At 71.6% G+C, this 111927-nt stretch carries 104 protein-coding genes and 6 pseudogenes (2 of these 110 cut by a window edge); 58 read left to right on the top strand and 52 right to left on the bottom strand.

Annotated features, from left to right (window positions below; genetic code table 11):
• From ACZ60X_RS06835 to ACZ60X_RS06825, 3 genes are all read left to right on the top strand, one after another.
• A protein-coding gene (locus ACZ60X_RS06835; RefSeq protein ID WP_469594180.1) for an Rv2578c family radical SAM protein crosses the window boundary here: on the top strand, positions 1-815 show its 3' portion. Its footprint begins 259 nt before the window's first position; only the last 815 of its 1074 coding nucleotides appear in the window; its start codon lies beyond the left edge, outside the window; the stop codon is at positions 813-815.
• 309 nt (positions 816-1124) lie between these two features.
• On the top strand, positions 1125-2690 hold the full coding sequence (locus tag ACZ60X_RS06830) for an alpha/beta hydrolase (RefSeq protein WP_469594178.1): 1566 nt from the start codon (positions 1125-1127) through the stop codon (positions 2688-2690).
• 30 nt (positions 2691-2720) lie between these two features.
• Positions 2721-3119, top strand: coding sequence for a RidA family protein (locus ACZ60X_RS06825; protein WP_469594176.1), 399 nt, complete (start codon positions 2721-2723; stop codon positions 3117-3119).
• A 39-nt stretch (positions 3120-3158) separates the two neighbouring features.
• Here the strand turns inward: ACZ60X_RS06825 and ACZ60X_RS06820 are convergent, their stop codons facing one another.
• Positions 3159-3743 carry an adenylosuccinate lyase gene (locus ACZ60X_RS06820; protein WP_469594173.1) on the bottom strand — a complete coding sequence of 195 codons (585 nt, stop codon included), beginning with the start codon at positions 3741-3743 and terminating at the stop codon, positions 3159-3161.
• Positions 3744-4129: 386 nt separating this feature from the next.
• On the opposite strand from ACZ60X_RS06820, the gene ACZ60X_RS06815 reads away from it, so the two are divergent.
• The 7 genes from ACZ60X_RS06815 to ACZ60X_RS06785 all read left to right on the top strand — a co-directional run bounded on the left by ACZ60X_RS06815 (position 4130) and on the right by ACZ60X_RS06785 (position 13427).
• Positions 4130-5944 (top strand): 3-hydroxyacyl-CoA dehydrogenase family protein, encoded by a 1815-nt coding sequence (locus tag ACZ60X_RS06815; protein WP_469594170.1) that lies wholly within the window; start codon positions 4130-4132, stop codon positions 5942-5944.
• A gap of 184 nt (positions 5945-6128) precedes the next feature.
• On the top strand, positions 6129-6938 hold the full coding sequence (locus ACZ60X_RS06810) for a TetR family transcriptional regulator (RefSeq protein WP_469594168.1): 810 nt from the start codon (positions 6129-6131) through the stop codon (positions 6936-6938).
• A 398-nt stretch (positions 6939-7336) separates the two neighbouring features.
• Entirely contained in the window at positions 7337-8674 is a 1338-nt protein-coding gene (gene ccrA / locus ACZ60X_RS06805) for a crotonyl-CoA carboxylase/reductase (RefSeq protein ID WP_469594428.1), read from the top strand.
• 18 nt (positions 8675-8692) lie between these two features.
• Positions 8693-10741, top strand: coding sequence for a protein meaA (locus tag ACZ60X_RS06800; RefSeq protein WP_469594166.1), 2049 nt, complete (start codon positions 8693-8695; stop codon positions 10739-10741).
• A complete protein-coding gene (locus ACZ60X_RS06795; RefSeq protein WP_469594163.1) occupies positions 10738-11700 on the top strand; it encodes an HpcH/HpaI aldolase/citrate lyase family protein in 963 nt (320 codons plus the stop codon). Before ACZ60X_RS06800 ends, ACZ60X_RS06795 begins: the two co-directional genes overlap by 4 nt.
• Positions 11701-11705: 5 nt before the next feature.
• Positions 11706-12218 carry a MaoC family dehydratase gene (locus ACZ60X_RS06790; protein ID WP_469594160.1) on the top strand — a complete coding sequence of 171 codons (513 nt, stop codon included), beginning with the start codon at positions 11706-11708 and terminating at the stop codon, positions 12216-12218.
• Between the two features lie 3 nt (positions 12219-12221).
• A complete protein-coding gene (locus ACZ60X_RS06785) occupies positions 12222-13427 on the top strand; it encodes an acyl-CoA dehydrogenase family protein (RefSeq protein WP_469594158.1) in 1206 nt (401 codons plus the stop codon).
• A gap of 36 nt (positions 13428-13463) precedes the next feature.
• Here ACZ60X_RS06785 and ACZ60X_RS06780 read toward each other — a convergent pair whose 3' ends face one another.
• Positions 13464-13607, bottom strand: coding sequence for a hypothetical protein (locus ACZ60X_RS06780; RefSeq protein WP_469594156.1), 144 nt, complete (start codon positions 13605-13607; stop codon positions 13464-13466).
• A 2-nt stretch (positions 13608-13609) separates the two neighbouring features.
• Here ACZ60X_RS06780 and ACZ60X_RS06775 point away from each other — a divergent pair, with 2 nt between their 5' ends.
• Together ACZ60X_RS06775 and pssA are read left to right on the top strand one after the other, a co-directional pair.
• A complete protein-coding gene (locus ACZ60X_RS06775) occupies positions 13610-14266 on the top strand; it encodes a phosphatidylserine decarboxylase (RefSeq protein ID WP_469594154.1) in 657 nt (218 codons plus the stop codon).
• A gap of 22 nt (positions 14267-14288) precedes the next feature.
• The gene (gene pssA / locus ACZ60X_RS06770) at positions 14289-15110 is read left to right on the top strand and encodes a CDP-diacylglycerol--serine O-phosphatidyltransferase (protein ID WP_469594426.1); all 822 of its coding nucleotides are present in this window, start codon (positions 14289-14291) and stop codon (positions 15108-15110) included.
• Between the two features lie 104 nt (positions 15111-15214).
• Here the strand turns inward: pssA and ACZ60X_RS06765 are convergent, their stop codons facing one another.
• Positions 15215-16333: a glycerate kinase gene (locus tag ACZ60X_RS06765; protein ID WP_469594423.1), complete on the bottom strand. Its 1119-nt coding sequence runs from the start codon at positions 16331-16333 to the stop codon at positions 15215-15217.
• A 674-nt stretch (positions 16334-17007) separates the two neighbouring features.
• On the opposite strand from ACZ60X_RS06765, the gene ACZ60X_RS06760 reads away from it, so the two are divergent.
• Together ACZ60X_RS06760 and ACZ60X_RS06755 are read left to right on the top strand one after the other, a co-directional pair.
• Positions 17008-17502 carry an NUDIX domain-containing protein gene (locus ACZ60X_RS06760; RefSeq protein WP_469594152.1) on the top strand — a complete coding sequence of 165 codons (495 nt, stop codon included), beginning with the start codon at positions 17008-17010 and terminating at the stop codon, positions 17500-17502.
• A gap of 64 nt (positions 17503-17566) precedes the next feature.
• Positions 17567-18304: an SIR2 family NAD-dependent protein deacylase gene (locus ACZ60X_RS06755; protein ID WP_469594150.1), complete on the top strand. Its 738-nt coding sequence runs from the start codon at positions 17567-17569 to the stop codon at positions 18302-18304.
• 186 nt (positions 18305-18490) lie between these two features.
• On the opposite strand, the gene ACZ60X_RS06750 is transcribed toward ACZ60X_RS06755, so the two are convergent.
• From ACZ60X_RS06750 to ACZ60X_RS06735, 4 genes are all read right to left on the bottom strand, one after another.
• Positions 18491-18982 carry a methylated-DNA--[protein]-cysteine S-methyltransferase gene (locus ACZ60X_RS06750; RefSeq protein WP_469594147.1) on the bottom strand — a complete coding sequence of 164 codons (492 nt, stop codon included), beginning with the start codon at positions 18980-18982 and terminating at the stop codon, positions 18491-18493.
• 12 nt (positions 18983-18994) lie between these two features.
• Positions 18995-20476, bottom strand: coding sequence for an AlkA N-terminal domain-containing protein (locus tag ACZ60X_RS06745; protein WP_469594145.1), 1482 nt, complete (start codon positions 20474-20476; stop codon positions 18995-18997).
• Positions 20477-20589: 113 nt separating this feature from the next.
• Positions 20590-21534, bottom strand: coding sequence for a methylenetetrahydrofolate reductase (locus ACZ60X_RS06740; protein ID WP_469594143.1), 945 nt, complete (start codon positions 21532-21534; stop codon positions 20590-20592).
• A gap of 724 nt (positions 21535-22258) precedes the next feature.
• Complete coding sequence (locus ACZ60X_RS06735; protein WP_469594141.1) at positions 22259-22732, bottom strand: MarR family winged helix-turn-helix transcriptional regulator; 474 nt, start codon at positions 22730-22732, stop codon at positions 22259-22261.
• A gap of 360 nt (positions 22733-23092) precedes the next feature.
• On the opposite strand from ACZ60X_RS06735, the gene ACZ60X_RS06730 reads away from it, so the two are divergent.
• From ACZ60X_RS06730 to ACZ60X_RS06720, 3 genes are all read left to right on the top strand, one after another.
• Positions 23093-23347 (top strand): hypothetical protein, encoded by a 255-nt coding sequence (locus ACZ60X_RS06730; RefSeq protein ID WP_469594139.1) that lies wholly within the window; start codon positions 23093-23095, stop codon positions 23345-23347.
• 129 nt (positions 23348-23476) lie between these two features.
• The gene (locus ACZ60X_RS06725) at positions 23477-23734 is read left to right on the top strand and encodes a hypothetical protein (RefSeq protein ID WP_469594137.1); all 258 of its coding nucleotides are present in this window, start codon (positions 23477-23479) and stop codon (positions 23732-23734) included.
• A complete protein-coding gene (locus tag ACZ60X_RS06720; protein ID WP_469594421.1) occupies positions 23718-24245 on the top strand; it encodes a respiratory nitrate reductase subunit gamma in 528 nt (175 codons plus the stop codon). The genes ACZ60X_RS06725 and ACZ60X_RS06720 overlap by 17 nt, the downstream gene beginning before the upstream one ends.
• Before the next feature lie 26 nt (positions 24246-24271).
• Here the strand turns inward: ACZ60X_RS06720 and ACZ60X_RS06715 are convergent, their stop codons facing one another.
• The 4 genes from ACZ60X_RS06715 to ACZ60X_RS06700 all read right to left on the bottom strand — a co-directional run bounded on the left by ACZ60X_RS06715 (position 24272) and on the right by ACZ60X_RS06700 (position 29253).
• Positions 24272-24781 carry an O-acetyl-ADP-ribose deacetylase gene (locus ACZ60X_RS06715; protein WP_469594135.1) on the bottom strand — a complete coding sequence of 170 codons (510 nt, stop codon included), beginning with the start codon at positions 24779-24781 and terminating at the stop codon, positions 24272-24274.
• Positions 24778-26196 carry a phytoene desaturase family protein gene (locus ACZ60X_RS06710; RefSeq protein WP_469594133.1) on the bottom strand — a complete coding sequence of 473 codons (1419 nt, stop codon included), beginning with the start codon at positions 26194-26196 and terminating at the stop codon, positions 24778-24780. Before ACZ60X_RS06710 ends, ACZ60X_RS06715 begins: the two co-directional genes overlap by 4 nt.
• Positions 26197-26498: 302 nt before the next feature.
• Positions 26499-27347 carry an inositol monophosphatase family protein gene (locus ACZ60X_RS06705; protein ID WP_469594131.1) on the bottom strand — a complete coding sequence of 283 codons (849 nt, stop codon included), beginning with the start codon at positions 27345-27347 and terminating at the stop codon, positions 26499-26501.
• Positions 27348-27432: 85 nt separating this feature from the next.
• On the bottom strand, positions 27433-29253 hold the full coding sequence (locus ACZ60X_RS06700) for a gamma-glutamyltransferase family protein (protein WP_469594128.1): 1821 nt from the start codon (positions 29251-29253) through the stop codon (positions 27433-27435).
• Between the two features lie 280 nt (positions 29254-29533).
• Here ACZ60X_RS06700 and ACZ60X_RS06695 point away from each other — a divergent pair, with 280 nt between their 5' ends.
• The 8 genes from ACZ60X_RS06695 to ACZ60X_RS06660 all read left to right on the top strand — a co-directional run bounded on the left by ACZ60X_RS06695 (position 29534) and on the right by ACZ60X_RS06660 (position 36352).
• Positions 29534-30874: a S53 family peptidase gene (locus ACZ60X_RS06695; RefSeq protein WP_469594125.1), complete on the top strand. Its 1341-nt coding sequence runs from the start codon at positions 29534-29536 to the stop codon at positions 30872-30874.
• Positions 30875-31143: 269 nt separating this feature from the next.
• A complete protein-coding gene (locus tag ACZ60X_RS06690; RefSeq protein ID WP_469594122.1) occupies positions 31144-32208 on the top strand; it encodes a lipoate--protein ligase family protein in 1065 nt (354 codons plus the stop codon).
• A gap of 188 nt (positions 32209-32396) precedes the next feature.
• On the top strand, positions 32397-32903 hold the full coding sequence (locus tag ACZ60X_RS06685) for an SAV_915 family protein (protein WP_469594120.1): 507 nt from the start codon (positions 32397-32399) through the stop codon (positions 32901-32903).
• Positions 32900-33202: a DUF6317 family protein gene (locus ACZ60X_RS06680; protein WP_469594117.1), complete on the top strand. Its 303-nt coding sequence runs from the start codon at positions 32900-32902 to the stop codon at positions 33200-33202. The genes ACZ60X_RS06685 and ACZ60X_RS06680 overlap by 4 nt, the downstream gene beginning before the upstream one ends.
• Positions 33202-34497, top strand: a complete 1296-nt coding sequence (locus ACZ60X_RS06675) for a WXG100 family type VII secretion target (protein WP_469594114.1) — start codon at positions 33202-33204, stop codon at positions 34495-34497. The genes ACZ60X_RS06680 and ACZ60X_RS06675 overlap by 1 nt, the downstream gene beginning before the upstream one ends.
• 37 nt (positions 34498-34534) lie before the next feature.
• Positions 34535-35011, top strand: coding sequence for a hypothetical protein (locus ACZ60X_RS06670; protein WP_469594111.1), 477 nt, complete (start codon positions 34535-34537; stop codon positions 35009-35011).
• Positions 35008-35547 carry a hypothetical protein gene (locus ACZ60X_RS06665; protein ID WP_469594106.1) on the top strand — a complete coding sequence of 180 codons (540 nt, stop codon included), beginning with the start codon at positions 35008-35010 and terminating at the stop codon, positions 35545-35547. The genes ACZ60X_RS06670 and ACZ60X_RS06665 overlap by 4 nt, the downstream gene beginning before the upstream one ends.
• A gap of 115 nt (positions 35548-35662) precedes the next feature.
• Entirely contained in the window at positions 35663-36352 is a 690-nt protein-coding gene (locus ACZ60X_RS06660; RefSeq protein WP_469594104.1) for a hypothetical protein, read from the top strand.
• A gap of 17 nt (positions 36353-36369) precedes the next feature.
• On the opposite strand, the gene ACZ60X_RS06655 is transcribed toward ACZ60X_RS06660, so the two are convergent.
• The 9 genes from ACZ60X_RS06655 to ACZ60X_RS06615 all read right to left on the bottom strand — a co-directional run bounded on the left by ACZ60X_RS06655 (position 36370) and on the right by ACZ60X_RS06615 (position 47333).
• On the bottom strand, positions 36370-37890 hold the full coding sequence (locus ACZ60X_RS06655) for an NCS1 family nucleobase:cation symporter-1 (RefSeq protein ID WP_469594101.1): 1521 nt from the start codon (positions 37888-37890) through the stop codon (positions 36370-36372).
• 130 nt (positions 37891-38020) lie between these two features.
• The gene (locus tag ACZ60X_RS06650) at positions 38021-39040 is read right to left on the bottom strand and encodes a TIGR03842 family LLM class F420-dependent oxidoreductase (RefSeq protein WP_469594099.1); all 1020 of its coding nucleotides are present in this window, start codon (positions 39038-39040) and stop codon (positions 38021-38023) included.
• A 19-nt stretch (positions 39041-39059) separates the two neighbouring features.
• The gene (gene hydA / locus ACZ60X_RS06645) at positions 39060-40463 is read right to left on the bottom strand and encodes a dihydropyrimidinase (RefSeq protein WP_469594097.1); all 1404 of its coding nucleotides are present in this window, start codon (positions 40461-40463) and stop codon (positions 39060-39062) included.
• Between the two features lie 97 nt (positions 40464-40560).
• Entirely contained in the window at positions 40561-41403 is an 843-nt protein-coding gene (locus ACZ60X_RS06640; protein ID WP_469594094.1) for a nitrilase-related carbon-nitrogen hydrolase, read from the bottom strand.
• A 155-nt stretch (positions 41404-41558) separates the two neighbouring features.
• The gene (locus ACZ60X_RS06635; protein ID WP_469594092.1) at positions 41559-43124 is read right to left on the bottom strand and encodes a PucR family transcriptional regulator; all 1566 of its coding nucleotides are present in this window, start codon (positions 43122-43124) and stop codon (positions 41559-41561) included.
• A 27-nt stretch (positions 43125-43151) separates the two neighbouring features.
• A complete protein-coding gene (locus tag ACZ60X_RS06630; RefSeq protein ID WP_469594089.1) occupies positions 43152-44435 on the bottom strand; it encodes an aspartate aminotransferase family protein in 1284 nt (427 codons plus the stop codon).
• A complete protein-coding gene (locus ACZ60X_RS06625; RefSeq protein ID WP_469594087.1) occupies positions 44432-45274 on the bottom strand; it encodes a nitrilase-related carbon-nitrogen hydrolase in 843 nt (280 codons plus the stop codon). Before ACZ60X_RS06625 ends, ACZ60X_RS06630 begins: the two co-directional genes overlap by 4 nt.
• Positions 45275-45479: 205 nt before the next feature.
• Entirely contained in the window at positions 45480-46964 is a 1485-nt protein-coding gene (locus ACZ60X_RS06620; protein WP_469594085.1) for a hypothetical protein, read from the bottom strand.
• A 117-nt stretch (positions 46965-47081) separates the two neighbouring features.
• Positions 47082-47333, bottom strand: a complete 252-nt coding sequence (locus ACZ60X_RS06615; RefSeq protein WP_469594081.1) for a helix-turn-helix domain-containing protein — start codon at positions 47331-47333, stop codon at positions 47082-47084.
• Positions 47334-47406: 73 nt separating this feature from the next.
• Between ACZ60X_RS06615 and map the strand changes: the two genes are divergently transcribed.
• Positions 47407-48174, top strand: coding sequence for a type I methionyl aminopeptidase (gene map / locus ACZ60X_RS06610; RefSeq protein ID WP_469594079.1), 768 nt, complete (start codon positions 47407-47409; stop codon positions 48172-48174).
• 831 nt (positions 48175-49005) lie between these two features.
• Positions 49006-51546, top strand: coding sequence for an ATP-dependent Clp protease ATP-binding subunit (locus ACZ60X_RS06605; RefSeq protein ID WP_469594077.1), 2541 nt, complete (start codon positions 49006-49008; stop codon positions 51544-51546).
• A 15-nt stretch (positions 51547-51561) separates the two neighbouring features.
• Here the strand turns inward: ACZ60X_RS06605 and ggt are convergent, their stop codons facing one another.
• Positions 51562-53364 (bottom strand): gamma-glutamyltransferase, encoded by a 1803-nt coding sequence (gene ggt, locus ACZ60X_RS06600; RefSeq protein WP_469594075.1) that lies wholly within the window; start codon positions 53362-53364, stop codon positions 51562-51564.
• A gap of 144 nt (positions 53365-53508) precedes the next feature.
• On the opposite strand from ggt, the gene ACZ60X_RS06595 reads away from it, so the two are divergent.
• Both ACZ60X_RS06595 and ACZ60X_RS06590 read left to right on the top strand, forming a co-directional pair.
• On the top strand, positions 53509-54258 hold the full coding sequence (locus tag ACZ60X_RS06595) for a hypothetical protein (RefSeq protein WP_469594072.1): 750 nt from the start codon (positions 53509-53511) through the stop codon (positions 54256-54258).
• 126 nt (positions 54259-54384) lie between these two features.
• Positions 54385-55932: an alpha/beta fold hydrolase gene (locus ACZ60X_RS06590; RefSeq protein WP_469594418.1), complete on the top strand. Its 1548-nt coding sequence runs from the start codon at positions 54385-54387 to the stop codon at positions 55930-55932.
• Positions 55933-55981: 49 nt separating this feature from the next.
• Here ACZ60X_RS06590 and ACZ60X_RS06585 read toward each other — a convergent pair whose 3' ends face one another.
• From ACZ60X_RS06585 to ACZ60X_RS06545, 9 genes and pseudogenes are all read right to left on the bottom strand, one after another.
• Positions 55982-56860 (bottom strand): amino acid ABC transporter permease, encoded by an 879-nt coding sequence (locus tag ACZ60X_RS06585; RefSeq protein ID WP_469594070.1) that lies wholly within the window; start codon positions 56858-56860, stop codon positions 55982-55984.
• Positions 56857-57501 (bottom strand): amino acid ABC transporter permease, encoded by a 645-nt coding sequence (locus ACZ60X_RS06580; protein WP_469594068.1) that lies wholly within the window; start codon positions 57499-57501, stop codon positions 56857-56859. Before ACZ60X_RS06580 ends, ACZ60X_RS06585 begins: the two co-directional genes overlap by 4 nt.
• A gap of 14 nt (positions 57502-57515) precedes the next feature.
• On the bottom strand, positions 57516-58439 hold the full coding sequence (locus ACZ60X_RS06575) for a glutamate ABC transporter substrate-binding protein (RefSeq protein ID WP_469594065.1): 924 nt from the start codon (positions 58437-58439) through the stop codon (positions 57516-57518).
• Positions 58440-58457: 18 nt separating this feature from the next.
• Positions 58458-59189 (bottom strand): amino acid ABC transporter ATP-binding protein, encoded by a 732-nt coding sequence (locus ACZ60X_RS06570; protein WP_469594063.1) that lies wholly within the window; start codon positions 59187-59189, stop codon positions 58458-58460.
• Positions 59190-59324: 135 nt separating this feature from the next.
• Complete coding sequence (locus tag ACZ60X_RS06565) at positions 59325-59744, bottom strand: DUF6278 family protein (RefSeq protein WP_469594061.1); 420 nt, start codon at positions 59742-59744, stop codon at positions 59325-59327.
• 15 nt (positions 59745-59759) lie between these two features.
• A complete protein-coding gene (locus ACZ60X_RS06560; RefSeq protein WP_469594058.1) occupies positions 59760-60539 on the bottom strand; it encodes an exodeoxyribonuclease III in 780 nt (259 codons plus the stop codon).
• 36 nt (positions 60540-60575) lie between these two features.
• Complete coding sequence (locus ACZ60X_RS06555; protein WP_469594055.1) at positions 60576-61211, bottom strand: MBL fold metallo-hydrolase; 636 nt, start codon at positions 61209-61211, stop codon at positions 60576-60578.
• 34 nt (positions 61212-61245) lie between these two features.
• Positions 61246-62547: a bifunctional 3-oxoadipate enol-lactonase/4-carboxymuconolactone decarboxylase PcaDC gene (gene pcaDC, locus ACZ60X_RS06550; RefSeq protein WP_469594053.1), complete on the bottom strand. Its 1302-nt coding sequence runs from the start codon at positions 62545-62547 to the stop codon at positions 61246-61248.
• Between the two features lie 20 nt (positions 62548-62567).
• Positions 62568-62953, bottom strand: a pseudogene (locus tag ACZ60X_RS06545) (transposase); the annotation flags it as partial.
• On the opposite strand from ACZ60X_RS06545, the gene ACZ60X_RS06540 reads away from it, so the two are divergent.
• From ACZ60X_RS06540 to ACZ60X_RS06525, 4 genes and pseudogenes are all read left to right on the top strand, one after another.
• Complete coding sequence (locus tag ACZ60X_RS06540) at positions 62906-63127, top strand: hypothetical protein (protein ID WP_469594444.1); 222 nt, start codon at positions 62906-62908, stop codon at positions 63125-63127. The pseudogene ACZ60X_RS06545 and the gene ACZ60X_RS06540 overlap by 48 nt on opposite strands.
• Positions 63124-63567 (top strand): annotated as a pseudogene (locus ACZ60X_RS06535) (O-methyltransferase); the annotation flags it as partial. The gene ACZ60X_RS06540 and the pseudogene ACZ60X_RS06535, both read left to right, overlap by 4 nt.
• On the top strand, positions 63459-63761 hold the full coding sequence (locus ACZ60X_RS06530) for a hypothetical protein (RefSeq protein WP_469594416.1): 303 nt from the start codon (positions 63459-63461) through the stop codon (positions 63759-63761). The pseudogene ACZ60X_RS06535 and the gene ACZ60X_RS06530, both read left to right, overlap by 109 nt.
• Positions 63762-63844: 83 nt before the next feature.
• Positions 63845-64492, top strand: a complete 648-nt coding sequence (locus ACZ60X_RS06525) for a hypothetical protein (protein WP_469594051.1) — start codon at positions 63845-63847, stop codon at positions 64490-64492.
• A 352-nt stretch (positions 64493-64844) separates the two neighbouring features.
• Here the strand turns inward: ACZ60X_RS06525 and ACZ60X_RS06520 are convergent, their stop codons facing one another.
• Positions 64845-65927: an AfsR/SARP family transcriptional regulator gene (locus ACZ60X_RS06520; protein WP_469594048.1), complete on the bottom strand. Its 1083-nt coding sequence runs from the start codon at positions 65925-65927 to the stop codon at positions 64845-64847.
• A gap of 936 nt (positions 65928-66863) precedes the next feature.
• Here ACZ60X_RS06520 and ACZ60X_RS06515 point away from each other — a divergent pair.
• The 6 genes from ACZ60X_RS06515 to ACZ60X_RS06490 are packed head-to-tail and all read left to right on the top strand — an operon-like array spanning position 66864 to position 70380.
• Positions 66864-67358, top strand: a complete 495-nt coding sequence (locus ACZ60X_RS06515; RefSeq protein WP_469594045.1) for a Fur family transcriptional regulator — start codon at positions 66864-66866, stop codon at positions 67356-67358.
• Positions 67359-67366: 8 nt separating this feature from the next.
• A complete protein-coding gene (locus ACZ60X_RS06510; protein WP_469594042.1) occupies positions 67367-67579 on the top strand; it encodes a hypothetical protein in 213 nt (70 codons plus the stop codon).
• A gap of 9 nt (positions 67580-67588) precedes the next feature.
• Complete coding sequence (locus ACZ60X_RS06505) at positions 67589-68611, top strand: CobW family GTP-binding protein (protein ID WP_469594039.1); 1023 nt, start codon at positions 67589-67591, stop codon at positions 68609-68611.
• Positions 68608-69633, top strand: a complete 1026-nt coding sequence (locus ACZ60X_RS06500) for a WD40 repeat domain-containing protein (protein ID WP_469594037.1) — start codon at positions 68608-68610, stop codon at positions 69631-69633. The genes ACZ60X_RS06505 and ACZ60X_RS06500 overlap by 4 nt, the downstream gene beginning before the upstream one ends.
• On the top strand, positions 69630-70031 hold the full coding sequence (locus tag ACZ60X_RS06495) for a (2Fe-2S) ferredoxin domain-containing protein (protein WP_469594035.1): 402 nt from the start codon (positions 69630-69632) through the stop codon (positions 70029-70031). The genes ACZ60X_RS06500 and ACZ60X_RS06495 overlap by 4 nt, the downstream gene beginning before the upstream one ends.
• Positions 70018-70380 (top strand): ArsR/SmtB family transcription factor, encoded by a 363-nt coding sequence (locus ACZ60X_RS06490; protein ID WP_469594033.1) that lies wholly within the window; start codon positions 70018-70020, stop codon positions 70378-70380. Before ACZ60X_RS06495 ends, ACZ60X_RS06490 begins: the two co-directional genes overlap by 14 nt.
• Before the next feature lie 23 nt (positions 70381-70403).
• On the opposite strand, the gene ACZ60X_RS06485 is transcribed toward ACZ60X_RS06490, so the two are convergent.
• A complete protein-coding gene (locus ACZ60X_RS06485) occupies positions 70404-70697 on the bottom strand; it encodes a hypothetical protein (protein WP_469594031.1) in 294 nt (97 codons plus the stop codon).
• Between the two features lie 256 nt (positions 70698-70953).
• Here ACZ60X_RS06485 and ACZ60X_RS06480 point away from each other — a divergent pair, with 256 nt between their 5' ends.
• From ACZ60X_RS06480 to ACZ60X_RS06450, 7 genes are all read left to right on the top strand, one after another.
• Positions 70954-71697 carry an ATP-binding protein gene (locus tag ACZ60X_RS06480; protein ID WP_469594028.1) on the top strand — a complete coding sequence of 248 codons (744 nt, stop codon included), beginning with the start codon at positions 70954-70956 and terminating at the stop codon, positions 71695-71697.
• Between the two features lie 266 nt (positions 71698-71963).
• A complete protein-coding gene (locus tag ACZ60X_RS06475) occupies positions 71964-72356 on the top strand; it encodes an SCO5389 family protein (protein WP_469594026.1) in 393 nt (130 codons plus the stop codon).
• A gap of 251 nt (positions 72357-72607) precedes the next feature.
• Positions 72608-73585 (top strand): metal ABC transporter solute-binding protein, Zn/Mn family, encoded by a 978-nt coding sequence (locus tag ACZ60X_RS06470; protein ID WP_469594023.1) that lies wholly within the window; start codon positions 72608-72610, stop codon positions 73583-73585.
• Between the two features lie 9 nt (positions 73586-73594).
• Positions 73595-74533: a metal ABC transporter ATP-binding protein gene (locus tag ACZ60X_RS06465; RefSeq protein ID WP_469594020.1), complete on the top strand. Its 939-nt coding sequence runs from the start codon at positions 73595-73597 to the stop codon at positions 74531-74533.
• Entirely contained in the window at positions 74520-75431 is a 912-nt protein-coding gene (locus ACZ60X_RS06460; protein WP_469594017.1) for a metal ABC transporter permease, read from the top strand. Before ACZ60X_RS06465 ends, ACZ60X_RS06460 begins: the two co-directional genes overlap by 14 nt.
• Positions 75428-76312, top strand: a complete 885-nt coding sequence (locus tag ACZ60X_RS06455) for a metal ABC transporter permease (RefSeq protein ID WP_469594014.1) — start codon at positions 75428-75430, stop codon at positions 76310-76312. Before ACZ60X_RS06460 ends, ACZ60X_RS06455 begins: the two co-directional genes overlap by 4 nt.
• Positions 76313-76325: 13 nt before the next feature.
• A complete protein-coding gene (locus tag ACZ60X_RS06450) occupies positions 76326-76784 on the top strand; it encodes a Fur family transcriptional regulator (protein WP_469594011.1) in 459 nt (152 codons plus the stop codon).
• A gap of 35 nt (positions 76785-76819) precedes the next feature.
• On the opposite strand, the gene ACZ60X_RS06445 is transcribed toward ACZ60X_RS06450, so the two are convergent.
• Positions 76820-77542, bottom strand: coding sequence for a cation efflux transmembrane domain-containing protein (locus tag ACZ60X_RS06445; protein ID WP_469594008.1), 723 nt, complete (start codon positions 77540-77542; stop codon positions 76820-76822).
• A gap of 2 nt (positions 77543-77544) precedes the next feature.
• Positions 77545-77878 (bottom strand): annotated as a pseudogene (locus tag ACZ60X_RS06440) (ArsR/SmtB family transcription factor).
• A 112-nt stretch (positions 77879-77990) separates the two neighbouring features.
• Between ACZ60X_RS06440 and rpmF the strand changes: the two are divergent.
• Together rpmF and ACZ60X_RS06430 are read left to right on the top strand one after the other, a co-directional pair.
• Positions 77991-78161: a 50S ribosomal protein L32 gene (rpmF, locus tag ACZ60X_RS06435; RefSeq protein WP_351204455.1), complete on the top strand. Its 171-nt coding sequence runs from the start codon at positions 77991-77993 to the stop codon at positions 78159-78161.
• Positions 78162-78167: 6 nt separating this feature from the next.
• A complete protein-coding gene (locus ACZ60X_RS06430) occupies positions 78168-79349 on the top strand; it encodes a GTP-binding protein (RefSeq protein WP_469594004.1) in 1182 nt (393 codons plus the stop codon).
• 467 nt (positions 79350-79816) lie between these two features.
• On the opposite strand, the gene lysA is transcribed toward ACZ60X_RS06430, so the two are convergent.
• Together lysA and ACZ60X_RS06420 are read right to left on the bottom strand one after the other, a co-directional pair.
• Positions 79817-81151, bottom strand: coding sequence for a diaminopimelate decarboxylase (gene lysA, locus ACZ60X_RS06425; protein WP_469594001.1), 1335 nt, complete (start codon positions 81149-81151; stop codon positions 79817-79819).
• Positions 81152-81165: 14 nt separating this feature from the next.
• Positions 81166-81504 (bottom strand): SAV_915 family protein, encoded by a 339-nt coding sequence (locus tag ACZ60X_RS06420; protein ID WP_469593998.1) that lies wholly within the window; start codon positions 81502-81504, stop codon positions 81166-81168.
• A 319-nt stretch (positions 81505-81823) separates the two neighbouring features.
• Between ACZ60X_RS06420 and ACZ60X_RS06415 the strand changes: the two genes are divergently transcribed.
• Complete coding sequence (locus ACZ60X_RS06415; RefSeq protein WP_469593995.1) at positions 81824-82390, top strand: universal stress protein; 567 nt, start codon at positions 81824-81826, stop codon at positions 82388-82390.
• Positions 82391-82395: 5 nt separating this feature from the next.
• Here the strand turns inward: ACZ60X_RS06415 and ACZ60X_RS06410 are convergent, their stop codons facing one another.
• From ACZ60X_RS06410 to ACZ60X_RS06380, 7 genes are all read right to left on the bottom strand, one after another.
• Entirely contained in the window at positions 82396-84954 is a 2559-nt protein-coding gene (locus ACZ60X_RS06410; protein ID WP_469593992.1) for a DUF4118 domain-containing protein, read from the bottom strand.
• Between the two features lies 1 nt (position 84955).
• The gene (locus ACZ60X_RS06405) at positions 84956-85639 is read right to left on the bottom strand and encodes a response regulator (RefSeq protein ID WP_469593989.1); all 684 of its coding nucleotides are present in this window, start codon (positions 85637-85639) and stop codon (positions 84956-84958) included.
• Between the two features lie 133 nt (positions 85640-85772).
• On the bottom strand, positions 85773-86480 hold the full coding sequence (locus ACZ60X_RS06400; RefSeq protein ID WP_469593986.1) for a potassium-transporting ATPase subunit C: 708 nt from the start codon (positions 86478-86480) through the stop codon (positions 85773-85775).
• A gap of 5 nt (positions 86481-86485) precedes the next feature.
• Positions 86486-88624 carry a potassium-transporting ATPase subunit KdpB gene (kdpB, locus tag ACZ60X_RS06395; protein WP_469593983.1) on the bottom strand — a complete coding sequence of 713 codons (2139 nt, stop codon included), beginning with the start codon at positions 88622-88624 and terminating at the stop codon, positions 86486-86488.
• Positions 88621-90285, bottom strand: coding sequence for a potassium-transporting ATPase subunit KdpA (kdpA, locus tag ACZ60X_RS06390; protein WP_469593978.1), 1665 nt, complete (start codon positions 90283-90285; stop codon positions 88621-88623). The genes kdpB (ACZ60X_RS06395) and kdpA overlap by 4 nt, the downstream gene beginning before the upstream one ends.
• 8 nt (positions 90286-90293) lie before the next feature.
• Positions 90294-90383 (bottom strand): K(+)-transporting ATPase subunit F, encoded by a 90-nt coding sequence (kdpF, locus tag ACZ60X_RS06385; protein ID WP_016434100.1) that lies wholly within the window; start codon positions 90381-90383, stop codon positions 90294-90296.
• Positions 90384-90638: 255 nt separating this feature from the next.
• Positions 90639-92480, bottom strand: a complete 1842-nt coding sequence (locus tag ACZ60X_RS06380; protein ID WP_469593975.1) for an APC family permease — start codon at positions 92478-92480, stop codon at positions 90639-90641.
• Between the two features lie 208 nt (positions 92481-92688).
• On the opposite strand from ACZ60X_RS06380, the gene ACZ60X_RS06375 reads away from it, so the two are divergent.
• Positions 92689-93081, top strand: a complete 393-nt coding sequence (locus ACZ60X_RS06375) for a hypothetical protein (protein WP_469593972.1) — start codon at positions 92689-92691, stop codon at positions 93079-93081.
• Positions 93082-93318: 237 nt separating this feature from the next.
• Here ACZ60X_RS06375 and ACZ60X_RS06370 read toward each other — a convergent pair whose 3' ends face one another.
• The 3 genes from ACZ60X_RS06370 to ACZ60X_RS06360 all read right to left on the bottom strand — a co-directional run bounded on the left by ACZ60X_RS06370 (position 93319) and on the right by ACZ60X_RS06360 (position 98314).
• Positions 93319-94122: a DUF4118 domain-containing protein gene (locus ACZ60X_RS06370; protein ID WP_469593968.1), complete on the bottom strand. Its 804-nt coding sequence runs from the start codon at positions 94120-94122 to the stop codon at positions 93319-93321.
• Entirely contained in the window at positions 94122-96620 is a 2499-nt protein-coding gene (locus ACZ60X_RS06365) for an ATP-binding protein (protein WP_469593965.1), read from the bottom strand. The genes ACZ60X_RS06370 and ACZ60X_RS06365 overlap by 1 nt, the downstream gene beginning before the upstream one ends.
• Positions 96621-96805: 185 nt before the next feature.
• Positions 96806-98314 carry a hypothetical protein gene (locus tag ACZ60X_RS06360; protein WP_469593962.1) on the bottom strand — a complete coding sequence of 503 codons (1509 nt, stop codon included), beginning with the start codon at positions 98312-98314 and terminating at the stop codon, positions 96806-96808.
• 529 nt (positions 98315-98843) lie between these two features.
• On the opposite strand from ACZ60X_RS06360, the gene kdpB (ACZ60X_RS06355) reads away from it, so the two are divergent.
• The 6 genes from kdpB (ACZ60X_RS06355) (at position 98844) to ACZ60X_RS06330 (ending at position 105939) form a co-directional block, all read left to right on the top strand.
• Positions 98844-100997 (top strand): potassium-transporting ATPase subunit KdpB, encoded by a 2154-nt coding sequence (kdpB, locus tag ACZ60X_RS06355; protein WP_469593959.1) that lies wholly within the window; start codon positions 98844-98846, stop codon positions 100995-100997.
• 422 nt (positions 100998-101419) lie between these two features.
• The gene (locus ACZ60X_RS06350) at positions 101420-102229 is read left to right on the top strand and encodes an SDR family NAD(P)-dependent oxidoreductase (RefSeq protein WP_469593956.1); all 810 of its coding nucleotides are present in this window, start codon (positions 101420-101422) and stop codon (positions 102227-102229) included.
• 28 nt (positions 102230-102257) lie between these two features.
• On the top strand, positions 102258-102335 hold the full coding sequence (locus tag ACZ60X_RS06345) for a hypothetical protein (RefSeq protein WP_469594414.1): 78 nt from the start codon (positions 102258-102260) through the stop codon (positions 102333-102335).
• A gap of 90 nt (positions 102336-102425) precedes the next feature.
• A complete protein-coding gene (locus ACZ60X_RS06340) occupies positions 102426-103205 on the top strand; it encodes a GNAT family N-acetyltransferase (RefSeq protein WP_469593953.1) in 780 nt (259 codons plus the stop codon).
• Positions 103206-103422: 217 nt separating this feature from the next.
• Complete coding sequence (locus ACZ60X_RS06335) at positions 103423-105381, top strand: APC family permease (protein ID WP_469593950.1); 1959 nt, start codon at positions 103423-103425, stop codon at positions 105379-105381.
• Between the two features lie 24 nt (positions 105382-105405).
• Complete coding sequence (locus ACZ60X_RS06330; protein WP_469593946.1) at positions 105406-105939, top strand: cupin domain-containing protein; 534 nt, start codon at positions 105406-105408, stop codon at positions 105937-105939.
• Positions 105940-106141: 202 nt separating this feature from the next.
• Here the strand turns inward: ACZ60X_RS06330 and ACZ60X_RS06325 are convergent.
• The 3 pseudogenes from ACZ60X_RS06325 to ACZ60X_RS06315 all read right to left on the bottom strand — a co-directional run.
• Positions 106142-106504: pseudogene (locus ACZ60X_RS06325) on the bottom strand (transposase); the annotation flags it as partial.
• 226 nt (positions 106505-106730) lie between these two features.
• A pseudogene (locus ACZ60X_RS06320) lies at positions 106731-106981 on the bottom strand (FAD-dependent oxidoreductase); the annotation flags it as partial.
• Positions 106971-107200, bottom strand: a pseudogene (locus ACZ60X_RS06315) (ferredoxin). The pseudogenes ACZ60X_RS06320 and ACZ60X_RS06315, both read right to left, overlap by 11 nt.
• Positions 107201-107698: 498 nt before the next feature.
• Here ACZ60X_RS06315 and katG point away from each other — a divergent pair.
• Positions 107699-109891 carry a catalase/peroxidase HPI gene (gene katG / locus ACZ60X_RS06310; protein WP_469593944.1) on the top strand — a complete coding sequence of 731 codons (2193 nt, stop codon included), beginning with the start codon at positions 107699-107701 and terminating at the stop codon, positions 109889-109891.
• Between the two features lie 104 nt (positions 109892-109995).
• On the opposite strand, the gene ACZ60X_RS06305 is transcribed toward katG, so the two are convergent.
• A complete protein-coding gene (locus ACZ60X_RS06305; protein ID WP_469593941.1) occupies positions 109996-110214 on the bottom strand; it encodes a hypothetical protein in 219 nt (72 codons plus the stop codon).
• Positions 110215-110326: 112 nt separating this feature from the next.
• Positions 110327-110800, bottom strand: a complete 474-nt coding sequence (locus tag ACZ60X_RS06300) for a YcxB family protein (protein ID WP_469593939.1) — start codon at positions 110798-110800, stop codon at positions 110327-110329.
• 358 nt (positions 110801-111158) lie between these two features.
• Between ACZ60X_RS06300 and ACZ60X_RS06295 the strand changes: the two genes are divergently transcribed.
• A complete protein-coding gene (locus ACZ60X_RS06295) occupies positions 111159-111362 on the top strand; it encodes a cold-shock protein (RefSeq protein ID WP_469593936.1) in 204 nt (67 codons plus the stop codon).
• Here ACZ60X_RS06295 and ACZ60X_RS06290 read toward each other — a convergent pair.
• On the bottom strand, positions 111284-111927 hold the 3' portion of the coding sequence (locus tag ACZ60X_RS06290) for a class IV adenylate cyclase (RefSeq protein ID WP_469593934.1). It continues 310 nt past the right edge of the window; the window shows 644 of its 954 coding nt (coding positions 311-954); the start codon falls outside the window, past its right edge — the gene reads right to left on this strand; the stop codon is at positions 111284-111286. The genes ACZ60X_RS06295 and ACZ60X_RS06290 overlap by 79 nt on opposite strands.

Raw genomic sequence — 111927 nt, 5'->3', positions numbered from 1 at the left:
ACTGCTTCGCCCGCAGGACGCACAGCTATCTCGACCTCGACACCGGCCTCGGCTTCGACACCCAGATCGTGGTGAAGGTGAACGCGCCGGAGGTGCTGCGCCGCCAGCTCGGCGCCGCCCGCTGGCGGGGCGACCACGTGGCGATGGGCACGAACGTCGACTGCTACCAGCGCGCCGAGGGCCGCTACCGCCTGATGCCGGGCATCATCTCCGCCCTCACCGACCACGCGAACCCGTTCTCGATCCTCACCAAGGGCACGCTGATCCTGCGCGACCTGGACCTGCTAGTGCGCGCCGCCGAGGTGACGGACGTGGGCATCTCGGTGTCGGTCGGCTTCCTCGACCCCGAGCTGTGGCGCACGGTGGAGCCGGGCACGCCCGCGCCCGAGCGCCGGCTGGACGTCGTACGCGCTCTCGGCGAGCACGGCATCGGCTGCGGGGTGCTGATGGCGCCGGTCATCCCGTTCCTGAGCGACCACCCCGGCCAACTGCGGGCCACGGTGCGGGCGATCGCGGCCGCCGGGGCCACCTCGGTGACCCCGCTCGCGCTGCATCTGCGCCCCGGCGCGCGGGAGTGGTTCATGGCCTGGCTCGGGCGGCACCACCCGCACCTGGTGCGGCGCTACGAGCGGCTGTACGCGGCGGGCGCCTACGCGCCCACGTGGTACCAGCGCCGGATCACCCGTCAGGTGCACGAGCTGGCACGGGAGTACGGCATCGGACCCACCCGTCCCGGCCTGGCCCGCCGCGTCCGACCGGCCGCCCCGCCCGAGCCGGAACCCGGGGCCGCCCCGGTCCAGCTCACGCTCCTGTGACGCCGCGTTCGTCCGGTCGTCCGCGGGCGAAGCCCTTGCCTACGTCACGGACGGCCGGGGCAACCGGCGCCCGGCGGCCGGGAGTCCGGGCTCCGACGGGGCCGTGACGCCGGGCCGGCTCGCGCCCCCTGACCAGGTCCCGGTGCGAGCGCGCGGGGCGGCGATCGGGTGAGGACGTTCGGGGGCATCAGGCGGCGCAATCGGGTCACGTACGCCCGGACCGCGTTAGCCCCGGGCCCCGGCGACGGGACGATGCGGCGAGGACCGTGATCCTCGCGGTCCGCCGCCCCCTCCGTCCCGGGAGGACCCATGAGAACACGCGCAGCCGTGCTGTGCGCTGCCGCCGCCGTGGTGGCCGGCTCGGTCACCGCCGTCCCCGCGCACGGGAGTACGGCCGCCGCTCCCCGGCTCACCTGGAAGAGCTGCGGCACCGGCGACTACCCGACGCTCCAGTGCGCCGCCCTGAAGGTGCCGCTGGACCACGCGCGGCCCGCCGGCCGGCAGATCACGCTCGCCCTGTCGCGCGTCCCCCACACCGCCACCGCCTTCCAGGGCCCGCTGCTGGTCAACCCCGGCGGGCCGGGCGGCAGCGGCCTGAAGCTCGCCGGATTCGTCGCCTCCGCACTGCCGAAGCGGGTGGCCGCCCAGTACGACGTCATCGGCTTCGACCCGCGGGGCGTCGGCCGGTCCGCCCCGGCGCTGGACTGCTCGCCCGGCCACTTCGCCCCGGTGCGCCCCGACAGCCTGCCCACGACGCCCGCCCTGGAGCGGGCGAACCTCGCGCGCGCGCAGTCCTTCGCCGGCGCCTGCCTCCGCAGGCACGCCGACGTGCTGCCGTTCATGGACACCGTCGACGCCGTGCGCGACATGGACGCCATCCGCACCGCCCTCGGCGCCCCGACGCTCAACTACTTCGGCTACTCCTACGGGACCTACCTCGGCGCGGTCTACGCCAAGCTGTACCCCGAGCGGGTCCGCCGCCTGGTGCTCGACTCGATCGTCGACCCGGCCGGGGTCTGGTACGCGGACAACCTCGGCCAGGACTACGCGTTCAACGACCGCCACCGCGCCCTGATGGCCTGGATCGCCCGGTACGACGACACCTACCACCTCGGCAGGGACCCGCAGAAGATCGAGGCCAGGTGGTACGCGATGCGGGCCGCGCTGGCGAGGAAGCCGGCCGAGGGCGAGGTGGGCCCCTCCGAACTGGAGGACACCTTCGTCCCGGGCGGCTACTACGACGGCTACTGGCCCTACCTCGCCGAGGCGTTCGCGGCGTACGTCCGCGGGGGGAAGACCGGTCCGCTGGTGGAGGCGTACCGGAACTTCGGCGCCGTGGGCCACGCGGGCGAGAACGGCTACAGCGTCTACTCGGCGGTGCAGTGCCAGGACACCGCCTGGCCGGGCTCCTGGAACCGCTGGCGCGCGGACACGTGGAAGGTGTACCGCAAGGCGCCGTTCTTCGCCTGGAACAACACCTGGTACAACGCGCCGTGCGTCTTCTGGCCGCCCGGCGCGCGGCACCGGCCGGTGAACGTCGCCAACGCCGAGGTGCCCCCGGCGCTGCTCTTCCAGGCGACCGACGACGCGGCGACGCCCTACCCGGGCGGGGTGGCCGTGCACCGGTTGCTCGCCCGGTCCAGCCTCGTGGTCGAGGAGGGCGGCGGCAATCACGGGATCACGCTGGGCGGGAACGCCTGCCTGGACCGGTACCTGAGTGCGTATCTGACGGACGGCCGGGTACCGCGCGGCGTCACGGGCGTGGCCGACGCGGTGTGTGCCAGGTCCCCCGACCCCAAGCCGCTCGCGGGCCGCTCGGCGCCCTCGTCGCCACCGGGCGCGGCGCTGCACCGGTTGCTGGGCTTCCGTCGGTAGCCGCGCCGGGGGTGGTCCACCATGGACGCCATGAGTGAACCGATCCGCATCACGGCCCCCGACGGCGTCGCGCCCGCCGCCCAGTACAGCCATGTGGTCACGGCGAGCGGCCGGCTCGTCGTCGTCTCCGGTCAGCTTCCCCTGGACGAGAAGGGGCAGTTGGTCGGCGCCGGCGATCCGGCGGCGCAGGCCCGGCAGGTGTTCGAGAACCTCAAGCGGTGCCTGGCCGCCGCGGGCGCCGGCTTCGAACAGGTCGTGAAACTGACGTACTTCGTGACGGACACCGCTCATCTGCCCGCGATCCGCGCGGCCCGCGCCGCGCACATACCCGACGACCGGCTTCCGGCGTCCTCCGCGGTCCGGGTGGCCGGACTGGTGGCGCCGGAGTTCCTGATGGAGATCGAGGCGCTGGCGGTGGTGGACGGGTGAGTCCCGCGGGCGCCCGCTGAGCCGCCGTCGCCCCGCTGGTCATCGTGCCTCCTGCTGCCGTGGCAGCCGCGCCAGGGCGTGCACCGCCGCCTCCGCGAGCGCCGGGTGGGCCAGGGCCTCGTTCAGGACGCGGCGGGCGCGGGGGTCGCCGAGGGCGCCGAGGCCCTCCACACAGGCGAGGGCGACCCTGCGGTAGGGATCGTGCGGGCGCAGCCGGCGCTCCAGGGTGGTGATGAGCGCCGGCACGGACTCCGGGGCGCGCAGGGCGGTCAGGAGCCGTACCGGGTGCAGGGCGTAGGCGACGCGCAGCTCGTTGGTGGCGAGGGCGGCGGCGGCGCGGGCCGTGCGCGGGTCACCGAGGCGGGCGAGGGCGTGCGCGGCGGAGGCGCAGCGCGGGGGGTCGCGGTGGTTGAGGAGCAGCACCAGGGACTCGAAGGCGCGCCGGTCGCCCGCGCGTCCGAGCCGGAACGCGGCCAGTTCCCTGGCCCACAGCGGCTGCCCCGGCGCGGTGAGCACCTCCGCCAGTTCACCGTGGTCCTTCGTCGCCAGCAGCCGGTCGAACGCCGCCGAGCCGTGCGACTCCTGCCGTAAGCGCTCCGTGAGCGATCGCAACTCTTCGTCCACGAAGTCCAGCGTAGGCGGGTGGCGGCCCCGGCGGGAGCCACCTCACACCGTCGGATTCGACCTCCCCCCTGGCGCGCTCGTTACCCACCGGTTAAGCTCAGACGAGCGAGTTACCCACTCGCACCCTCCGCTGGCGACGGTCTGGTGACGCGGCCGTCGCGGGCGTCCGTCAGTTCGGTACGGCTCGTACCGCTGTGTGACCCGGCTCCGGGACAGGGCCGGTCGGTCTCCCCGCCGCGGCGTGGGCGTGTGCGCGCCCCCGGCTCCGGCGGCACCGGGCGTGTGCGCTCGCAGCCCGGCAACACCCGCACTCCTTCCCGCACCGCGGTGCGCCTTCGGCGCACCCGGCGCGCTCCTCGTCGTCACCCTCTTCCTGGAGTCCCGCGATGGCCACTCCCCTGTCCCCCCTGTCCGGCAGCCCGCTGTCCCCGCTGAAGACGATCGCCGTCGTCGGCCTCGGCACCATGGGCACCGGTATCACCGAGGTCCTCGTGAAGGCCGGCCGCGAGGTGGTCGGCATCGACGTCAGCGAGGCCCAGGCCGCGCGGTGCCTCGCCGCGCTGGAGGCCTCCACCGCCCGCGCCGTGGAGCGCGGCCGGCTCACCGCGCAGGAGCGCGCCGACGCCCTCGCCCGGTTCCGCGCCGGCACCGATCTCGCCGCGGCGGCCGACGCCGACCTGGTCATCGAGGTGACCCCGGAGTCGTACGAGACCAAGCACGCGATCTTCCGCGAACTGGACGGTGTCGTGCGCCCGGAGACGATCCTCGCCACCGGCACCAACGCCCTGTCCGTGACCCGGCTCGCCGCCGACTCCGCGCGCCCCGAGCGGGTGCTGGGCCTGCACTTCTTCAACCCGGCGCCCGCGATGAAGCTGGTCGAGGTGGTCTCCTCGGTGCTGACCGCGCCGGGCGCCGTCGCCGCGGTGACCGATCTGGCGCTGGAACTGGGCAAGGAGCCCGTGGCGGTCGGCGACCGCCCCGGGTTCGTGGCGGACGGCCTGCTGTTCGGCTACCTCAACCAGGCCGCGGCGATGTATGAGGCCCGCTACGCCTCCCGTGAGGACATCGACGCGGCGATGCGGCTGGGCTGCGGCCTGCCGATGGGCCCGCTCGCCCTGCTGGACCTGATCGGCATCGACACCGCGCGTACCGTCCTGGAGGCCATGTACGCCGAGTCCCGCGACCGGCTGCACGCCCCGGCCCCGATCCTGAAGCAGCTCAGCGAGGCGGGCCTGACCGGCCGCAAGTCCGGGCGCGGCTTCTACACCTACGAGGCGCCGGGCAGCGCCACGGTCGTGCCGGACGTGCTGACCCCGGCCGAGGGGCGCGCCGGGGCCGCCGGCCGCGAGGTCCGCTCGGTCGGTGTCGCCGGCTCCGGGACCATGGCCTCCGGCATCGCCGAGGTGTTCGCCAAGGCGGGCTACGACGTCGTGCTGGCCGCCCGCAGCGAGGAGAAGGCGCAGGCCGCCAAGGCCCGGATCGGCACGTCGCTCTCGCGCTCCGTCGACAAGGGCCGGCTGACCGCCGAGGCCGCGGCAGGGATCCTGGACCGGATCGTCCCGGCCGGGTCCTACGAGGCGTTCGCCGAGGTCGATCTGGCCGTCGAGGCGATCGCCGAGGACCTGGAGATCAAGCGGCAGCTGTTCGGCACACTGGACAAGGTCTGCAAGCCCGGCGCGGTCCTCGCCACCACCACCTCCTCGCTGCCCGTCGTGGCCTGCGCCCGTGCCACCTCGCGCCCGCAGGACGTCATCGGCATGCACTTCTTCAACCCGGCCCCGGCGATGAAGCTGGTCGAGGTCGTCCGGACCGTGCTGACCGGCGACGACGTCCACGCGACCGTCCGCGAGGTGTGCGCGAGGATCAAGAAGCACGCGGTGGACTGCGGCGACCGGGCCGGCTTCATCGTGAACGCGCTGCTGTTCCCGTACCTCAACAACGCGATCAAGATGGTCGAGGAGCACTACGCGTCCCTGGACGACATCGACGCGGCGATGAGGCTCGGCGGCGGCTACCCGATGGGCCCCTTCGAACTGCTGGACGTGGTCGGCCTGGACGTCTCGCTGGCCATCGAGAAGGTCCTGCACCGCGAGTTCCGCGACCCGGGTCTGGCCCCGGCGCCGCTGCTGGAGCACCTGGTGGCGGCGGGCTGCCTCGGCCGCAAGACGGGCCGCGGCTTCCGCGAGTATGCCCGCCGCTGACGGCGGCGGCGACTGGTCCGAGGCGGAGGCGGACTGGGGCGGACTGCTCGACAGCGCCGTGCGCCCCCTGCCCGCCCGCGCAGGCGGCTCCCCGCCCCTCGCGGGCCGGGAGCCGGGCGGGGCTCCGGGCGGGGAAACCCCCACACCTGCGCAAAGAGCTGCGCACATGCAGTACGTTCGGGTCATGTCCCAGCCCGCCAAGTCCTCCCGTACACCAGCTACGCCCGACGCGCCGGAAAGTGCCGCAGGCAGTCGCGCCGCCGCCCAGCGGCTCAAGATGCGCCGAGAACTGGCGGCCGCAGCCATGGAGCTGTTCGCGACCAAGGGGTACGAGGCGACCACCGTCGACGAGATCGCGGCCGCCGCCGGGGTCGCCCGCCGCACCTTCTTCCGCCACTTCCGCTCCAAGGAAGAGGCGATCTTCCCGGACCACGACGACACACTGATCCGCGCCGAGGCGGTCCTGAACGCCGCTCCGGCGCACGAGCACCCGCTCGACACCGTGTGCCGCGGCATCAAGGAAGTCATGAAGATGTACGCGGCCCGGCCGGAGATCTCGGTCGCCCGCTACAAGCTCACCCGCGAGGTGCCCACCCTGCGCGAGGCCGAGATCGCCTCGGTGGCCCGCTACGAGCGCCTGTTCACCCGCTACCTGCTCGGCCACTTCGACGAGCACGCGCACGCCGACGACGTCGGCGACGACCCGCTGCTGGCCGAGGTGGCCGCCTCCGCGGTCGTCACCGCGCACAACCACGTCCTGCGGCGCTGGCTGCGGGCGGGCGGACAGGGCGACGTGGAGGCGCAGCTCGACCACGCCTTCGCGATCGTGCGCAGGACGTTCGGCACCGGCATCGGCGCCGGACGCACCGCGCCGGCGAGGCCGCCCGCGGCCTCGGCGTCCGGCCACGGGGAGGTCCTGGTCACCGTCGCCCGTACCGACGCCCCGCTGGACGAGGTCATGCGGGCCATCGAGCAGGCCCTCAAGGAGCACTGACCCCGCTCTCCCGCTGTGATGACGGCCACCCCTCGGGGTGGCCGTTTTGCCATGTCAGGGTTCGTTTTCGAGGGGAATTCCAGCGCCGTTCGATCGATCATCGCTCATTTGTTACGTAAAGATTTCATTTGAGAACACGTTCTGGCACTCAGTGCCTTGCGACCTGACACGCGGTGTCATACGTTGAGGGTGTCCGGGCTGTCCCGGCAGGCCCACCGCCTGCGTACCCGGACGCCTGCGTCACAGGCAACCTCCCGCGCCACAAAGCGCTGCCGAAGCACCACCGAGCCGAACCGACGGCACCTTTCCACACCCTCAGCAGCACTCCCAGCAGCACCGACGAACCCTCAGCGCCCCCTCCCTCAGGGGCGCTCACCGCCGGAGGCAACACCGTGACCGTGAAGGACATCCTGGCCGCGATCCAGTCGCAGGACGCCACGTCCGCCGACTTCGCCGCCCTGCCGCTCCCCGAGTCGTACCGCGCGATCACCGTGCACAAGGACGAGACGGAGATGTTCGCGGGCCTCGCGACCCGCGACAAGGACCCGCGCAAGTCGATCCACCTCGACGAGGTGCCCGTGCCCGAACTCGGCCCGGGCGAGGCCCTGGTGGCCGTCATGGCCTCGTCGGTCAACTACAACTCGGTGTGGACCTCGATCTTCGAGCCGCTGTCCACGTTCGGGTTCCTGGAGCGCTACGGCCGCACGAACGAGCTGGCCAAGCGCCACGACCTGCCGTACCACATCATCGGCTCCGACCTCGCGGGCGTCGTCCTGCGCACCGGCCCCGGCGTCAACGCCTGGAAGCCCGGTGACGAGGTCGTCGCGCACTGCCTGTCCGTCGAGCTGGAGTCCTCCGACGGCCACAACGACACGATGCTCGACCCCGAGCAGCGCATCTGGGGCTTCGAGACCAACTTCGGCGGCCTCGCCGAGATCGCGCTCGTGAAGTCCAACCAGCTGATGCCGAAGCCGGACCACCTGAGCTGGGAGGAGGCCGCGGCCCCGGGCCTGGTGAACTCCACCGCCTACCGCCAGCTGGTCTCCCGCAACGGCGCCGGCATGAAGCAGGGCGACAACGTCCTCATCTGGGGCGCGAGCGGCGGCCTCGGCTCCTACGCCACCCAGTTCGCCCTCGCCGGCGGTGCCCACCCGATCTGTGTCGTCTCCAGCGAGCAGAAGGCGGACATCTGCCGCTCGATGGGCGCGGAGTCGATCATCGACCGCAACGCCGAGGGCTACCGGTTCTGGAAGGACGAGACCACCCAGGACCCGAAGGAGTGGAAGCGTTTCGGCAAGCGCATCCGCGAACTCACCGGCGGCGAGGACATCGACATCGTCTTCGAGCACCCCGGCCGCGAGACCTTCGGCGCCTCGGTCTTCGTGACCCGCAAGGGCGGCACCATCACCACCTGCGCCTCGACCTCGGGCTACATGCACGAGTACGACAACCGCTACCTGTGGATGTCCCTGAAGCGCATCATCGGCTCGCACTTCGCCAACTACCGCGAGGCGTGGGAGGCCAACCGGCTCATCGCCAAGGGCAAGATCCACCCGACCCTGTCGAAGGTGTACTCGCTCCAGGACACCGGCCAGGCCGCCTACGACGTCCACCGCAACCTGCACCAGGGCAAGGTCGGCGTGCTGTGCCTCGCGCCCGAGGAGGGCCTCGGCGTGCGCGACGAGGAGATGCGCGCCCGGCACATCGACGCCATCAACCGCTTCCGCAACGTCTGAGGACATCCGAGGTCATAGATGACAGAGCGTCAGTCCGCCGAAGGCAGGCGGGAGAAGGACCGGCCGTGGCTCATGCGCACGTACGCCGGCCACTCCACGGCCGAGGCGTCCAACGAGCTGTACCGGCGCAACCTCGCCAAGGGGCAGACCGGCCTGTCGGTGGCGTTCGACCTGCCGACGCAGACCGGCTACGACCCCGACCACATCCTCGCCCGCGGCGAGGTGGGCCGGGTGGGCGTGCCCGTCTCGCACCTCGGTGACATGCGCCGGCTGTTCCAGGACATCCCCCTGGAGCAGATGAACACCTCGATGACGATCAACGCCACCGCCATGTGGCTGCTGGCGCTCTACCAGGTCGTCGCCGAGGAGCAGGGCGCGGACATCACCAGGCTCCAGGGCACGACCCAGAACGACATCGTCAAGGAGTACCTGTCCCGGGGCACCCATGTGTTCCCGCCGGGGCCGTCGCTCCGGCTGACGACGGACATGATCGCGTACACGGTCTCCCACATCCCGAAGTGGAACCCGATCAACATCTGCAGCTACCACCTGCAGGAGGCCGGGGCCACGCCGGTGCAGGAGATCGCGTACGCGATGTCCACCGCGATCGCCGTCCTCGACGCCGTGCGCGCCTCCGGCCAGGTGCCCGAGGAGCGCATGGGCGACGTGGTCGCCCGCATCTCCTTCTTCGTGAACGCGGGCGTCCGCTTCGTCGAGGAGATGTGCAAGATGCGGGCGTTCGGCCGCATCTGGGACCGGGTCACGCGGGAGCGGTACGGCATCGAGGACCCCAAGCAGCGCCGCTTCCGCTACGGCGTCCAGGTCAACTCCCTCGGCCTGACCGAGGCGCAGCCGGAGAACAACGTCCAGCGGATCGTGCTGGAGATGCTGGCCGTGACGCTGTCGAAGGACGCACGCGCGCGTGCCGTGCAGCTGCCGGCCTGGAACGAGGCCCTCGGCCTGCCCCGCCCCTGGGACCAGCAGTGGAGCCTGCGCATCCAGCAGGTGCTCGCCTACGAGAGCGACCTGCTGGAGTACGAGGACATCTTCGAGGGCTCGAAGGTGGTCGAGGCGAAGGTGGACCAGCTGGTCGCCGACGCGCTCGCCGAGATGGGCCGCATCGAGGAGATGGGCGGCGCGATGGCCGCCGTGGAGTCCGGCTACCTGAAGTCGCAGCTGGTCGCCTCGCACGCCGAGCGGCGGGCGCGGATCGAGTCCGGCGAGGAGAAGATCGTCGGTGTCAACGCGTTCGAGGGCACCGAGCCGAACCCGCTGACGGCCGACCTGGACACGGCGATCCAGACGGTGGACCCGGCGGTCGAGGCGCGGGTCGTCGCCGGGCTGCGGCACTGGCGCGACACGCGCTACCAGCCGCCCTTCAACCACCCGCGCCCCTGCAAGGCGCTGGAGCGGCTGAAGGAGGCCGCCAAGGGCACCGAGAACCTGATGGAGGCCACGCTGGAGTGCGCCCGGGCGGGCGTGACCACCGGGGAGTGGGCGGCCGCGCTGCGGGAGGTGTTCGGGGAGTACCGGGCGCCCACCGGGGTGTCCTCCGCGCCGGTCGCCGTCGCCGCCGAGCCGGGCTCCGCGCTCGCCGGGGTCCGGGCCCGGGTCGACGCCACCGCGCGCGACCTGGGGGTCGCCCGCCTGCGCTTCCTGGTCGGCAAGCCGGGCCTGGACGGGCACTCCAACGGCGCCGAGCAGATCGCCGTACGCGCGCGTGACGCCGGCTTCGAGGTGGTCTACCAGGGCATCCGGCTGACGCCCGAGGAGATCGTGGACGCCGCCCTCGCCGAGGACGTGCACGCGGTGGGCCTGTCGATCCTGTCCGGCTCGCACGCCCAGCTGGTGCCGGACGTGCTCCAGCGCCTCCGTGTGGCCGGTGCCACAGATATACCGGTGATCGCCGGTGGCATCATCCCGAATGGTGACGCCGAGCAGCTGCGAGCCGCCGGAGTGGCCGCCGTCTTCACCCCGAAGGACTTCGACATCACCGGGATCATCGGCGCAATCGTCGACGAGATCCGGAAAGCGAACAAGCTCGACCCCCTGGAGGTCCCCGCATGACGACCGTCAACCGCCTTCGCCCGCGGCGCTCCTGCCTGGCCGTACCCGGCTCGAACCCGCGCTTCCTGGAGAAGGCGCAGGGCCTCCCGGCGGACCAGGTCTTCCTGGACCTGGAGGACGCGTGCGCGCCGCTCGCCAAGCCGGAGGCGCGGCACACCATCGTCAAGTTCCTGAACGAGGGCGACTGGACGGGCAAGACGCGTGTGGTGCGCGTCAACGACTGGACGACCGAGTGGACGTACCGCGACGTCGTCACGGTGGTCGAGGGCGCCGGCCAGAACCTCGACTGCATCATGCTGCCGAAGGTGCAGACGGCCGAGCAGATCGTCGCGCTGGACCTGCTGCTGACCCAGATCGAGAAGACCATGGGCTTCGAGGTCGGCAAGATCGGCATCGAGGCGCAGATCGAGAACGCGCAGGGCCTGAACAACGTCAACGCGATCGCGCAGGCCTCCCCGCGCGTGGAGACGATCATCTTCGGCCCGGCCGACTTCATGGCCTCGATCAACATGAAGTCGCTGGTCGTGGGCGAGCAGCCGCCCGGCTACCCGGCGGACGCCTACCACTACATCCTGATGAAGATCCTGATGGCCGCCCGCGCCAACAACCTCCAGGCGATCGACGGCCCCTACCTGCAGATCCGCAACGTGGAGGGCTACCGCGAGGTCGCCCAGCGGGCCGCCGCGCTCGGCTTCGACGGCAAGTGGGTGCTGCACCCGGGCCAGGTCGAGGCGTCCAACGAGATCTTCTCGCCGTCCCAGGAGGACTACGACCACGCCGAGCTGATCCTGGACGCGTACGACTACTACACGTCCGAGGCGGGCGGCAAGAAAGGCTCCGCGATGCTCGGCGACGAGATGATCGACGAGGCCAGCCGCAAGATGGCCCTGGTCATCTCGGGCAAGGGCCGGGCCGCCGGCATGCAGCGCACCAGCAAGTTCGAGATCCCGGAGGCCTGAGCGCGATGCAGTTCGGACGCACCTACGAGGAGTTCGAGGTCGGGGCGACGTACAAGCACTGGCCGGGCAAGACGGTCACGGAGTACGACGACCACCTGTTCTGTCTCCTCACCATGAACCACCACCCGCTCCACATGGACACCAACTACGCCGAGAAGACGACGGACTTCGGCAGGAACGTGGTGGTCGGGAACTACGTCTACTCGCTGCTGCTCGGCATGTCCGTGCCGGACGTCTCCGGCAAGGCGATCGCGAACCTGGAGATCGAGTCGCTCAGGCACGTGGCGCCGACCTTCCACGGCGACACGATCTACGGCGAGACGACGGTGCTGGACAAGTGGCCGTCGAAGTCGAAGAACGACCGCGGCATCGTCCACGTCGAGACCAAGGGCTACAAGCAGGACGGCACCCTGGTGTGTGTCTTCCGCCGCAAGGTCATGGTGCCCACCGAGACGTACATCAAGGAGCGCGGCGGCGAGCAGCCCGGCCGCCCGGAACCGAAGCAGCAGGAGAAGTAGGCCATGGCCCGTCTCGCCCAGACCGCCGGTCTGACCGACGTCCAGCAGGAGATCCTCTCCACCGTCCGGGACTTCGTCGACAAGGAGATCATTCCGGTCGCGACCGAGCTGGAGCACCGCGACGAGTACCCGCAAGCGATCGTGGACGGCCTGAAGGAGCTGGGTCTCTTCGGGCTGATGATCCCCGAGGAGTACGGCGGCCTGGGCGAGTCGCTGCTCACCTACGCGCTGTGCGTGGAGGAGATCGCCCGCGGCTGGATGTCGGTGTCCGGCATCATCAACACCCACTTCATCGTCGCGTACATGCTCAAGCAGCACGGCACGCCGGAGCAGAAGGAACACTTCCTGCCGAGGATGGCGGCCGGCGACGTCCGCGGCGCCTTCTCGATGTCGGAGCCGGGGCTGGGCTCCGATGTGTCGGCGATCACCTCCAAGGCGGTCAGGGACGGCGACGAGTACGTCCTGAACGGCCAGAAGATGTGGCTGACGAACGGCGGCACCTCCTCCCTCGTGGCGGTCCTGGTCCGCAGTGACGAAGGCCACCCCGAGGGGACGGCTCCCCACAAGTCCATGACGACCTTCCTGGTCGAGAAGGAGCCGGGCTTCGGCGAGGTCCGCCCGGGCCTCACCATCCCCGGCAAGATCGACAAGATGGGCTACAAGGGCGTCGACACCACCGAGCTGATCATGGACGGCCTGCGGGTGCCCGCCGACCGGGTGCTCGGCGGCGTCACCGGCCGCGGCTTCTACCAGATGATGGACGGCGTCGAGGTCGGGCGGGTGAACGTGGCGGCGCGCGGCTGCGGTGTCGCCCAGCGCGCCTTCGAGCTGGGCGTCCAGTACGCTCAGCAACGGCACACCTTCGGCAAGCCCATCGCCCAGCACCAGGCGATCCAGTTCAAACTGGCGGAGATGGCCACCAAGGTGGAGGCCGCCCACGCGATGATGGTCAACGCCGCACGCAAGAAGGACTCCGGGGAGCGCAACGACCTGGAGGCCGGGATGGCCAAGTACCTGGCCTCCGAGTACTGCAAGGAGGTCGTCGAGGACGCCTTCCGGATCCACGGGGGCTACGGCTTCTCGAAGGAGTACGAGATCGAGCGCCTGTACCGTGAGGCCCCGATGCTCCTCATCGGTGAAGGTACCGCCGAGATCCAGAAAATGATCATCGGCCGCAGGCTGCTCGAAGAGTATCGTTTCCAGGGCTGATTGTCCTGATACGGGGTGTTTTCTTCGAGAAGAAGATCACACCCCGTAGGCATTGTTCAGCCGCTCTTCGGCCGCCGACTCGGCCTTCTGGCTTGCCCAGTTGCGGCCCCCGACCGGTACGATCCCGGAAAGCCGCCGTCCCCCGTCATACCGCGCGGCATCATCCGCTACGAAGGTCATCCATGCCCCACAGCCAAACCTCTGCACATCGAGACAGCCTGGCCGGCGTACGCCTCGCGCGCGGAGCATCGCCGTGGCTCCTCCCGACCGTCGCCACCGCAGCCCTCAGCCTGGCCCGCGCCCGCCGCTCGGGTGCCGCCAAGGCCGTCGCCGTGCCCGCCACCGCGCTCGCGGCGGGCATGCTGTGGTTCTTCCGCGACCCCGAGCGCGAGATCGCCACGGGCCGGGTCATCTCGCCCGCCGACGGTGTGGTGCAGAGCATCATGCCGTGGAAGGACGGTCGCACCCGCGTCGCGATCTTCATGAGCCCGCTCAACGTCCACGTCAACCGCGCGCCCCTCGCGGGCACGGTGACGTCGGTCGAGCACATCCCCGGCGGCTTTGTTCCGGCGTTCAACAAGGAGAGCGAGAACAACGAGCGCGTAGTCTGGCATTTCGACACCGAACTCGGCGACATCGAGATGATCCAGATCGCCGGCGCGGTGGCCCGCCGCATCGTGCCCTACCTCCCCGAGGGCACGAAGGTCGAGCAGGGCGACCGAATCGGTCTGATCCGCTTCGGCTCGCGTGTCGACCTCTACCTGCCCGAGGGCGTGGAGGTCGCGGTCGAGGTCGGACAGAAGACCGTGGCTGGGGTGACTCGCATTGACCGTGATTGATCCGGAGACCCAGGCGGGCTGGGTGCCCGAGGCCGACGAGGTGGACGAAGAGGAGGAGATGCCCCTCTCTCTGCGCCTGTCGATAGCGGACACCCTCACGCTCGGGAACGCCACCTGCGGCTTCATGGCGGTGTACTTCACCACCACGGGCATCCTGATCCCGCACCTGACGGGCAAGGACGAGTCCGCGGGCATGGCACGCCACAGCGCCGCCACGGCCGTCATCCTCATGCTCTGCGCGGCCGTCTTCGACCTGTTCGACGGGCTGGTGGCCCGCAAGCTGCGCTCGTCCCCGATGGGCGCGGAGCTGGACAACCTGTCCGACCTGATCAGCTTCGGACTGGCGCCCGCGTACTTCGTCCTCGTCTACGGCATGGTCGCCGACGACGCTCACCAGCGGATGGCGGCGCTGGGCGCGATCGTGGTGCTGCTGGCGGTCGTGCTCAGACTCGCCCGCTTCTCCTGCGTGACGATGAAGGACGGCATGTTCCAGGGCATGCCGTCGCCGTTCGGCGCGCTGACGGTGGTCTCGATCGTGCTGCTGGAGCTGCCCTTCGTGGCGACGCTGCTGGCCATCCTGGGCACGGCGTGGCTGATGGTGAGCCGCGTGGAGTACCCGAAGCCGCGGGGCCGGCTCGCCGGGGCCATGCTGTCCTGGATCGTGCTGTCCATGGGCCTGCTGGCCGCCTGGGCCTTCGACGCGCCCAGCGGTCAGCTGCTGCTCCAGACGGGCTGCGCCCTCCAACTGGTCATGGGCGCGGTGATCCCGCTGTTCGCGACGGCCCGGCGGGTGAACAACTTCCGCGACAACCGCCGTGAGGCGCGTGCCGCGCAGCTGCCGTAGCCTGACCGCGGCGCCCGTAGCTCGTACGAGGGGGCCCCGGACCGCCAGACGGTCCGGGGCCCCCTCGCTTTGCGTCCACCGCCCTGGGGCGGCCCGCCGCGGGCTCAGCCCAGGTGGTCCCGGGCGATGCGGACGGCGACCCGCTCCAGGATCGGCCCGGCGTCCGCGATGCACGTGGCCACGTCCGGTTCCACGGACGTCAACGGGTACGCCCACTCGATCCCGGCCGCCAGCAGCGCCTCCTCGGACAGGGCCAGCCGGCCGCACACCGCCACCACCGGCCGGCCCGCGGCGCGCGCGGCGGCGGCCACCCCCGCCGGCGCCTTCCCGTGCAGCGTCTGCTCGTCCAGCGACCCCTCACCGGTGATCACGAGCGAGGCCCGCTCCAGCGCGGGCGCGAAGCCGAGGACGTCCAGCATGACCTCGATGCCGGCGCGGAAGCGGGCGCCCAGGAGCAGGGCGCCGTACCCGATGCCGCCCGCCGCGCCCGCGCCCGGCGCCAGCGCGTACTCGGCGGCCCGCGCCCCCACGGCCGCCTCCAGCACCTTCGCGTAGTGCGCGAGCGCCGCGTCCAGGGCGTCCACGTCGTCCGCTGAGGCGCCCTTCTGCGGGCCGTACACCGCCGGTGCGCCCTTCGGCCCGGTCAGCGGATTGTCGACGTCGCTCGCCAGCACCAGTTCGACCGACGACAGCCGGGGGTCGAGCCCCGACAGGTCGGCGCGGGCCAGTTCGGCGAGTCCGCCGCCGCCCGGGGGCACCGGCTCGCCGTCCTCGTCCAGGAAGCGGGCGCCGAGCGCCGACAGCATCCCGGCCCCGCCGTCCGTGGTGGCGCTGCCGCCGACGCCGAACACGATCGTCCGCGCGCCCGCGTCCAGCGCGGCGCGCAGCAGCTCCCCGGAGCCGTACGTCGAGGCGGTCAGGGGCGCGAAGACACCGGCGGGCAGGCGCTGCAGGCCGCTCGCCTCCGCCATCTCCACGACCGCGGTGGTGCCGCGCAGCGCGTACGCGGCCGTCACCTCCTGTCCGAGCGGCCCGGCGACGCGCACCTCGCGCCGCTCGAAGCCGGCCGCGACCGCCGCGTCCACGGTCCCGTCGCCGCCGTCGGCCACGGGCAGCGCCTCGACCGCCAGGTCCGGTACGACCCGGCGCAGCCCGGCCGTCACCCGCTCGGCGACCTGCACGGCCGTGAGCGAGCCCTTGAACTTGTCCGCGGCGATGAGCACCCGACGGGGCTCGTTCCCGCTTGCGTCCGCCACCTTGCTTTCCCCTTGCTCTCCGGGCCCCGCGCACGTCAGGGCCAGTCGCGCCGCTGCGACCTTAACCTCAGCGGGCCCCCGCCGTCATGCCCCGACCGAAGGCTGGGAAGCGGCTGGGAACGGGCCGGGGGCAGGGAGAACACCGGGAAGGCGGCGTGCACGGCGGCCGCCTCGCCCGGATGCCGGGGCACCGTGCTCGGCGAGCCGGCCGAACTGCGAGGTACGGATCCGCGACCGCGGCGACCGCTCGGAGCCCCGGGGCCGGAGCGGATCCGCGCCGGACGCGCGGGGGACCCCCGACAGCGGGCTCGGGGTCATCCCGGCGGGCAGCCGGCTCGCCCGGACCGTACGCCGGGTCATGGCCCCGCACGAGTCGGGGCCGGGCTGGGAGGAGACGCCGGCGACGCCGTCGGGGGAGGCCGCCGGGCCCACGGTACGGGCGGGGCGGGCGCGGGCTCGGTGGCCGGGGTGCGCGCCGGTGCGGGCGGGGTCATGGCCGGGTGGACGCGACCGCCGGAGGACACCGTCCGGAGTGCGGTGTCCGGCTTCGCCGGGGCACGGACCAGTGCGCCGGCGGAACGCATCCTGCGCCCGGCGACGGGCCGGGCCGTGGCCGTGCGGGCGGTGGTTACCCTTCCCCCATGACCACGACTCCTGACTTCGCCACGTACATCGCGAGCCTGCCGCGCGTCCTCGCCGGTGCCGCCGCGCTCTTCCGGGACGCCGAGGGGCGGGTGCTGCTCGTCGAGCCCAACTACCGCGAGGGCTGGGCGCTGCCGGGCGGCACGATCGAGTCGGACGACGGGGAGACCCCGCGCCAGGGAGCGCGCCGGGAGACGCTGGAGGAGATCGGGCTCGACCGGGAACCGGGCCGGCTGCTGGCCGTGGACTGGACGCACGGCGCGGGCCGGCCGCCCCTGGTGTCGTACCTCTACGACGGCGGTGTCGTCGCGGACGCCGACCTGAAGGCGATCCGGCTGCAGGAGGAGGAGCTGCTGTCCTGGCGGCTGGTCCCGCGCGAGGAGATCCCCGACCACCTGCCCGGCGCCCTCGGCCGCCGCGTCCTGACCGCCCTGGACGTCCTCGCCGACGGCTCCGGCACGGCCGAACTGGAGAACGGCCACCGCGTGGCGTGAGCGGCCCCGGCGGCATCGGTTTTTCACTCGCGGGTCTCCGGTCCCCGGGCCTACCCTCGACGCCATGACCAAGCCCCTCGTCGCCGTGCTCACCGGTGCGGGTGTCTCCACCGACTCCGGCATCCCGGACTACCGCGGACCGAACGGCCTGTGGCGGCGGGACCCGGAGGCCGAGAAGCTCGTCACCTACGAGTACTACATGGCCGACCCGGAGATCCGTCGGCGGTCCTGGCGGATGCGGCGCGAGAACCGCACGCTGGGGGCCGAGCCGAACGCCGCTCACCGGGCCCTCGCCGAGCTGGAGCGCTCCGGCATACCGGTGCGGGTGATCACGCAGAACGTGGACGGACTGCACCAGCTGGCCGGACTGCCCGCCCGCAAGGTGCTCGAACTGCACGGCAGCGCACGGAGTTTCGTGTGCACCGGCTGCCATGCGCGCGGGCCGATGGACGACGCCCTCGCCCGGGTGGAGGCCGGTGAGGACGACCCGGCCTGCCAGGTGTGCGGAGGCATCCTGAAGTCCGCGACCGTGATGTTCGGCGAGCGGCTGGACCCGGTGGTCCTCGGCGAGGCACTGGCGATCAGCAAGGCGTGCACCGTCTTCCTCGCCGTCGGCAGCAGCCTCCAGGTGCAGCCCGCCGCCGGCCTGGTCGGCGTCGCCGCCGACCACGGCGCGCGTCTGATCGTCGTCAACGCCGAGCCGACGCCGTACGACGAACTGGCCGACCAGGTCGTCCGGGAGCCGATCGGTACGGCGCTGCCCCCGCTGCTGCGCGGGCTCGGACAGGGGTTCGGCGACTAGTGCCCCGGCAGGCGACGTTTGCCCGTCGAGGAGCGGCGTCCGGTGCGTGCTGTCGGCGTGCCGGTCGGAAGTCCTCGTACTGGGCGTACTCGGGGCTTTCGGCCGGTGCGGCGAGTGGGGGCACCTCCCGCGCGGCGGGGGAGCGTGCCGGGCGTCGCGACGGGGCGCACGTTGCCTGCCCGGGCACTAGAACAGGGCCGTCCCCCGCTCGAAGTCCAGCAGGCGGCGCTTGCGGTCCAGGCCGCCGCCGTAGCCGGTGAGGTCGCCGGCCGCGCCGATGACGCGGTGGCAGGGCACGATGATGCCGACCGGGTTCCTGCCGTTGGCGAGGCCGACCGCGCGGGAGGCCTTGGGATTGCCGAGGGCGTCGGCGAGTTCGCCGTAGGAGCGGGTCTCGCCGTACGGGATGCGGGCCAGCTCGGCCCAGACGCCGCGCTGGAACGGGGTTCCGGTCAGGCGCAGTTCGAGGCTGAACTCCTTCAACTCGCCCGCGAAGTATGCCGCCAGCTGCTCCTCGGCGGCGGCGAAGCAGGGCAGGTCGTCGTCGCGGGCGCCGAAGTCCTCCTCGGGCGGGCGGTGCCGCTGGCCGGTCATGTACAGCCCGCACAGGACGCCGTCGGGGTCGGCGACCAGGGTGAGCAGGCCGTACGGGCTGTCGATCAGGGTGTGAGACGTCACGGTCGAACCTTCTTACACGGGGAGGAAGTTGATCGGATGGCTGTCGGTGGCCCACAGGTACTGCACGGCGTAGGCCCGCCAGGGCCGCCAGGCCTCGGCGCGGGCCGTGAGCGCGGCGGGGGTGGCGGGCAGCCCCGACTCGCCTGCGGCGCGCCGGATTCCGAGGTCGGTGGGGAGGAAGGCGTCGGGGTCGCCGAGGGCCCGCATGGCGATGACGTCGACCGTCCAGGGGCCGAAGCCGGGCAGGGCGAGCAGCCGTGCGCGGGTCTCGCCCCAGTCGGACTCCACGCCCAGGTGGAGGGTGCCGTCGGCGAGTCGGCGGACGAGGGTGGTGAAGGTGGTGCGCCGGGTACGGGGCATGGCCAGGGCCTCGGGGTCGACGCCGGCGAGGGCCTCGGACGACGGGAAGAGGTGGGTGAGTCCGCCCTCGGGGTCGTCCAGCGGCTTGCCGTACCGGGTGACCAGGCGGGCCGCGTGGGTGCGGGCGGCGGCCGTGGAGACCTGCTGTCCGAGGACGGCGCGGACGGCGAACTCGGCCTCGTCGACCGTGCGCGGCACCCGGCGGCCCGGTGCCTTGTCGACCAGGGGCGCGAGGAACGGGTCGGTGCGCAGTTGGTCGTCGACGGCGACCGGGTCGGCGTCCAGGTCGAGCAGGCGCCGGCAGCGGCTGATCGCCACGGTCAGGTCGCGCAGGTCGCTGAGGGTGAGCCGGCAGGCGATGTGGTCGGGGCGCGGGGCGAGGGACACGATCCCGTGGCCGTACGGCAGCCGCAGCGTGCGCCGGTAGGCGCCGTCGCGCCACTCCTCGACGCCGGGTACGGCGGTGGCGGCGAGGTGGCCGAAGAGGTTGTCGGGGTTGAGCGGGGCGCGGAACGGCAGTCGCAGCGAGAGAGTGCCGGGGGCGGGCGCCGGGCCGCTGCGGGGCGCCCGCGCGCGCAGGTCGCTCGGGGAGAGGGCGAAGACCTCGCGGACGGTGTCGTTGAAGGTGCGGATGGAGGAGAAACCGACAGCGAAGGCGATCTCCGCCATGGGCAGCGCGCTGGTCTCGATGAGCAGCCGCGCGGTCTGGGCGCGCTGGGCGCGGGCGAGCGCGAGGGGGCCCGCGCCCAGCTCGGCGAGGACCTGCCGCTCGACCTGGCGGGTGCTGTAGCCGAGTCGGGCGGCGAGGCCGGGCACGCCCTCGCGGTCCACGACGCCGTCGGCGATGAGGCGCATGGCGCGGGCGACCACGTCGGCGCGCTGGTTCCACTCCGGGGAGCCGGGGCTGGTGTCGGGCCGGCAGCGCTTGCAGGCCCGGAAACCGGCCTGCTGGCAGGCGGCCGCGCTCGGGTGGAAGGTCATGTTCTCCGGCTTGGGCGGGACGACGGGGCAGCTGGGCCGGCAGTAGATCCGGGTGGTCAGGACGGCCGTGAAGAACCATCCGTCGAACCGCGCGTCCTTGGAGCGCACGGCGCGGACGCAGGTCTCCCGGTCGAGGTGCGTGGCTGTCTGCATGCCTCAAGGATCGGCCACCGGGTCGCTCGCTCGCTGGCGGAAATCCGACATCAGCGTTCCGGGGCCTGCCGGGTTGTCTCTTGCTCCTGCCTCGTTCGGGGCCGTACGCCGGTCTACCGGCGCGGGGCGCGGGGGCCTTGTCCGACGCGGTGCCCGTCGGTGTCGCGGAGGGCACGGCTCTGGCCGTTCCCTTCGCTCCTCTCCCGGAATCCGGCGATCCACTCTGCGGTGTGGCGCAGGCCGCCGAAGGTGTAGAAGTGCACCTTGACCGTACCGTGCCGCTCGGGGTCGTAGCGGTCGGCGAGAGCGTGCAGGAAGCGGTCGGGGCCGGTCGTGCCCATGAGGTTGGTCAGCGAGAAGCCGTACTTGCGGGCGACGGAGGCGCTGGTCGCGACGCCGAACCGGGTGGCGTAGCCGAGCAGCCGGCGCACGCCCGCCGGGCCGGGCACGCCGACGCGGACGGGGAGGTGGACACCGCGGGCGCGGGCGGCCTCCAGCCAGGTGAGGACCGGGTCGACGTCGAAGCCGAACTGGGTGATGACGTCGCCGGTGAAGCTGTGCGCGCCGATGGCCGCCGCCTTGTCCGTGAGCGCCGACCAGAGGGTGCCGTCGGCGATCGCGGGATGGCCCTCCGGGTAGCCGCTGATGCCGACGTGCCGGACGCCGTGGAGCTGGAGCAGTCCGGTGCGCAGGACGGCGAGGGAGTCCTCGTAGGGGCCCTCGGGCCGGGCGGGGTCGCCGCCGACGACGAAGACGTTCTCGGCGGTGCCGTCCTCGGCGAGGGCGGACAGGAACTCCTCCAGGGCACCGCGGGAGGGCAGGCGGCGTGCGGAGACGTGCGGCACGGGCACGAAGCCGAGCCGCTTGACCGCGCGGGCGGCCGCGCGCCGCGTCGCGAGGTCCTCGCCGGCGAGGAAGGTGATGTTGATCCGGGTACCGGGCGGAATGCCGTCCCGCGCCTCTTCCAGCCGGGACACGTCCTTCCCGGTCATCTCCAGCGAGAAGTCCTCCAGCAGAGCGGCACCGACCGCCGGCATGACGGTGGACCCGGTGTTCATCGCGCTCCTCGTACGGCGGTGGCGGTGACTGACGCTGTGGCCCGTGGCTGTGCTCGTGGCCTCGGCCGATGATGTCACGGGGGTGGGGTGGGGCTGGGAGGTGGGTGGCTGGGGCTGTCGCGTGCGGTGACGTGAACCCGGTGCCGGAGAGTTGCCGGGGTGGGCCCGGGTGCCGGCCGGCTGCGCGCCCGTCGGACCACGAACGCCGGCCGCCCGCCGGGGACGGTGACTGCCGGACGGCGGCCCCGCTGCCGGGCAGGCGACGGCGGCTCCGCGACCGCGCACGGGAGGGCGAGGCGGCGGGCCGGGAACGGCAGAGTGGCAGGCCGGAAACGGCAGGGCGCAGGCCGGCCGGGAAAGACCAGACGGCGGGCCCAGGACGACCGCGCGGCGGGCCGGGCCAGCCGGGGCACTCCCCGGCCGAGGACGCCCAGCCAGCGCGCGCCAAAGACCGCGGGGCCACTACCAAGCCCACGACGACCGGGCCAGCCAGCCAAAAGACCGCCGCAACACCACCGAGCCGAAGACGACCAGCCGGCCAAAGACCGCCGCGACCCGACCGAGCCACAGACCGCGGGCGCACCACCGGTCCAAGGACGACCAGCCGGCGAGCCGAAGACAGCGGCCACGCTGCCGGGGCGGGACGAGCGGTCGACGAGCCGGGGGATGGCGGGGATGCCGCCGGGTCGGAGACCGCCGGGCTGCGGGCCGCGGCCCGGGGGTGTCAGGGGGCCGGGTTCAGGGGGTCGTCCACGACGCCCGCCAGGCGGCCCGCCTCGTCGGTCGGGGCGAGGCCGGGGTCGAGGGCGCCGGCCACCTCCGTCAGGGCGGTCAGGGCCGGGACCAGGCCGGCGCGCTCGGGTGCGGGCAGTCGCTCGACCAGGGCCCGGATCTCCGCCCGGCGGTGGCTGAGGACGCGGTCCACCAGGTCCTCACCGGCACGGGTCAGCCGTAGGACGACCTCGCGGCGGTTGTCCGGATTCACCCGCCGGTCGGTGAGGCCGAGGCCCTCCAGGCGTTCGGCCATGCGCAGCGCGGTGGACGGGGTGACACCCAGGGTCGCGGCCATCGCGGCGAGTTTGATCGGGCCGCACGCGTGCAGGGCGACGAGGGAGCGCAGCTGGGGCAGGGTCAGCGGCACGTCGACGGAGCCGAGGGCGCGGGCGGACAGGGCGACGATCAGCCGGGAGGCCGCCATCACGGCGACGGTGACTTCCTCAGCCTCCCGGTCCAGCGCCTCGTCCGACGGACTCTCCGACCCCGGGCCCGACTCCGGTCCCTGCCCCTGCTCCCGGTTCCCCGGTTCCGGTCCCGATTCCGGTCCTCGCGCCCGGCCCCGCTTCCCCGCACCCGGTGCCGGAACGGGTTGCGGCCGGGCCTCCCGACGGGAGGCCCGGTCCGGGGCGCTGTCCTGCTGGGCCATGGCTCCTCTTCCTCCGATTCTGTCCATGATTCGGACATCCTCCCTCACCCATGGCGACCATTGCAGACTGCAATGATAAGCTCCGGGCATCCGGTCCGAGCGGGCGCGTGGGAGCCGGTGCCGAAGGTGATGACGATGAGATCCGAGCCGATCCACGAAGCCTATTCCTTCGTGTGTCTGCGCTGCGGGCACGCCTGGGAGGGCGCCTACGGCATCCGGCACGTCCGCGATGCCGCCGGGTGTCTTCGCGCCGCGTACTACGTGCGCGGCGGGATTCGCGTGCCCTCCCCGCTCACGGCGAACACCTGCCGGGTGTGCGGCGGACACCGGATGCGGATCCTGCGCCAAGGACGGGTCGACTCCGCCCGTGCCGTACCCCGGAACGGGTGACGGGGCCTCCCGCCGCCCCACCCGCACGCCCTCACCCTCTCCGCTTCCCCAAGACGTCCACTCGCGCGGGCAGCGTCGCCCGCGCCCAGCCCCCCTGCCGCCGTACGCACGCGACATCGGAGAGCCCATATGCCCTCCTCAGCCGGATCCACAGCCCCCGGCCGCCACCGACCCGCCCTGAAGATCCCGCACCCGGGCGACTTCCACGTACCCCCGCGCGTCGTGGTCATCACGGCGCTCGCCATCCCCGTCGGCGCCGTCGCCGCGCTGGTGGCGGCGTGCCTGCTGAAGCTCATCGCGCTCATCACCAACCTGGCCTTCCTCGGCCGCCTCGGCGTGGGCACCGCCGTCCCGCGGACACCCCGCACCGCTGGCTGCTGGCCGTGATGCCGGTCCTGGGCGGCCTCGTCATCGGGTTCATGGCCCGCTACGGCTCGGACAAGATACGCGGCCACGGCATGCCTCGTGGTACACCTACTCGCCCACCCGCGTCCGGTACCCCCATGTACGCGGTGTGCTCCTGGAGTTGTACCGCGAGGCCCGCGCCCGGCTCGGCGATCCCGTGGCCGCGTGGGCGGAGGTCACCGGGGATCCGGTGAAGCGGCGGCGCTACCAGTCGGCGCGCGGCAAGGGCGGCCTGGTGCGGGTGGGCTGGCAGGAGGCGCTGGAGATCGCGGCAGCCGCACACGCGCACACCATCGCCGCCCACGGCCCCGACCGGGTCGCCGGCTTCTCCCCGATCCCGGCGATGTCGATGCACGCCCTGCTCGCCCTGGGCCTGTTCGCGCTGTGGCCGTTCAGCCGCCTGGTGCACGCTTTCACCGCCCCGCTCGGCTACGTCGTACGCCCCTACGTGGTCTACCGCTCACGGGGCGGAGCGCTGCCCGCGCGGCGGTGACGCGGGAGAGCGAACCGCACGGAGGATCAGCGCAGTCGGGCGCCGAACGCCTCGTACGCCCGGTCGTCGAAGAGGACGAACCGAACCTCCTCGACGGCCGTGTCCGTGGCTCGCACCGTCTCCACCGCGATCCGGGCGGCGTCCTGAAGCGGCCAGCCGTAGACACCGGCGGAGACGGCGGGAAACGCGACCGTGCGGGCACCCAGCTCGTCCGCGACGCGCAGGGACTCCCGGTAGCAGGAGGCGAGCAGCTCGGAGCGGTCCTCGTCCGGTACGAAACGCGGGCCCACGGTGTGGATCACCCATCGGGCGTCGAGGTCACCGGCCGTCGTGGCCACCGCCCGGCCTGTCGGCAGCCCCTTGCCGTACCGCGAGGCGCGCAGGGCGCGGCACTCCTCCAGGATGGCGGGACCGCCCCGGCGGTGGATGGCGCCGTCCACACCCCCGCCGCCGAGGAGGGAGGAGTTGGCCGCGTTGACGATGGCGTCGGCGCTCTGCCGCGTGATGTCGCCCCGGACGAGGGTGATGGTGGTCATGTCTGCCTCAGTCTGCGCCATACGGCCTTGGCCGCGTTGTGCCCCGACATGCCGTGCACACCGGGTCCGGGCGGGGTGGCCGAGGAGCAGATGAAGACGGCCGGATGGGGCGTGTGGTAGGGGAACAGGGACAGTCTGGGGCGCAGCAGCAGCTGGAGCCCGGAGGCCGCGCCGCAGGCGATGTCCCCGCCGACGTAGTTGGCGTTGTGGGCGGCCAGCTCGGCGGGGCCGGCGACGGCGCGGGCGAGCACGCGGTCGCGGAAGCCCGGGGCGAACCGCTCCAGCTGGCGTTCGAGCGCGTCGGTGAGGTCGCCGGACCAGCCGTTCGGCACATGGCCGTAGGCCCAGAAGACCTGCTTGCCCTCGGGCGCCCGGGTGGGGTCGACGATGCTGGGCTGCACGGTGATCAGGAACGGCCGGTCGGGGGCGCGGCCCTCGCGGGAGGCGGCGCGCAGGGCGGTGCCGATCTCGGCGTGGCTCGCGCCGAGTTGGACGGTGGTGGCGACGCGCGCCTCGGGAGCCGCCCAGGGCACCGGGCCGTCCAGCGCGTAGTCGATCTTGAAGGCGGCGGCGCCGTAGCGGTAGTGCGCGTAGGTGTCGCCGAAGCCGGCGATGCGGGCCAGGGCGGTGGGCGAGGTGTCGAAGACGTACGCGCGCGCGGGCGGCAGGTCGTCCAGGCGCTTGACCTCGTAGTCGGTGTGCACCGCGCCGCCGAGGTCCGCCAGGTACGCGGCGAGGGCGTCGGAGATCGCCTGGGAGCCGCCGCGCGGCACCGGCCAGCCGCGGGCGTGCGCGGCCAGCGCGAAGACGAGGCCGATGGCGCCGGTGGCCAGGCCGTCGAGCGGTGACATCACATGGGCGACCAGGCCCGCGAAGAGGGCCTTGGCCCGCTCGTCCTTGAAGCGGCGCGTGAGCCAGGTGGACGGCGGGAGTCCGGCCAGGCCGAAGCGGGCCAGGGTGAGGGGGTCGCGGGGAAGCGCGGTCAGGGGCAGGGACATGAAGTCCCGCACGAGGGTGTCCCAGCGGGCGAGGAACGGCTCGACCAGCCGGCGGTAGGCGCCCGCGTCGCGTGGCCCGAAGGAGGCGGCCGTCTCGGCCACCGAGCGGGACAGCACGGCCGCGGTGCCGTCGGGGAAGGGGTGCGCCATCGGCAGCTCGGAGTCCAGCCACTGAAGGCCGTAGCGGTCGAGGGGAAGGGCGCGGAAGGCCGGGGAGTTGACGCCGAGGGGGTGGGCGGCCGAGCACGGGTCGTGCCGGAAGCCGGGGAGGGTCAGCTCCTCGGTGCGGGCACCGCCGCCGACGGTGGACCTCGCCTCGAACAGCGCCACGGCGAAGCCGCGCCGGGCCAGCTCCACGGCAGCGGTCAGCCCGTTCGGCCCCGCCCCCACCACGACCGCATCGAGCATCGACGGCACCTTCGGACCCCTTCGTCAGCCGATGGCCACTCGGGATCAGGATATGCCGCACCTCTGACACCGCCCGGAACCGGGTGGCCGGGCGCACCACCGGATGTCCGGAGGGGCTTGCCTCGGGGGCCGGCCGGGGAGACGAGTGGCATGGGGTGGCGCGGCGGTCGCCGGATACCCGTGTGGGCCGGCGCCGGGTGCGCGCGACGGCCGCCGGAGCCGGGGCGGCCGCGGCACGGTCCGACCCGGGGCACGGGCGCCACAGACGCCGCCGCAGGCGGGGTACGCGGGCGTGGGGCGGACCGGTCTGGTCAGGGGGCGGTGCGCAGCAGTCGCGCCACCCGCTCGGCGGTCACCGTGTCGCGGGCCGCCGTGAAGGGCAGTGCGTTGCCTCCGGTCACCCGGAACGGTTCGCCGTCGCGGGTGAGGTGGGCGCCGCCCGCCTCCTCGACCAGGAGCAGGCCCGCCGCGTGGTCCCAGGCGGCTTCCCAGGAGAACGCGACGGCGTCCGACTCGCCTCTGGCGACGGCGAGATACTCCAGGCCCGCAGAGCCGCACGGGCGGGGTGCGAGGCCGTCGGTCCACAGGACGCTCAGGGCGTGCTTCTCCTCGTCGGTGGTGTAGTCCGGGTGGGAGGTGGCGACGACGAGGTCCCGGCCCGGCGCGGGCGGGCCCGCGAACAGGCGCTCGCCGTCGAGGAAGGCGCCCCGGCCGCGGACCGCGGTGGCCATCTGGCCGCGCGCCGCGGCATAGGTCCAGGAGGCCAGCACGACGCCCCGCCGGGCGAGCGCGACCAGCGTGCAGAACCCGTCGTCGCCGCGCACGAACTGGCGCGTGCCGTCGACCGGGTCGACGATCCAGACCAGGGCGTCGTCCTGGAGCGCCTCGTACGTCGCCGGGTCGGCGTGCACCGCTTCCTCGCCGACCACGACCGAGCCGGGCAGCAGGGCACCGAGCGCCTCGGTGAGCCGCTTCTCGGCGAGCCGGTCGGCGTCCGTCACCAGGTCGTGCGGTCCGCTCTTCTGGTCCACCTCGTCCTCGGTGAGGCAGCGGAAGCGGGGCAGGATCTCGGCCGCGGCGGCCGTGCGCACCGCCTCCTCCACGTCGGCCGAGCGGCGGGCGAGAAACTCGTCGATGGTTTCCGTCATCTCTTCGATCATGCGTCCATGAGAGCACACCCCACTGACAATCCCCTCCGGCCCGGTGCACATCGGATGGAATCGGGATGAAGGGCAGGGGACGCCGTCACCGGCCGACCGCGTACCCCTGCATCCCGCGCGGGTTCGCCGCCGCCGACAGCACGCCCGTCCCGGGGTCGCGGGCGACCGCGCACAGGCGGCCCTCGGACCAGGCGGGGCCCACGGTGACGTCGTGACCGCGCCGCCGCAGCTCCTCCACCACGCCGGGGTCCATGCGGGACTCCACGGTCACGCTGCCGGGGTGCCGGCCGCGCGGGTGGAAGGAGCTGGGGAAGCTGTCGTTGTGCCAGTTCGGGGCGTCGATGGCGCCCTGCAGGTCGAGGCCGCCGCGGACGGGGGCGCGCAGGGCGGCGGCGAGCAGGAAGTGCAGCTGCCACTGGTCCTGCTGGTCCCCGCCGGGCGTGCCGAACGCCAGGACCGGTACGCCGTCGCGCAGCGCGAGGGACGGGGTGAGGGTGGTGCGCGGGCGGCGGCCGGGGGTGAGGGAGTTCGGCAGTCCGCCCTCCAGCCAGGTCATCTGCAGGCGCGTGCCGAGCGGGAAGCCCAGCTCGGGCACGACCGGATTGGACTGGAGCCAGCCGCCGCTGGGCGTGGCCGCGATCATGTTGCCCCAGCGGTCGACGACGTCCAGGTGGCAGGTGTCGCCGCGGGTGGTGCCGTCGGCCGCGACGTGCGGCTCGCCGGGGAGCTGGGCGACCGTCGGCTCGCCCGCGCCCATGGGGTCGAAGCCGAGGCCCTCCCCGCGCTCCACGCGCGCGTACGCCTGCGCCGGGAGCCGGGGAGTGCGTCCGCCGGGGCTGCCCGGCCGCAGCTCCCAGGAAGCCTCGGCGTCGACCAGGGCGCGCCGGCCGGTGTTGTAGTCCCGCGACAGCAGCTCGGTGAGCGGCACGTCGGCGGCGTCGCCGTACCAGGCCTCGCGGTCGGCCATGGCGAGCTTGCAGTTCTCGATCAGCAGATGGACGTAGTCGGCGGTGCCGTACGGGGGCAACTCATCGGGGAGCAGGGCGAGTTGCTGGAGGAGGACCGGGCCCTGGCTCCAGGGGCCGGCCTTGCAGACGGTCCAGCCGTCCCAGTCGTGGGTCACCGGGGTCTCGTAGGTCGCCGACCAGCCGGCGAGATCTGCCTCGGCGAGCGTGCCTTTGTGCCGTTCGCCGCTGGTGTCCAGGGTGGGCCGCCGGGACTGGCGCACCAGGGCCTCGGCGATGAAGCCGGAGCGCCACACCGCGCGCGCGGCGTCGATCCGCGCCTCCCGGTCCCCGCCGCTCGCCGTCTCGGCCAGCAGCCGCTGCCAGGTCGCGGCCAGGGCGGGATTGCGGAACCGCTCGCCGGGCCGGGGCGGCCGGCCGCCGGGCAGGTACACCTCGGCGGACGAGGTCCACTCCGTCTCGAACAGCTCCCGCACGCTCTCCACGGTCGCGCCGAGCTTCTCCACGGGCGCGTGCCCGTGCTCGGCGTAGCCGATCGCGTACTTCAGGACGTCGTCGAGGCCCTTGGTGCCGTGGTCGCGCAGGAGCAGCAGCCAGGCGTCGAAGGCGCCGGGCACGGCGGCCGCGAGCGGCCCGGTGCCGGGGACGAGATCGAGCCCGAGGCCCCGGTAGTGCGCGACGGTGGCGCCGGCCGGGGCCACGCCCTGTCCGCACAGGACGCGCACGTCGCCGCCCGCCGGGGCGAGCAGGATCGGCACTTCGCCGGCCGGACCGTTCAGGTGCGGCTCGACCACGTGCAGCACGAACGCTCCGGCCACGGCGGCGTCGAAGGCGTTGCCGCCGTCCTCCAGGACCGCCATCGCCGACTGGGAGGCCAGCCAGTGGGTGGAGGACACCATGCCGAAGGTGCCTTGAAGCGTGGGTCGAGTCGTGAACCGCATCTGTCACCTCGTGTGTGTGCGCCGGCCGGCCTGTCCGACATCAAAGCAGTCCGCGGCCGGCACCGTGCCGCCCCGGACAGCGGCGGCATCCCCCAAGGGCGGTTCACTCGCTCACCCCGGCAGCCTCACAAGACCTGCATTGGCATGACCTTGACCAGGCCGAGAGGGCGGCCGCATGGTGAACCAACCGGCCTACAGCTGACCTGACACGTCGTCTGTCAACGCTGTTTTTCGTCATGTCCGGCCCTTTCCGAACCGCCTGAAACCGCACGGAGGCTTGATGCAGCCAAGCGAGATACCCCGCCAATCCCTGGTGATCCACCGCCACCGACCGAGACGCCGGGTGCGGCGGACGGCGGCCGCCCTCACCGCGGTGCTCACCCTCACCGTCACCGCCCTCACCGTCGGTCTGGCCGACGGCGCCCAGGCCGCCGGCCTCCCGTCCGCCCCGCGCGCGTCCGGCTCCGCGAGTACGGCGGACTTCGGCTGTGACCGTCCCGTGCGGGCGGGACAGGCCCGCTGTTTCGGGGTCATGAAAGCCCACCGCACCCCCTCGGGCCGCATGTCACCGTTCACCACCGGATCCCCGACCACGACGGGGTACGTACCGTCCGATCTGCGGTCCGCCTACAAGCTGGGCAGCGCCTCCGGGTCCGGCCGGACCGTGGCGATCGTCGACGCCATGGACGACCCGAACGCCGAGTCCGACCTGGCCGCCTACCGCAGCGCCTACGGTCTGCCGCCGTGCACCACCGCCAACGGCTGCTTCAGCAAGGTGAACCAGAGCGGTCAGGCGGCGCCGCTGCCCTCCGGTGACTACGGATGGGCCGAGGAGATCAGCCTCGACCTCGACATGGTCTCCGCGGCATGCCCCGGCTGCCACATCCTCCTGGTCGAAGCGAACTCGACGAACGTCCCGGACCTCATGAGGGCCGAGGACACCGCCGCCGCGACACCGGGCGTCGTGTCCGTCTCCAACAGCTGGGGCGGGCCCGAGGACAACACCGTCACCTCCTTGGACTCGCACTTCGACCACCCCGGCGTCGCGATCACGGCGAGTTCGGGCGACTCCGGCTACGGCGTCTCCTGGCCGGCGTCCTCCCCGTACGTCACCGCCGTGGGCGGCACCTCGCTGAGCAGGGCGTCCAACTCCCGCGGCTGGACCGAGACGGCCTGGAGCGGCGCGGGCTCGGGCTGCTCGGCGTACGAGGCCAAGCCGTCCTGGCAGCACGACTCCGGATGCGCCAAGCGCGCCGTCGCCGATGTGTCCGCGGTCGCCGACCCCAACACCGGGGTGGCGGTCTACGACACGTACAGCAGCTGCGGTGGCGCGCTGTTGTGCGACACCGAGCTGCAACTCGGTCTCGCCCAGGGTGCCGACGGATGGGTCGAAGTCGGCGGCACCAGCGTCGCGTCGCCGATCATCGCCGGCGTCTACGCACTGGCCGGAAACACCTCTCAGGTCGCCGGCGGCTCGTACCCGTACGGTCACACGTCGGCGCTCAACGACGTCACGTCGGGCAGCAACGGCTCCTGCGGCGGCAGTTACCTGTGCACCGCGGGTCCGGGATACGACGGCCCGACCGGCCTCGGCACACCCAACGGCACCGGCGCCTTCTGACGGCGGCGCCCTCGGGCGGGCCAGGGCTGGGCCCGCGTCGCACCCCTGCGGCGCGGGCCCAGCCCTTGTCGCGTGTCTAGCCGGCCGGGACGCCGGCGTCCCGGCCCGGCACACGGACCACAGAGGGGTGACGCGCCTAAGGCGGCGACCGACCACCGGCCACCGCGCCCCGCGCGAACCGGGACGTCCGCGGTCGGGGAACACGGCGGCGGGCCGGGCCGTTGATCCCGTGGGTGGGGAAGGACGGCGGGAGTACGGAGGCCCGGACGGTGCACGGTGAGTACAAGGTGCCAGGCGGCAAGCTCGTCGTCGTGGACGTGGAGGCCGAGGACGGCGTGCTGCGGCACGCGCGCGTGGCGGGCGACTTCTTCCTGGAGCCGGACGAGGCGCTGGACGCCGTGAACCGCGCGCTGGAGGGCGCCCCGGCGGACACGGACGCGGCGGGGCTGGCCGCGCGGATCGACGCGGCACTGCCCGCGGGGACGGTGATGTACGGCCTGACCTCCGAGGGCGTCGGCATCGCGGTGCGCCGGGCGCTCGCGCACGCCACGGACTGGACGGACTACGACTGGCAGCTGATCCACGAGAGCCCGCAGCCGCCCGCGCTGCACATGGCACTGGACGAGGTGCTGACGGCCGAGGTCGCCGCGGGCCGCCGCCCGCCGACCCTGCGGGTGTGGGAGTGGGGCGCCCCGGCGGTGATCATCGGCAGCTTCCAGTCGCTGCGCAACGAGGTGGACGCCGAGGAGGCCGCGCACCACGGCATCGAGGTGGTGCGGCGGATCTCCGGCGGCGGAGCGATGTTCGTCGAGCCCGGCAACACGATCACGTACTCGCTGTCGGTGCCCGACTCCCTCGTGCAGGGCCTGTCCTTCCAGGACAGCTACGCCTATCTGGACGACTGGGTGCTCGGCGCCCTCGGCGACATGGGCATCAAGGCCTGGTACCAGCCGCTGAACGACATCGCCACCGACCAGGGCAAGATCGCGGGCGCGGCGCAGAAACGGGTCGTGGGGCCCGGCGGGGGTGCGGGGGCCGTGCTGCACCACGTGACGATGTCGTACGACATCGACGCCGACAAGATGCTCCAGGTGCTGCGCATCGGCCGGGAGAAGCTGTCGGACAAGGGCACGCGCAGCGCGCGGAAGCGGGTCGATCCGCTGCGCCGGCAGACGGGGCTGCCCCGCGAGGCGGTCATCGACCGGATGATCGAGTCGTTCCGCGCGCGGTACGGCCTGGCGCCGGGCAAGGTCACGGACGAGGAACTGCGGCGGGCCGAGGAGCTGGCCCGGACCAAGTTCTCGTCGGCGGAGTGGACGGCACGGGTGCCGTAGCCTCCGGCTCCCCCGTGGGACCGGTTCATCAACCGGTCAAGGACTGCCCCACGCTCGGCCAAGCGGTCGTATGAGTTCCGTGTACGTCCGCTCCGGCACCCCGACATAGCCGGATTTGCCCCGTTGCCCCGTGGCTAACGTGGTCGGGCCCGAGAGCCACGCGAGACACGGGGAAGAAGGTGACGGCGGTGGGGGCGCCGATACGTTCACGGCTGCACGATTTCCTGGAACCAGAACCGGCGGGGGGCGGCCTCGCGCAGCGGACTCCCGAGCCGCGCCGCTCGGCGCTGCTGGACCTGGTGGACGCCGCACCGCCGCCCCGGCCGGACACGGACGCCCGGCCGGGGCCCAAGCCGGGCGTCCCCGCCTACCACACACCGGTGTTCGTCCCGGCGCATCCCCGGTCCGTCGCGGGCACGGGCACGGACGGCCGCCCGGCGCGGGTGCCCTTCATCGTCTGTGAGCTGTTCGCCCACCCGTCGCACGGCACCGTGGCCTTCGCCTTCACCACGCTGGACAGGCTGGTGGCGGCGCTCGGGGAGGCGCAGCCGTGGATCGCCGGTTCCCTCGGCCCACTGGCCGAAGGGATGGAAGAGCACGGCGCCACCGTCCTGCTCGATCCGCGGATCGCGCCCTCGGCACCGAACTGGCGGCCCGAGGACCTGGTCGCCTACGCACGGGAGGTACGGCGGTGACGGCCGACTTCAAGGTCATCTACGACGACCTGTCCACCCTGGCGAAGACGTTCCACGACGAGTCCGGCACCTACCGGAAGCTGGCCCCCGACGTGTCACCGCCCGTGGTGAGCGGTGGCGACCCGGGCCTGGACGACGCGATCAAGGAAGTCGCCGACCTCATCGTCAGCATGCACCTCGCGCTCGCGGACCGGCTGGATGAGCACGGTGACAAGGCCGCGTACGCGCGTGACTCCTTCCACCGGCACGACGTGGACATCCACGGTGTCTTCGACGACCTCACGGACGGGCTGCACTGATGGGCGACAGCTGGGTGGGCGGCGACATCGACGGCCTGCACACGATGGCCAACACGTACAAGAACGCCAAGGGCAAACTCGACGACGTCGTGAAGCCGCTCAGCGGAGCCGTCGAGAAACTGGCGGGCGACTCGGGCTGGACCGGCGACGCGGCCCAGACGTTCCGCGCCAAGTGGAGCGAGGACCAGATCACGGCCGGCGGCTTCGCCGAACTGGTGCACCAGGCGGGCGAGATCCTGGGGACGCTCGCCGACGCGCTGTCGACGTGCGAGGCGTCCCTCCACAACGCCCAGTACATCGCCTCCGGCAAGGGGGTCGAGACGGACGACAAGGGCATGCCCAAGGACCGCGTGTCGGCCGATCCGCCGAGCGCGCAGGACCAGAAGGCCCTCTCCGCGAAGAACGACTACCTCGCGGCGCGCGCCCACATCCTGCATACCGCCCAGCACGCGCGGCTTCAGGCGGCGGAGCAGTTGCAGGGGCTGTACGACCAGGTGACGGCGCCGGACCCGGCGACCGCCGGGGACAAGGTCACCATCGCGGACTATCTGCGGGGCCTGTACGCGTACGACGCCGAGGACGCGCGGGCCGGCGGCAAGGAGGCCCGCGCGAAACTCGACGACGCCAAGAACGCGGCGCAGGCCGCGAAGAAGGAACTGCGGGCGGAACGCAGGGCGTACCAGAAGGCGGGCCAGTCACTGCCCAAGGACCTGCCCGCCAAGAGCGCCTACCGCGACGCCGTCACCAAGGTCGACTCCCTGGAGGAGGCCATCGCCCGTGCCGACAACGGCAGCACCGCGCTGCCGTACGACCGGGCGCTGAACGTGAAGCTGGCCGACGCGGCGGACGCGCTGCGCGCGGGCGAGAGCCTGGAGAAGGTCCCGGACTTCCTGAAGGAGATCCCGGTCCTGGACGTCGCCGCGGCCGGTGCCTGCGGGCTGCTGGAGGCGAAGGGCGACCATGACGCGGGCTGGTCGTGGCAGCGTTCGGTCGCGACCGACGGCGGGGCCAACGTGGCGGGCCTGGTGGCCGGTACGGCGATCACGGCGGGTCTCGTGGCCGCCGCGCCGTTCGACGTGCCCGTCGCGGTGGCGGCGGGGGTCGGCGGTGCCGTCGTGATCGGCGCGACCGGCATCATCGACCACTCCCTCCACGAGCACTGGAGCGAGGACATCCACGACCACGGTGTGGTCGGCGGCGTGCTGACCGGCACGGGACACGTGCTGTCCAAGACCGGCGACGATTTCGTTCGACTGAAAGACGACGTGTGGCATGGCATCAAGAGCATCTTCTGAGGGCGGGGCCGCCGCGGCCCCCGTCAGGATCCCCGCTGTGCAGGGACTCGGGACCACCTGGTACGAGCGCGGCCCGCGCTACTGGCTGCGCCGTGCGCTCAGTGCCGTCCTCTGGCTCGCGGTCCTGGCCTTCTGCTGCTACATCGCGCTGGTTCTCTACGGCAGTTTCCGCGGCAGTCTGTCGCCGACGCTCCGCACGGTGTGGGACTGGGCGCAGGCCGTGCTGTCCGTCGTGGCCCTGGTGTGGGGGTGGCTGGTACAGCGCCGCGACCACCGCAGGAAGCTCCTCGACCCGCCCACCCCCGACGAGTTCCGCGCCGCCAAGCGGGACGAGGCCCGCCGCTCCACAGGTCTGGCCGTCGCCGGCCGCTTCCTCTGGCTGGTGGCCGCACCCGTGCTGCCGGCACTGGCCGCGTACGCCGTCGGCTGGACCGCCGGCATGCTCACCGTCCGCGAGTACCCCAGCGAGGTCGGCGCCCGCCGCTGGCTCCAGGAGCACCCCGCCGGACGATGACGCGGAGCCCCCACCCACAGGCTGACATCCCGTCCCTGCCGAAGCTGGGCAGGACCTGGTACAGACGCGGTGCCCTCTACTGGCTCTCGCGTGCCCGTACGACCGTCGCGATGCTGCTCATCATGGCCATGTTCTGCTGGTTCGCGGTCGCCCTCTACGCGGGGTTCAGCAGCGAATGGCCGCCGACCGTGCGCCGGGTCTCCGACGCGGTACAGGTGGCCGCCGGGTGCGTCGCCGCGTTCCGGGGCTGGCTCAGGCAGCGCCGGGACCACCGCAAGGCCCTTCTCGATCCGCCCACCCCGCAGCAGACCCGGCTGGCCAAGCAGGACCACGATCGGCGGGTCCCCGGCCGGATCGCCCTCGGCCGCGGTCTGGTGCTGATCGCCGCGCCCGTCATGCCCGTGTTCGCGGCCTACTTCGTCGGCTGGATGCTCGCCTGGCTCACCGTCCGCGAATACCCCTCCGAAGTCGGCGGCCGCCGCTGGCTGGCCACGCATAACGGGCAGAGTGGTGCGGTCGCGAAGGGGATGTCGTGACCGTACGGCCACACTGCGAGTTTTCACTTCCGCCCCACACGCAGTCGTGTGACACTGACGTCCACGTCCACCATGCGGACCCCCTCCGCACCCCCTCCCCCACGAGAAGTGCGCCGTGCGTTCTCTTCCTCTGCCGCTCGCGCTCACCGCGCGGATCTCACCGGTCGCCGTCATCGCCTGCGCCGGCTGGGCGCTGGCGTCCGGTCCGGCCGCGACGCCGGCCGCCGACGGCTCGCCGGCGGCCCAGAAGGCGCCGGCCCAGTCCGCCTCGGCCGGATCCGCCGGCTCCGCCGACCCGTCGTCCACCGGCGGGACGAAGAAGTACAGCACCGCGCCCGCGCCCTGTACGAGCGTGCCCACGGCCACCGTCACGGCCCTGGTGCCCGGGGCGAAGGCGCAGGGCAAGGAGATCCCGTCGACGGACACCACGCTGCGCCGCACCTGTTCCTGGAACGCCCTCAAGGGATACAGCTACCGCTGGCTCGACGTGACCTTCGAGATCAGCGGGTCGGAGCAGGAGGCGAAGCAGGAGTACCAGCAGCGGGTCACGGCGAAGAGCGGCGGCGGCGCCGTACCGGGGCTCGGGGACAGCGCCTACTCCGTCGTGAACCTCACCACCGAGGACAAGCAGCAGACCCGCGAGGGCGTGGTGATGGTCCGCGTCTCCAACGCCCTGGTGCTCGTCACCTACAACGGCAGCGACTTCGACACGAAGCAGGCTCCCGGTACGGACGAGATCAACCAGGGCGCCATCAAGGCGGCACGGGCAGCGGCCGGCGCGCTCGGGGGCGGGCGCTCCGGGTAGCCGGCGTCGCCGCCCGGTCAGCTCTCCCGGCGGGCCGTGAGCAGGGAGAGGGCGAGGTACAGCACCAGCGACGTGCCGAGTCCCACCGCCCAGCCGTAGTCCGCCAGGGGGGCGAGGGCCGGGACGGGCCGGCCGTCGAGCAGGGGCCTGAAGCTGGCGCCGCCGATCGCGAGGACACCGCCCGCGAGGAAGGCGGCCACCGCCCGCCAGTTCCAGCCGCCCGCGTACCAGTAGCGGCCGCCCGCGCGGTACAGGTCGGCGAGGTCCAGCCGGGTTCGGCGCAGCAGCCAGTAGTCGGCGACGAGGATGCCCGCGACCGTGCCGAGCAGCCCGCCGACCAGGCCGAGCCAGGTGAAGATGTAGCCCTGCGGGTCTGAGTACAGCTTCCAGGGCATGATCAGCACCGCCAGGACCGCGGTGATGAGCGCTCCGGTGCGGAAACTCACCTTCCTCGGCGCCACGTTGGAGAAGTCGAACGCCGGGGAGACCAGGTTGGCCGCGATGTTCACCGAGAGGGTGGCCACCAGGACCGTGACCAGGGCGTAGAGCAGGCCCACCGCGTTGTCCGTCTTCGCGGCCAGCTGGACCGGGTCCCAGACCGGTGTGCCGTAGACCGCCTGTGAGCCGGACGTCACCAGGACGGAGAGGAAGGCGAACAGCGTCATGGTGGTCGGCAGACCGAGTGCCTGGCCCCAGGTCTGGGCCCGCTGGCTCCTGCCGTAGCGCGTGAAGTCGGGGATGTTCAGCGACAGCGTGGACCAGAAGCCGATCATGCCCATCAGGGACGGCCAGAACAGCTTCCAGAAGCCGCCGCCCCAGCCGAGCCTGGAGGGCTGGTCGAACAGCGGGCCGACGCCGCCGGCCTTGCTGCTCATCCAGCCCAGCATCACCAGGGCACCGACGATCACGAACGGCGCGGCCCAGTTCTCGAAGCGGCGGATGGTCTCCATGCCCCGGTGGATGATCGCGACTTGCAGGGCCCAGAAGAGCGCGAAGGACAGCCACATGGTCCAGGCGTGCCCGCCGACGTGCGCGGCGTTCGCCCAGCTGTCGCCGATCAGCTTGCCGGCGAGGAAGTAGATCGCCTCGCCGCCGATCCAGGTCTGGATGCCGAACCAGCCGCACGCCACCAACGCCCGTACGACGGCGGGCAGGTTGGCGCCGCGCACCCCGAAGGAGGCGCGGGCGAAGACCGGGAAGGGGATGCCGTACTTGGGGCCCGCGTGGCCGGTGAGCAGCATGGGGACGAGGACGACCAGGTTGGCGAGGGCGATGGTGAACACCGCCTGGCGCCAGTCCATGCCGACGGCGATCAGACCGGAGGCGAGGGTCCAGGAAGCGGTGTTGTGGGCCATGCCGACCCAGAGCGCCGAGAAGTTGTAGGTCGTCCAGGTGCGCCCGGAGGCGGGGACCGGGAGGAGGTCGTCGTTGGCGTAGGGGCCGCTGGGCGGCGGGGTGCCGGGGGCGAGTTCCACGCGCCCGTCGGGGAGAGTGACCTGGCCGGACGGGGGTATGGCCGCGGGAGCGGTGTCGGTCATGGGCGGTCCCAGGGGAGTGAGACGGGTCGGGGAGTGCCGTGCGGGCGGCGCGATGGGGGGTGCGCGGGCGGGCGCCCTGTGCCCCCTTCCCGGGACGGCGGGAAGGGGGAGACCAACGGGGGTGTGCGGATCAGGTGTTGACCGCGGGGATCACCTGGGAGCCGTAGGCGTCGATGACGGCTTCCCTGGCGTCGTGCATGTCGTAGACGGCGAACTGGTCGACGCCGAGCGCGCGCAGCGCCCTCAGCTTCTCGATGTGCTTCTCGGCGGGTCCGATGACGCAGAAGCGGTCCACGATCTCGTCGGGCACGAACGCGGTGTCGGGGTTGCCGCTGCGGCCGTGGTGGGCGTAGTCGTAGCCCTGCCGGGACCTGATGTAGTCGGTCAGTTCCTCGGGGACCTGCGCGGAGTGTTCGCCGTAGCGGGAGACGAGGTCGGCGACGTGGTTGCCGACCATGCCGCCGAACCAGCGGCACTGCTCACGGGCGTGGGCGAGCGCCTCGGGCGAGTCGTCGTCGGTGACGTAGGCCGGTGCGGCCACGCAGATCGTCACCTCGGACGGGTCGCGGCCGGCGGCGACGGCCGCGTCCTTGACCGCCTTGACCATGTACTCGGTGAGGTAGAGGTCGGACAGCTGGAGGATGAACCCGTCGGCCTCCTCGCCGGTCATCTTCAGCGCCTTCGGGCCGTACGCGGCCATCCAGACGGGGAGTTCGGCGCCCTCCCCGATCCACGGGAAGCGGATCTTGGTGCCGCCGAGGTCGGCCTCCTCGCCCCGGCCGAGGGCGCGGATGACCTTCATGGCCTCGCTGATCCGGGCGAGGGTGTTGGGTTTGCGGCCCGCGACGCGCATCGCGGAGTCGCCGCGGCCGATGCCGCACACGGTGCGGTTGCCGAACATGTCGTTGAGGGTGGCGAAGGTGGAGGCGGTGACCTCCCAGGTGCGGGTGCCCGGGTTGGTGACCATGGGGCCGACCTTCAACTTCTGCGTGTTCGCGAGGATCTGACTGTAGATCACGAACGGCTCCTGCCAGAGCACGGAGGAGTCGAAGGTCCAGCCGTACGTGAAGCCGTTGCGCTCGGCGCGCTTCATCAGGCTGATGACGCGGGCGGCCGGCGGGTCGGTCTGGAGGACGAGTCCGAATTCCACGGCGTCCTTGGCTCCCTTCCTAGTTGAGGTACTGACAGGTGGAGCGCGGGGTGTAGACGCCGTGTCCGGCGTGTCCGGTGTACTCCCGCTCGGTGATGACGGGCACGCCGCGCGAGAGCACGGTCTCGACCCGGCCGGTGATCCGCTTGCCCTCGTAGGCGGAGTAGTCGACGTTCATGTGGTGGGTCCCGGCCGAGAGGACCTGTTCGGCGTGCGGGTCGTAGATGACGACGTCGGCGTCGGCGCCCGGGGCGATGGTGCCCTTCTTCGGGTACAGGCCGAACATGCGGGCCGGGGTGGCGCAGGCGATCTCGATCCAGCGGCGGCGCGAGATGTGTCCGTCGACGACGGCCTGGTGCAGCAGGTCCATCCGGTTCTCGACGCCCGGGAGCCCGTTGGGGATCTTGGAGAAGTCGCCGCGGCCCAGCTCCTTCTGGCCGGTGAAGCAGAAGGGGCAGTGGTCGGTGGAGACCACCTGGAGGTCGTTGGTGCGCAGGCCCCGCCACAGGGCCGCCTGGTGCTCCTTCGGACGCAGCGGGGTGCTGCACACGTACTTCGCGCCCTCGAAGTCCGGTTCGGCGAGGTTGTCGGTGGACAGGAACAGGTACTGCGGGCAGGTCTCGCCGAAGACGGGGAGCCCCTCGTCGCGCGCCCGCGTCAGTTCGGCGACCGCCTCCTGGGCCGAGACGTGCACGACGTACAGGGGCGCGCCGGCGACCTGGGCGAGCCGGATGGCGCGGTGGGTGGCCTCGGCCTCCAGCAGGGCCTTGCGGACCTCGCCGTGGTAGCGCGGGTCGGTCTCGCCGCGGGCGAGGGCCTGCTGGACCAGGACGTCGATGGCGATGCCGTTCTCGGCGTGCATCATGATCAGCCCGCCGTTCTCGGCGGAGCGCTGCATGGCGCGCAGGATCTGGCCGTCGTCGGAGTAGAAGACGCCCGGGTACGCCATGAACTGCTTGAAGGAGGTGACCCCCTCTTCCACCAGCAGGTCCATCTCCTTCAGCGTCTCGTCGTTGACATCGGCGACGATCATGTGGAACCCGTAGTCGATCGCGCAGTTGCCCTCGGCCTTGGCGTGCCAGGCGTCCAGGCCCTCGCGCAGGGTGTGGCCGACGCTCTGGACGGCGAAGTCCACGATCGTGGTCGTACCGCCCCACGCGGCGGCCCGGGTGCCGGTCTCGAAGGTGTCGGAGGCGAAGGTGCCGCCGAACGGCAGCTCCATGTGGGTGTGCGCGTCGACGCCGCCGGGGATGACGTACCTCCCTGTGGCGTCGATGACCCTGTCGGCGGTGAACGCCCCGGCGGCGGGGGTGCCGGACGCCGCGAGTGCGGCGATGCGGCCGTCCTCGACGAGGACGTCGGCGTGCAGTTCGTCGGAGGCGGTGATGACGAGGCCACCGCGGATGATTGTTCGGCCGGTCATGGGGCCCTCTCCTTCGTGATCGGCTGCGGGTCGTCGGTGGCTGAGCGCGCGGCGGCAGCCGCGTACCGGGCACGGCCCCGCGCCTCTTGGAGGCCGGCTACGGCGCCGTGAGCGGCCCGTACGCCCCCGGCGCGCGGTCGCGGTAGAACTGCCAGCGGTCGCGGACCTCGCGGAGTTTGGCCAGGTCGAGGTCGCGTACGACGAGTTCGGTCTCCTTGTCGCTCGCCACCTCGCCGACGAACTGGGCCTCGGGGTCCACGAAGTAGGTCGTGCCGTAGAAGTCGTTGTCGCCTAGGTCCTCCACGCCGACCCGGTTGATCGCCCCGACGAAGTACTCGTTGGCGACGGCCGCCGCCGGCTGCTCCAGCTGCCAGAGGTAGCGGGACAGGCCGCGCGAGGTGGCCGAGGGGTTGAAGACGATCTCCGCGCCGGCGAGGCCGAGCGCCCGCCAGCCTTCCGGGAAGTGGCGGTCGTAGCAGATGTAGACGCCGATCCTCCCCGCGGCCGTGTCGAAGACGGGCCAGCCGCCGTTGCCGGGGCGGAAGTAGAACTTCTCCCAGAATCCCCGCACCTGGGGAATGTGGGTCTTGCGGTACTTGCCGAGGTAGGAGCCGTCCGCGTCGATCACGGCGGCGGTGTTGTACAGCACGCCCGGCTGCTCCTCCTCGTACATCGGCAGGACGAGGACGAGGCCCAGCTCGCGGGCGAGGCTCTGGAAGCGCCGCACGGTCGGCCCCTCGGGGATCCGCTCGGCGTACTCGTAGAAGGCCTTGTCCTGCACCTGGCAGAAGTAGGGGCCGTAGAACAGCTCCTGGAAGCAGAGGACCTGGGCACCCTGGGCGGCGGCGTCGCGGGCCGCCTGCTCGTGCACCTGGATCATGGATTCCTTGTCGCCGGTCCACGCGGTCTGGAAGAGGGCGGCACGGATCACTCGGCTCATCGGGACCTCCGGTAGCTCGGTGTGCGGTGAGCCTAGAAAGCCGGAGCGGGCCGTTCGACGGGCAGTGTGTCACGTCTGCGGGCGTCGCGCGTGCCACCGTGTCACGTCTCGCCTGCCGCATGTTTCACCGCCATTTTCCCAGGTCGTCGGGTGTTTCATCGTTGTTGCGCATCGTGCGCCAGCAGCGCGATGTGGACGGAGGCCGCCTGTTCGAAGTCGTCCAGGTCGACGCCGAGGCGGCTCTGTATCGCTTCCAGGCGGCGGTAGAGCGCGGGCCGGGAGACATGGTGGAGCTGGGCGGTGCGGGACTTGTTGCGGCCGGTCGCGAGGTAGGTCCGCAGGACGTCCATCAGCTCCGGCTCGGCCGCGCACAGCAGTCCGTCCAGCTCCCGCTCGGCGAAGGACTGCACGTGCGGGTCGTCGCGCAGCAGCCGGACCAGCCCGCGCAGATGGACGTCCCCGAGCCGGACCACGTCCGGCAGGTCGAGGGCGCGGGAGGAGCCGGCGACGGCGTCGGCGACGTGCCGGGCCTCGCGCAGCCCGGCGGGCACCTCCTCCCAGGCGGTACGGGCGTCGGCGGCGGCGACCACGGCCTCGGACCCGGCGCGCAGCCGGGCCGCGAAGTGGCCGGTGAGCGCCTCGGCGTCCTGGTCCCGGGCGAGGCTGAGCAGCACGGCGGCGGCGCCGTCGGCGAGTTCGGCGACGAGCCCCGGCATGCCCAGCAGCCGTAGTACGCGGTCGAGTTGCCGGTCGGCGCAGCCGAGCACGACGAGCGGGACGAAGGTGCGCCGGTTGACCGGGAGGCCGGCCGCGCGAGCCCTCGGCAGCAGCGCGCGGGCCGGTACGACGCCGGAGACGAGGTCGGTCAGCAGGCTCTGCGCGGACTGCTCCTCCCAGCTCGGCGCGGAGCCGCCGGCGAGCATGCGGTGCAGGACCAGCGCCTCGGCGGCCCGGTCGGCCAGCAGCCGCCCGGTGGCCGTGTCGCCCCGGTGGCCGCACAGCAGCAGCCGGCCCCAGCGCTCACCGCGGCCGCCCAGTTCGGCGCTGATCCAGCCGTCGCCGTGGGCGCCGCCGGCCTGCCGGGCGATGCGCTCCCAGTCGCGCAGCACGTCGTCCACGGCCGACCGCTCCCCCGCCGTCGCGAGGACACGGTGGGCGAGGTTGGTGACGACGACCGGGCAGCCGCTGTGCACGGCGACCTCGTCGAGGAGCCGCTGCAGCGGGGTACCGGCCGTGATGAGGGCGGTGAGGGCGGTGCGGACCGACTCCGACAGGCTGACGGCGGCGAACTTCCGCCGTACCAGGCGCGACTGGACCTCCTCCGTCAGCTCGGCGAAGGGGAAGGGCCGGTGCATGACGACCATGGGCAGGTCGCAGCGGTCCGCCGCGCGCCGCATCGCCTCCGGGGGCGCCGGGAAGGCGCGGCCGAGGCCGAGGACGACGGCGGCGGCCTCGGCCCGGTGCAGCGACTGGACGTACTCGGTCTGCTTGGCCTCGTCCCCGGCGAGCAGCACCCCGGTGGTGAGGACCATCTCGCCGCCGCTGAGCATCACCCCGACGTCGGCGGCCTCGGCGACGTGCACCCAGCGCACCGGCCGGTCCAGCTGCCCGGCACCGGCCACCACCTCGGGCTCCCCGGCGAGCACCCGTTCCAGGCACAGCACCTGGCGGACGGAGAGCACGGGCTCCCAGGTACAGGGGGCCTGCGAGGCGGTGGTCATGGCGTATCCCCTTGGTGCCGTCCGGTGCTAGTAGGAGCTCCTCAGGGCCCGCTCCAGGATCGCCGCGCCCTCCTCCGCCTCCGCGACGGTCAGGGAGAGCGGCGGGGCGATGCGCAGGGCGCTGGTGTTGTGGCCGCCGCCCTTGCCGATGAGCAGGCCGCCCGCGCGGGCCGCTTCCAGGACGGCGGAGGCCGCCTGCGGGTCGGCCTCGTCGGTGCCCGGTCTGACCAGCTCGACGCCGATCATCAGTCCGCGGCCGCGCACCTCGCGTACGCCGGGCAGCTGGGCGGCGACGGCCCGCAGCCGTTCGATGAGCAGTCCGCCGACCCGGCGGGCGTTGCCCTGGAGGTCGTGTTCGAGGAGGTAGGTGAGGTTGGCGAGGCCGGCGGCCATGGTGACCTGCGTGCCGCCGAACGTGGAGATGCTGTTGGCGTCCAGGCAGTTCATGATCTCGGGGCGGGCGATCACGCCGCCGATGGACATGCCGTTGCCGATGCCCTTGGCGAAGGTGACGATGTCGGGCGGGCCGCTGCGGCCGTGCGCCTGCCAGCCCCAGAAGTGCTCGCCGGTGCGGCCCCAGCCGGTCTGCACCTCGTCGGCGATCCACAGGATGCCGTGCTCCTTCAGCACGTCGCGGAAGGCGGCGTAGAGGCCGTCGGGCGGTGAGGTGAAGCCGCCGACGCCCTGGACGGGTTCGGCGATCAGCGCGGCCGGCGGCCGGGTGTGCCCGAGGATGTCCTTCAGGTCGGCCACGCACGCGTCGATGAAGGCGCGGTCGTCCAGTGCGGCGAACGGGCCCCGGCTGCGCACCCCGCCGTGCACGTAGTGGGTCTGCAGCGGGGACAGCGAGGTCGGCGACCAGCCGCGGTTGCCCGTGATGCCGACGGTGCTGAAGGAGCGTCCGTGGTAGCTGTTGCGCATCGCCAGGATGGTGTTGCTGCGCCGGTGGGCGGTGGCGAGCAGCAGGGCGGTGTCGTTGGCCTCGGTGCCGGAGGTGGTGAAGAAGACCCGGGCGTCGGGGATGCCGCTCAGCTGGGCGATGCGCTCGGCGAGGTCGACCATCGGCCGGTTCAGGTAGAGCGTGGACGAGTGGATGATCCGCCCGGCCTGCTCGCTGACGGCCTTGGTGACCTCCGGCAGCGCGTGCGCGGTCATCGTGGTGAGGATGCCGCCGAAGAAGTCCAGGTACTTGTTGCCGGCGGAGTCCCAGACGTGGCGTCCCTCGCCGTGGGTGATCTCGATCGGCTCGTCGTAGTAGAGGGCCAGCCAGTCGGGCAGGACCTGGCGGTGGCGGGAGTAGAGGTCGTTCACGGCTGGATCAGTCCTTCGTAGGCGTCGGGGCGGCGGTCGCGGTAGAAGGCCCACTGCTGCCGCACTTCGTCGATCAGGCCGAAGTCGAGGTCGCGCACGAGTAGTTCCTCGGACGTGTCGCTCGCGACCTCGCCCACGAACTGCCCACGCGGATCAACGAAGTAACTGGTCCCGTAGAAGTCGTTGTCGCCGTACTCCTCCTGGCCGACCCGGTTGATGGCGGCGACGAAGTACTCGTTGGCGACGGCCGCGGCGGGCTGTTCCAGCTGCCACAGGTAGGAGGACAGGCCGCGGTGGGTGGCGGAGGGGTTGTAGACCAACTGGGCCCCGTTGAGACCGAGTTGCCGCCAGCCCTCCGGGAAGTGCCGGTCGTAGCAGATGTAGACGCCGACACGCCCGACGGCGGTGTCGAAGACGGGCCAGCCGAGGTTGCCGGGCTTGAAGTAGTACTTCTCCCAGAAGCCCTTGACCTGCGGGATGTGGTGCTTGCGGTACTTGCCGAGGTAGGTGCCGTCGGCGTCGATGACGGCGGCGGTGTTGTAGTAGAAGCCGGACCGCTCGACCTCGAAGACCGGCACGACGATCACCATTCCGGTCTCGCGCGCGAGGTCACGCATCCGGCGGACGGTCGGGCCGTCGGGCACCGGCTCGGACCAGCGGTAGTGCTCGGGCTCCTGGACCTGGCAGAAGTACGGCGAGTTGAAGACTTCCTGGAACCCGACGACCCTGGCACCCTGCCGGGCCGCCTCCCGGGCGTGTTCCTCGTGCTTCGCCACCATCGACTCGGTGTCGCCGGTCCAGGTGGCCTGGACGAGTGCGGCGCGTACGACGTTGGACATGAGGTGCTCCTTCGACGGGACGCCAGAGCCTCTACGCCCGTAGAGCAGGCCGTAGAGGGACGAAAGTAAGCCTCCGGCAGGTCCTTGCCAAGACCATCGTCGTCAACCCGCTGAGTCGATCACGATTCACACTCCGGTGGGTGAGCCGATGGGCTGGCCGGCGGGCCGAAACGGTGCAGAACGTGACGATATCGCCGGGTGGCGCTCACGTCATGTGCCCGGCGGCGCGCAGCGCGTGCGCGAGGTCGCGGTACCGCTCCTCGGAGACGGCGCGGGCGGCCTCCAGCAACGGCGGCACGAGCCGGGGCGGATCGGGCTCGGCGCTGCGGACCGCCTCTTGGACCGTCCGCCCGCGCACACAGGCGTCGAGCAGCGCCCGCCCCTCCCGCTCCCGCCCCGCGTCCGCCAGCCGCAGCACGGCCGCGCCGATCTGCTCGGCGGGACGCGCCACACCCTGCCGCAGCAGTTGCCGCGCGTCCCCCTCCCGCCCCGCGGCGCCGAGCGCGTGGGCGACGCCGGCCAGCCGCTCGGCGGGCAGCGAGGCAGCCTCCCACAGCAGCGTCGGCCAGTCGGCCCCGAGCCCGGCCCGGTGCAGGGCGTCGGCGAGCAGGGGGAAGCGGGCCGGGGCCCACTGGGCGATCTCGGCGAGCAGCACATGCGCCTCACCGCTGCGCCCCGCGGCCCGCAGCCGGCCGAGCCGCCGCACGGCTTCGCCGACGGCCTGCGCCGCCTCGGCAGCCACCTCGCCGGCCTGCGCGGGCTCCTCCTCGGCAGCCGGCCGCGCTCCCCCGGCGAACCGTGCCCCGCGGGGCGCCGGGGACGCGAGCGGCCGCGCCCCGGGCACCGCCGCAGGCGGGGCCGCCTGGGGCACGTCGGGCCCGGTGGTCTCCTCGGCCATCCCGGCGAAGCGGGCACTGCCGCGGCGGCGCTTGCGGGGAGGGGTGGGCGCGACGGCCGGCACGGCGGGCGCCTCCGGGTCGCCGCTCGGGACGGAGAGGGCGCCGGGCGTGCCACTCGGGGGACCGGGCGGCACGGTGGCGGTGGCGGCCGTCGCGCCCGCCGGCACCGCCACCGTGCCGGCATCCCCCGCCGGCACCGCCGCCGCAGCAGTCCCACTCCTCGCCGGCTCCAGCCCTGGAGCCGGCCGCCACCGCGTGCTTCCCGTCCCGCCGGTGCCGACCGGGCGCCGGTCCGTCGCGGCCAGGCGTTCGCGGAGTTCCTCGCACCGGGCGGACGCGCGGGTGTGGTCGTCGTGGGCCCAGGCGAGGTCCAGGCGGAGGGCGGCGGTCGCTTCGCCGGAGGCGCCCGTGGCGAGGCGGCGGGCCAGTCCGGCCTGGCGTTCGGCGGCGTATCGCTGTTCGCGGAGCATGACGTCGAGGCGGTCGGCCAGGGCCTCGCGCGCTCCGGGGCGGGCGTCGTACGCCGCGAGAGCCGCCCGGTACAGCGCCCGCAGCCGTGCGCGCTCGGCCTCCGCCGCGGCCGCGCCGTACGCCGCCGCGAAGTCGTCCAGCAGCGCCCCCACCACGTCCCACGGCGGCACCTCGCGGCCCGCCAGACAGGCCCGCATACTGTCGGGATCGCGCTGCCAGAAGACGCCGCTCCAGCCCTGCCGTTGATCCAGGCGCGCCAGCAGTGCGTCCAGACAGTCCGCGAACTCCCGCACCTCACCGGGGAGTTGTTCCACCGCCATCGCCCAGCTCCCGCCCGAGACGCCAGCACTTCGGCCGCCAGGCAACACCAGTGGTGTTACGGCTGCGCTACGCACGGTTTTCCGGCAGCGAGCGGACCCCTCACCTCCGGTGCCGGTTCACACGGCGACGAGCGCGCACCGCGTGACCAGGTCGTCCATGGACAGCCCGAGGGAGGCGGCCAGCGCGGCCACGGTGAAGAACGCCGGCGTCGGCGCCCGGCCCGTCTCGATCTTGCGGAGCGTCTCGGCCGAGACGCCCGCCGCGGCGGCGACCTCGGCCATACTCCGGCCGCCGCGCGCCTCGCGCAGCAACTGGCCGAGCCGCTCGCCGCGTTCGCGCTCTTCGGGAGTGAGGGGGGTGCGCACCATGCGCCCCATTCTAATACCGGCCATCCAGGGCCAGCCGACGGAACCCCATTTGAATACCGGTATAGTAATTGGCATGATGGAACTGAAGACCGACGCGTCGATCGACGCGATGTACGCCGCGGGCCAGGTCGTCGCGCGGGCCCTGACGGCAGTACGGCGGGCCGCGGCCGTCGGCGTCTCGCTGCTGGAGCTGGACGAGGTGGCGCGGGAGGTGCTGCGCGAGGCCGGGGCGTCCTCCCCGTTCCTCGGCTACCGCCCTTCCTTCGCCCCGACGCCCTACCCCGCGGTGATCTGCACCTCCGTGAACGACGCGATCGTGCACGGCATCCCGACCCGCTACCGGCTGCGCGACGGCGACCTGGTCTCCGTCGACTGCGGCGCCGTACTCGACGGCTGGGCCGGCGACTCGGCGCTCAGCTTCACGGTGGGCCGCCCGCGCCCGGCGGACCTGCGTCTGATCGAGACCGCCGAGCGCGCCCTCGCCGCCGGCATCGCGGCGGCCGTCGTCGGCAACCGCATCGGCGACATCGCGCACGCCGTCGGCCGGGTCTGCCGGGGCGCCGGATACGGGATCATGGAGGACTACGGCGGCCACGGCGTGGGCCGCCGGATGCACGAGGCACCCGAGGTCCCGAACGAGGGCCGGCCCGGCAGGGGCCTGCCGCTGCGCGCGGGCATGGTCCTCGCGATCGAGCCGATGCTGATCGCGAGCGGGAAGGACAGCTACAGCACCGCCGGGGACGGCTGGACCCTGCGGACGACCGACGGCTCCCGGGCCGCCCACGTCGAACACACGGTGGCGATCACGGAAGGCGGTCCCAGGATCCTGACGGCACGGTGAGGCCCCGAAGGGGCGCGGGAACCGCGCGGGCGACCCGGGACGGCTAAAGCCACCGACCGGCCGGCGATCCCCCGGCAGTCCTGCGCGGCCCGACAATCCCGGCACACCCCAGAGGCCGGCAGGCCCGACCGCACGGTGACGCCCGCGATCCCCGCACGCCCCGGCAGGCTCGCAGGCCCCGCGTCCCCAGCCACCCCGCCCGACAGGCCTGCTCCCCGGTCGTGCCCCGTAAGACCCCGCACACCCCGCAACCCCGCACGCCAGGCCACTTCGGCAACCCCACTCACCAGGCGCGACAGCCCGATCCTCCGCAGACCCGCACACCCGCAGCCTCAGAGGCCCGGCAAGCCCCGCATACCGCGCAGCCCCGCACACACCCCGCATCCCCAGGCGCCCCGGAGGCCCGCCCGACAGGCCTGCCATCAGCCCGCACGCCCCGCAGCCTCCGCAGGTCCGGCACCCCGGTCACCTCCGCATCTCGCACACACAACGGGCCCCGCACCCCGGTCGACCCGGCAGGAGCCCGCGCACCTCGCATTCCCAGCGGCCCAGAAGCCGACAGGTCCCGCCGGCTCGCAAGCCCGCCCAGCTCCAGCGGCCCCGCAGACCCCAGCGGCCCGACAGCCCGATCACCGGCCCGCCGCAGCCGCGGTCAGGCCCGGACGCAGCCGCGATCACCCCGCACACTCCGCAGCCCGGCACGACCCCGCAGGACCCGGCAGGGCCTCGTGGGCGAACATGCCACGCCCCTCGGATCATGTCATCGTGGGCATGAACGGGCTCCACCCGGTTACCCGGCGCAGCCAGTCGTCAGCGAAGGAACGGAACGCCATGACCAACGGCTACCCTCCCGACCCCTTCGGCGATTTCCTGGCCCGCTTCTTCGGCGGATCCGGCGCAGCTCCGAGCCCCCGCCACATCGACATCGGCCGGCTGCTCAGCCAGCCGGCCCGGGAGCTGGTCCGGGGGGCCGCCCAGTACGCCGCCGAGCACGGCAGCCGAAACCTCGACACCCAGCATCTGCTGCGCGCGGCCGTGGCGGCGGAGCCCACCCGGAGTCTGCTCAGCCGGGCAGGCGCGGACCCGGACTCCCTCGCCTCGGAGATCGACGACCGGTCGGGCCCCGCCCAGCACCCGCCCGGCGAGGCACCCGCGCCGACCTCGCTGTCGCTCACCCCGGCCGTCAAGCGCGCCCTGCTGGACGCGCACGACCTCGCGCGGGCGAGCGGCGCCGGGTACATCGGCCCGGAACACGTGCTGAGCGCGCTGGCCGCGAACCCCGACTCGGCGGCCGGACACATCCTGAACGCCGCCCGGTTCGCGGCGGGCGGGCTGCCGCCGGAGGCCCCGGAGGCCACCCAGGTCCGCCCGGAGCGGCAGCGACCCCCCACCGGTACGCCCACGCTGGACAAGTACGGCCGCGACCTGACCGACCTGGCCCGGCAGGGCCGGATCGACCCGGTGATCGGCCGGGACACCGAGATCGAGCAGACCATCGAGGTGCTCTCCCGGCGCGGCAAGAACAACCCCGTGCTGATCGGCGACGCCGGCGTCGGCAAGACGGCCGTCGTGGAGGGGCTCGCGCAGCGCATCGCCGACGGGGACGTGCCGGAGGGGCTGGCGGGGCGCCGGGTGGTCGCCCTGGACCTGACCGGCGTGGTGGCCGGCACCCGCTACCGGGGCGACTTCGAGGAGCGCATGAACAACATCGTCGAGGAGATCCGCGCGCACTCCGACCGGCTGGTCGTGTTCATCGACGAGCTGCACACCGTCGTCGGCGCCGGCTCCGGCGGCGAGGGCGGCGCGATGGACGCCGGCAACATCCTCAAGCCGGCGCTCGCCCGCGGCGAACTGCACATCGTCGGCGCGACCACGCTGGAGGAGTTCCGCCGGATCGAGAAGGACGCGGCGCTGGCCCGCCGCTTCCAGCCGATCCTGGTGCCCGAGCCGACGGTCACGGACACCATCGAGATCCTGCGCGGGCTGCGCGACCGGTACGAGGCCCACCACCAGGTCCGCTACACCGACGAGGCGCTGGTCGCCGCCGTCCAGCTCTCGGACCGGTATCTCACCGACCGGCGGCTGCCGGACAAGGCGATCGACCTGATCGACCAGGCGGGCGCCCGGGTCCGGCTCGGCGCCCGGACCAAGGGCACGGACGTGCGCGCGATGGAGCGCGAGGTCGAGCAGCTGGTCCGGGACAAGGACCAGGCGGTCGCGGACGAGGACTACGACGCGGCCAAACAGCTGCGGGACCGGATCGGCGAGCTGCGGCAGCGGATCGAGGAGGCGAGCGGCGGCTCGAAGGCCGACGAGGGGCTGGACCTGGAGGTGACGGCGGAGGCCGTCGCCGAGGTGGTGTCCCGGCAGACCGGCGTCCCGGTCAGCCGGCTCACCCAGGAGGAGAAGGAACGGCTGCTCGACCTGGAGCAGCATCTGCACCAGCGGGTCGTCGGCCAGGACGAGGCCGTCGCCGTGGTGTCGGAGGCCGTGCTGCGCTCCCGCGCGGGCCTCGCGAGCCCGAACCGGCCGATCGGCAGCTTCCTGTTCCTCGGCCCGACCGGTGTCGGCAAGACCGAGCTGGCCCGGGCGCTCGCCGAGGCGCTGTTCGGCAGCGAGGACCGGATGGTGCGCCTGGACATGAGCGAGTACCAGGAGCGGCACACCGTCTCGCGGCTGGTCGGCGCCCCGCCCGGGTACGTCGGCCACGAGGAGGCCGGGCAGCTCACCGAGGTCGTGCGCCGGCACCCGTACTCGCTGCTCCTCCTCGACGAGGTGGAGAAGGCCCACCCGGACGTCTTCAACATCCTGCTGCAGGTCCTGGACGACGGCCGGCTGACCGACTCCCAGGGCCGGACGGTGGACTTCACCAACACGGTCATCGTGATGACCAGCAACCTCGGCTCGGAGGCGATCACCCGGCGCGGGGCGGGGATCGGGTTCGGGCCGGGCGGCGCGGAGGCGGACGAGGAGGCCCGGCGCGAGCAGATCCTGCGGCCGCTGCGCGAGCACTTCCGGCCGGAGTTCCTCAACCGCATCGACGAGATCGTGGTGTTCCGGCAGCTCACCGGCGCCCAACTGCGGCAGATCACCGAGCTGCTGCTGGAGAGCACCCGGCGGCTGCTGGACGGCCAGGGCGTCACCGTCCACTTCACGGACGCCGCCGTCGACTGGCTCGCCGAGCGCGGCTACCAGCCCGAGTACGGCGCCCGTCCGCTGCGCCGCACCATCCAGCGGGAGGTGGACAACCAGCTGTCCCGCCTCCTGCTGAACGGCACGATCACCGAGGGCGGCCAGGTGACGGTGGACGTCACCGACGGCCGCCTGGACTTCCGCGCGGCCCGCTCCCAGCCCCCGTCACCGCAGCCGTAGCGGAGCCGTGGCGGGTCACGGCGCCGGGTCGACCACCATCGCCGAGCCCCCGCCGCGCCGTACCTTCTCGGCGGCGGCCAGCCACTTGCCGCCCGGCAGACGCTGGACGCCGGTGGCCGCGCCGATCTCGGGGTTGAGGGAGAAGGAGTGCCCGATGGCCTCCAGTCGCTTCCTCAGGTCGCTGTCGTACAGGGCCGGTTCGAGTTCGGTCCGCGCCGCGTTGCGCTGGCTGGCACGAGGGGCGGCGATGGCGTCGACCAGCGGCAGGTGCCGGTCGAGGAACTCGGTCAGGGTCTGCAGCACGGTGGTGATGATGGTCGCGCCGCCGGGTGAACCGAGCGCCACCACCGGCACGTTGTGCCGGTCCAGCACGATCGTCGGCGAGATCGACGAGCGCGGCCGCTTGCCCGGGCCCGGCAGGTTCGGGTCGTGGACCGCCGGGTTGGCCGGGGCGAAGGAGAAGTCGGTCAGCTCGTTGTTGAGCAGGAAGCCCCGGCCGGGCACGGTGATGCCGCTGCCGCCGGTCTGCTCGATGGTGAGCGTGTAGGAGACGACGTTGCCCCACTTGTCGGCCACGGTCAGATGCGTGGTGTTCTGGCCCTCGTACGTCGTCGGGGCCGCCGTACCGCCCGTGCCGCAGCGCGCGGGGTGGCGCGGGTCGCCGGGGGCGAGCGGGCTGGTGAGGACGGCGTCGTCCTTGATCAGGCAGGCCCGCGAGTCGGCGAACCGCTGCGACAGGAGCTGCCTGGTCGGCACGTCCTCGAAGGCGGGATCGCCGACCCAGCGGCCCCGGTCGGCGAAGGCGATGCGGCTGGCCTCGATGAAGTGGTGCAGGTACTGCACCTCGCTCGCCTTGGAAAGGTCCGTGTTCTCCAGGATGTTGAGCGCCTCGCCGACCGTGGTGCCGCCGGAGGAGGAGGGCGCTATGGAGTACACGTTCAGGCCGCGGTACGACGTCCTGGTGGGCGCCTGGAGCCTGGTCCGGTAGGCGGCGAGGTCCTTCTCCTCCAGCTTGCCGGGGCGGGCGTTCCAGCCGGACTCGGGGTCCACGGGCGGGTGCTGGACCGTCCTGACGATGTCGTCGCCGATGTCCCCGCGATAGATCGCGCCCGTCCCCTCGCTACCCAACTCCTCATAAGTACGGGCGAGTTCGGGGTTCTTGAAGGTGGAGCCCACGACGGGGAGCCGGCCGCCCGGCAGGAACAGCTTCGCGGTGTCGGGGAAATAGCGGAACCGGGTCTCGTTGGACGCGGTCTGCGCGCGGAAGGTGTCGTCCACGGTGAAGCCGTCGCGGGCGATCCGCTCGGCCGGCTTCAGGACGGTGCCGAGCCGCCTGGTGCCCCACTCGTCCAGCGCCGTCTGCCAGGTGGCGGGCGTGCCCGGGGTGCCGACGCTCAGGCCGCTGCTGACGGCGTCGGCGAAGGACAGCGGCTTGCCGTTCTCCACGAACAGGTCGGAGTCGGCGCTGAACGGTGCCGTCTCACGGCCGTCGATGGTGTGCACCGTGCGGGTCCGGGCGTCGTAGTAGACGAAGTAACCTCCTCCGCCCACGCCGGCCGAGTAGGGCTCGGTGACGCCGAGCGCGGCGGCGGTCGCGACGGCCGCGTCGACCGCGTTGCCGCCGTGCCGCAGGACCTCGATGCCGGCCGCGGTGGCGTCCGCGTCCACACTCGCGACGGCGCCGCCGTAGCCGACGGCGACCGGGACCTTGGCGGGTGTGCCGCCACTCGCCGCACCCGGCGGCGCGGCCGCCCCCACCGACACCATGGCGGCCGAGACCGCCAGAACCGCCAGTTTCCGTCTGCCAGGGCGACGCATCCGTACCTCCCGTCGGAACCGGTCAGCGCAGCGTAACGAGATTGCCGGGACGCCGACAGTGGGCCTTGGCGGGCCGCCACACGAACGTCACACGTCGAACACCGGTGCGCTCCCGGACACCTGGGGCCGCTACCATGCCCGGCCATGAACGACGACCTGCGCAACATCGTCCTCGGTCTGGTGGCGACCGGCATCTCGGCCTCGCTGGGCTGGATCGCCCGGACCTCGCTGTGGCGCCGCAGGCTGCGGCGCAAGCAGGCGTTCTTCGGGCTGCCGGACCACTCCGAGGCGCTGCTCGTGGTGAACCGCAACGCGGGCGGGCCGGACCTGTCGGTGATGCGGTACGACGTGTTCGCCCTGCTGGAACTCGCCGCCCTGGTCAAGGACTGCCACGCGCACGCCCAGGTCGTGGCGCACGACGCCACCGGGCAGGGCTTCGGCGAGCGGACGGAGTTCTGCGTCGGCGGGCCCTATTCGAACCGCCGGACGGCGGCCCACCTCTCCTCGCTGCTGCCGGGTGTGTGGATGAACGTCGAGGCCGACTCCGGCCCGGAGGCGGGCGCCTTCCGGATCGGCGGGGAGCACTACCGCGTGGACGGCGGCCGGAGCGAGTACGTCCTGCTGGCCCGGGTCAGCGCGGACGGGCACGGGGCCGGCCGGCCGGTGTTCCTCTTCTGCGGTCAGCGGGCCATCACCAACCAGGCCGCGACCCGCTACCTCGCCCGTCATCACGAACGCCTGCACCGCAGGTACGGCACCGGCTCCTTCGTGCTGCTGCTGAAGGTGCTCAACTCGCATGCGTACGGCCCCGACGTCGTCGAAGTCGTGGCCGACGTGACGCGGGCGGCACGGACCCCCGCGCCCGAGGCGGCCGGCGCCGACAGCGCTTCTTAGCACTTCAACAATCTTTACCCGCACGTAACTTACCGACGGGTTACTTACGGTAAGCGGGCATGGTTACCGTCGGGTCACTTTGCACTGACACGAGTGAAGGAGTGACCCATGAGACAGGGCACCGCTATGCGCACCGCGGCCGCCTCGACCCTCTCGGCGGCGCTGGTCTGCGGGGGCGTCGTGGGCCTGGCCCCAGCCGCCCGGGCCGCCGCCCCAGCGGTCCGCTTCGTGGACATCACCGGCGACGGCGGCACCGTGCTGAAGGCCAACGTCGTCGCACCCGCGAACGCGGGCGGCGCACACCGCTACCCGCTCGTCGTGCTGCCCACGAGCTGGTCCCTGCCCCAGGTCGAGTACCTGGCGCAGGCGCGCAGGCTCGCGGACGCCGGCTACGTGGTGCTCAGCTACAACGTGCGCGGCTTCTGGCAGTCCGGCGGGCAGATAGAAGTGGCCGGTCCGCCGGACGTGGCGGACGCCTCCAAGGTCATCGACTGGGCCCTCGCCCACACGCCGGCCGACCCGCGGCACATCGGCATGGCGGGGGTGTCGTACGGCGCCGGGATCAGCCTGCTCGCCGCCGCCCACGACAAGCGGGTCAGGGCGGTGGCCGCGCTCAGCGGCTGGGGGGACCTGGTCGACTCGATCTACTCGGGCCGCACCCAGCACGTCCAGGCGCTCGGCGTGCTGGACGGCGCGGCCACCCTCACCGGCCGCGAGAGCCCGGAACTGCGCGAGACGTTCGCGAACCTCTACTCCTCGAACCTGTCGAAGGAGCAGGAGATGATCGCCTGGGGGCGAAAGCGTTCCCCCGCGACCTATGTCGACCAGCTCAACCGCAACGGCGCCGCCGTGATGCTCGCCAACGCCTGGGGCGACACCGTCTTCAACCCGAACGAGTACGCCGCCTTCTACGAGAAGCTCAAGGTGCCCAAGCGGCTGGAGCTGCGCCCCGGCGACCACGCCACCGCCGAGCTGACGGGACTGTTCGGGCTGCCCAACGACGTCTGGACGGACACACAGCGCTGGCTCGACCACTACCTCAAGGGCGCCGGCAACGGCATCGACCGCGAGCAGCCGGTCCAGCTGGAGTCCCGTAGCGCGGGGGGATACGAGGGCTACCCGGACTGGAAGTCGGTCGGCGCGACCCGGCGGAAGATCGCGCTCGCGGACCAGGCCACGATCCACGCGGGCGTCGACTCGGGCGCGGACGGCGGGATCGTCTTCCTCTCCAGCATCCTGGACCAGGTCGCCAAGCTGCCGCCGATGGCCTCGATCCCGCTGCTGCCGCGCCGGTGGGCGGCCGTGTGGCAGTCGCAGCGGTACGCCGGCCCGCAGGCGGTGCGGGGCACGGCCACGCTGCACACCACGCTGACCCCGACGGCGGAGAGCGGCACCCTGGTCGCCTACCTGTACGACGTGGGGCCGCTCGGCGTCGGCAAGCTGGTCACGCACGCGCCGTACACCTGGCACGGGCGGACGCCCGGCACGCCGTTCGACGTGGACCTGGATCTGTTCTCCACGGCCTACGACGTACCCGCCGGGCACCGCCTCGCACTGGTGGTCGACACGGTCGACCCGCTGTACATCGAGCACAACCCGTCCGGCGCGCAGCTGACCTTCTCCTCGCCCCCGGACGACCCGTCGTACGTGTCCGTCCCCGTGCGCGAGCAGTGATCTCCGGCTGCCGCCGGACGAGCCTGGCCCGTGTGAACTGCCGCCCCTCCTAGGGTTTTGGGGCCATGGGGGGCTCCCCGCCCGGCAGCAGCGCCCCGGGACCCGGTGTGGCGAGAGCCACCGCCTCGGTCCTGGGGCTGCGCTGCTCGCGGCGGGACACCCATACGGCGAACCACGAGAGCAGCATGCACATCCCGATGTAGATCGGCGAGATCACCATCACCACGGGGATGAAGGGCAAATCGTAGTCGAGGTTGGAGGCGATCAGTTTCCCGGCATGGAGGAACTCCTCGTAGGTGATGAGAAAGCCGAGGGAGGTGTCCTTCAGGGCGACCACCAACTGGCTGATGACGGCGGGCAGCATGGCACGCACCGCCTGCGGGACGAGGACGTACCCCATGACCTGCGTCTTGCGCATGCCGAGCGCGAACGCCGCCTCGCGCTGGCCGCGTTCGACGGCGTTCACACCGGAGCGGAAGACCTCGGCGAGCACCGAGCCGTTGTAGAGGGTAAGGCCGGCGACGAGCGCGGTGAGCGGCTGGGCCTTCAGCGCCACGAAGACGAAGAAGATCATCACCAGGACGGGCATGGCCCGGAGGAACTCCACGAGGACGGCGGCCGCCCGGCGCACCGGCCGGTGGTCCGACAGCCGCCCGGTGGCGAGCACCCCGCCGAGGACGAGGGAGAGCACCGCCGCGATCGCGAAGGCCTTCAGGGTGTTGCCGAGGCCGCGCAGCAGCAGTTCCTGGATGCCCTTGTACGCGAAGGGCATCCACTTGGTGTAGGCGAACTGGCCGGTGTCGAACAGCAGATACAGGAGCCACGCGGCCAGGCCGAGGAGCACGGCGGTGGCCGCCACGCCGTAGCGGCGGTGCCGCCGCCGGCTGCGCGGCCCCGGCACGTCGTACAGCGCCGTGCTGCCGGTCATCGGGTGACTCCCCACGTCCGCTCCAGCACGTGGAACAGCGCGCTGATGGCGAGCGTGACGATCAGGTAGCCGAGGGCGATCCACACGAAGGTCCAGACGATGCCGTAGCCCCGTTCGCCGAGCGTCTTGTAGGTGCCGAGCAGTTCGGTGACGCTGAACGCCCCCGCGATCGCCGAGTTCTTCGCGAGTGCGATGAGCGTGGAGCCGACCGGCGGGATCACCGACCGGAAGGCCTGCGGCAGTACGACCAGGCGCAGGGTCTGGCCGAACGTCATGCCGAGGCTGCGGGCCGCCTCGCCCTGTCCCCTGGGCACGGTGTTGATGCCGGAGCGCAGCGCCTCGCAGACGAACGCCGAGGTGTAGCAGCCGAGGGCGAGGACCGCGAAGAGCCGGAAGGGCAGCAGGACTCCGAAGCGGGGCAGACCGAGCACCACCGCGAAGAACAGCAGGGTCAGCGGGGTGTTGCGCAGCACGGTGACCCACACGGTGCCGAAGACGCGCAGGGAGGCGACGGGTGCGACCCGGAAGGACGCCATCACGAAGCCCAGCGCCAGTGCCAGCGCACTGGCGTAGACAGTGAGTTCGACGGTGCCGAGGAAGCCCTCGCCGTAGAGGGAGAAGTTGTCCGTCAGTACGTTCATGCCCGTCCTCGCGCTCAGCTCGCCGGGTAGCGGTCGATGGCGGGCGGACGGGGTGCGGGGACGCCGGACAGGCCGAGCGTGGCCTCGTACGCCCGTCTCCAGTCGCCGTCCTTCTCACGGGTCCGGAGCGCGTCGTCCAGGGCGAAGCGCAGGGCGTTGTCGCCGTGCGGGACGCCGATGCCGTACGGCTCGTTCGAGAACGGCCTGCCGACGACCTTGAGTTCGGCGGGGGCCTTGGCGGCGTAGCCGATGAGGATGGCGTCGTCGGTGGTGACCGCGTCGACCTGGTAGGTGAGCAGGTTGTCGACGCAGGCCGAGTAGGTGTCGTAGGAGACCAGCACCGCCTTGGGGTAGTCGGCCTGGATGCGCTGGTACGGGGTGGATCCGGCGGCCGAGCAGACGCGTCTGCCGTCGAGGTCCCGGGGGCCGTGGATGTCGTTCCCGTCCGTGCGGACCAGCAGGGACTGGCCGGCCATGTAGTAGGGCCCGGCGAAGCCGACGAGCTTCTTGCGGCCCGCGTTGATGGTGTAGGTGCCGACGTACGCGTCGATCTGGCCGTTCTGCAGGGCGGTCTCGCGGTTGGCGGAGGCGATCGTCCGGAACCGGACCGACTCCGGCGGGAAACCGAGGGAGGCGGACGTCATTTTGGCGATCTCGATGTCGAAGCCGGCGTAGGTGCCGGTCGCCGGGTCCCTCTCGCCCAGGTAGGGCTGGTCCTCCTTGGCGCCGACGACGAAGTAGCCGCGCCTCTTCGCCCGGGTCCAGGTGCCGGAGGCGGGCAGGGTGAAGCCCGCGGCCACCCGGTAGTGCGGGAGCTTGTCGGCCGCCGGGCCCTTGCCGGGCGGGCTGCCGTCCTTGCCGCAGGCGGCGGCGAGCAGCGCGAGCGCCCCGCACAGCGCTCCGCCCAGGGCGCGGGGCGCACGGGTGGTACGGATCATGGTGCTGCGCTCTCCCGCTCAGTGCTTGAGGATCTCGGAGAGGACGTCGCCGGCGCGCTCGCTGCGCGGGTCGGTGGAGAACTCCTCCGGGGCGCGGTCCTCGACGATGCGGCCGTCGGCCATGCAGACGACCCGGCGGGCGCAGGCGCGGGCGAAGCCCGTCCCGTGGGTGCCGACGACCGTGGTGATGCCGTCACGGGCGAGCTGCCGCACGACCTGCGGCACCTCGTCGATCATCTCCGGGTCGAGGGCGGAGGTGGGCTCGTCGAAGAGCATCGCCTTGGATTCCATGGCGGGGGCGCGGGCGATGGCCACGCGCCGCTGCCGGCCGCCGGAGGGCCGCGCCGGGGACGCGTCGGCCTGCGCGAGCAGGCCGGCCCGGTCCAGGAGGGCGCCGGAGCGCCGGTCGGCGTCGCCCTTCCCGCGCCGGCGGACCTGGACCCGGGCGAGCGAGACGTTCTGGAGGACCGTCCCGTGGGCGAAGAGGGTGAAGGACAGGAAGACCGTGCCGACCTCGGCGAGCGGCCTGCCCTCCCGGGACAGCGGTTCGCCGCCGCGCCTGACGGTGCCGGACCGGACGGTCTCCAGCCGGTTGGCCGTCCTGCACCGCGTCGACTTCCCGGACCCCGAGGGGCCGACGCCCACGACCGCCTCTCCCCTGCCGACGGTGAGGTCGACGTCCCGCGGGACATGCGGCTCGCCGTGGTACTTGTTGACGCCTTGCAGCTCGATCAGTGGATCGACGGCCATACGCAGCCCAACTCGCTTCCAGCTGTGTCGTGGTTGCCGCAACCTATCGAGACGACAGCGGAGTTGAGGGACGACACGCACCTTTCGGGCATAAGCCGTATTTACGCCCAATGGGGGGCGTTCATGGGGGCGGGGTCAGGTCTCGGCGATCTCGGCGTACAGCTGGGACAGCTCGGGGACGCCGCTCGCGGCCCACTCCTGTCCGGCGTCCGTGACCTGGAACTCACGGCCGGAGGAGAGCAGGACGACGGGTTCGCCGTCGGAGCGGATCCGCCAGCGGGCGCCGGGTACGGTGCGCACCACGACCGTACCGAGATAGAGCCCGGCGTCGTGGCCGAGCCGGGGCAGGGTCTCGGCGTCGTCGCGCCAGCGCGGCACGAGCTGGTCCAGGGCCTCCAGGGAGGCCGGGGTGTCGTCGAGGCGGACGCCCGCCCGCTCCGCCTGCGCGCGCAGCAGCTCGCACTCGGACAGCAGCGCGGTGACCGACTCGGGATCGCCGGGGCCCGTCCCTTCGCCGTTCTTCTTGTGCCGGTGGCCCAGGAACGGAAGGTTCATGGACCCAGCCTGGCATCACACGTCGAGGTCGACCACCACCGGCGCGTGATCGGAGGCGCCCTTGCCCTTGCGCTCCTCGCGGTCGACGTAGGCGTCCTTGACGGCCTTGGCGAAGGCGCCGTTGCCGTACACCAGGTCGATGCGCATGCCGCGGTTCTTCGGGAAGCAGAGCTGGCGGTAGTCCCAGTAGGTGTACGGGTGCTCGTACTTCAGCGGGCGGGGCACGACGTCGTTCAGGCCCGTCTCGCGCAGTGCGGCGAGGGCGGCGCGCTCGGCGGGGGTGACGTGGGTGGAGCCCTCGAAGACGGCCGGGTCGTAGACGTCGTCGTCGGTCGGCGCCACGTTGTAGTCCCCCAGGACGGCGAACGGGCGGCTGCCCTGCGCGTCGCCGTACACGGCCGCCTTCAGGGCCTCGAACCACTGGAGCTTGTAGGCGTAGTGCGGGTGCTCCACCTCGCGGCCGTTGGGGACGTACACCGACCAGACGCGGACCGGGCCGCAGGTCGCCGAGATGGCGCGCGGCTCGGTCACGCCGTCGTAACCGGGGTCGCCGGGCAGGCCCTTGCCCACGTCCTGCAGACCCACCCTGGAGAGCACCGCCACGCCGTTCCACCGGCCGGTGGCGTGGACCGCGGCCTCGTAGCCCAGCTCGCGCAGCTCCTCGAACGGGAACTGCTCCTCGGCGATCTTGGCCTCCTGCAGGCACAGCACGTCGGTGCCGCTGCTCTCCAGCCAGGCCAGCAGCCTCGGGAGGCGGGCGGTGATCGAGTTCACGTTCCAGGTGGCGATGCGCATGTCTCACAACCTACCCGGAGCCTCTGACAACCCCGCTCAGACCTCCGCCGAGACCCCCGGGGCCAGCCGCTGGTGGTCGGTGCCGCCGAGGGCGCCGATCTGGCGGTCGTAGACGGGCCGGGCGAGGTCGGTGAGCAGGGCGTCGTGGACGTCGTAGGCGCGCCGCGGGCGGACCTCGCGGACGTACTCGATGACCTCGGAGATCTTGTTCCAGGGCGCCATCACCGGCAGGAGCAGCGTCTCCACGTCGTGGTGGGGGACGGTGAGGGCGTCGCCGGGGTGGAAGACCGTGCCGCCGTCGATCAGGTAGCCGACGTTGGTGATGCGCGGGATCTCCGGGTGGATCACGGCGTGCAGTTCGCCGTGGACCTGTACGTCGAAGCCGGCCGCGGTGAAGGTGTCGCCGTGGCCGACGGTGTGCACCCGGCCCGGGAAGGCCGTCGCGATGTGCTCCGCGACGGCTTTCAGGGTCCAGATCCGGGCCGCCGGGTTGTTCTCCATGGCGGCCCGGAGCCGGAACTCGTCGAAGTGGTCCGGGTGCTCGTGCGTGATCAGGATGGCGTCCGCGCCGAGTGCGGCGTCCTCCTCGCTGAACCCTCCGGGGTCGATGACGAGGGTCTGCCCGTCCTTCTCCAGGCGGACGCAGGCGTGGGACTTCTTCGTGAGCTTCATGCCCGCCATCCTGCCGCCTCGGACGGCCCGGCACTCACTCGGCGGGCGTGGTCTCCTCCTGGATGACCCCCTGGGCCACCCGGAAGGCGCGGTGCACGGCCGGCACCCCGCAGTACACGGCCGTGTGCAGCAGCACCTCCTTGATGTCGTCCGGGGTGAGACCGTTGCGCAGGGCCGCCCGCGTGTGGGCGGCCAGGTCCTCCAGGTGCCCGCCCGCGACGAGCGCGGTCAGCGTGATGCAGCTGCGGGTACGGCGGTCCAGGCCCGGCCGGTCCCAGATCTCGCCCCAGGTGAAGCGGGTGAGGAAGTCCTGGAAGTCGCCGGAGAACGCGTCGGCCGCGGCCAGCGCCCGGTCCACGTGCGCGTCGCCGAGCACCTCGCGGCGGATCTTCAGCCCGGTCTCGTACCGGTCGGACGGCGCCGGGATCTCGGCCGGTACGGCGGCCGGGGCGATCTCGGCGACGGGCACGGCCTGCGGCGCGGCGGCCGGTGGGGGCACGGCGACGGGCACGGCGGCCAGGCTCGGCAGGGCCGTCTGGCCGGTGTCGTAGGGCTGCTGCCAGGCGGTGGCGAAGTGGTGCGTCAGCAGGTCGGTGACGGCGGCCGGCTGCTCGACCGGGACCAGGTGGGAGGCGCCGGGAACGACGGCGAGCCGGGCGTCGCGTATGCCGGCGACCAGCGTGCGGGCCTCGGCGGGACCGGTGACCTGGTCGTCGGCGCCGACCAGCACGAGGGTCGGGGCGGTGGCCCGGCCCAGCTCGGCGCGGACGTCGAAGGCGGCGAGGGCCTCGCAGGCCGCGATGTAGCAGCCGGGGTCGGTGGTGCGGACCATCTGCACCGCCCACTCGGTGATCGCGGGCTGGGCGGCGGCGAAGGAGCCGGTGAACCAGCGGTCCGGGGAGGTACGGGCGATCGGGTCGAGTCCGTTGGTGCGGACGACCACCCCGCGCTGGCGGAACTCGTCGGCGGTCCCGAACCGGGGCGAGGCGGCGACCAGCGCCAGCGAGGCGAGCCGCTCGGGATGCCGCAGGGCCAGCTCGATGCCGATCGCACCGCCCAGCGCGCAGCCGGCGTACCCGAACCGCTGCACGCCGACCGCGTCCAGCGTGGCCAGCAGCCGGCTCGTCAGCTCGGCGACGGATCCGGCCGGGTGAGCGGGGGCGCCGCCGTGGCCCGGCAGGTCGAAGCGGAAGACCCGCCACTGCTGGGTCAGCTCCGGCACCTGGCGGTCCCACATGTGCCATGTGGTACCCAGTGAGGGACCCAGGATCAGGACCGGAGCGTCTTCTGGCCCGTCAAAGCGGTATTGCAGGGTGTTCGGGGGTGTCTCACTCACGCCCCAGACCCTCTCACGTCTCACGACTGCCCGTATAACGAGGGTTGCGACTGCACAGGTCTGACCAGGCGGAAGACCTCCCGGGCCGCATAGCGCTGAGGCTGCGGACTATCTCGCGCCGCGTTTTGCCCTCTTTGCTGCGGCGTTCGTAGTAGTCCTGGGTACGCGGGTCGACGCGCAGGCGGGTCTGCACGATCCGGTGCAGGGCCGCGTTCGCCTGCCGGTCGCCGCCCCGGTTGAGGCGCCGGTACCGCCGACTGCCCGAGGAACGCTCGACCGGGCTGACCCCGCACAACGCCGCGAACGACGCCTCACTGCCCAGGCGTTCCGGGTTGTCCCCGATCGTGATCAGCAACCGGTGAGCGTCTGCTACGGCGCCGAGGACCCCGAGGTCGAGGCGGCCGACGCTGCGGCCTGGGCCGAGGCCACCTCGGCGCGGACCGAGCTGACGACGTTCCCGGGCGGCCACTTCTACCTGCGCGATCCCGCCCACGAGGAGCTGACGCACTGGCTGTCCGCGCGGCTGCGCGGACAGCACCGGCAGACCCACACCGACCCCGCGGGAAGGAACCGGGAATGATCGTACGACCCGTCGTGGAGAAGTACGCCGAGGAGGTCTCCTCCCCCGCGCCGCCCTGGCTGGCCGCCCTGGTGGCCGACACCGAGGCCGAGACGGACCTGCCGGCCATGATGGTGGGGAGTCTGGAGGGCGAGTTCCTGGCCTCCCTGGTGTCCGCCCTGCGGCCCCGCCGCATCCTGGAGATCGGCACCTTTACTGGCTACTCCGCTCTCTGCATGGCCCACGCGATGCCGGACGACGCCGAACTCCACACCTGCGAACTGAGCCCGCTGCACGCCTCGATCGCGCGCAAGCACTTCGCGGCCTCCCCCTGGGCCGAGCGGATACACCTGTGGGAGGGCCCGGCCCTGGCGTCGGTCGGAGACCTGCCCGGCCCCTTCGACCTGGTCTTCGTCGACGCCGACAAGCCCGGGTACATCGACTACTACGAGGCGGTGCTGCCGAAGCTGACCCGCACGGACCGATCCTGGCCGACAACGTCCTCCAGTTCGGCGGCGTCGCCAACGAGCGGGACCAGCAGCCCGACACCGTCGCGATGCGCGCGTTCAACGCGCACGTCGCGGCCGACCCCCGGGTGCGGCAGGGCGTGCTCACCGTGCGCGAGGGCGTGAGCGTCATCCGGCGGGCCGGCTGACCGGAACCGCGCGCACGCGACGGCGCCCAGACCCCGTGGGGTCCGGACGCCGTCGTACGCGTCGGGCTCAGCCCGCCGGCTTGATGTTGTTGGGGCTGTTCGAGGAGGTTCACGTCGAGCAGGCCCTCCAACAGCAGCTCGGCTTCGGCCGGATCGGTGTCGAGCAGGGCCGCCGCCTCGTACACGCCCATGCCGGCGTCGGGCATCAGGGCCAGCACGCACAGGGCGTGGCGCTGCGCCTCGGTCAGCGCGTCGAAGGAGAGCTGGAGCACCGACCGGACGCTCCGGTCGCCCACCTGGAGTTCGGCAAGCCGACGCCGCATGTCGCCCAGGCGCTCCACCAGATGGGACAGCGTCCAGGTGGGGCGGCTGCGCAGCTTGGCGGCGGCCAGGCGCAGTGCCAGTGGGAGTCCCCCGCAGTACGCGACGAGCACTTCCGCCGCCTGGGGCTCCAGTCCGCCCCCGAGCAGCCGCTCAAGCAGTTCTCGGGAGTCGCCCGCGCTCATCCGGGAGGCCGGGCAGGGCTCGGTGCCGTCGAGGCCGTAGAGGCGACGGCGGCTGGTGATCAGAACGACGGAACCGTTGCCCGGCGGCAGCAGCGGCACGATCTGCGCCTCGCTCGCGGCGTTGTCGAGCAGCAGCAGCACCTTGGAGTCGGCCAGCCGGGCACGCCACATAGCCACCTGGCTGTCGAGGTCCGCCGGGATGCGCTGTTCCTCGATCCCCAGTGAGCGGAGGAGCACCTGAAGGACCTCGGCGGGTTCGCGGGGCCGCTCGCAGGGACTGAAGGCGTGCAGGTCGACGTAGAACTGGCCGTCCGGAAAGTCCTGAGCCAGCCGATGGGCCGTGTGCAGGGCGAGAGCCGTCTTGCCGACGCCGCCCATGCCGTCGACGCAGATGAGCAGCGGCCCCGGGCCCCGGGAGCCCGCCCTGGCGGTCCGCAGCAGGGTATCCGCCTCCTCCCGGCGGCCGACGAAGTCGGTCGGCCCGTGGGGCAGGGTGCAGGTGGCCCGGACGGGCGTCTTGCGGACCCGTGGTGCCATGTGCTGTCTACCCGCGTCGAGTTCTGTGATCACGGGCTGTTCATAATCGCGGGGCGACGCTCCGGTGGGCCGTGTGCAGGGCGAGAGCCGTCTTGCCGACGCCGCCCATGCCGTCGACGCAGATGAGCAGCGGCCCCGGGCCCCGGGAGCCCGCCCTGGCGGTCCGCAGCAGGGTATCCGCCTCCTCCCGGCGGCCGACGAAGTCGGTCGGCCCGTGGGGCAGGGTGCAGGTGGCCCGGACGGGCGTCTTGCGGACCCGTGGTGCCATGTGCTGTCTACCCGCGTCGAGTTCTGTGATCACGGGCTGTTCATAATCGCGGGGCGAGGCTCCGGCCCGCAGGTAGGTGTGCGCGTCACCGCACAGCACCGCTTCGTGCACCTGGGCCAGCGAGTGATCGGGGTCGATGCCCAGTTCGTCGCGGAGCAGGGTGCGGATCTCGGCGTACTCGGCGAGCGCGTCGGCCTGCCTGCCGGAGAGGGACAGCGCGAGCATGAGCTGTGCGCGCAGGTCCTCCGCGAGCGGGTGCTGCGCCACGAGGTCCCGCAGGTCCTCTATCGCCAGCGCCGGTGGCGAAGAGCGCAGCCGCAGCGAGATCAGTTCCTTCTGGACGGCGAGCCGCCGCTCCTCCACCACCCGGGCGGCCGCGCGGATCGGGCCGCTCTCCAGATCGTCGCCGTCGACGATGTCGGCCGCCACCTGTCCGCGGAAGAGGGACAGGACCATTTGCAGTTCCTGGATGCGCTGCGCCTCGCCCACTCCGCTCTCCGCGAGTTTGCGGACCCGCAGGCGGCGCTGGTTGAACTCCACCAGGTCGGACTCGACCGCGCTGACGTTCAGCCGGTAGTTCGGGCCGTCGGTGAGCAGGTGCGCGCCCGCGCCTGGTATGGAGTGGCGGAGTTGGGCGACCGCCTTGCACACCTGGTTGGAAGCGGTCGCCGGGCAGTACGAGCCCCAGACCGCCTTGGCGAGACGGGGGGTGCTGAGCACGTCGCCGGGAGACAGCATCAGCAAGGTGAGCACGCGGCGTGCCACGGTGCCGGGCAGACGGACCGGTGCGTCCCCGCACCGCACGGCGACCGACCCCAGCACCTGAAAGCGCAGCCCCGCTTCCCGCGCGGTCATACGGCCGGCTCGCGGAGCACGGGTCGTGCCGTTGGGCGTGCCTCCTCAGGGGTGACGGACCTCAGACATCGATGACGGGCGGACGGCACCCGACCGCAGTGCCGCAGCCGCGAAACCCCCGCCGCGCCCACGTGCTCGTGGCGACACCCACCTTGTTCCAGCACCACGCCATCCCCCAGACCGGCTGAGCTACGAACGAAGAACTGCCCCGCCTTTTGGCCGAAAGGAGGGGAACCCAAGGGAAGACAGACAAGTGACCCACTGTGGCCACCAAGACCTCGCAATCTGACACGAGAAACACACAGATGTGCAGGCGTTACCCGCGAACGCCAGTCGCAAACGCGCCCGAATCAGTCCCGCCGCGCTCCGGGGACAAATATGACCATCATCGCGCGATTCGCGGGTCTCGATGTCCGGAATATTGCATTCTGTCACTAGCTGTCGACGTCAAATCGACCGAAAGTGCGCGGTCCGGCTCAGCACCTCGCGACGCGCGAGGAGAGGGCCTGGTCCTGGCCCTGGCCCTGCGGGGACTGGCCCCGCTCGCCGGACTTGCCGAAACCGCTGCGCCCACTGCTTGTGGCCGCATGAGTTTCCCACGCGGCGTCGCCCACCACTGCGGCCGTCCCGACGATGGCCAGCGTCAGGGGCAGGACGGCATTCCTGGCTAGCGAGCGCACAAGGTCATTATCGACGCGGGCCGGGAGTCCGGGAGGTGCTCCACCGGGAGGTTCCCGTCACATTCCACCGTCCCGAAGGCACCGGCCTGACAGCCCACACCCGCAAGGACCTGCCGTCCGATTGTCCCGGCAGCACTGCTGAACCAGGCGTCGCCAACCAAGCCGCACATGACTGGTCGTTCATATGGACATGGATTTCATTTCCATCTACGGTGGAGCGTGCCGACCCGGCACGAGCCACAGGGGGTGATGCGCCATGGGCGGCCGGACGACCCGGCAACGCAAGGCGGTCACGCGGGCACTCGCGGGCTGCCAGGACTTCGTGTCGGCCCAGGAGTTGTACGCCCTTCTGGTGGCCGGCGACCACGCGATCGGCCTGACCACCGTCTACCGCGCCCTGCGCGAGCTGGAGGCGGACGGCGGTGTGGACGTCGTACGCGACGAGACCGGCGGGCGGCTGTACCGGCTGCGCCCCGCAGACGGGCACCGCCACTACCTGATGTGCCGCGACTGTGGGCGCAGCCGGCCGGTGGACTCCGAGGTCGTCGAGGAGTGGGCGGGCCGGATCGCCGCCGCGACCGGCTTCACCGCGGTGGAGCACACCGTCGAACTCACCGGCGTCTGCGCCGACTGTCTGTCCCCCACCGACGGAGGGCGGCCGTCCGGGGACGGAGAAGGAGGAGAGGAACAGTCATGCCACTGGGATCGCGGCCCGGGCCTCCGGGGCCCAGTCCGCAGCTGCGCGAGCTGAAGGAGACCGTGCGCGCCCTGCTCGGCCTCGACGACGACACCGCCGTCATGATCCGCCAGCTCGCCTGCACCGAACCGGGCTGCCCGCCGTTGGAAACGGTCGTCGTCGTGCTGCCGATGGAGGGCGCAGCCCGCCGCTGGACGCTGCACCGCCGCGTCGACCAGATCACCGAGGACGACCTGCGGTCCGCCCTCCTCGCCACGCCCGAACAGCACGACTAGGAGAATGACTTGACCACCCCCGTAACCGAAGAGCCGCGCGACGAGCGGGTCCCCGTCACCGTCCTGACCGGCTTCCTCGGCTCCGGCAAGACCACCCTCCTCAACCGCATCCTCACCGAGAACCACGGCATGAGGATCGCGGTCATCGAGAACGAGTTCGGCGAGGTCGGCATCGACGACGCCCTGGTCCTCGACGCCGAGGAAGAGATCTTCGAGATGAACAACGGCTGCATCTGCTGCACCGTGCGCGGAGATCTGATCCGCATTCTGGGCGCGCTGATGCGGCGTCGCGAGAAGTTCGACCACATCCTCATCGAGACCACCGGACTGGCCGACCCCGCACCGGTCGCGCAGACCTTCTTCATGGACGACGAGATCGCCTCCCAGCTGCGGCTGGACGCCATCGTCACCCTCGTCGACGCCGCCCACGTGCTCCAGCACCTGGACGAGGTGAAGCCGGAGGGCGTGGAGAACGAGGCCGTCGAGCAGATCGCCTTCGCCGACCGCGTCGTCCTCAACAAGACCGACCTTGCCGACGAGGAGACCATCGGACAGGTCGTGCGCCGCATCCGGGCCGTCAACGGCGGAGTGCGGATCATCCCCGCACAGCACGCGCGCATCGATCTCCACGAAGTGCTGGACGTGGGCGCGTTCGACCTGGAGCGGGTGCTCGCCGACGATCCCGCCTTCCTCACCGAGACCGAGCACCAGCACGACACCACCGTCACCTCGGTCGGCATCGAGCTGACGGGCGAACTCGACGAGGACCGGCTCAACGCCTGGCTCGGCCGGTTGCTGCGCACCAAGGGCGTCGACCTCTTCCGCTCCAAGGGCATCCTCGCCATCGCCGGAGCGCCCAAGCAGTACGTCTTCCAGGGCGTCCACATGCTGCTGGACGGCACCTTCGGACGCGACTGGCGGGAGGGCGAACCCCGCACGAACAAGCTGGTGTTCATCGGCCGCAACCTCGACCGCGAGGCCCTCGAACGTGGTTTCGCCGACTGCCTGGCCACGGCGGGAGCGGCCGCGTGAGTACGACGGTTCAGTCCCCGCTCGCCTGGGAGGCCGGCGTCGACGACGCACCCGTCGCGCTCAATGCACGGGGTGATCTGGTCGCCGTCGCCGGGGCCGGGGGGACGGTGAAGGTCCTCGACGCGGCGATGGGCGCCGAGATCGGGGCGTTCGAGCTTTCCGGAGGCGCACTCGCGGTTGCGCTTTCCCCGGATGCCGGGCACGTGGTGGCGACCGGCCCCCTGGGATATGCACTGTGGCGCCGCTCCGACGGGCGTACGACGGTGCGGGAGTACGGCGCCTGGTCGGCCTCCGCCGCCTGGGCCGACGGCACCCGGGTCGCGGTCGCCTGCGGCCGTCGCGCGCTCGTACTCGACACGGACGGCGACGAGTTGTGGCGCACCGAGCCCGCAGCGTCCACCGTCACCGACCTCGCCTGGATGCGGCAGGGGCGGCGCCTGGCCGTGGCGGCGTACGGCGCCGTGCGCTGCCACGAGCGGCACACCGAGAATCCGGTCGCCACCTACCCCTACGTGGGCTCCCACCTCGCACTCGCCGTGGCACCCACCGGCAGGTGGATCTGCAGCGGCAACCAGGACGCCTCCATCCACATCTGGCGCACCCGCGACGGCGGCGAGCTGACCATGTCCGGCTACCCGGAGAAGGTCTCCCGCCTCGCCTTCGACGACACCGGCTTCTGGCTGGCCGCCGACGGCGCACCCGACGTGACCGTGTGGGACTTCTCCGGCAAGGGCCCGGAGGGCACGGCACCGCGCTCCCTGCGCTGCCACGAGACGGTCACCGCGCTCGCCTGGCGGCCGGGCGCGGCCGGGCATCTGGCCAGCGGCGGCGCCGACGGCACCGTAGCCCTGTGGCACGCCACGGCCGGGCGGCCGCAGGCACGCCTGCGGCCGGTGCGCGAACTGGACGGCACCGGTGCGGCGGTCGGGGCGCTGGCCTGGGCAGGCCCGCACCTGCTGGCTGTCGCCTGGCGGGACGGCCGGATCCGGACGTACGGCGTGCCGTCCCGGACCGCGCTGTGAACCGCTCCGTGATCCGGGCGGCCGCTCCCCGCCCCTGCACGCTCGTCGTGTGCCGGGGCTGCTGCTGCGGCAACCCCCGCAAGCACCCCGGCACCGACCACGCCTGGCAACTGGAACGCCTGCGCGCCGGCGCGGCTCAGTACGGCTTCCAGGTCCGTACGACGGACTGCCTCGGCCCCTGCGACCAGGCCAACGTCATCGTCGTCCAGCCCTCCACCGCCGGGCGCCGGGCCGGAGGCCGCGCCGTCTGGGTCGGCTTCGCCATGGACGACGACAGCACCGACGACCTGCTGCGCTGGGCAGCCCAAGGCGGACCCGGCATCGCCGAACCGCCAGCCGCCCTGGCCCTCCAGCTCATCCGCCCACCGCGCGAGGCCCGCGCCCGTGCACGCCGATGACCTCGACGCCGGCGGCCGCGACGTCCTCGCGGCCGCCCGGCTCGACGAGGCCACCGCCGCCTCCGTCGCCACAACGCTCCAGGCCCTGGCCACACCGTCCCGCCTGCTGATCCTCACCGCCCTGCGGCAACGCCCGTACCCGGTCGGCGAACTCGCCGCCGCCGTCGGCATGGAACAGTCCGCCGTCTCCCACCAACTCCGCCTGCTGCGCGCCCTCGGCCTGGTCACCGGCCGCCGCGACGGGCGCCGCATCGTCTACAGCCTCTACGACGACCACGTCGCCCAGCTTCTCGACCAGGCCGTCCACCACATCGAGCACCTGCGCCTCGGCGTCCGCGACCTCGACTGACGCACACCTCCAGGAGCAGCACGTCAGTTTTGGGGGGCGGCCTGCTGCGGCGCCGGGGCCGCCCGGAGCCGGTCGGGCAGTGTGCCGTCGTCGGGCATCCCGGCCCGCAGCCACGCCCCCACCGCCTCGGCGTCGGCTTCCGTCACCAGCGGACCGAGGCGTACCACCATCCCAGTGGGCCTGCGGTCGGTCCCGCAGGGCTGCACAGCGCCTTGCAGCCCGCGGCTGCCTTGGCAATGCAGCACTTTTCCCAGGCAACCGGTGGAGACCATCACCGCGTGCGGGCACTCACGGACCGCGTGACGCAGCCCGTTCATCGCCCCTCCCCTCGCGGCGGCAGGGCATGAGCCGCAGACGACAAGGGTGAGAGGGCGGCTCTGACGGTCGCCGGCGGTATCGCTCATCTCCGTGCTTCCTCCGCATGAGTGAAAGAGATCCCCTGTTCGCCGCTGCGGAGACCCAACCCGCCGCAGCGGTCAGCAAGTTGGCACACCGGGGATTTGACAGCACCTGGCCGCACCACCAGCCTATGCTCATGACATCCATTTTCAATAGATAGAGTGGCGGTTAGCCATGCGTGTTGCCTTCGCCGGCAAGGACGGCAGCGGCAAGACGACCCTGTCGGCCCTCTTCTCCCATCACCTGGCGCACTCGGGGGCGCCGGTCGTCACCATCGACGGCGACATCAACCAGCACCTGGCCCACGCCCTCGGCCTCGACGAGGACGAGCTCTTCGCCGCCCCGCCGCTCAGCGCGCGCACCGGCGAGATCAAGGACTACCTGCGGGGCACCAACCCGCGGATCCCGTCCCGCGACGCCATGGTCAAGACACCCCCGCCCGGACGCGGCTCCCGGCTGCTGCGGCTGCTCGGCGACGACGAGATCCACGGCCGCCACGTCCAGGAGGTCGGCGGCGTACCGCTCATGGTGACCGGCACCTTCGACGAGAGCGACCTCGGAGTGGCCTGCTACCACTCCAAGCTCGGTGCGGTCGAGCTGTACCTGAACCACCTCGTGGACGGCCCCGGAGAGTACGTCGTCGTCGACATGACCGCCGGCGCCGACGCCTTCGCCTCCGGCCGCTTCACCCGCTTCGACATGACGTTCCCGGTCGTCGAGCCGACCCGCAAGAGCGTCTCGGTGTACCGCCAGTACCGCGACCACGCGGCCGAGTTCGGCATCCCGATCGCCGTCGTCGGCAACAAGGTCACCGGCGAGGACGACCTGCTCTTCCTCAAGGAGCACGTCGGCGACGATCTGCTCGCGCACTGCGAGCAGCCCTCCTACGTGCGTGCGCGCCCAGGAACAGGGCCGTAGCCACAGCGAGCTGGAGCCGCACAACACCCACACCCTGGACCTGCTGCGCGCGGCCGTGGACGCCCGCCCCAAGGACTGGGCGGCCTTTCAGAAGCACGCCGTGGACTTCCACCTGCGCAACGCCGCCGCCTGGGCCAACGAAGCCACCGGCCAGGACCTCGCCGGCCAGGTCGACCCGGACTTCCGGCACGGCCCCACGGCACTGGCCGCCGTCGCCTGCCCCCCCCAAGACCAGAACCCAGAGCAAGAGAACAGGACAGCCCTTCATGTCACTCGACGTCTCCCCGCAGCTGCTCGCCGAAGCCGAGAACGGCGAGGTACGGGAGCAGGACTTCGTGGAAACGGTGCGCACCTCCCTGCCGTACGCCTACGACCTCATCGCCCGCCTCGCCGAGGAACTGCGCTCCGGCACCGCGGAGTTCGCCGACAACCAGGCCCCGCCACCCTCCGAGAAGGAGCGCGGCCAGCTCCTGCGCGCTCTGTCCAGCGACGCCAGCCGCGTCAGCCTGGAACGCCACTTCGGTATCGCCCTCGCCTTCCAGAACTGCCACCGCGTCGCCGCCTTCCACCCCGAGGCACGCGGCGGCGAGGCCCACAGCCGCTTCACCTCGCTGCGGGCGCAGATCCTCAACCAGTCGCCGGAGTTCCGCGACTGCTGAACCACTGCCGATCGCGACCGCCGCCTGCCGGAACCGGCGTTCGGCAGTCAGGCCGCACGTCGTCCCTTTGGCGGCATCCGCCGCACCCCCTACCTGCGAAGCCCCCGGAGCAGTCGTACGCCCGGTCAAAAGATGGCAACGGTTTTCATCTTCCATTGATCTGAAAATCATTTCCACTTAGCGTCGAAGGTGTCGCCACCCGGCCGGCGCGTGTGTGCCGCGCGCCCGGCATCGCCCGAAGGAGCTCCCGCATGTCCACCGCCCCCGCCGTCCGTTCCGCCCAGCCGACCGCGAGGATCGCACTGGTCACCGCGACGGCCGTCCTGACGGCCGTGACGGCGACCGCCTGCTCGACCTCCTCCTCGCACACCACCGACACCGCCGCGACCGGCAGCGGCAGCGGCTCGGGCAAGACGATCCAGGTGGTGGCGGCGGAGAACTTCTGGGGCAGCATCGCCTCCCAGCTCGGCGGCAGCCACGTGAAGGTGACCAGCATCATCACCAACCCGGACACCGACCCGCACGCCTACGAGCCGACCGCCGCCGACGCCCGCACCGTGGCCGGCGCCCAGTACACGATCGTCAACGGCATCGGCTACGACGCCTGGGCCGACAAGCTGCTGGCCGCCAACCCCGGCAGCGGACGCACCCAGCTCAAGGTCGGCGACCTGGTCGGCATCAAGCCGGGCGGCAACCCGCACCGCTGGTACTCCCCGGACAACGTCCACCAGGTCATCGAGAAGATCACCGCCGACTACAAGAAGATCGACCCGGCCGACGCCTCCTACTTCGACCAGCAGAAGACGACCTTCGAGACGAAGACCCTCGCCGGCTACAACAAGCTCATCGTCGGCATCAAGGCGAAGTACGCGGGCACCCCGATCGGTGCCTCAGAGTCCATCGTCACGCCGCTGTCGGACGGTCTGGGGCTGAAGATGCTCACCCCGGAGACGTTCCTGGACGCGATGAGCGAGGGCTCCGACCCCACGGCCAAGGACAAGGCCACCATCGACCAGCAGATCAAGAACAAGAAGATCAAGATCTACGTCTATAACTCCCAGAACTCCACGCCGGACGTGCAGGCGCAGGTCAAGGAGGCCAAGGCGCAGGGCATCCCGGTCGCCACGGTGACCGAGACCCTCAGCCCTGCCGGGGCCTCCTTCCAGCAGTGGCAGACCACCCAGTTGCAGGGCATCGAGCAGGCCCTGGCCAAGGCCACCGGGAAGTGAACTGAAGCCATGAACCCGATAGCGAAGGCCCGCGAAGCCGTCACACACGCGGTGCCCACTGCGCCCACCCAGCGCAGCGGCGGCCACGAGGCGGTCGCGGGAGAGGGCAGCGGCCCAGTGGTCGACCTGCGCGGCGCCGCCGTGCGGGTCGGCGGCCGGACGCTGTGGTCGGATGTGGACCTTCGCATCGGGGCCGGCGAGTTCACCGCCGTGCTCGGTCCCAACGGCGTCGGCAAGTCCACCATGATCAAGGTTCTGCTCGGCGCCCTGCCCGCGGCGGCCGGCGAGGTACGGGTGCTCGGGACACGGCCCGGGCAGGCCAACGAACGCATCGGCTATCTGCCGCAGCGCCGCAGCTTCGACGCCAACCTGCGCATCCGCGGCATCGATGTGGTGCGCATGGGCCTGGACGGCGACCGGTGGGGGGTGCCGCTGCCGTTTCCCACCGCGGGTCGGCGGGCGGCCCGCGCACGGGTGGACGAGGTGATCGAACTGGTTGGGGCGTCGGCGTACGCACACCGGCCCATCGGGCAGTGCTCCGGCGGCGAGCAGCAGCGCCTGCTGATCGCCCAGGCACTGGTCCGCCAGCCCGAACTGCTCCTGCTCGACGAGCCATTGGACAGTCTCGACCTGCCCAACCAGAGCGCCGTCGCCGCGCTGATCGGGCGCATCTGCCACCACGAGGGCGTGTCGGTGGTCATGGTCGCCCATGACGTGAACCCGATCCTGCACCACCTGGACCGGGTGGTGTACCTGGCCGAGGGCGGCGCCGCCACCGGCACCCCGGCGGAGGTCATCACCTCCGAGACGCTGACCCGGCTGTACGGCACTCCGGTCGAGGTGCTGCGGACCTCGGACGGCCGGCTGGTCGTGGTGGGCCAGCCGGAGGCACCGGCCGTGCACACCGACCGACACGAGGCCCCGGGGAGTGGTCATGCTGCTGGCTGAGACAGGGGCACCAACCTGGTCGTGGAACCTCCTGACCGACTTCCAGGACATGTGGTCCTACCCCTTCATGGTCAACGCGTTCCGCGCGGGCGCGGTCGTGGCCGTGGTCTCGGCCGTCGTGGGCTGGTTCGTGGTACTGCGGCGGCAGACGTTCGCCGCGCACACCGTCTCCGCCGTCGCCTTCCCCGGCGCCGCGGGGGCGCTCCTGCTCGGATTCAGCGCGGTCTACGGCTACTTCACGCTGTGTGTAGCCGCCGCCCTGGTCATCGCCGCCCTGCGCGGCGGCGGTGAACACGAGGAGTCGGCGCTCACCGGGACGGTGCAGGCGTTCCTGCTCGCGTCCGGGTTCCTGTTCACCGCCCTGTACAGAGGACTGCTGGAGGGACCGCAGACCATCCTCTTCGGCACCTTCCTGGGCATCACCTCCTCCCAGGTGACCGTGCTGACGGTGGTCGGCGCGGTGGTGCTCGCGGTGCTGGCGCTGATCGGTCGGCCGCTGCTGTTCGCGTCCGTCGACCCGCAGGTCGCCGCCGGGCGCGGGGTGCCGGTCCGCGCGCTGTCGGTGGTCTTCCTCGTCCTGCTCGGCGCGGCCACCGCCGAGGCGAGCCAGATCACCGGGACCCTCCTGGTCTTCGCCCTCATGGTGATCCCGGCCGCCACCGCGCAAGTCCTCACCGCCCGCCCGGCGTCGAGTCTGGCCCTGGCCGTCCTGCTGGCCTTCGCCGCCACCTGGCTGGGGCTGACCGCCGCCTACTACTCGCCCTATCCCCTGGGCTTCTTCGTGACGACCATCGCCTTCGCCGGATACCTGCTCGCGCTGGGCAGGCGCTCGCTGCGCGAGGTACTCAGCCGCACCCGCGCCGGGGCCACGCCCACCGCCAAGGAGGTGATCGCATGACCGTCCTGCTCGCCGCCTCCCCGCTGTCCCACCCGTTCTTCCTGCACGCCTTCCTCGCCGGTACCGCCATCGCCGCGGCCTGCGGACTGGTCGGCTACTTCCTGGTGCTGCGGGCTCAGGTCTTCACCGGCGACGCGCTCAGCCACGTCGCCTTCACCGGCGCGATGGCCGCCCTCGCTTTCGGCGCCGACCTTCGCCTCGGGCTGTTCGCCGCCACCATCGCCATGGCGCTGCTCTTCGGCACCCTCGGCCGCAAGGCGCGAGCCGACGACGTGGTCATAGGGAGCGTCTTCTCCTGGATCCTGGGCCTGGGCGCCTTCTTCATCACGCTCTACACGACCTCGCGCAGCACCACGAACGGCACCGCCGGGGTGCGTGTGCTGTTCGGCTCCATCTTCGGCATCTCCGCCGGCAGCGCGGCCGTCGCCGCTCTGGTGGCCGCGGGGGTCGGCCTGCTGGTGGTCCTCATCGCCCGGCCGCTGCTGTTCGCCACGCTCGACGAGGCCGTGGCCGCCGCCCGCGGGGTACCGGTCCGGCTGCTCGGCTACGGCTTCCTCGCCCTGGCCGGGATCAGCGCCGCCGAGGCCACCCAGGCGGTCGGCTCCCTGCTCCTGCTCGGCCTGCTCGCAGCCCCCGCCGGCGCCGCGATCCGGCTCACCGACCGCCCCTACCGGGCACTTGCCCTCTCCGCAGGGCTGGCGGTACTGGAGATGTGGGCAGGGCTGTTCGCCTCGTACACGGTGCCGAAGATGCCGCCCAGCTTCGCCATCATGGCCGCCGCCACGGCCGTATACGCCGCGACGTTCCTGATACGACGGCCCGCCTCCGATCCTCGTACGGCTGATCCTCTTACGCGAACCGCCGTCCCCACCGGCACATGAGCGAAGGCACCCGATGGCACCCGACCGCCAGTGCACCCCCACCACCTCGCACGACGTCACGCTGATCGGCCGCCTCACCCAGCAACGCACCACCGTGGTCGAGGCACTCATCCGGGCCGACGGCTTCGTCGGCGCCCAAGCCCTGCACAACCAACTCGCCGCCGCCGGCTCGTCAGTCGGCCTCTCCACGGTCTACCGCACACTGACCGCCCTGGCCGGCGTCGGCCGGGCCGACATGGTCCGCGACACCAGCGGTGAACGCCTCTTCCGCTACCGCCCCGGCCCCGAACATCGCCACTACCTCATCTGCACCGAATGCGGCCTGAGCCGCCCCGTCGACTCCGGCCCGGTGGAGGACTGGGCCGACACCATCGCACAGACCTCCGGCTTCGCGAACGTCCGGCACACGGTCGAGTTGTCCGGCGTGTGCCCGGACTGCGGCCGACGGCCGGAGGCGGACGAGCGCCGGTGAACGCCGCCGTCGCTCCCCTTCAGGAATGGCCTCCGTCAAGGGCAGCAGTCGCACCCCGGAGCACAGCCGCAGGCATCCGCCTCCCGCCGGTCCGCACCCGGCGCTACGGCCGCCGGCGTCGCACAACACCCCTCCCCACGCCAGGCGTCGCGCCCCTCCTTCACCGCAACGGCGGCGATGACCAGGGCCGCCAGCGGATCGGCCCATGCCCAGCCCAACACGGCATTGACGAGCAGGCCCACCAGCAGCACCGCCGACAAATAGGTGCACAGCAGGGTCTGCCTGGAGTCGGCCACGGCGGAGGCGGAGCCGAGTTCCCGTCCGGCGCGGCGCTGGGCCGCCGACAGGACCGGCATGACCACGAGTGACAGGCCGGCCAGCACTATCCCGGGCAGGGAGCGGGTGGCCTCTCCTGTGCCGGTCAGGGCCCGTACGGCGTCGATGGTGACGTAGGCGGCGAGCGCGAAGAACGACAGCGCGATGACCCGCAACGCGGTCTTCTCCCTGGCCTCGCGCACCGCGTGCTCGCGGGCGGAGAACTGCCAGGCGACGGTGGCGGCCGAGGAGACCTCGATGACGGAGTCGAGGCCGAAGCCGATCAGCGCGGCGGACGAAGCCAGGGTCCCGGCCGTGAGGGCGACGGCCGCCTCGACGGCGTTGTAGGTGATGGTCGCGGCGACCAGTAGCCGTATCCGCCGGGCAAGCACGCCGCCCCTGGCCGGATCGGGGCCTATGGACACGGATCTCTCTCCGCTCACGGTCAGCAACACCCCTTCTCCTCGGCATCGACGCACGTGCGGTCGCCCTCGACGGCGACCGGCGGTGCGCAGGTCGTCGAGCGCGTGGCCGAGGCGTTCGTCGGCGAGTTCGTAGCGGGTGCGTCGGCCGTCGGGGACGCTGACGACCAGGCCGCAGCCACGCAGGCACGCCAGGTGGTTCGACAGCCTGGTGCGGGAGACGTCCAGCGTGTCGGCCAAGTCGGCGGGGTAGGCGGGTGCCTCCCGCAGGGTGAGCAGGATGCGGCAGCGGATCGGATCGGCGAGCGCCCGGCCGAACCGGACCAGGACCTCGATGTCGGAAGCGACAGGCAGCACACCGTCGACGGTGCACAGATTCCTGAATTCATGGAAGCGTGAACAATAGCCACTTCGTAATGGTGTTCATTTTCATGTAGCCTCTACTCGCTACCCAACCAGGAGGACTCCCATGGCTGTTCCCAAGCGGAAGATGTCCCGCAGCAATACCCGCCACCGCCGTGCCCAGTGGAAGGCGAGCACGCCGGCGCTCGTGCCGGTCACCGTCGACGGAGTGTCATACCTGGTGCCTCAGCGGCTGGTGAAGGCGTACGAGCGCGGGTTGCTGCGCCCCGAGGGCTGAGCGTTGATGCCGTCCGATCCCCTTGGCCGACTGCCCGTCACCGTCTTGTCCGGATTCCTCGGTGCGGGCAAGACCACTCTCCTCAACCACGTCCTCGGCAACCGCGAGGGACTGCGTGTCGCGGTGATCGTCAATGACATGAGCGAGGTCAACATCGACGCCGCCCTGGTGCGGGGCGGCGAGGCGGCCCTGTCGCGTACCGAGGAACGCCTGGTCGAGATGACCAATGGCTGCATCTGCTGCACCCTGCGCGACGACCTGCTTCAGGAGGTCGACCGGCTGGCCCGCGAGGACCGCTTCGACTACCTGCTCATCGAGTCGTCCGGCATCTCCGAACCCATGCCGGTCGCCGCGACCTTCGCCTTCGCCCGCGACGACGGCGCCACTCTCGGCGACCTCGCCCGCCTCGACACCATGGTCACGGTCGTGGACGCCGCGAACTTCCTGCCCGAGCTGGCAAGCGGCGACGAACTCGCCGAGCGCGGCCTGGACCAGTACGAGGACGACGAACGCACCGTCAGCGACCTGCTGATGGACCAGATCGAGTTCGCCGACGTCATCGTCCTCAACAAGCTCGACCTCGTCGACGAGGAAGCGGCGGACCGGCTGCGGGCGACGCTCACCCGCCTCAGCCCGGCCGCGCGTCTCGTCCCGGCCGTCCACGGCCGCGTGAAGGTGAGCGACGTACTGGGCACCCGGCTGTTCGACCTGGAACGCGCCCAACAGGCCCCCGGCTGGGTGAGGGAGCTCAATGGCGACCACGTCCCCGAGACGGAGGAGTACGGGATCTCCTCGACCGTCTTCCGCGCCGAGCAGCCCTTCCACCCCGGCCGCCTGTGGACGTTCGTGACCGAGGATCTCGACAGCGGCGCGTACGGGCAGATCCTGCGCTCGAAGGGGTTCTTCACGCTGGCCAGCCGCCCGCACGTGACGGGCCTGTGGTCACAGGCCGGTTCCGTCGCGCGCTTCGAGCCCTCCGCTGCACGCGACACCGACAGCCCCGAGTGCCAGGAACTGGTCTTCATCGGCACGCACCTGCACGCGGACGCACTGCACACGGCACTGACCGACTGCCTCATGGCCGACGGCGAGAGCCTGCCGCCCGCGGACCCGTTCCCCGTCTGGGACACCTACGGCATCGACGACACCTGTGAGCACGAGCATCCCCACCTCGTGGCGGGCGTCTGAGGCCCCGGGCCGGGCGGCGAACGCAGCCACGGCGCCGCCCGGCCCGGTATGGGCTCCAAGCAAAGATGCCACACGTCGCGAGGAAGGAAGAAACACCAGGTCAGAGGGCATTTTTTGATCCTCCGGGCAAGCGGTCGGACCCTCGGAGCGTCAAACGAGCGTCACGAGCAGGAAGCGGCCGACCCGCTCGACGGCCTTACAGGGCTGGATGACCGCGCAACGGCATCGCGATGGCGTCACAGCCGAGCTCCTCATGCCGCTGCCATGCCAGGCCGGACGTACCGCGTGAGGCCGCCGCCCGGGTGCAGCTCGCGACGTACCAGGCCGAACACCATCGGGACCTCAGCAGGGCCCGGTCGTGCGTTCCGGTCAGTGTGCCGGGAGGCAGGCGTGCGCTTCCCTGCATGGCCCGGGCGGGGCGGTCGGCATGGTGAGGGAAGACCGACCCGCCCGGGAGTCATCCGGGGCTACAGGCCCACGTCACGGCTGCGGATGTCCTCCAGAGATTCGCGGCGTACGAGGAGGCGGGCGGATCCGTCGCGCACGGCGACCACCGGCGGGCGGCCGACCAGGTTGTAACCGGAGGCCATGGACAGGTGGTAGGCGCCGGACACCGGTACGGCGAGCAGATCACCGGGGCGGACGCCAGCGGGAAGTGCTACATGTGCGGCCAGCACGTCGCCCGCCTCGCAGTGCCGGCCGACCACGGTGACCGGGGCAGTGGCCGCGGCGCTGTGCCGGCCCACCAGTCTCGGCGCGTATCGGACGCCGTACAGGGCCGGGCGCGGGTTGTCGCTCATGCCGCCATCGACGGCTACGAAGACGTGGTCGCCCGTGTGCTTCACGGACAGGACGCGGTACAGGGCGACCCCTGCTGGGCCCGCGATCGCCCGGCCCGGTTCGATGATCAGGCGCGGTACCGGAAGTCCTGCGGTGGCGCAGGCGTCGGCGAGTTCCGCGCGGACCTTGCGGGCCAGTGCCGTCAGGTCCAGGGCCTCCTCGCCGGCGCGGTAAGCGATGCCGTGGCCGCCGCCGAGGTCGAGTTCCGGCAGGACCAAGCCGTGCTGCTCGTGCAGACGGGCCATCAGGCCGACCATGCGGCGTACGGCGACCAGGTACGGCTTGACGCTGGTGATCTGGGAGCCCAAATGGCAGTGCAGGCCAGTGAGTTCAAGCTGCGGCTGGTCGAGGATGCGGATGATGGCGTGCTGGGCGTAGCCGTCGGAGATGGACAGGCCGAACTTCTGGTCGTCCGTGCCGGTGCGGATCTTCTCGTGACCGCCCGCGCTGATACCGGGCACCACCCGGACCATCACCTTCTGGTGCCCGTCAGGGCCGACGGCGGCGGCCAGCCGCGCGATCTCCGAGGGGCTGTCGATGACGATCCGGCCGACGCCCAGGCGCAGGGCGGTGTCCAGGTCGCGCGGTGACTTGGCGTTGCCGTGCAGAACGATGCGCTCGGGCGGGAAGCCGGTGGTGACGGCGAGTTCGAGTTCGCCGGCGGAGCAGACGTCGAGGCCGAGGCCCTCCTCATCCATCCAGCGGGCCATGGCCCGGCACAGGAACGCCTTGGCCGCGTACAGGACTTCGGCGTCGGGGAACACGTCCTGGTAGGTGCGGCAGCGGTCGCGGACCTCGGCCTCGTCCAGGACGTAGACGGGCGTACCGAAGCGGTCGGCCAGTTCGGCGAGCGGTACGCCGCCGACGGTGAGGTCGCCGTGGGCGGACTCGGTGGTCGAGGCGGGCCACACCGACAGATCGGGGAACCTGCTGATCGTGGTGGGTTCGTGAACCGTGGTCATCGTGGCTTTCCCTCTCAGGCGATCCTTGCGATCCGCAGCGCGGGAATCTCGTGGGCGACCGGCGTGGGGGCCGGGGCGGTGAACTGCGGGTCCACCGTGACGGTGGTGACACCGAGTGGGAGGGTCAGGGCACGGAGGGCGGGCTCGGCGAGCCGGATCCACGCCTGATCGGGGCCGAGGGTGGCGGTCAGCTGGCACTCGGAGGTGAAGCCGACAGCGGTCCGCTCGCCGAGTGGGGTTCGGAAGAGCCGGACAGCACATCCGCAGAGACCCGGCCGGACCGGGACGTACAGGGGCCCGGCCGGGAAGCGATCGGAGGGCTCGGGGTCTTCGCCGTACAGAAGTTGTGCCATGGGGTGCCTCCCGAAAGGCAGGGAGTGAGGGATGTGATTGCCGCGGACGCGGGGAGGGGGACCGGGGCTCGCCTTCGACGTTATGCCCGGTGCCCGCGGGTCCTGGGCATGCCCTGACGGGACGCTGACGACGATCGGTGCGACCTTGACGCAATGCTGATGCCCCAGGTCAGAGGGCGCGGAAAGGGTCGTCAGAAGGGCGTCAGGAACTGGCGTACGGACTGTTCGAATCGCCGGTGCCAGGCTGAGATGGAAGCGGTTCGAAGGAGGATCGCCGGCCGTGAGACCTTCCGTCGGCGTGTGTAGAACGGTGAGAGAGATGTCCGAGTACCGCACGTCCTCAGCCGCCCGCGTCGTGGTGGGAGTGAGCGGCTCGCTGGGCAGTCTCACCGCGCTGAGCCGGGCGGCCGGGGAGGCCCGGCGCCGAGGGGCCGAGCTGTGGCCGGTGCTGGCGTGGGAGCCGCCGGGCGGGGACCCGGCCACCCGCAGGTCACCGGCCGCGACCGCCATGGTTCCGGAATGGGAACGGCTGGCGCGGGAGAGGCTCGTGGGGGCGCTGCGTGAGGTGTTCGGCGGCGTGGACACCGGTCTGCCCGGTCAGGCACTCGTCGCGCGGGGCGCCCCGGGGCCGGTGCTCGTGCGGATCGCCGACCGGGAGGACGACCTCCTGGTGGTCGGTGCCGGACGGCGGGGTCGGCTGCACCGGGCGCTGTGGCCGTCGGTCGGCCGCTACTGCCTGGCCCACGCCGCCTGTCCTGTCCTGGCGGTGCCGCCGTCCCCGCTGCAGGCCGCGCTGGCAGCCGTGCACCGCCGCAACATCTGGCGGCTGCGGCTGGACACCAGGGACATGCGCAGGGAGTTCGAGACGGTGCCGCCCGACGCCTGATCTCCTCAATGGGCAGCGGTGGCCGGCAGGTCCGGCTGTTCCGGCTGTTCCGGTCGTGGCTCCGTTGCCGTCGGTAGGACGAGCACCATGGTGAGGCCGCCGCCGGGTGTGTCCTCGGCGTGCAGCGTGCCGCCGAGGGCTTCGGTGAAGCCGCGGGCGACCGCGAGACCGAGGCCGACGCCGACCCCGCGGGGCGCGTCGCCGTACCGCTGGAAGGGTTCGAAGATGCGGTCCTTGGCCTCGTCCGGGACACCGGGGCCGCGGTCGACGACCCGTACCTCGACCCGGTCGGCGAGGGCGCTCGCGGAGATCAGGACCCGCTCGTCCGGTGGGCTGTACTTGACGGCGTTCTCGACGACGTTGGCGACGGCCCGCTCCAGCAGTCCCCGGTCGATGTGGACCATGGGCAGGGTCTCGGGGATGTCCAGTTCCACGCACTCCTCCGGGTTGGGGACCCCGCCGAGCGCCATGGGTACTACCTCGTCGAGGTCGGTCTCGCGGATGATCGGAGTGACCGTGCCGGTCTGCAGACGGGACATGTCGAGCAGGTTGCCGACCAGGTGGTCGAGACGGTCGGCGCCCTCCTCGATGGCCTCCAGCAGTTCCGCCCGGTCCTGTTCGGACCATTCGACGTCGTCGGACCTGAGCGAGGTCACCGCGGCCTTGATGCCGGCGAGCGGCGTACGCAGGTCGTGGCTGACGGCGGCGAGCAGGGCCGTGCGGATGCGGTTGCCCTCGGCGAGCTCCTTGGCCCGGTCGGCCTCGCTCTGCAGGCGCTGGCGGTCCAGGACCACGGCGGCCTGTGCGGCGAACGCGGCGAGCACCCGGCGGTCGGCGGCGGGCAGCACCCGGCCGCGCAGGGACAGCGCCATGTGGTCACCCACGGGGACGTCGACGTCCGCGTCCTCCGGGACCTCGGCCGGCCTCGGTCCCACGCTGCCCGCGCAGGTCCAGGGAGCGGTCTCGCCGGAGCGCTCCAGCAGGGCCACCGACTCCATGCCGAAGGTCTCGCGGACCCTTTCCAGCAGCGCCTCCAGAGTGGTCTCGCCGCGCAGGACGTTGCCCGCGAGGAAGGAGAGGATCTCGGATTCGGCGCGCAGCCGGGATGCCTGGTGGGTGCGCCGGGCGGCAAGGTCCACCACCGAGGCCACGGACACCGCGACCGCGACGAAGATTGCGATGGCGACGATGTTCTTCGGGTCGGCGATCGTCAGGGTGTGGACGGGCGGGGTGAAGTACCAGTTGAGGAGGAGGGAGCCCACGACCGCCGAGGCCAGCGCCGGGAAGAGGCCGCCGAGCAGGGCCGCCGCCACCGTCAGGGTGAGGAACAGCAGCATGTCGTTGGCGAGGCCGACGTCAGGGGTGGCGCTGGTAAGCAACCAAGTGAGCAAGGCTGGGCCGAGCACGCCGACAGCCCAGCCCCAGATGACTCGGGAGCGTCCGAGGCGGGCGCCGCGCGCCACCGGCAGTCCGCGTCCCTTGCCCGCCTCGTCGTGGGTGATGAGGTGGACGTCGAGGTCGGGGCCGGAGTCCCGGGCGACGGTGGCGCCGACGCCGGGTCCGAGGACGTACTGCCAGCTGCGGCGGCGGGAGACGCCGAGGACGATCTGGGTGGCGTTGACACCGCGCGCGAAGTCCAGCAGCGCGACGGGTATGTCGTCGCCGACGACGTGGTGGAAGGTGCCGCCGAGGTCCTCGACGAGGGTGCGCTGGTCGGCGAGTTCCTTCGGGGAGGCTGCGGTGAGGCCGTCGCTGCGGGAGATGTAGACGGCGAGGACTTCTCCGCCGGCGCCCTTCTCCGCCAGGCGGGCCGCACGCCGTATCAGGGTGCGCCCCTCGGGGCCGCCGGTCAGCCCGACCACGATCCGCTCGCGCGAACCCCAGATGGTCGAGACGCGGTGCTCACGGCGGTACTCGTTCAGATACTCGTCAACCCGGTCGGCCACCCAGAGCAGGGCCAGCTCCCGCAGCGCCGTCAGATTGCCGGGCCGGAAGTAGTTGGACAGGGCCGCGTCGACCTTGTCCGACTTGTAGATGTTTCCGTGCGCCATGCGGCGGCGCAGGGCCTGCGGGGACATGTCGACCAGTTCGATCTGGTCGGCGCGCCGTACGACTTCGTCCGGAACGGTCTCCTGCTGGCGGATGCCGGTGATCGACTCGACCACGTCGCCCAGTGACTCCAGGTGCTGGATGTTGACCGTGGAGATGACGTCGATGCCGGCGGCGAGCAGTTCCTCGATGTCCTGCCAGCGCTTGGCGTTGCGCGAGCCGGGGATGTTGGTGTGCGCCAGTTCGTCCACGAGGACGACGGCTGGGGCGCGCCGCAGTACGGCGTCGACGTCCATCTCGGTGAAGACGGCGTCCCGGTACTCGATCTCCTTGCGCGGCACCTGTTCCAGGCCGTGCAGCATCACCTCGGTGCGCGGCCGGTGATGATGTTCCACGAAGGCCACGACACAGTCGGTGCCCCGCTCGAAACGGCGGTGTGCCTCCGACAGCATGGCGTAGGTCTTGCCGACGCCGGGTGCCGCGCCGAGGTAGATCCGGAGCTTGCCGCGTGCCATGTCATCCTTCGAAGCGATAGCCCATGCCGGGCTCGGTGATCAGATAGCGGGGGTGGGAGGGGTCCGTCTCCAATTTGCGGCGGAGTTGGGCCATGTAGACGCGCAGGTAGTTGGTCTTGTTGCTCTGCGAGACACCCCAGACCTCCTGCAACAGCTGCTTCTGCGTGATGAGCCGACCGGGGTTGGTCACCAGGATCTCCAGCAGGTGCCATTCGGTCGGCGTCAGCCGGATGTCCTTCCCGTCCCGGAGGACCTTCTTGGCGAGCAGGTCGATGCTGAAGTGCTCCGTCTCGACCAGCGTCGTCTCGGGGACGAGCGGGGTGTCCTCGGTGCGGCGGACGGCGGCCCGCAGGCGGGCCAGGAGCTCGTCCATGCTGAAGGGCTTGGTGACGTAGTCGTCGGCGCCGGCGTCGAGGGCGGCGACCTTCTCGTCGGACGCCTGGCGGGCGGACAGGACCATGATCGGCACGCGGGTCCAGCCGCGCAGCGCCTTGATGATGTCGACGCCGTCCATGTCGGGCAGGCCGAGGTCGAGCAGGACGACATCGGGCTGGCGCGCGGCGGCGAGCCGGAGGGCCGTGGCACCGTCGGGGGCGGCGTCCACGCCGTAGTGGCGTGCCTGCAGGTTGATGACGAGGGCCCGCACGAGCTGCGGGTCGTCCTCCACCACGAGCACCCTGGTCATGGGTGTGTGCCTCTCCTGTCATGCGTCGGGCCGTGGGCGCGGGAAGCAGGGCGGCCGACTTCACGGCTGCGGGAGCCGGCGGAACCGGGATGCCTCCCGGGCCGCCGACTCCCGTGTGAATCGCGTAAGGCCGTCACTTCTTGGCCACGAGGTCCTTGAGCGCGATGTTGAGTTCCAGGACGTTCACCTGCGGCTCACCGATGAAGCCGAGGGTGCGTCCCTGGGTGTGGTCCTTGACCAGCTTCTCGACCTGGTCGACGGACAGCCCGTTCTTCACTGCAACCCGGTGGACCTGGAGTTCGGCGTACTCCGGGGAGATCGCCGGGTCCAGGCCGGAGCCGGACGAGGTGACGGCGTCGGCGGGGACGTCGGACGGCTTGACCGTGTAGCCGGGGACCGAGTTGTCCTTGACGACCGCGTCCTTGGCGGCGAGCACCTGGGCGCAGAGCGTCTTGGCCACGGGCTGGTCCGGGCACGTGCCCTTCACCGCACCGCTGTCGGCGGACAGGTTGGTGGCCCCGGACACGATCAGCTTGTACTGCGTGTTGACGCTGTTGGCGCCGAGGCCATTGGCCGGCCGACCCTGGAACCACTTCAGATCCGGGTCCGGGGTGTCCTGCCCCTTCTTCAGCGGCAGGTTGTACGACTGCCCGATGAGGGACGAGCCGACGACCTTGCCGTCCGCCTTGATCTCCGAGCCGTTCGCCTTGTTGTTGAACAGGGCCTGGGCGATGCCGGTGACGACCAGCGGGTAGATGACGCCCGTCACCAGGGTCAGCACGAGCAGGGCCCTCAGGCCCGCCCCGAGCAACCGGACGGTGTTCGTTACGGAGTTGTTCATGGCGATCAGCCGATTCCGGGGATGAGGGAGATGAGCAGGTCGATGAGCTTGATGCCGATGAACGGGGCGATCAGTCCGCCGATTCCGTAGATCCCGAGGTTGCGGCGGAGCATCTTGTCGGCGCTCATCGGCCGGTAGCGCACGCCCTTCAGGGAGAGCGGCACCAGGGCGATGATGATCAGCGCGTTGAAGATGACGGCCGACAGGATCGCGGAGTTGGGGGAGGACAGGTGCATGATGTTCAGCTTGTCCAGGCCCGGGTAGACCGCCGCGAACAGCGCCGGGATGATCGCGAAGTACTTGGCGACGTCGTTGGCGATGGAGAACGTCGTCAACGCACCGCGGGTGATGAGGAGTTGCTTGCCGATCTCGACGATCTCGATGAGCTTGGTCGGGTTGGAGTCGAGGTCGACCATGTTGCCGGCCTCCTTGGCGGCCGACGTGCCGGTGTTCATCGCCACGCCGACATCCGCCTGCGCGAGCGCGGGCGCGTCGTTCGTACCGTCACCGGTCATCGCGACCAGCTTGCCGCCCGCCTGCTCCCGCTTGATGAGGGCCATCTTGTCCTCGGGAGTGGCCTCCGCGAGGAAGTCGTCGACGCCCGCCTCCTCGGCGATCGCCTTCGCGGTCAGCGGGTTGTCACCCGTGATCATGACCGTCTTGATGCCCATGCGGCGCAGCTCCTCGAACCGCTCCCGCATGCCCTCCTTGACGACGTCCTTCAGGTAGATGACGCCGAGCACCCGGGCGCCCTGGTCGTCGTGGACGGCGACCAGCAGGGGCGTACCGCCCGCCTCGGAGATCCGGTTCGCGATCGAGTCCGCGTCCTCGGCGACCGTGCCGCCCTGCTCCTCGACCCAGGCGATGACCGAGGCCGTGGCACCCTTGCGGATCTTCCGACCGTCGACGTCCACGCCCGACATGCGGGTCTGGGCGGTGAACTCGACCCACTCCGCGCCGGCCAGCTCGCCCTGGTGGCGCTCGCGCAGCCCGTACTTCTCCTTCGCCAGGACGACGACGGAGCGGCCCTCGGGTGTCTCGTCGGCCAGCGAGGACAGCTGGGCCGCGTCGGCCACCTCGGCCTCGGTGGTGTCCTGCACCGGCACGAACTCGGCGGCCTGGCGGTTGCCCAGGGTGATGGTGCCGGTCTTGTCCAGCAGCAGGGTGGAGACGTCACCGGCGGCCTCGACCGCACGCCCCGACATGGCGAGCACGTTGCGCTGCACCAGCCGGTCCATGCCGGCGATGCCGATCGCCGACAGCAGGGCGCCGATGGTGGTCGGGATGAGGCAGACCAGCAGAGCGACGAGGACCACCATCGTCAAATGGGTGCCCGCGAAGGTCGCGAACGGAGGCAAGGTGGCCACCGCCAGCAGGAAGACGATGGTCAGCGAGGCGAGCAGGATGTTCAGCGCGATCTCGTTCGGCGTCTTCTGCCGGGCGGCGCCCTCGACCAGGTTGATCATCCGGTCGATGAATGTCTCACCGGGCTTCGTCGTGATCTTGATGACGATCCGGTCGGACAGCACCTTCGTACCGCCGGTCACCGCGCACCGGTCACCACCGGACTCCCGGATCACCGGAGCGGACTCACCGGTGATCGCCGACTCGTCCACCGAGGCGACACCCTCGACGACGTCACCGTCACCGGGGATGACGTCACCGGCCTCGCAGACCACCAGGTCCCCGATGGTCAGCGCGGTGCCCGGCACCTCCTCCTCGGAGGTGCCGTCCGCGAGGAGGCGGCGCGCGACCGTGTCGGTCTTGGCCTTGCGCAGGGTGTCTGCCTGGGCCTTGCCACGGCCCTCGGCGACGGCCTCGGCGAGATTGGCGAACAGCACGGTCAGCCACAGCCAGGCGCTGATGGTCCAGCCGAACCAGTCACCCGCGTGCTGGAAGGAGAAGACCGTGGTCAGGATGGATCCGATCCACACCACGAACATCACGGGCGACTTGACCATCACCCGCGGATCGAGCTTGCGGAACGCCTCCGGCAGGGACTTCAGAAGCTGTGTGGGGTCGAAGAGGCCCGCGCCGACACGGCCCTCGGCGGGCTTGTGCCCGGTGGGGACGTCGCTGTGCGGCGCCCTGGTGGGAGTGGCTGTGGACATCGAGTCCTCTTGCTTGTCTATGCGAGTGGTCATGACGCCAGCCCCTCGGCCAGCGGGCCCAGCGCGAGGGCCGGGAAGTAGGTCAGACCGGTGATGATCAGGATCGCGCCCACCAGCAGACCGGTGAACAGCGGCTTCTCGGTGCGCAGGGTGCCCGCGGTCACCGGGACCGGAGTCTGCTCGGCGAGGGAGCCGGCCAGCGCCAGGACGAAGATCATGGGCAGGAAGCGGCCGAGGAGCATGGCGAGTCCGGTCATGGTGTTGAACCAGTCGGTGTTCGCGTTCAGGCCGGCGAAGGCGGAGCCGTTGTTGTTCGACGCCGAGGTGAAGGCGTACAGGACCTCGGAGAAGCCGTGCGCGCCGGAGTTCAGCATCGAGTGCGGCGGGGTCGGCAGGGCCATCGAGGCGGCGGTGAAGACCAGGGCCAGCGCCGGGGTGATCAGGATGTAGCAGGCGGCGAGCTTCATCTCCCGGCCGCCGATCTTCTTGCCCAGGTACTCGGGCGTGCGGCCCACCATCAGACCGGCGATGAACACCGCGATCACCGCCATGATCAGCATGCCGTACAGACCGGAGCCGGTACCGCCGGGCGCGATCTCGCCCAGCATCATGCTCAGCATCGTGATGCCGCCGCCCAGGCCGGTGAGAGAGGAATGAGCGGCGTCCACCGCGCCGGTCGAGGTCAGCGTCGTGGACACCGCGAAGATGGACGAGCCGCCGACGCCGAAGCGGACCTCCTTGCCCTCCATCGCACCGCCCGCGGCCTGCAGCGCCGGGCCGTGGTGGGCGAACTCGCTCCACATCATCAGCGCGACGAAGCCCAGCCAGATGGTGAACATCGTGGCGAGGATGGCGTAACCCTGCTTCACGTTGCCGACCATCACGCCGAAGGTGCGGGTCAGCGAGAACGGGATCACCAGGATCAGGAAGATCTCGAACAGGTTGGTGAACGGAGTCGGGTTCTCGAAGGGGTGGGCGGAGTTGGCGTTGAAGTAGCCGCCACCATTGGTGCCGATCTCCTTGATCGCCTCCTGCGAGGCGACCGCGCCGCCGTTCCACGCTTGCGAGCCGCCCATGAACTGGCCGACCTCGTGGATGCCGGAGAAGTTCTGGATGGCGCCGCAGGCGACGAGGATCACGGCGGCGAGGACCGACATCGGCACCAGGACGCGCAACGTGCCGCGCACCAGGTCCGACCAGAAGTTGCCCAGCTCACCGGTGCGCGAGCGGGCGAAACCGCGCACCAGCGCCACCGCGACGGCCATGCCGACGGCCGCCGAGACGAAGTTCTGCACGGCCAGACCGGCGGTCTGCACGACGTGCCCCATGGTCTGCTCGCCGGAGTACGACTGCCAGTTCGTGTTCGTCACGAACGACACCGCCGTGTTGAACGACTGCGCCGGGTTGACCGAGGCGAAGTGCAGCGAACCCGGCAGGACCCCCTGCAGCCGCTGCAGCAGGTACAGGAACAGCACGCTGACGGCCGAGAAGGCCAGCACACCGCGCAGATACGCGGGCCAGGTCATCTCGGTGTCGGGGTCGGCACCGATGCCCTTGTAGATCCACTTTTCCACCCGCAGATGCTTCCTGGAGGAGTAGACCCTGGCCATGTAGTTGCCGACGGGGACATAAGCGAGCGCCAGCGCGCCTATCAGGGCGAGCAGCTGAAGCACGCCGGCGAGTACGGGACCCATATCTGTTCTCAGAACCTCTCCGGGAAGATCAGGGCGAGGACGAGATAGCCCAGCAGGGCGACGGCCACGACGAGGCCGACGATGTTCTCGGCGGTCACAGCTTCGTCACCCCCTTGGCGACAAGGGCCACCAGCGCGAAACCCGCGAGCACGGTGACGACGAAGGCCAGATCGGCCATCGCGAACTCCTGGAGTGAGGTTCGGTTGAAACGGACGCTTAGAGGAAATCGCCTCTCTGGCCGGTTCCGGTCGCCCGTTGACGGCCCTCTTACGGCGGACCCGGAACCTTTGACGGGACTCTTACGACTCCTGACGTACCGGTCAGTAGGCGGCTGTGACAGTCGGTGACCTGGCTCACAGCCGGAAGCGCAGCCGGCAGATCACGGCGTCCGTCTCCCGACGCACGGCGTGCGCGACGACCGCGCCCCGCTGGTTCTGCAGCAGCCGCTGCCACAGCCGCTCCGGCTCGGCCTCCGGGATCAGCACGGTGACCCGTGTGGCCGGCTCGGCGGCGGTGACCTCGCGCACGTAGGCGGCGATGGGACGCCCGAGGCTGCGCCGCGCACAGGCCAGCCGTACCAGCTCCACCCCGGGCTCCCACTCCGCCCAGGAACGCTCCAAGATGTGCAGCTGCGACCGATCCTCGGGGTCCGGATAGCACACGGTCACCGCGCGGACCTCGTCCCCGAGGGAGGCAGCCGCGGTCAGCGCCTCCGAGGTCAGCCGGGACAGCGTGGACACCGGGACGATCACCAGCGACCGCTGGCGGTGCGGGACCTCCGGGACACGGCCGAGGCCGAGCCGCTCGCCGATCCTGCGGTAGGCGCGGTGCACGATCTCGAAAGCGGCCACCAGCAGCGGCAGGGCGATGACTATCAGCCAGGCGCCGTCCATGAATTTACTCGCGGTGACGACAACGGTCGCGACACCCGTGAGCATGGCCCCGAAGCCGTTCAGCAGGGCCTTCCCGCGCCAGCCGGGGCCCTTTTCGCGCCGCCAGTGCCGGACCATGCCGACCTGGGCGATGGTGAAGCCGACGAAGACCCCGATGGCGAACATCGGCACCAGGGTGTTGGTGTCGCCGCCGGAGAAGACCAGCAGCGCGGCCGAGACGACGGCCAGCGCGAGGACACCGTGCCGGTGCACCTGGCGGTCCGCCTTCAGGGCGAACACGTGCGGGGCGTAGTTGTCGCGGGCCAGTAGCTTCAGCAGCACCGGCAGCCCGCCGAACGAGGTGTTCGCGGAGAGCGCCAGCAGGATCATCGTCGCGAACTGGATGACGTAGAACGCCCAGTTGTGGCCGAGCGAGGCGTCCGCGAGCTGGGCGAGAACCGTGACGCCCTCGACCGGTTGCAGATGGAAGCGGCCGATCAGCACCGACAGGCCGACCAGCATCAGCCCCAGGACGGCGCCCAGGGCGACCTCCGCACGCTGAGCGCGCTTCACGCGAGGGACCCGGAACGAGGGGACCGCGTTGGCGATGGCCTCCACGCCGGTCAACGCCGCACACCCGGAGGCAAATGCCTTCAGCAGAAGCAGGGCGCCCACGGTGGAGGCGTTGTCCGCGACGACCGAGGCGTGCCCGGCCGCGGTCACCGTGCTCACGGGGTGGGCGCGGAACAGGCCGACGCCGATCAGTACGAAGATCGAGCCGACGAAGACGACGGTCGGCACGATGAACGCCTTCGCCGACTCCACGATCCCGCGCAGATTGACGCCCGTGATCAGCGCGAGCACCGCCAGGCACAGCCACAGCCGGTCGCCGTACAGGGAGGGGAAGGCGGAGGTCAGGGCCGCCACACCGGCCGTGACGGCGACCGCGACGTTGAGTACGTAGTCCAGCACCAGGGAGGCGGCGGCCACCAGGCTCGTCCGCGCGCCCAGGTGCGTCTTCGCCACGGCGTACGAGCCGCCGCCGTCCGGGAAGGCCGCGATCACCTGCCGGTAGGAGGCCACCAGCACCGCCAGCAGGGCCGCGATGGCCAAGGTCACCGGCATCGTGAAACCCAGGCCGTGGGCGCCCGCGGCGGCCAGCACGAGGACGATGGCCTCCGGCCCGTAGGCCACCGACGCCATCGCGTCCAGCGACAGTGCCGCGAGCCCCGTGACCGCGGTCAGCCGGTGCCGTTCCTCGGTATCGGGCGGCTCCTCGCCGACGGGGACGGCATCCGGCTGCTCGGTGGTCACAACGGACATGGGCACGTGCTCCTTCTTCGTTCGGCCGCGCGAAGGTCCAAGCACGCGGGTGCACCCAGGTTCCGGCCGTTTCCCGCCGCGGCCGACCGTTCCTTGCGGCATCTTCGCGCCCGACCGCCCGACCTTGACGCGACCTTGACGGCTGTCCGGCGTCAGAGCCGTATCAAGGTCCGCGGTTCCGATTCCGCAGGTCGTTACCGTCTGCTCCATGGGACGCCCCGATGAGTCAGGTGAGGCGGCGGCCGACCTGGAATGGACGCGGGAGTTGTGGAGCGCCGTCCGCTGCGCCGGCTCGCTGCTCACCCTGCTGTTGCTGACCGACTGGGGGCCCGGCCGCATCGCCCTGTGGCGCACCGCCCTGTGGGTCGCGCTCGCGGGGCTGCTCTTCGTCGTGCTGTATCCAGCCCGGGTGTCCGCCGGCGGGAACTGGCTGGCCTCGAGCCGGCTGGTGTGCGAGCGACGGGTGCGGACGGACCTGCTGGTGTCGGTCCGCTGCCTGGACGGCATCTCCCAGCGGCTCCTGCTGCGGACGCCCTGGGCGGTCGCGTCGAGATCGGCCCCGAGGTCCTGGTACGCAACCCGCAGCTGTGGTCCTGCCTGAACGAGGGCGCGCAGCAGGCGGCGGACGACGGACTGCTGCTGTGCGGCCAGACCGCGCTGCGCCGCCTTTCGATCCGCGTGGACCGCGAGACGGCACGGGCCGTGTTCAAGGCGTCCGGCCTGGACTAGGACGACTCAGTCCCTGCGGTTTGCCGGATGCGGCTGTACGCCCGTCATGGGTCAGGGAATCCGGCGCGCCCGGCTTCACGCCCCCGTACTGTTTCCGCGATGTCCGGCCTCATCCCCCGCGTGCTGGTCCCGCCGTGTCCAGTGCGGCACCCGTCTGGTCGGCAAGGGTGACGGCGACCAGCCGGGCCTGGAGCGGCGGCACCGGTCCCGGGCCGGGGGTGAGCATGAAGCGGCCGAGGTAGTGGCCGTTGCCGTACGCGCGCAGCTCGATCTCGCCCTCCGGCCACCCGTCGGTGTCCGGGTTCCAGGTGCGACGGCCCACCGTCACGCCGCCGTCCTTCTCCAGGCGCGGCGGGCGGCCCAGGAGCGCGCCGTACTCGAAGCGGCAACCGCGCAGTCCGAGCAGGCCGGTCAGCTCGCCTCGGACGTGGTCGACCACGATGTCCGCCGAGTTGGCGGACTGCACGAGGTCGGCCGTCCGATGGATCCGCGCGAGGTGGTCCGCGTCGGTCACCGTCATGACCTCCAGCCGACGGGCCCGGGCCGCGAGCTGGGCGACGATCACGCCGACGACCAGCAACAGCACTGCCGCTTCGATATCCGCCGAGGCGGTGATGTCGAAGGTCTCGTACGGCCGGGTGAGGAAGAAGTCGAACCAGGCCGCCGCCGACAGTGCCGCGACCGCACCCGCCGTACGGCTGCCCAGGGCGGCCACGGCGACGACCACGACGACGAGGACAAGGGCAGCGTTCGTGTGCGTGAGGCTCGTACGGAACGGGACGAGTGCCAGGGCCACGAGGAACGGGGCGGCCAGGCCCGCCGTCAGGGCGAGCCGGTCCCGCAGCGGCAAGGGCCGCGCAGACTGGCTTCCCCGCCTGCGGTGCAGCTTCCAGATGCCGGGCACAGTGCTCATCACGCACCTCCTACGCTCTGCTCGGTCGGTTCGGCACCCGCCGTGCGTGCCGCGAACGGCAGCGAGACGACCATGGTCAGTCCGCCGCCGGGGGTGTCCTCGGGGCTGAGGGTGCCGTTCATCGCCTCGGTCAGTCCCCGCGCGAGGGCCAGCCCAAGGCCGAGTCCTGTGGTGTTGTCGGTGTCGCCGAGCCGCTGGAAGGGCTCGAAGAGCCGTTCCCGGCCCTCGGGTGGAAGCCCCGGCCCCCGGTCCACCACCCGCAACTCCACCCGGCCGGCCAGGGCACTGGCGGTGACCAGCACCCTCTTCCCGGGCGGGCTGTGACGGGCGGCGTTGCCGACCAGGTTGGCGATCACCCGCTCCAGCAGCGGCGGGTCCGCCAGCACCGCCGGGATGTCCTCCACGTCCGCCACCTCGACCTCCGACACGTCCGCCAGCGCCATCGGCAGCACCTCCTCCAAGGAGGTCTCTCGCAGGTTCAGCGTAAGGGCGCCGGCCTCCAGCCGGCTGAGGTCGAGAAGGTTCTCCACCAGCCGGTTGAGCTTGGCCATGGACTCGTCGGCGGTGGCCAGGAGGTCCTCACGGTCCTCCAGGGAGAACTCGACGTCCCGGCTGCGCAGGGAGGTGACCGCGGCCCAGCCTGCGGCGAGCGGGGTGCGCAGGTCGTGGCCGACGGCCCGCAGCAGGGCCGTACGCAGCCGGTCGGCAGCCTTGACCGGCTCCACCTCGGCCGCCGCCTCAGCGAGCCGTGCCCGCTCCACCGCGGATCCCACGTGCGCGGCGAACGCGGCCAGCACCCGCCGCTCGGAGGCGGAGAGGGTACGGCCGCGCAGCACCAGGTACGCGCCGGGGCCCGCTGGCACGGCCGTCACCCCGGCCGTCGCGTCCGGTGGCTCGTCCACCAGGTCCGCCGATTCCATGCCGAAGGTCTCGCGGGTCCGCTCCAGCAGGGCCGGGATGGTCGCTTCCCCGCGCACGATGCTGCCGGCCAGGGACGACATGGTCTCAGCCTCGGCGGTCGCCCGGGCGGAACGGCGGCCCAGGCGCAGGGACCGGTCGACGACGGCGGCGACGGTGGCCGCGACGACCGCGAACACCGTCAGGGCCACCAGGGCGTTCGGGTCGTCCAGGGTGAAGGCGCCGATGGGCGGGATGAACCAGTAGTTGAGCAGCAGGGACGCCGTCACCGACGCGATCACCGCGGAAGCGACCCCGCCTATGCAGGCCACGCCCACCACGGCGAGCAGGAACAGCAGGGCCTCGCTGGTCAGGTTCAGCGTGCCCCGCAATTGGGCCAGGACCGTGGTGAGGAGGACCGGCAGCACCAGTCCGGCCACCGGGCCCGCGATCAGCCGCGCCGTCGACAGCGTTCGACGGCGCGAGGGCAGCAGGGTGCCGCGTCCGGCCCGCTCGTGGGTGACCCGGTGCACGTCGATGTCCCCGGACAGCTCGGTCACTGTCTCCCCCGTGCCGGGCCCGGTCAGGAACCGCGTCAGCCGGCCCCGTCTGCTGGTGCCGAGCACCAGCTGGGTGGCGTTCTCGGCCCGGGCGAACTCGACCAGGGTGGTGGCCACGTCGTCGCCGACCACGGAGTGGTAGCTGCCGCCGAGGTCCTCCACCAGCCGGCGCTGCCGGGCCAGTGAGGCCGCCGAGACCCCACCGGCCAGGCCGTCGCTGCGGGCCACGTGTACGGCGAGCAGGTCGCCGCCCGCCGACCGGTCGGCGATGCGGGCGGCCCGCCGGACCAGGGTGTCCCCCTCCGGGCCGCCGGTCAGGGCGACGACGACCCGCTCCCGGGTCTCCCAGACCCCGCCGATGCCGTGCTGCGAGCGGTACTCCTGCAGGGCCTCGTCCACCCGGTCGGCCACCCACAGCAGCGCGAGCTGGCGCAGGGCTTGGAGGTTGCCGGGCCGGAAGTAGTTGGCGAGCGCTGCGTCGATCTTTTCGGGGGCGTAGATGTTGCCGTGTGCCATACGGCGGCGCAGGCCCTCGGGCGGCATGTCCACCAGCTCGATCTGCCACGCCCGCCGGACCACCTCGTCGGGCACCGTCTCGTGCTGCGGCACCCCGGTGATCTTCTCGACCACGTCGTTGAGGGACTCCAGATGCTGGATGTTCACCGCGGTGATCACGTCGATGCCGGCGTCGAGCAGGGCCTCGATGTCCTGCCAGCGCTTGGCGTTGCGGCCGTCGCCGGGGACGTTGCTGTGGGCGAACTCGTCCACGATCGCCACCTGCGGGCGGCGGCCGAGGACCGCGGCCAGGTCCATCTCCTGGAAGTCTCCGCCGCGGTAGGTGCAGGACGTGCGAGGGACGACCTCAAGGCCGTCGACCATCGCCTGCGTGTGCGGGCGCCCGTGGCACTCCACGAAGCCCACGACCACGTCCGCGCCGCGGGCGGCGCGGCGCCGTCCCTCGTCGAGCATCCGGTACGTCTTGCCGACGCCTGGGGCCGCCCCGAGGTAGACCTTCAGCCGTCCGGACCGTACGTCACTCATCGCCGTCGACGCGCTCCGCTCACTGATCCAACTCCCCTTCTCGGTAAGGTTCCTCCTCCAAGAAAGCCGCTTCACGGAGCGTTCGGCGTGAGTGTTAGCGATTTCTTGGCGGCGGTGCCGGGGACCTTGACACCGCCTTGACGTGCCCTGGCCCGATGGGGTGCGGGCAGCTGCCCTATGGCAGCTCAGCGGAACTCGGCCAGCCGTGGCCGCAGCCCCAGCACGGTCAGGAGCATCGCCGCGCCCAGCAGGCCGCCCGCCCAGGGCAGCAGGCCGTTCAGCGCTGAGCGGCCCCCGTCGACGGAGGACGTGAAGTGGGCCCGGTTGATGCCCGCCACCTGGTCCAGGGCAGCCGTCCACGCGCCGAAGTGGGCGTTGGACGTGCCCGGCGCCCAGTCCATGCAGAACTCGACCGCCTCGCGCTCCTTGCCGGCCGCGAGCAGCGCGCGCATCTTCCGGTCGTCGCGCTGGTAGACGGCGTAGGTGCCCACCGCCTTCTCAGCGGCGGCCCGCTCGCCGGGGAAGGTGATGTTGTCCAGCTCGCGGCGGAACTCGCCGGTGAAGCGCAGGTCGTGGTGGTCGGCCCGGTACGCCCGCCAGGTGGTGGCCAGTTCGTCGTCGTACGTCGACAGCGTGGCGCCCTTCAGACCGTACAGCGCTTGGGACTTGGCGAGGAACGAGTCCTCGTACTGGGTGCGGCGCTGCGGGTCGAGCAGGTAGCGGCTCTCGTCGGCGTTGGCGTCGTAGGCGATGGCGCGGGCGCGGGAGAGGGCGACGACGGAGTCGAAGGCGTCGTGCCTGGCCACGCGCAGGTGATCGGCGGAGGCGGACAGCGCCTTGGAGCCGAGTGCCACCGCGAGCAGGGTGCAGACGGTGGCGGCCAGCACACCGGGGTTGAGGATGCGCCGGAAGCTGCGCGCGAGGTACCACTGCAGGACGCCGAGCACGGCCAGCAAGAGCACGCCAAGGGCGAGGACGGCGGCGAGCTGCGCAGAGAGGGTGGAGCGCGCCGAGGAATACTCGGCTTCGAAGGACGCGTCGTTGGAAGACACCAAATTGCCGGCGGCTGGCGAGAGTTGGGTGCGCAGTAGGTCCGTGGCGCGCCGGTAGTCGGCGAGGGCAGCCGGTTTGCCGCCGTGGTGGCCGTCGTTCTCCAGGGCCCGGCCGATCAGCTCCTGGTACTCGGCGAAGTCGTCTGTCAGCGACTCCACGGTCTTCTCGTCGGCCTTGCTGCCCTGCGCGGCGACGGCGAGGGTGCGCAGATCATGGCCGATCTCGCGTCGGGCGTCGCCGTAGAAGCCGACGGCCTTGGTGTACGGCGTCTGCAGCCGCCCCTTCCCCGCGTCGCCGCTCGACAGCAGGATGTTGGCGGCCTGGGCGTCCATTTCGTTCAGGGCCAGGTCGAGGTCGGCGGCGCTGGTGGTGCGGGGCGCGTCGCGGTCGGCCACGCTGCTCCAGGTGCCGAGGGCGCCGAGCCCGGCCACCAGCAGGAGTGTGGCGACGCCGACGGTGAGCAGGACCGTGGCCGCGCGCAGAAGGCGCAGCCGTGCGGGCACGGTGGCCCAGTAGCGGCGGCGCAGAGCGGCCCGCGCGGCCTCGGTCCGCTGCCACAGGCGCAGCCCCGGACCCGGTCCGGCCGTCCGCGAACCCCCTCGCCGGCCCGGTCCGAGGCTGCCCCCGGGCTGGACGACCACCTCTCTCCGTGGCGGTGCTCCTTGCTCGGTCCGAGGACCCTGCGCTGATCCGGCCGTGAGAGTCACGGTCCCTCCAACGTCACTGCCACGGACGGTCGCCCGTCCCCCGTTGGTGGTCAGTCTGCGGCGGGATTCGGCCATCGACGGCTGCCGTTGACGGGTCCCTGATGATTTCTCGGCTTTGTTTGACGGCACTTTGACGGCGCCGCCGCACGGGCCGTATGAGTACCGCCAATTCCCCGCCGAACAGGGCGGTCGTGAAGGGGAACGGGGCTAGATTCGCTGTCGGCCGCCGAGGGGGCCGCGGACGTCAGCGGCCCCCACGACTGAAGGAGTCCCCGCTCCGAAGCGGCGCGAAGGCGGTCCGGTGCGTGTCCGAGGGGCAGGCATCCGCGCACGACGTCTTACGTCGTCCCGTGCTGGCGTCCGTGCGCCGCCGTGCGGCGCCGGGCCCCGGCGCCGCACGGTCCCGTGGCCACGTCCCCGTCACGCCTCCGTTCCTGTCATCCGTCGAGACACGAAGGTGTCCATGCTTCCCGCTGCCCCTGAGAAGGCCCCACCGTCACGCCCCGCGCGCGGAGCCCGGACCGGACCGGAGCGAAGGCCGAGGCGGCGCGCCCGGAGCGGGCTGTTCGAGCCCGCCCAGCTCGTCCGTTCCATGCCCGAGGCGCTGCGCAAACTGCACCCGCGCGTCCTGGTGAGGAACCCCGTACTCTTCGTCGTCTCCGTCGGCGCTGTCCTCACCACGCTGTCGGCGTTACTGCATCCGGCCGTCTTCACCTGGGTCATCAGTCTCTGGCTCTGGCTGACCGTCGTCTTTGCCAACCTGGCCGAGGCCGTCGCGGAGGGCCGCGGCAAGGCGCAGGCGGAGTCGCTGCGCCGGGCCCGTACGGACACGGTCGCGCTGCGGCTGGAGCACTGGAGCTACGGCACGAACCCGGCCACCGCCCGCACCGAGGCCGTCGCCGCCACCGATCTGAAACCGCTGGACGTCGTGCTGGTCGAGGCGGGCGAGATGATCCCGGCGGACGGCGATGTCATCGACGGTGTCGCGGCAGTGGACGAATCCGCCGTCACCGGCGAGTCGGCTCCCGTGATCCGGGAGGCCGGCGGAGACCGCAGCGGGGTCACGGGCGGTACGACGGTGCTGTCCGACCGGATCGTCGTACGAGTCAGCGCACGCCCCGGGCACAGCTTCCTTGACCGGATGATCGCGCTCGTGGAAGGCGCCTCCCGGCAAAAGACCCCGAACGAGATAGCTCTGAACATCCTGCTGGCCTCGCTCACGATCATCTTTCTGCTGGTGGTGGTCGCCCTGCAGCCGATGGGCGAGTACGCGGGCGCCGCCCAGGCCACAGCCGTGCTGGTCGCGCTGCTGGTCACGCTCATCCCGACGACGATCGGCGCCCTGCTGTCCGCGATCGGCATCGCCGGCATGGACCGGCTGGTGCAGCGCAACGTGCTGGCCATGTCCGGCCGCGCGGTGGAGGCGGCGGGTGACGTGAACACCCTGCTGCTCGACAAGACCGGCACCATCACCCTCGGCAATCGTGAGGCCACCGCCTTCGTCCCGCTGCCCGGCATCGACGAACGCCGGCTCGCCGACGCCGCCCAGCTGTCCTCGCTGGCCGACGAGACGCCCGAGGGCCGCTCCGTCGCCGTCCTCGCCAAGGACCGGTACGGCCTGCGGGCCCCCGCCCAGGCCGAGCTGGCGAACGCCCGCTGGGTGCCGTTCAGCGCGCAGACCCGCATGAGCGGCGTCGACCTGCGCTGGAACAACGGAGCCGTCTGCGCCATCCGCAAGGGCGCCGCCCAGCAGGTCATCGACTGGGTGCAGATGTACGGCGGCCAGGTCCCGTCCGAGGCACGCAGGTACGCCGACGCCGTGGCCGCCGCCGGAGGGACACCGCTGCTGGTCGCGGTGCACGACTGGGACGGGCCGCGCGCCCTCGGCGTGATCCAGCTGAAGGACGTCGTCAAGGACGGTATCCGCGAACGCTTCGCCGAGCTGCGCCGCATGGGCATCCGCACAGTGATGATCACCGGTGACAACCCGCTCACCGCCCGCGCCATCGCCGAAGAGGCGGGCGTGGACGACTACTTGGCCGAGGCCACCCCCGAGGACAAACTCGCCCTGATCAAGCGGGAACAGGAGGGCGGCAAGCTGGTCGCGATGACCGGCGACGGCACGAACGATGCCCCGGCCCTGGCGCAGGCGGATGTCGGCGTGGCGATGAACACCGGCACGTCGGCTGCCAAGGAGGCCGGCAACATGGTCGACCTCGACTCCAACCCGACCAAGCTCATCGACATCGTCGAGATCGGCAAGCAACTCCTCATCACCCGAGGCGCGTTGACCACGTTCTCCATTACCAACGACGTGGCGAAGTACTTCGCCATCATCCCGGCGATGTTCGCGGGCACATACCCGGGACTGGAGTCCCTGAACGTGACGGGCCTGCACAGCCCGACCTCCGCGATCACTTCCGCGATCATCTTCAACGCCCTGATCATCGTGGCCCTGATCCCGCTCGCCCTGCGCGGCGTGCGCTACACCCCCGCCTCCGCGCACGACCTGCTGCGCCGCAACCTGCTCGTCTACGGCCTCGGCGGCCTCGTACTGCCCTTCGTGGGCATCAAGCTGATCGACCTGCTGATCTCGGAGGTGCCCGGCCTTGGCTGAGCCGCGCCCAGTGTCCTGGCTCGCCCGTCAAGGTCCCGTATGCGCACGTCAGAGCCCCGTCAGAGAACGCGGTTCCGGCTTGCCCGGCGAGTGCGGGACGGCTTCCATGGACATCGTGAACAGCGCCTGGCTCCTCTTCGACCGGCCGCCGAGTCCCTCCCCCAGCCTTCGGCCGGGGGTGCCCCCATCTCGCTTCGCTCGGCCGTCGCGTCGCGAGCCGCGCTGACCGGAAGCGCCCGCGCCACCCGGTATCGCGTCCCGCCGACGCCATGCCGCGCTGGCGCCGCGCCCCGCCGACGCCGCTTTCCGTGACTCGAGGGGCGCCGTGATCGGCTCCGGCGCCCCTCGTTCCACCTTCCTCACCGCATGCCCGCCGCCCTTCGCCGGGCGGCGTCGGCGTGCCCGCAACCCCGGATGGGATCATGTCCGACTCAGCTCTTTCCTCTCGTACCGTCCTGGTCACCGGCGCCACCTCCGGCATCGGTCACGAGACGGCCCGGCAGCTCGCCGAGCGTGGCGCCACCGTGCTGCTGCACGGCCGTACCGCCGAGGAGGCGCAGGCGGCGGCAGACCGCCTGGTCGCCACGTCAGGCATCCAGCCCGCCCAACTGCGGCCGTACGGAGCTGACTTCTCCCGATTGGAGGAGGTCGAGTCACTCGCCCGCACGGTGGTCGCCGAGCGCCCGCACCTCGACGTTCTCGTCAACAACGCCGGCATGGCCGCCCCGGAACGGCACACCGTCACCGCCGACGGCAACGAGATCGCCTTCCAGGTCAACTTCCTCGCCCACTACCTGCTGACCTGCCTGCTGGAGCCGTCGCTCACCAGCGAGCCGGGCGGACGGGTCGTCAACGTCTCCTCCTCCCTGCACCGGACCGGGTCGATCCAGTGGGCCGACCCCCATCGCGCCCGCCGCTATTCCCGCCTCGCCGCCTACGCCCAGTCCCAGCTGGCGCTGACCGTGTTCGCGGCCGACCCGCGCGTCACCGCTGTCTCCGTCCACCCGGGCGTCTGCGACACCGCCCTGCTGCCGCTCTACGCCTACGCGGGCGTCTCCGCCGCCGAGGGCGCCGCGCATGTGGTCCGACTGTGCGACCCGGCCGTCGAGGTCGTCAACGGTGCCTACTTCGACCGCGACGAGTGCGTCGAACCGGCCCCGGCCGCCAGCGAGGGCCGCACGATCAACCGCCTCAACAAGCTGGCTGACCTGCTGGTCCGCCGCGCCGCCTGAAGAACGCTCAGCGTAGAGGGAATTGTCCATGTCCAAGCGCGCCCGCAAGAAGAAGACCCGCCGCACGAAGAAGGCCGACCACGGCCACAAGGCCGGCCAGGGCTGAACGAGCCACCAGCGAGGGGGGGTGACCGGGAGCAGTGACCCCTTGGTCGCCCACCCGGTCCCCGTCCCATCCCCTACCTGCGAGGCGTTGATGATCCAGATATCGCCGCCGGACCCCAGGGCGCTCGCCCGCTGGTTTCCGACCGGCTCACCCGGCGTCGCCACGATCGGCGAACACGTGCTGGCGACGGGCATCGGGCGCTGGTGGGGTGACCGGCCGGTGCAGCCGAGCGCGGTCGCCGTCACGTGCGCGGGCCACGCCGTGCTGCGGGGCAGTCCTCAGGAGCTGACGCCGGACCTCCTCGCCCCGCTCGCCGGCAACCGGGTGCAGGCTCCGGCCCGCTTCCTGCCCGCCCTCGGAGCCGCCTTCGACCGGCTCACCCCGTGGGAGCGCATGATCTGGACGCTTCAGGCCGCACCACAGCCCGCCGGTATCCCGCGCGCGGTGACCGTCCGGCGCCTCGAACCGACGGACGTCGACGCCGTGCGCGTCCTCGGCCCGGAGGCGTCCTGGCTCTCGGCCAGCTGGGGCGGACCGCGCGGTCTCGCCGCCTCAGGGCACGCGTGGGCCGCAGTAGGCCGTACGGGACGCATCCAGGCGTTGGCCTGCACCTACTTCCGCGGCACCCGCTACGAGGACGTGGCCGTCCACACCGCCCCCGGTCAAACACGCCACCACCTGGCCCTGGCCTGTGTCAACGCTCTGTGTGTCGACATCGGCGCTCGGGGACACATCCCCAGCTGGAACTGCTCGGTCCACAACAGGGCCACTCGTCTCCTGGCCTGGCAGGCCGGCTTCCGGCTGGTCCGCGAATACGTCCACTACGCCGTCGGCAGCCCGGTGGGGAGCAGGCGCAACCTCAGCGCCTAACGCGCCCTCCCCAATAGGGCGCAGTCGCTCTCTGGGCAAGGGGAAGCCTCAGATCTTGATGTGCGGGCAGCGTTCACCCCACCGGTCTTAACGCAAGATTGACGCCCTCCGGCAAGATGATCCGTGGGCTCAGCTGTCACTCTCCGCTTACGCTGGTGCGGCCGTCCGTGTGATGGCCGAAACCCCACGCTGAGCCCCACATCAGGAGAGCGCGTCGATGGCCACCACCGAACACCCTCCCAGTACCAGCCGCCTGCGGACGTGGATGCTGGAGGGCCTGTCCGACATGGGCAAGAACGGCGGCCACCCGGGGCCCCACGCCGCACCCGAACCCCCGCACCAGGGGCAGCGCTGGTGGCGGGTGATGTGCCTGACCGGTGTGGACTACTTCTCCACCCTGGGCTACCAGCCGGGCATCGCGGCCCTCGCGGCCGGCCTGCTCGGGCCGATCGCGACCATCGTGCTCGTCATCGTCACCCTGGCCGGCGCGCTTCCGGTGTACCGCCGCGTCGCCGAGGAGAGCCCGCACGGCGAGGGTTCGATCGCCATGCTGGAGCGGCTGCTGTCCTTCTGGCAGGGCAAGCTCTTCGTCCTCACGCTGCTGGGCTTCGCCGCCACCGACTTCCTGATCACCATCACGCTCTCGGCCGCCGACGCCTCCACCCACCTGGTGGAGAACCCGCATCTGACGAACGTCCTGCACGGCCGGCAAATGCTGATCACCCTGATCCTGGTGGCGCTGCTCGGCGCGGTGTTCCTCAAGGGCTTCCTGGAGGCGATCGGTGTCGCGACCGCGCTGGTCGGCGTCTACCTCGCGCTCAACGTCGTCGTCGTGATCGTCGGCCTCTACCACGTGCTCACCGCGGGCCATGTGATCACCGACTGGTCCAACGCGCTGACCGTGCAGCACGGCAACATCTTCGTCATGATCGGCCTGGCGCTGATCGTGTTCCCCAAACTCGCCCTCGGCCTGTCCGGCTTCGAGACCGGCGTCGCCGTCATGCCGCACGTCCAGGGCGACCCGGACGACACCGAGGAGAAGCCGACCGGGCGGATCCGGGACACCAAGAAGCTGCTCACCACGGCCGCGATCATCATGAGCGCCTTCCTGATCACGTCCAGCTTCATCACCACACTGCTCATCCCGGAGAACGACTTCAAGACCGGCGGCCCGGCCAACGGACGTGCCCTCGCCTACCTCGCGCACCAGTACCTGGGTGGCGCCTTCGGCACGGTCTACGACATCTCGACCATCGCCATCCTGTGGTTCGCCGGCGCCTCCGCCATGGCCGGCCTGCTCAACCTGATGCCGCGCTACCTGCCCCGCTACGGCATGGCCCCGCACTGGGCCCGCGCCGTGCGCCCCATGGTCATCGTCTTCACCCTCGTCGCGTTCCTGGTCACCTGGATCTTCGACGCCAACGTCGACAAGCAGGGCGGCGCCTACGCCACCGGCGTGCTGGTGCTCATCACCTCCGCGGCGATCGCGGTGACCATCGCGGCGCGCAAGGCCGGGCAGCGCAAGTGGACCATCGGCTTCGGCGTGATCTCCGCGGTGTTCCTCTACACCACCGTCGTGAACGTCATCGAGCGCCCGGACGGTGTGAAGATCGGTGCCTGCTTCATCGTCGGCATCATCCTGGTCTCGCTGCTGTCCCGGCTCGCCCGCGCCTTCGAACTGCGCGTGACCAGCGTGACGCTCGACCCCCTGGCGGAACGATTCATCCGCGACATGGCCAGCCGCAAGATGCGGTTCATCGCCAAGGAGCCCGGGCACCGCGACAAGGCCCAGTACCGGGACAAGATCGAGCAGATCCGCGCCGACAACGACATGCCCGAGCAGGAGGACTTCGTCTTCGTCGAGGTCACCGTCACCGACCCCTCCGAGTTCGAGGCGGGCCTGACCGTGCGAGGCGAGGTGCTGCACGGCCGCTACCGGGTACTGACCCTGGAGTCCGCCTCCATCTCCAACGCCCTGGCGGCCCTCCTCCTGCACGCCCGCGACATGACGGGCTGCACGCCGCACATCTACTTCGAGTGGACCGAGGGCGGCCCCTTCGCCAACTTCCTGCGCTTCTTCCTCTTCGGCCAGGGCGAAGTCGCCCCGGTCACCCGCGAGGTACTGCGCGAGGCGGAACCGAACCGCGCCCGACGCCCCCACGTACACACCGGCTGAGAACGCGGCCAGTCCGCCGCCCGCGTGAGGAATCCGTCAGGATTCACCCGCTCGGCGCTTTGGTCAGGTAGCCGTGCGGGCCAGGGTCGTCGAAGACCGGGTCGAAGAGGACACGCAGCCCGCCGAGGTCGAGGACGGCCGTGGGCCCGCCGACGACCAGCGCTGAGCCGTCGTGGCAGGGGAGGCGGGGGGAGGTCGGCGCCATGCTCGTGCTGCTCCTTGGCCGAGGGAACGGGCCTGGGGTGCCGCGAGCAGGGCAGCGAGGCCCGGCTGATCCTGACGACCTCCGGCCCGGCGCCGGTCGAGGTCTGGCGCTGGCGCCTGGGCCCGGGCGAGGAGTATGCGAGCCATCCCCATCAGGCCGGGGTCGTGGAGACGATCAGCGTCATCTCCGGCCGGATGGTCCTGATCGTCGACGGGACCGAGCATCCGCTGGCAGCCGGTCAGACTGCCACGTTCGACGGCGACACGGCGCACACCTACCGCGGCTCCGGCACCGAGCCCTGCGACCTGATCATGACGGTTCACCTGCCTCCCGGCCCTGCCGCCACGGTGTGAAGTGGTGTCGGCTCACGGGTATCCCTTATGCGGACAGGTGTGCGGTTGCGATCGCAAGTCAGGCGCAACGCACCCACAAATCATCGCCGTAACAGGGGCCGAGTGAGGCACCGAACGCATCATGAGATCGGCTGAGCGCAGAAGTCTCGTCACGGTGGATCCCGGCGGGGCCTCGTCGTATCACAGGCGCTCTCACACGCCCCTATAGCGCAGGGGTGCGGGAAAGCGGTCTGCCCAGGTTGAAGACCTCGCGGGCGGCGTATCGCCTGAGGCATCGGACGATCTCGCGTCGAGTCTTGCCCTCCCGGGTGCGGCGTTCGTAGTACGCCCGGGTGCGCGGGTCGTGGCGCAGTCGGGTGAACACGATGCGGTGCAGGGCGGCGTTCGCCTGACGGTCGCCGCCGTAGTTGAGCCGACGCGTGCTCCGACGGCCCGACGAATACTCGACGGGGCTGACTCCGCAAAGCACAGCAAAGGATGCCTCAGTGTTCAGCCGCTCGGGGTTGTCTCCCATGGTGATCAGCAAGGTGACTGCGCTGTCCGGGCCGGCGCCCACCGGGGCGAGTAGGACCGGCGGGTGCACCCGCTCGTACTCATCGGAGGCGGGTGCGGACCAGCTGGTGCGCCACAACGGCTTCTCGATGCCGTCGGTGTCCTTCTCCTGCCGCTGAAAGAACAGGGCGTACTTGTCGACACCCCGGCCTCCAGGGCGGTCAGGACGACGTCAGCGCGGGCACTGCCGATCGCGAGGTTCTTCCCGGTGCCCTTCACCGGGAGCGCCACCTCGGTGACCGCCATTCGGCGTCGATGTCGCGTCGCCGCGGCAGCGCGGTGTCCTCGGGCCGTGCCCGCCCGAGCAACGCCTGCTTGGACAGCGGCGGCCGCTCATAGGGCTCGTACGGCTCATCGCCGATCATGGTCAGGAATCCGGCGAAGCCCTTCTCGCGCAGGGTCTCCCCGCGCGCAGACCGGCCAGCGAGGCACCGACCACGACGATGCGGCCCTGGCGGCGCGGGACCTGGACGTCCGTGTCAGCCGACATGGGGCTCGACCCGCTTCGTCGGCTCGTCGGAGTAGTCGACCAGGATGGCCTGCACCGGGCAGGCGGCAGCGGCCTTCTCCACCCGGTCACGTTGTGCCTCGTCGAAACCAGGGGAGAACAGCAGCGCTTCTTCCCGTGGAGGGAGAAGACGTCCGGGACGAGAAAGACGCACTGTGCGAATCCCTGGCACCGGTTGAGATCGACGACAAGCCTCGTCAGGGACCCGCTCCCCGCGCGGGCCGCGGTCCCCGCAGGTTCCGCAGCCCTCTGCGCTCGGTCCATACGGTGGTCGGCATGCCTCTTGCAGGATGGGCCTCTGCGCAGGGCGCTCGCAGGCGAAGGCCGCCGGGCAGGGCGACGCGTACCCGACCGGCCAACCGCAAGGGAGACTCGAGCCGGCCCCGGCCAACTGCTCACCGTCGGCCGTGACGCCGAGCGCCTAGCGCCGGCCCGCGCCGTCACCTGGCACTGCCAGGGCCGCGTCCTGATCCACGGCAACCGAACCGTGGTCTTCAGCTGACCCTGAACCCCACTCCCAGGTCTTGCCGAATCCCCTACGACAGAGGAACAGAAAGGCCGCCCCTTCTCTCACGTCTCGTCTGTCATGCGGGGGTGCGCTGCGTGTTTCATTAGAGGTGTGGTCTGCGGTACGCGACCATACGGACGCGAGGACAACACATTTCCAGGCAGAGCACCGAGACAGGAAGAAGGACGGGCATGTCCGGCAGTGAAAGCGAGAATCCGGCAATCCCTTCACCGACGCCCACACCGATTCGACGGCCCAGGACGAACCGGGACTGGTGGCCGAATCAGCTGGATCTTCAGGTTCTACACCCGCACTCGCCCCGAGCCAACCCGATGGGCGAGGACTTCGACTACGCGAAAGAGTTCGCGAGCCTCGACGTCGCCGCACTGAAGCGTGATGTCTTCGAGGTGATGACGACATCCCAGGACTGGTGGCCTGCCGACTACGGTCACTACGGGCCGCTCTTCATCCGGATGAGCTGGCATGCCGCGGGAACGTACCGCATCGCGGACGGCCGCGGCGGTGGCGGCAGCGGCGCACAGCGCTTCGCCCCCCTCAACAGCTGGCCGGACAACGCGAGCCTGGACAAGGCGCGCCGTCTGCTGTGGCCGGTCAAACAGAAGTACGGCCGGAAAATCTCCTGGGCCGACCTTCTGGTCTTCGCCGGAAACTGTGCCATGGAATCCATGGGATTCAAGACGTTCGGGTTCGGTTTCGGGCGAGAGGACATCTGGGAACCCGAGGAGATCTTCTGGGGGCCCGAGGACACATGGCTCGGAGATGAGCGCTACAGCGGCGACAGGGAACTCACCGGTCCTTTCGCCGCCGTACAGATGGGACTGATCTACGTCAATCCGGAGGGACCCAACGGAAACCCGGACCCGATGGCCGCCGCCGTGGACATCCGGGAGACGTTCGGACGCATGGCGATGAATGACGAGGAGACGGTCGCACTCATCGTCGGCGGCCACACCTTCGGCAAATGTCATGGCGCGGTCGAACCCAGTTATATCGGCCCGGAACCCGAGGCCGCCCCCATCGAACAGCAGGGCCTCGGCTGGCGGAACACCTACGGCAGCGGCACGGGCCCCCATGCGCTCACCAGTGGTCTGGAGGGCGCATGGACCACCGAGCCGACCAAGTGGGACAACGGGTACCTGGACAACCTCTACGGGTACGAGTGGGAGCTGACGAGCAGCCCCGCCGGCGCCCACCAGTGGACTCCGACGCATCCCGCGGCCAGGAGCGCTGTACGCGACGCGCATGATCCGTCGAAGCGGCACGCCCCGATGATGCTGACGACGGACATCGCGCTGAAGGTGGACCCTGTCTACGGTCCGATCACGAAGAGGTTTCACGAGAACCCGGACGAACTGGCGGTGGCGTTCGGCAAGGCGTGGTACAAACTGCTGCACCGCGACATGGGGCCCCTCTCGCGTTACCTCGGCCCGTGGATTCCCGAGCCGCAGCTGTGGCAGGACCCCGTTCCGGACGTCGATCACGAACTGGTCGGGGACGAGGACATCGCCGCCCTCAAGGGCAGGATCATCGCCTCGGGCCTTTCCGTCCCCCAGCTGGTCACCACCGCCTGGGCGTCGGCGACGAGCTTCCGCGGCACCGACAAGCGCGGCGGGGCGAACGGAGCACGCATCCGGCTCGCACCGCAGAAGGACTGGGAGCTCAACGACCTCCCCGAGGTGACCGAGGTACTGCGCACGCTCGAGCGGATCCAGCAGGACTTCAACCTCTCCCAGACCGGCGGAACGCGCGTCTCCCTCGCCGATCTGATCGTCCTCGGCGGATGCGCGGCCGTCGAGCAGGCCGCGAGGGAAGCCGGCTACGACGTCACGGTTCCCTTCGCACCGGGGCGTACGGACGCCTCGCAGGAGCAGACCGACGCGGCGTCGTTCGCCGTGCTGGAGCCCAAGGCGGATGCCTTCCGCAACTACCTTCCGGCGGGCGAGAAGCTGTCGCCGGAGACCCTCATGCTGGACCGTGCCAACCTGCTGACGCTGACCGCTCCCGAGATGACGGTGCTGATCGGCGGCATGCGGGCCCTGAACACCGGCTTCATGGGGTCCCCCCACGGAGTCTTCACCCACCGGCCGGGAATCCTGACCAACGACTTCTTCGTCAGCCTGCTCGACATGGGCACGGAGTGGAAGGCGTCGGCTACGGACGAGAACGTGTTCGAAGGCCGGGATCGCGCCACCGGCGAGGTCAAGTGGACCGCCACCGCCGTCGACCTGATCTTCGGTGCGAACTCCCAACTCCGAGCCGTATCGGAGATCTACGCGTGCCAGGACGCGGCAGAGAAGTTCGTACGTGACTTCGTGGCAGCGTGGAACAAGGTGATGAATCTCGACCGGTTCGACCTCACCTGAGCCCGACGTCCCGGTCGGCCCTCATCGGCCGACCGGGTCGGGCCCATGCCGCAGGCGAGCCATGGAGCCACGCCATCATCGGGGTCAAACGGGACCGCCGCGCGTCAGTCCACGGCTGGCCACACCTCCGGCCCGCCACCCCGCCACTCGATCAGCGGCGAACTCACCAAGTCCACCACGTCCAGGCCCTCCAGGCCGGCACGCTCCAAGAACACCGACAGGTCGTGCAGGCTGTAGGCGGTGCCCAGCGTCTCGCTGTCGACCTCGACACGTCGGCCGCCACCCTCACCGGGCGGACCCACGACCACGCGACGCTCAAGCATAGCCTCAGCATCACCCAGCGGCAGGTGAGGCGCATTCGGGAGACGGCTGTCAGTGGCGGCCGGCCCACGGGGTCAGGTCGGATCGGTGCCCCTTGCGACCAAGCCGCACTGATCAGCTGGCGTAGTTGGGCTGCGCGGACAGAAAGGCACTCACTTCTGCGACCTCGGCCGACTCGAAAGCTCGCTTCGGAACTGGGACAACCATCCGCTTCGTGACGTAGAAAAGGAAGAACTCCGGAGTCTCGGCCAGCTTGACGAAGCGATGCCACGCCACTTCGGACGCACTACCCGGCTTCCTGAAGACGGCCTTGTCCTCGTTCAAGTCAACTTCCATCGGTCCAGGGGATCGGAGCAATGCTTTCGCGATGGACCGCTTCACACGCACGGTGAGTAGCAGAGGAAAGAGGACGCCGTATGTGACCGCGGCAACCCCGAAGGGGATCTGTCCAAGCGCGAGGTAAGCTACGCCGCCGGCCAGCACAACCATGGAGCACGTCCACGCCACGCGCCGTCTTGCACGCAGGCCAGCCTTCACGCCGCGATAGCTCTCGTCGGCGTTCTGCTCGTAGGTGGTGGTGACCTTCATGAGCCCTCCCCAGTTGATCACGCGGCAGCGCATCATCTCAGTGCAGCGGGCCCGGCCGGCACCCGCACCCCCCAACCGCACAGGGGATGCGGTTCGACCGCCTTGACCTGCTGATTTCACGGGCTGCTGCACGTGTGCGGCACATCAGGGTGTCGCGCCACGATGAGCGGAACCGTGTGGCCGAGCGCCGCCAGCCGGTGTAGCGTCGTGACCAGCAGTCGTGGTTCCGAAGTCCCGTTCGCCCGTGATCGCATCGCGGGCGTTTTTGCTGTTCAACGCCTCTCCGGACCAGGGCGATCACCTCCGGGTCCCGCACAGTGCGGAACCCGATACGAGTCCCCTTGAAGGAGACAGGCACATGGCTCAGGGCACTGTGAAGTGGTTCAACGCGGAGAAGGGCTTCGGCTTCATCGAGCAGGACGGCGGCGGCCCGGACGTCTTCGCCCACTACTCGAACATCGCCACCCAGGGCTACCGCGAGCTTCAGGAAGGCCAGAAGGTCGAGTTCGACGTCACGCAGGGCCAGAAGGGCCCGCAGGCAGAGAACATCCGCCCCCTGTAACACCGACGCAGAAGAAGCCCCAGCCGACGGGTACATCCCGGCTGGGGCTTCTTCGTTCCCGCCCACCGGGTTGTGCCTGGAGTGCGTCCGGTGGGCGGGGTCTGTTGCGGCCGTCCCCGTCGGGGGGAGGGCGAGGACGGCCGCGTCTCCAGCACTGGCCCGATCGCCGTCGGGGGGCCGCTGCAGTCCAACCGCTCCCGGCAGGGTGGCGTCGCGGCCGGGAACGGGAACCGTCGGGACTTGGGCGGGATGACGAAGCCACGCACCCCGGCGGGCTGCGACTCGAAGACGCTGGTCGACGCCTCACCTGCGTAGCCGAGCGCAAGGTCGCGGTACGGCAGGTCGACGGTGGGCAACCCCATCACGTCGAGTTCCTTCTCTACCTGCTCCAGCCTCGCGGCTGCTGCGGCAGCATCCCTGCTCATCACCTCGGTCTCCACGAAGGCACCCACGCCGGCCGGCACGTCGATGCTGACCGTCACGTCCGGGTGCAGCGGATGCCGGTACGCCGTCCGCTTCTTCTCCACACGGACCAGCAGCCGCATGCCGATGCACTCCAGCAGCC

It is taken from the genome of Streptomyces sp. NPDC104106, from assembly GCF_055584345.1.
Note: the sequence above shows the minus strand (reverse complement) of the source record. Positions and strands in the feature narration are given on the sequence as shown.

What these genes read in the sequence shown, in the direction of transcription:
- hydA (WP_469594097.1), bottom strand. Translation starts at nt 40,463, where the DNA reads ATGACCGGCCGAACAATCATCCGCGGTGGCCTCGTCATCACCGCCTCC.
- ACZ60X_RS06755 (WP_469594150.1), top strand. Translation starts at nt 17,567, where the DNA reads ATGACCAAGCCCCTCGTCGCCGTGCTCACCGGTGCGGGTGTCTCCACC.
- ACZ60X_RS06335 (WP_469593950.1), top strand. Translation starts at nt 103,423, where the DNA reads ATGGCCACCACCGAACACCCTCCCAGTACCAGCCGCCTGCGGACGTGG.
- ACZ60X_RS06615 (WP_469594081.1), bottom strand. Translation starts at nt 47,333, where the DNA reads ATGGTGCGCACCCCCCTCACTCCCGAAGAGCGCGAACGCGGCGAGCGG.
- ACZ60X_RS06640 (WP_469594094.1), bottom strand. Translation starts at nt 41,403, where the DNA reads ATGAGCCGAGTGATCCGTGCCGCCCTCTTCCAGACCGCGTGGACCGGC.
- ACZ60X_RS06300 (WP_469593939.1), bottom strand. Translation starts at nt 110,800, where the DNA reads ATGAAGGTCACCACCACCTACGAGCAGAACGCCGACGAGAGCTATCGC.
- ACZ60X_RS06420 (WP_469593998.1), bottom strand. Translation starts at nt 81,504, where the DNA reads ATGGCACAACTTCTGTACGGCGAAGACCCCGAGCCCTCCGATCGCTTC.
- ACZ60X_RS06570 (WP_469594063.1), bottom strand. Translation starts at nt 59,189, where the DNA reads ATGGCCGTCGATCCACTGATCGAGCTGCAAGGCGTCAACAAGTACCAC.
- rpmF (WP_351204455.1), top strand. Translation starts at nt 77,991, where the DNA reads ATGGCTGTTCCCAAGCGGAAGATGTCCCGCAGCAATACCCGCCACCGC.
- ACZ60X_RS06780 (WP_469594156.1), bottom strand. Translation starts at nt 13,607, where the DNA reads ATGACCTTCGTAGCGGATGATGCCGCGCGGTATGACGGGGGACGGCGG.
- ACZ60X_RS06675 (WP_469594114.1), top strand. Translation starts at nt 33,202, where the DNA reads ATGGGCGACAGCTGGGTGGGCGGCGACATCGACGGCCTGCACACGATG.
- ACZ60X_RS06785 (WP_469594158.1), top strand. Translation starts at nt 12,222, where the DNA reads ATGGCCCGTCTCGCCCAGACCGCCGGTCTGACCGACGTCCAGCAGGAG.
- ACZ60X_RS06700 (WP_469594128.1), bottom strand. Translation starts at nt 29,253, where the DNA reads ATGCGGTTCACGACTCGACCCACGCTTCAAGGCACCTTCGGCATGGTG.
- kdpA (WP_469593978.1), bottom strand. Translation starts at nt 90,285, where the DNA reads ATGGGTCCCGTACTCGCCGGCGTGCTTCAGCTGCTCGCCCTGATAGGC.
- ACZ60X_RS06745 (WP_469594145.1), bottom strand. Translation starts at nt 20,476, where the DNA reads ATGCAGACAGCCACGCACCTCGACCGGGAGACCTGCGTCCGCGCCGTG.
- ACZ60X_RS06460 (WP_469594017.1), top strand. Translation starts at nt 74,520, where the DNA reads ATGCTGCTGGCTGAGACAGGGGCACCAACCTGGTCGTGGAACCTCCTG.
- ACZ60X_RS06625 (WP_469594087.1), bottom strand. Translation starts at nt 45,274, where the DNA reads ATGTCCAACGTCGTACGCGCCGCACTCGTCCAGGCCACCTGGACCGGC.
- ACZ60X_RS06695 (WP_469594125.1), top strand. Translation starts at nt 29,534, where the DNA reads ATGCAGCCAAGCGAGATACCCCGCCAATCCCTGGTGATCCACCGCCAC.
- ACZ60X_RS06405 (WP_469593989.1), bottom strand. Translation starts at nt 85,639, where the DNA reads ATGACCAGGGTGCTCGTGGTGGAGGACGACCCGCAGCTCGTGCGGGCC.
- ACZ60X_RS06580 (WP_469594068.1), bottom strand. Translation starts at nt 57,501, where the DNA reads ATGAACGTACTGACGGACAACTTCTCCCTCTACGGCGAGGGCTTCCTC.
- ACZ60X_RS06375 (WP_469593972.1), top strand. Translation starts at nt 92,689, where the DNA reads ATGGGACGCCCCGATGAGTCAGGTGAGGCGGCGGCCGACCTGGAATGG.
- lysA (WP_469594001.1), bottom strand. Translation starts at nt 81,151, where the DNA reads ATGACCACGGTTCACGAACCCACCACGATCAGCAGGTTCCCCGATCTG.
- ACZ60X_RS06825 (WP_469594176.1), top strand. Translation starts at nt 2,721, where the DNA reads ATGAGTGAACCGATCCGCATCACGGCCCCCGACGGCGTCGCGCCCGCC.
- map (WP_469594079.1), top strand. Translation starts at nt 47,407, where the DNA reads ATGATGGAACTGAAGACCGACGCGTCGATCGACGCGATGTACGCCGCG.
- ACZ60X_RS06810 (WP_469594168.1), top strand. Translation starts at nt 6,129, where the DNA reads ATGTCCCAGCCCGCCAAGTCCTCCCGTACACCAGCTACGCCCGACGCG.
- ACZ60X_RS06345 (WP_469594414.1), top strand. Translation starts at nt 102,258, where the DNA reads ATGTCCAAGCGCGCCCGCAAGAAGAAGACCCGCCGCACGAAGAAGGCC.
- ACZ60X_RS06760 (WP_469594152.1), top strand. Translation starts at nt 17,008, where the DNA reads ATGACCACGACTCCTGACTTCGCCACGTACATCGCGAGCCTGCCGCGC.
- ACZ60X_RS06485 (WP_469594031.1), bottom strand. Translation starts at nt 70,697, where the DNA reads ATGAACGGGCTGCGTCACGCGGTCCGTGAGTGCCCGCACGCGGTGATG.
- ACZ60X_RS06340 (WP_469593953.1), top strand. Translation starts at nt 102,426, where the DNA reads ATGATCCAGATATCGCCGCCGGACCCCAGGGCGCTCGCCCGCTGGTTT.
- ACZ60X_RS06455 (WP_469594014.1), top strand. Translation starts at nt 75,428, where the DNA reads ATGACCGTCCTGCTCGCCGCCTCCCCGCTGTCCCACCCGTTCTTCCTG.
- ACZ60X_RS06560 (WP_469594058.1), bottom strand. Translation starts at nt 60,539, where the DNA reads ATGCGCATCGCCACCTGGAACGTGAACTCGATCACCGCCCGCCTCCCG.
- ACZ60X_RS06605 (WP_469594077.1), top strand. Translation starts at nt 49,006, where the DNA reads ATGACCAACGGCTACCCTCCCGACCCCTTCGGCGATTTCCTGGCCCGC.
- kdpB (WP_469593959.1), top strand. Translation starts at nt 98,844, where the DNA reads ATGCTTCCCGCTGCCCCTGAGAAGGCCCCACCGTCACGCCCCGCGCGC.
- ACZ60X_RS06555 (WP_469594055.1), bottom strand. Translation starts at nt 61,211, where the DNA reads ATGAAGCTCACGAAGAAGTCCCACGCCTGCGTCCGCCTGGAGAAGGAC.
- ACZ60X_RS06380 (WP_469593975.1), bottom strand. Translation starts at nt 92,480, where the DNA reads ATGTCCGTTGTGACCACCGAGCAGCCGGATGCCGTCCCCGTCGGCGAG.
- ACZ60X_RS06525 (WP_469594051.1), top strand. Translation starts at nt 63,845, where the DNA reads ATGTTGTTGGGGCTGTTCGAGGAGGTTCACGTCGAGCAGGCCCTCCAA.
- ACZ60X_RS06620 (WP_469594085.1), bottom strand. Translation starts at nt 46,964, where the DNA reads ATGGCGGTGGAACAACTCCCCGGTGAGGTGCGGGAGTTCGCGGACTGT.
- ACZ60X_RS06430 (WP_469594004.1), top strand. Translation starts at nt 78,168, where the DNA reads ATGCCGTCCGATCCCCTTGGCCGACTGCCCGTCACCGTCTTGTCCGGA.
- ACZ60X_RS06790 (WP_469594160.1), top strand. Translation starts at nt 11,706, where the DNA reads ATGCAGTTCGGACGCACCTACGAGGAGTTCGAGGTCGGGGCGACGTAC.
- ACZ60X_RS06705 (WP_469594131.1), bottom strand. Translation starts at nt 27,347, where the DNA reads ATGATCGAAGAGATGACGGAAACCATCGACGAGTTTCTCGCCCGCCGC.
- ACZ60X_RS06595 (WP_469594072.1), top strand. Translation starts at nt 53,509, where the DNA reads ATGAACGACGACCTGCGCAACATCGTCCTCGGTCTGGTGGCGACCGGC.
- ACZ60X_RS06450 (WP_469594011.1), top strand. Translation starts at nt 76,326, where the DNA reads ATGGCACCCGACCGCCAGTGCACCCCCACCACCTCGCACGACGTCACG.
- ACZ60X_RS06515 (WP_469594045.1), top strand. Translation starts at nt 66,864, where the DNA reads ATGGGCGGCCGGACGACCCGGCAACGCAAGGCGGTCACGCGGGCACTC.
- ACZ60X_RS06740 (WP_469594143.1), bottom strand. Translation starts at nt 21,534, where the DNA reads ATGAACACCGGGTCCACCGTCATGCCGGCGGTCGGTGCCGCTCTGCTG.
- ACZ60X_RS06520 (WP_469594048.1), bottom strand. Translation starts at nt 65,927, where the DNA reads ATGACCGCGCGGGAAGCGGGGCTGCGCTTTCAGGTGCTGGGGTCGGTC.
- ACZ60X_RS06655 (WP_469594101.1), bottom strand. Translation starts at nt 37,890, where the DNA reads ATGACCGACACCGCTCCCGCGGCCATACCCCCGTCCGGCCAGGTCACT.
- ACZ60X_RS06795 (WP_469594163.1), top strand. Translation starts at nt 10,738, where the DNA reads ATGACGACCGTCAACCGCCTTCGCCCGCGGCGCTCCTGCCTGGCCGTA.
- ACZ60X_RS06565 (WP_469594061.1), bottom strand. Translation starts at nt 59,744, where the DNA reads ATGAACCTTCCGTTCCTGGGCCACCGGCACAAGAAGAACGGCGAAGGG.
- ACZ60X_RS06370 (WP_469593968.1), bottom strand. Translation starts at nt 94,122, where the DNA reads ATGAGCACTGTGCCCGGCATCTGGAAGCTGCACCGCAGGCGGGGAAGC.
- ggt (WP_469594075.1), bottom strand. Translation starts at nt 53,364, where the DNA reads ATGCGTCGCCCTGGCAGACGGAAACTGGCGGTTCTGGCGGTCTCGGCC.
- ACZ60X_RS06585 (WP_469594070.1), bottom strand. Translation starts at nt 56,860, where the DNA reads ATGACCGGCAGCACGGCGCTGTACGACGTGCCGGGGCCGCGCAGCCGG.
- ACZ60X_RS06295 (WP_469593936.1), top strand. Translation starts at nt 111,159, where the DNA reads ATGGCTCAGGGCACTGTGAAGTGGTTCAACGCGGAGAAGGGCTTCGGC.
- ACZ60X_RS06830 (WP_469594178.1), top strand. Translation starts at nt 1,125, where the DNA reads ATGAGAACACGCGCAGCCGTGCTGTGCGCTGCCGCCGCCGTGGTGGCC.
- ACZ60X_RS06400 (WP_469593986.1), bottom strand. Translation starts at nt 86,480, where the DNA reads ATGAACAACTCCGTAACGAACACCGTCCGGTTGCTCGGGGCGGGCCTG.
- ACZ60X_RS06350 (WP_469593956.1), top strand. Translation starts at nt 101,420, where the DNA reads ATGTCCGACTCAGCTCTTTCCTCTCGTACCGTCCTGGTCACCGGCGCC.
- ACZ60X_RS06480 (WP_469594028.1), top strand. Translation starts at nt 70,954, where the DNA reads ATGCGTGTTGCCTTCGCCGGCAAGGACGGCAGCGGCAAGACGACCCTG.
- ACZ60X_RS06800 (WP_469594166.1), top strand. Translation starts at nt 8,693, where the DNA reads ATGACAGAGCGTCAGTCCGCCGAAGGCAGGCGGGAGAAGGACCGGCCG.
- ACZ60X_RS06635 (WP_469594092.1), bottom strand. Translation starts at nt 43,124, where the DNA reads ATGACCACCGCCTCGCAGGCCCCCTGTACCTGGGAGCCCGTGCTCTCC.
- kdpB (WP_469593983.1), bottom strand. Translation starts at nt 88,624, where the DNA reads ATGACCACTCGCATAGACAAGCAAGAGGACTCGATGTCCACAGCCACT.
- ACZ60X_RS06470 (WP_469594023.1), top strand. Translation starts at nt 72,608, where the DNA reads ATGTCCACCGCCCCCGCCGTCCGTTCCGCCCAGCCGACCGCGAGGATC.
- ACZ60X_RS06305 (WP_469593941.1), bottom strand. Translation starts at nt 110,214, where the DNA reads ATGCTTGAGCGTCGCGTGGTCGTGGGTCCGCCCGGTGAGGGTGGCGGC.
- ACZ60X_RS06465 (WP_469594020.1), top strand. Translation starts at nt 73,595, where the DNA reads ATGAACCCGATAGCGAAGGCCCGCGAAGCCGTCACACACGCGGTGCCC.
- ACZ60X_RS06365 (WP_469593965.1), bottom strand. Translation starts at nt 96,620, where the DNA reads ATGAGTGACGTACGGTCCGGACGGCTGAAGGTCTACCTCGGGGCGGCC.
- ACZ60X_RS06730 (WP_469594139.1), top strand. Translation starts at nt 23,093, where the DNA reads ATGAGATCCGAGCCGATCCACGAAGCCTATTCCTTCGTGTGTCTGCGC.
- ACZ60X_RS06410 (WP_469593992.1), bottom strand. Translation starts at nt 84,954, where the DNA reads ATGGCACGCGGCAAGCTCCGGATCTACCTCGGCGCGGCACCCGGCGTC.
- ACZ60X_RS06575 (WP_469594065.1), bottom strand. Translation starts at nt 58,439, where the DNA reads ATGATCCGTACCACCCGTGCGCCCCGCGCCCTGGGCGGAGCGCTGTGC.
- ACZ60X_RS06715 (WP_469594135.1), bottom strand. Translation starts at nt 24,781, where the DNA reads ATGACCACCATCACCCTCGTCCGGGGCGACATCACGCGGCAGAGCGCC.
- ACZ60X_RS06815 (WP_469594170.1), top strand. Translation starts at nt 4,130, where the DNA reads ATGGCCACTCCCCTGTCCCCCCTGTCCGGCAGCCCGCTGTCCCCGCTG.
- ACZ60X_RS06735 (WP_469594141.1), bottom strand. Translation starts at nt 22,732, where the DNA reads ATGGCGGCCTCCCGGCTGATCGTCGCCCTGTCCGCCCGCGCCCTCGGC.
- ACZ60X_RS06415 (WP_469593995.1), top strand. Translation starts at nt 81,824, where the DNA reads ATGTCCGAGTACCGCACGTCCTCAGCCGCCCGCGTCGTGGTGGGAGTG.
- ACZ60X_RS06590 (WP_469594418.1), top strand. Translation starts at nt 54,385, where the DNA reads ATGCGCACCGCGGCCGCCTCGACCCTCTCGGCGGCGCTGGTCTGCGGG.
- ACZ60X_RS06665 (WP_469594106.1), top strand. Translation starts at nt 35,008, where the DNA reads ATGACGCGGAGCCCCCACCCACAGGCTGACATCCCGTCCCTGCCGAAG.
- ACZ60X_RS06475 (WP_469594026.1), top strand. Translation starts at nt 71,964, where the DNA reads ATGTCACTCGACGTCTCCCCGCAGCTGCTCGCCGAAGCCGAGAACGGC.
- ACZ60X_RS06775 (WP_469594154.1), top strand. Translation starts at nt 13,610, where the DNA reads ATGCCCCACAGCCAAACCTCTGCACATCGAGACAGCCTGGCCGGCGTA.
- ACZ60X_RS06725 (WP_469594137.1), top strand. Translation starts at nt 23,477, where the DNA reads ATGCCCTCCTCAGCCGGATCCACAGCCCCCGGCCGCCACCGACCCGCC.
- katG (WP_469593944.1), top strand. Translation starts at nt 107,699, where the DNA reads ATGTCCGGCAGTGAAAGCGAGAATCCGGCAATCCCTTCACCGACGCCC.